Genomic DNA, 114,628 nt, shown 5'->3' with positions numbered 1-114,628 from the left:
CAGCGGCCGCGTCGTCTTCGACGGCAAGGCCTCGGAACTGACCGCCGAGGCAGTGAAGGCAATCTACGGAACGGACAAGGATGGCGCCGGCATCGACGAAACGATGACCTCGACATCCATCAATATCGCTCCCGAGCGGGCAGACAATCAATCCGCCGGCGCCCAACCGCTGGCGCTGGCCGGTCTCTGAGCGAGGCGGCCGCGATCGCGCGCCCGCGTCAAGGGCACACTTCTTCGTAACGGAAGACCGGGGGCACCGGTCAATAGGAGAGACACATGTTGAAGAAAGCACTCTTTGCGGCAACGGCGCTCTTCGCGCTCGCCGGCGCCGCCAACGCGGCAGATCTCAAGGAATTCCGCATCGGCATTCTCGGCGGCGAAAACGAAACCGACCGCCTGCGCAACTATGCCTGCCTTGCCGACCACCTGAAGCAGGAATTCGGCTTCGAGAAGGTGTCGCTGTTCCCCGCCGCCGACTATGACGGCGTTATCCAGGGCCTGCTCGGCGGCACGCTCGACTTCGCCGAACTCGGCGCTTCCGGCTACGCAGCCATTTACATCAAGGACGAGAAAGCTGTTACGCCGATCCTGACGACGCAGCAGAAGGACGGCTCGACGGGTTACTACTCGGTCGGTCTCGCCCTGAAGTCCTCCGGCATTAAGAACATCAAGGACGCCAAGGGCAAGAGGCTCGGCTACGCCGATCCAGATTCCACCTCCGGCTATCTCGTGCCGCTGACGCAGATCCCCAAGGACACGGGCATGCCGAACGACAAGTTCTTCGCCTCGACGCAGTTCAACGGCGGCCACGAGAACAACCTGCTTGCCGCTTATGACGGCAAGGTCGACGTTGCCGTCGACGACTCGTCGGGCATCGGCGAATTCAAGGACGGCTACACCTCCGGCACCTTCCGCAAGGAAGTCGACAAGGGCGCCGTCGATCCGAACAAGCTGGTTGAAGTATGGCGTTCGCCGCTGATCCCGAACGGCCCCCTCGTCGTTCGCAACGCCCTCGGCCAGGACTGGCAGACGAAGCTTGCAGCCTTCTTCACGGCTCTGCCGGAGAAGGATCACAAGTGCTTCGCGGCTGTCGAAGGCGGCGACTACAAGGGTTACGCCCCGGTCAAGCACGACTTCTACAACGCCGTCGTCGAAGTCCGCAAAGCTGCCATCGGCGGCTGATCGGTTTCTGGAATGCGGGGCGGCCGGAAACGGCCGCCCTTTATCTTTGATCGGGCGAGGCGTCCATGACTATTGCCGATACACAGCCGCACATGCAGAGCACGCAGGAGATCGGCACCGCCTGGGAGCGGATGGTCGCCAAGCGCCGCTTCTACACTATCCTCGGCCTGGTTATCTTGATTGCGGCCTTCGTCAGTTCCGTCCGCTTCGCCGACGAGAGCAATGCCGGCCATTTCTTCGACCGCCTGCCGCATATCTTCGACTTCCTGAGCTGGCTCATCCCCAGGGACTGGAACGATGTCTGGCGTGCGCTGTTCGACATTGCGAGCGTCAACGACAAGGGCGGCGAGGAATTCAATTTCGACAAGGGCCGCGTCTACGTCTGGGGCGCTTTCTACATCCCCGAATATTTCGAGCTGATGATCGTCACGATCAACGTGGCGCTGATCTCGACGATCGTCGCTTTTGTCTTTGCCGTTCCCTTGAGCTTCTTTGCCGCCCGCAACCTGACCAGTTCATGGCCGCTGCGCATCGTCGCCAAGCGCCTGATGGAATTTTTGCGCGCCTTCCCTGAGATCGTTATCGCCGGCCTGTTTTCCGCGATCCTGTCGATCGGGCCGGTGGCTGCCATCATCGCCATCACCCTGCACACGATCGGCGCGCTCGGTAAACTCTTCTACGAAGTGGCCGAGAATATCGACATGAAACCCGATGAGGGCATGAAAGCCGTCGGCGCCAACTGGTGGGAGCGCGTCCGCTTCGCCGCTCTGCCGCAAGTGCTGCCGAATTTCACCTCCTATGCGCTCTTACGCCTCGAGATCAACGTGCGCGCCTCGACCATCATCGGCGCCGTCGGCGGCGGCGGCATCGGCGAGGAGTTGAAGCTTTCGATCTCGCGCGGCTTCGGCGCCAAGACGATGGCGCTCGTTCTGCTGCTGTTCGTGACGATCGTCGCCGTCGACCAATTCTCCGCATGGCTGCGCCGCCGCCTCGTCGGCGAGCACGCCTTCCTTCTGCAACATTGAGGCCGCCATGACGGTGATCGACGCAAACCGCATGCATGAGATAGAAACGCGCTATCCGGAATATTTCCACCGGTCGTTCCGCCAGCGTTTCGGCGGGCTGATGATCCTGATCGCGACGCTGCTCTATGGCCTCTATGCCGTCTGGTTCTTCGACCTGCCTAAGCTTTTCGCCGAAGCCCATTGGGAGCGCGTCGGCATCTATCTCAGCCAATGGGTGAGCTACGACGTTCAGCCGGAATTCCGCATCGGGGATGACGGTTCGATCGATATCCGCTATCCACGCTTCTCGCCTCTCGGCGACAATCCGCATCCGGACTGGTTGGTCAACAATCCCGATGGCAGCATCACGGTTTCGATCAGCGGCACCAGCCGCACCGTCACCGTCTCGAAGAGCGAGACGATCGTCACCGCGCATGGCATCAGCGTTCCCGTCGAGGTTTCGAGCGGTGCGCCGAAAGTTGTCGGGCCGGTGCCCGGCTGGATGACCGTCTATGACGACAATGTGCTCGCCGATCTCGGCTTTGCCGGCGACGTCAGCATTTCCGTCGACCGGGTGAAGATCCGCAAGCGTTTCATCGGCTGGGCGAATTTCATCTTCGACACGCAATCGTCCTTCTTCGACAAGCCGGTCGGCGAGGTCGTCAGTCTCATCGTTTCCGGCCCGCGCATCAAGCCCGACCAGTCCAACCTGGCGCTCGCCTTCGACGACATTTGGAACAACAGCGAATGGCAGCACGGCGATGTCTGGACCAAGCTTTTCCAGACGATCGTCATGGCATTCCTCGGAACGCTGCTCGGCTCGCTCACAGCCTTCCCGCTGGCCTTCCTGGCGGCGCGCAACATCACGCCGAACCGGCTGCTCAATCAGATCCTGAAGCGCTTTTTCGATTTCCTGCGCTCGGTCGACATGCTGATCTGGGCGCTGTTCCTGACGCGCGCCTTCGGGCCTGGCCCGCTTGCCGGCAGCGGCGCGATCTTCCTCACCGAGACCGGCACGCTCGGCAAGCTCTATTCCGAAGGGCTGGAGAATATCGACAACAAGCCACGGGAAGGCATCAAATCGACCGGCGCTCAGACCGTGCTCGTCCATCGTTACGGCATTATGCCGCAGATCGTTCCCGTCATCGTCAGCCAGACGCTCTACCAATGGGAATCGAACGTGCGCGGCGCGACCATCATCGGCGCCGTCGGCGCGGGCGGCATCGGCCTCAAATTGTGGGAGGCCATGCGCACCAACGCCAACTGGGAAAACGTCGCCTACATGGTCATCCTGATCCTGATCGTCGTGTTCATTTTCGACGCCGCCTCGAACGCGCTGCGCCACCGGCTGATGGGCACGAAAACCCACTGATATATCCGCTCCAAAGGCCGTGGCGGCGCTGCCGCCATCATCATTCTGTCACGGAAATCTTTTAGCCGGGAGCCTGCTTGCGGTTCGCCGCCAAATCACTGCACATTGCGCTCCCCCGTTTCGATGATCCTCAGGATAAAAGCCCTTGCGCTATGCTCTCTATTTCTCGCCGCCGAAGGACGATCCCCTGACCGGCGAGGCGTCGCTCTGGCTCGGCCGCGATGCGTTCACCGGCGAGACCTATTCTGCGTCAGAACATGAGAGACTGGGTGCGGCGGAGCAGTTCGAGCTGACCGCGGATCCTCGCCGCTACGGCTTTCACGCGACGATGAAGGCGCCGTTTTCGCTCGCCGCCTGGGTCACCGAGAAGGATCTCATGGCCGTTGCCGAGGATTTTGCCGCGCGCACTGAAGCTTTCGAGATTCCTGAACTCGTGCTGGGCCAGCTCGGTCGTTTTTTTGCCCTCGTTCCCGGTTCTCTTCATCAACCTCTTCAGGATTTCGCCGCGAAGGTGGTAAGGTCCTTCGAACCGTTCCGCGCAACGCTTTCCGAGGCCGATATGGCGCGGCGCAACCCGGAGAAGCTCAGCGACAGCCAGCGCACCCATCTGCAGCGCTGGGGTTATCCTTATGTGATGGAGGATTTCGGCTTCCACATGACACTCACCGGCCAGGTGCCCGAGACACGCGCCGCAGTGATGAAAGCGATCCTGACCGAGCGTTTTGCCGATTTCACCGGTCGGCCGCTTACGATTTCGGGCCTTGCCGTCTTCACCGAAGAAACGCGCGGCGCCCCGTTTAAAGTTCATTCCTGGCTGCCGCTTGCCGGCGCCAAAAGCTGAAAGACCAGACGAGATGAGCAAAGAGACCGTGTTTTCCAACGCCCGCATCGTTCTTGAGGATGACATCCTCTCCGGATCGATTCTCATTCGCGACGGCAAGATCGCCGACATTTCCGAAGGCAACTCGGTAGCCGGCGAAGATTTCGAGGGCGACTACGTCATTCCCGGCCTCGTCGAGCTGCATACCGATCATCTTGAAGGCCATTATCAGCCGCGTCCCGGCATTCGCTGGAACAAGACCGCCGCAATCCAGGCGCATGATGCCCAGATCGTCACTTCAGGCATCACCACGGTGTTCGACTGCCTGCGCATGGGCGCGGACGAGGACGGCGGCTTCGAACATGGCGAGATGCGCGAGATGGCCGACGCCATCCAGTCGGCGGAGAAGGAAGGCCGGCTGCGCGCCGAGCACCTGATCCACCTGCGCTGCGAGGTCTCGGCCGACAATGTGCTCGAACATTTCGCCGATTTCGAAAACGATCGGCATGTGCGGCTGGTCTCGCTGATGGATCATGCGCCCGGCCAGCGTCAATTCCAGACGATGGATCAATATATCTTCTACTATCAGAAGAAGCGCGGCCTGAGCGACGAGGTCTTCGCGCGTTTCGTCGCTAAGCGCCAGGCGGAATCGGCGCGCAACTCGACGCCGCATCGCAACGCCATCGCCAAGGTCTGCGCCGAACGCGGCATCACCGTGGCAAGCCACGACGACGCGACGCTCTCCCATGTCGGCGAGGCGATCGACAACGGCGTGCGGCTTGCCGAATTCCCGACCAGCTTCGACGCAGCCCGCGCCTCGCACGGTCACGGCATGAGCGTGCTGATGGGCGCGCCGAACATCGTGCGCGGCAAATCCCATTCCGGCAATATCGCTGCCCGCGACCTTGCCGAGATGGGCGTGCTCGACGTGCTTTCCTCCGATTACGTGCCGCTCAGCCTGCTGCATGCACCCTTCATCCTCGCCGATGAAGTCGAGAGCATTGCCCTGCCGAAGGCGATCGCCATGGTGACGTCGACGCCCGCCCGCACCGTCAGCCTCGACGATCGCGGCCGGATCGCCACCGGACTGCGCGCCGATCTCGTCCGCGTCCACCGTTCGCATGGCGTGCCGGTGACACGCTCCGTCTGGCGCCAGGGACGCCGTGTCGCATGAGCCCTTACGAACCCCATCCAGGAGCCGGAGCCGAGCGCGGCATCATGGTCGTCGTCGTCGGGCCGAGCGGCGCCGGCAAGGACACGCTGATGAACCTCGCCGCGCGGCATTTCGCCGGCCGCGCCGACGTACATTTCACCCGCCGCGTCATCACCCGCCACCGCGACGCCGGCGGCGAAGACCATCTTTCCGTCTCCCTCGAAGGGTTTGCCGCGATGGAGCAGTCGGGCTCCTTCGCCGTCTGGTGGGAGGCGCATGGCTTGAAATATGGTATTCCGGCCGAGGTCTCGGTGGCATTGTCGCGCGGCCATGTCGTTGTCGCCAACGGCTCGCGCTCGGCGCTTCACCGTTTCCAGGCGGCTTTCCCGCGGCTCAAGGTGATCAACGTCACCGCTCGCCCGGAAGTGCTCGCGAGCCGGCTGGAGGCGCGCGGGCGCGAGACGCATGAGGATATCATGGCGCGGCTTGCCCGCGGGCCGCTGACGGTGCGCGGCGACTACGACGTGGCGGAGCTCGACAATAGCGGCTCGCTCGAAGAGGCCAAGCAGAAGATGGTCACGATCCTCGACGGGCTGCTCGCCGAGATTCACTGACCGAGATCGGAAGGAAGCATGCGCGCCATCAAAGTGGTCGACTACGATCCCTCCTGGCCGCTGCTGTTTGCCCAAATCAGTAGTGAAGTCTCTATTTTGCTCAGTGATTCCGTGCTGTCCATCGATCATATCGGCAGTACGTCTGTGCCTGGTCTGGCGGCCAAGCCGAAGATCGACCTCGATATCGTCGTGATCTCAGACGCCGTTCTGCCGACGGCGATCGAAGCGGTGCGCTCTGCCGATTTCGTCTTCCACGGCGACGCTGGAGAGAACCGGTGGGCCTTCACCCGAGATCATGACGGCTACGGGTTCAGGCTATGTGTCTGCGGACCCGATCATCGCGGACACCAGGAGCGCATCCTGTTTCGCGACTATCTCGTGGATCACCCTGAGAGAGCTGCAGCCTATGCCGACCTGAAACGTCGGCTGGCTGCGGAGGCAGACGGAAATTGGGACTTTTATACCGGCGGAAAGACCGAGTTCGTCAGCGAGACGGTGCGGTTGGCAGTCTCAAGAATGTGAACGGAGTGCGTGGCGCACTCCGCGCCTGATTAGTCGCCGTCACCCCGCCCGGAAACGATCTCGCGCTTGCCGACATGGTTGGCCGGGCCGACCAGACCTTCCTTCTCCATGCGCTCCACCAATGAGGCGGCTCTGTTATAGCCGATGCCGAGGCGGCGCTGGATGTAGGAGGTCGAGCACTTCTTGTCGCGCAGGACGACCTTCACCGCCTGTTCGTATAGCTCGTTGCCATCCTCGGAGGCCATGGCGCTCTTGTCGAAGACGGCGCCGGCTTCTTCCTCTTCCGTTTCTTCCTCTTCGTCGGCGGTGACGGTGTCGAGATATTCGGGGCGGCCCTGGGTTTTCAGATGGGCAACGACCTTTTCAACCTCGACGTCAGAGACGAAGGGACCGTGGACGCGGGAAATCCGGCCGCCGCCCTGCATATGCAGCATGTCGCCCTGGCCGAGGAGCTGCTCGGCGCCCTGTTCACCGAGGATGGTGCGGCTGTCGATTTTCGAGGTCACCTGGAAGGAGATGCGGGTCGGGAAGTTCGCCTTGATCGTACCGGTGATGACGTCGACCGATGGGCGCTGCGTCGCCATGATCAGATGGATGCCGGCGGCGCGGGCCATCTGGGCGAGGCGCTGGATCGCACCTTCGATCTCCTTGCCGGCGACCATCATCAGGTCGGCCATTTCATCGACGATGACGACGATATAGGGCATCGGCGTCAGGTCGAGCGCCTGGCTTTCCTCGATCGGGACGCCGGTGCCCTTGTCGAAGCCGACCTGGACCATGACATGGATCGTCTCGCCCTTGTCGCGGGCCTGCGCCACGCGCTCGTTATATCCGTCGATATTGCGGACGCCGAGGCGCGACATCTTGCGATAACGCTCCTCCATTTCGCGCACGGCCCATTTCATCGCCATCACCGCCTTCTTCGGATCGGTGACGACAGGCGTCAGAAGATGCGGGATGCCGTCATAGACGGAAAGTTCGAGCATCTTCGGGTCGACCATGATCAGCCGGCACTGTTCCGGCGTCAGGCGGTAGAGCAGCGACAGGATCATCGTGTTGATGGCGACCGACTTGCCGGAGCCGGTAGTGCCGGCGACGAGCAAATGCGGCATCTTGGCGAGTTCGGCAATAACCGGCTCGCCGCCGATGGTCTTGCCGAGACCGAGCGCCAGCTTGTAGCCGCTCTTCTCGAAATCCTGGCTTTCGATCATCTCGCGGAAATAGACGGTTTCACGAGTGACGTTCGGCAATTCGATGCCGATGACGTTGCGGCCGGGGACGACGGCGACACGGGCCGAGAGCGCCGACATCGAGCGGGCGATATCGTCGGCAAGACCGATGACGCGCGACGATTTCACGCCCGGCGCCGGCTCGAATTCATAAAGCGTGACGACTGGGCCGGGGCGGACATGGATGATTTCACCCTTGATGCCGAAGTCCTCGAGTACACTTTCCAGAAGCCCGGCATTCTGCTCCAGCGTCTCCTGCGACATGATCTCGCCGAGGCGTTCCGGCGGTTCCTGCAGGAGGGCACGCGGCGGAAACTCATAGCCGGATGCGTCGATCTTTTCGGGTCTTGTCACACGACGCGGCGAGGGCAGGACCGCGGCGACGGGCGGCGTAGAACGGGGTGTCGGCGCAGCCTCAGGCGCCAACGCGACTTGAGGAGCTGGCGCAATCTGAGGGGCTGGCGCAGCCTGGGGGGAAGGTACGACCGGTGCCTCGACAGGAATGCGCCGGAGCCGTTCCAGGGATATTGCGGCCGGAGGGCGGACGGCGAGCTTTGCGGAGACCGCGGCGGGCGGCTGAACCGGGCGGGAGGCGACGGGCGCGGGGGCCGGCCGGCCGGGGCGCCATTCCATGATGCGGAACAGCGACGTGATCGATTCGGGCGCAGTCTCGACCTTCGGGAACGAGATCAAGGCAGGCGCGCGAACCGGCTCACCTTCTTCGAAGGCCATGACTTCCCAGAAGGCGAAATCCGAAATGGAAGAAAGCTCGGCACTGGCGCGGAAGGCAGGCGCGGCGGGCCCTTCGGGCAAGGGTGACGGTTGCAGTTCGATCACGTGCGGTGCTGCGGAAAGTTCGTAGGGCTCCGGCAGATAGGCATCGAACGGCACGTCGACGGCGACCGGCTCGATGCGTATCGCCTGCTGTCCAATCTGCGAATCATCCCGAACAAGCTCATTCGGCGCCCGCCGCTTGCTGATCAGCGTTTCCGGCGTGCGGGTGAAACGGACATTCGGCGCGAGAGAAAAATTGCTCTGCCAGATCGGTGCCGCCGGCTTTTCTCCGGGATTTATCTCCGGAAGCTCGGTTTCAATCTCGCTGGAAAAGTCCCCGGCGTCCGTCAAATTGGTTCTGGGAAAACGCATGCGTCCGCTACTCACTCATGCCTAACAAATTACGACCCTACCGGGATAGAAAAGGAAGGTTAATAAGTTCCTTCCCGCCGTATCGTTCTGATACGGCTCCCGTCGCTAAATCGCTGCGATTTCAGTGAGTTGAGTTAAGCGGAAAAATCTTTGCCAATTTTGTGAGGACCCGAAGTGCGGCGCATCGACTCTGATGATGCGGAGCCTATCAGGCCCTCGTTTTCTGCATGTCGTTTACCCAAGATGCACACATTTGGGCGACATGGATCAATGCGCCTCGTCCCAATTGCTGGCAGCGCGCGCATCGACCCTCAGCGGCACGCGCATTTCGAGCGCCGGCATGGTGGCGTTTTCCATGACCGAGACGATGATCGGCATCGCCTTTTCGACATCCTCGTCCTCGACTTCGAAGATGAGTTCGTCATGCACCTGCAGCAGCATGCGGACGCGATCGCCAAGGCCGACTTCAGCCAGCGCCGGCTCCATCTTGATCATCGCCCGGCGAATGACGTCGGCAGCCGAGCCCTGGATCGGCGCGTTGATCGCCGCACGCTCGTTGAAGGCGCGTACCGACGGGTTGGAAGAGCGGATTTCGGGATAGTTGATTCGCCGCCCGAAGATCGTCTCGACATAACCCTTGTCGCGCGCCATGGCCTTTCGGCTTTCCATATAGTCGCGGATGCCCGGGAAACGCTCGAAATACTTCTTGATGTAGTCGCCGGCTTCCGAACGCTCTATCGATAGCTGATTGGCGAGGCCGAAGGCCGAGATGCCGTAGATGATGCCGAAATTGATCGCCTTGGCGCGGCGACGCACCTCGCCCGGCATGCCCTCGACCGGCACACCGAACATTTCCGACGCGGTCATCGCGTGAATGTCGACGCCATCCTCGAAGGCCTTGGTCAGCTGCGGGATCTCGGCCACATGGGCAAGCACGCGCAATTCGATCTGGCTGTAGTCGGCAGAAATCAGCTTGTGGCCAAGTGTCGAGATGAAGGCGGTGCGGATCTTGCGGCCTTCGGCGGTGCGCACCGGAATGTTCTGCAGGTTCGGCTCGGAGGAGGACAGGCGTCCCGTCGTCGTCGATGCCAGCGAATAGGAGGTGTGGACCCGTTTGGTTTCTGCGTGGACATAGCCCGGGAGCGCGTCGGTATAAGTGGACTTCAGCTTGGTGACCTGGCGCCAGTCGACGATTTTGCGCGGCAGCTCGAAACCGGCGGCGGCCAAATCCTCGAGCACCTGCGCGGAGGTGGACCATTGCCCGGTTTTGGTCTTGCTGCCGCCGGCAAGGCCCATCTTGCCGAACAGGATGTCGCCCAGCTGCTTCGGCGAGCCGATATTGAAGCGCTCGCCGGCCAGCACATAGATCTCGTCTTCCAGCCTGGCGGCGCCCTGGGCCAGCTCGCCGGACAGGCGCGACAGGATCTGCCGGTCGACGGTGATGCCGCGCGCTTCCATGCGCGCCAGCACCGGCAGCAGCGGCCGCTCCAGCCGTTCATAAACGCTGGTCAGTCCTGCCGCCGCCAGCCGTGGCTTCAGCACCAGCCAGAGGCGCAGCGTCACGTCGGCATCCTCGGCCGCATAATGGGTGGCGCGATCGATATCGACGAGATCGAAGGTGACATTCGCTTTGCCGCTGCCGGCCACGTCCTTGTAGGGGATCGGGGTATGACCGAGGAATTTTTCCGAGAGCGGGTCCATGCCATGGGCGCCGGTGCCGGCGTCGAGCACGTAGGAGATCAACATCGTGTCGTCGAAACTCCTGGTCTCGATGCCGTAGCGCTTCAACAGCAGATAGTCGTATTTCAGGTTCTGCGCGACCTTGAGAACCGCCCCGTCCTCCAGCAATGCCTTCAGCCGCGGCAAGGCATCGCGCATGGCGACCTGGTTTTCGACAAGGCCGCCGCCGAGCAGATCGCCGACGCCGTTCTTGTGGGTGAGCGGCACATAGGCGGCGCGGATCTTGGTGCCGGTGGGATCGGCCACATTGTCGGCGATCGCCAGCGAAAAGCCGACAAGCTCGGCCTGCATCGCATCGAGCGAGGTGGTCTCGGTATCGAAAGCAACGAGGCCGGTATCGCGCGCATCGGCGATCCACCGGTCGAGCGTCGCCAGATCGCGGATCGTCACATAGGCCGAATGATCGAAGGGCAGCGTCGCAAAGGCGTCGGCGCGCGCCTTGGCAAGATCGGCGGGTGAGAAGGCGCCTTCGACGGCGGTCTTTGCCTTCGCACGGGCTGGCACCGGCACCGATTCGCCGGAAACCTCGGGGATGCCGCCGGCAACGGGGGCCGGCTCGGCCGCATCGAGATCGGGGCCGTGGGCAGCCTTACCCCATTCGACGTTGACGATCGCCGGTTCGATGGCGTTCGCATCGCAATCGCAGACTTCGGCGACGCGGCGCGTCAGCGTCGTGAATTCCATGGTCTTGAGGAAGCCTATCAGCTTCGGGCCGTTCTGCGGCTCCAGCACCAGCGCGTCGAGATCGAGATCGAGCGGCACATCGGTGCGCAGCCGCACGAGGTCGCGCGAGAGCCTCGCCATATCGATATTGGCGAGGATCGTCTCGCGGCGCTTGACCTGCTTGATCTCGGTGGCGCGTTCGAGCAGCGTGTCGAGATCGCCGTATTCCTCAAGAAGCTGGGCGGCGGTTTTCGGGCCGATGCCGGGAATTCCGGGAACATTGTCGACGGAATCACCGGTCATCGCCTGCAGATCGATCATCTTTTCTGGCGGCACGCCCCATTTCTCGATGACGTCAGGAATGCCGATCTGCTTGTCCTTCATGCTGTCATACATATGGACATTGGGACTGACGAGCTGCATCAGGTCCTTGTCGGAGGAGACGATGGTGACATCGGCGCCGGATGCCTCAGCCTGGCGGGCGTAAGTGGCGATGATATCGTCGGCCTCAAAACCTTCGGTCTCGATGCAGGGCAGGTTGAAGGCGCGGGTGGCTTGGCGGATCAGGCCAAATTGCGGGATGAGCTCCTCCGGCGGGGCGGACCGGTTCGCCTTATATGCGTCGTAAAGATCCTTGCGAAACGTCTTGGCGGAATAATCGAAGATGACTGCAAGGTGTGTCGGCGTCACGCCGACATCGGTATTGCGCGCATCCCTCAACAACTTCCACAGCATGTTGCAGAAACCGGAAACGGCGCCGATCGGCAGGCCATCGGTCTTGCGGGTCAGCGGTGGCAGTGCATGAAACGCCCGGAAGATGAATCCGGAACCATCGATTAGGAAGAGGTGATCGCCTTTTTTCATGGGTGCATGGATAGCGCGGGCACGGGACGAGGTCTATATAAAGTTCGGCGCGCGAAAAGGGTTACGCACCTCTATTCAGAGGCGCAAAGGACGCTGTCGCACTTTGAATGGACGCATAATTTTTTCCTTAAACCGCATTCCGAATCGAGGAATTGTGCAGCGGAGATTCCGCTCACCAAACTGTTACCGATTTGTAACGGTCGCCCTCCCTTGAAAAACCACATTCACAGGCACAAATCCATGTCACCGGCGCTTGATCGCGCCGCGGGTCTGACTACCGGCTTGTCCCCCGCCGCGTCAGGCTTGGACAAAGGCCTTATCCCCCTCTCCGGGCCTTTGTCCGCACTTTAAGGTCGCCATGGCCAACCTCCAGGCCATGGCGACTTTTGTTTTTCCCGGGCACTCGAAATTATCATCGTCGCTTGCATATTTTGAAGCATCGCATGCGATTTGCTGCATTGTCTCCAGCATGGTTTTGAGCCTAACTTGCAATCATGGGATTTAACCGCATGGATTCGGGAGCCTACCTTGCCAGCCAGCTGGCGAAGGGTTTTGCCCGCTCGCTGCACCAGCGCGCGGTCGGGCTCGGTTTTTCTCCGGGCCAGTTCCCCATTCTGCTGGAACTCTGGGCCGAAGACGGGCTGACCCAGAAACAGCTTCTCGAGCGGGTCGATATCGAGCAGGCGACCATGGCCAACACGCTTTCGCGCATGGTCCGCGACGGGTTGATCGAACGCCGGCCGCATCCATCCGATAAGCGGGCGCAACTGCTCTTCCTGACGCCGAAGGCCAGCGCCATGGAGGCCGAGGCGATCGAGACCGCGCGTGAGGCCGACCTTGCGCTGTTTAAAGGTTTTCGGGTTTTCGAGCGCGAGCTGACACTTGAATATATCCGCCGGCTTCTGGAAAACGCCAAGGCGCTCTGACCGGGATTATTTGCTGAGATTATTCGTTGACAAGGCGTGTGCGCCGTCGCGGCGGCATGCCGGGTCCGGCCTGCCGGACGTTTTTACCGACGGCTAGCTTCAAGCTCGGCTCGATATCCGGCTTGCCGAGCAACAGGCCCTGCACCTGTGCGCAACCTTCCTCGACGACGATCTGGCGCTGCATCTCCGTTTCCACACCCTCGGTGACGACGGGCATGCCGAGGCTGTGGCCGAGACCGATGATAGCGCGCACGATCGATCGCGCCGCCGCGTCATGCTCCAGCACGCCGGTGAAGCTGCGGTCGACCTTGATCTTGTCGAAGGGAAACGAGCGCAGGTTCGAGAGCGAAGAGTAACCGGTGCCGAAATCGTCCATGACAATGTGCACCCCCAACCTCCGCAGGCGCTGCAGCATTGCCATCACCCGGTCGCGATCGCGGACCAGCGCTGCCTCGGTGATCTCAAGCTCCAGCCGATCGGGTGCGAGCCCGGTCTCGGCAAGCACCGCCTCGATCCGCTCGCACAGGTTGGGCAGCATGAACTGCACCGGTGAAACATTGACTGCAATCGTCAGCGGCTGCGGCCAGCGCGCGGCCTCCATGCAGGCCTGCCGCAATATCCATTCGCCGAGCTGAACGATCGAACCGCTTTCCTCGGCGACGGGGATGAAAATGTCGGGCTCGGTCATGCCGTGGCCCGGCCGGTGCCAGCGCATCAAGGCCTCGTAGCCGCTGACCTCGCCGCTCTGTGCATTGAGGATCGGCTGATAGTTGACATGGAGTTGATTGCGGATGATTGCATGGCGCAGGTCGCTTTCGATCTGGCGGCGGTTCCGCGCCGCTTCGTCCATCTCCGCGTCGAAGAAACAAGCCCGGCCGCGACCATCATGCTTGACGCGGTAGAGTGCGGTATCGGCATTGTTGCAGAGTTCTTCGGCCGTGCGCCCATCTCTTGGATAGAGCGCGATGCCGAGGCTGACGCCGACGGCTGTGGGGTCACGGGCCGTGTCCATCTCGGCGGCGAATTCGTCGATGATATCAGCCGCAATCTTTTGCGCCGACGCCGGCTGCTGCCCAGCGGATTGGATGATGGCGAATTCGTCGCCGCCGAGCCGGGCGATCGTATCGCTCTCACCGGCCACCCGGCGCAGGATAGAGGCAACCTTGCGGAGAATGCGGTCGCCTTCGGCGTGGCCGAAGATGTCATTGACGGCCTTGAATCGATCGAGGTCGAGACAGAACAGCGCCACCTCGGTGTTCTTTCGCTCCGCCACCTGCAGCGCCTGCCGGATGCGGGTGTCGAACAGCGACCTGTTCGGCAGATCGGTGAGCACGTCGTGATGGGCGAGATGCTCGATCATCTCCTCGGCCTGCTTGCGCTCGGTGAGATCGCGCACCGCCAGCACCTCGCAATTGCGGCCACGATAAACGATCTTGCTGGAGGTCGCTTCTACGGCAATCTCTCGGCCGGCGCGGGTGTTTAGCAGCGTCTCGCCGGGCCGGTTCTCCCGAGGTCCCTGAACGACCGTCAGCACATCCGAGGGGACCTTACCCGAGAGATCGGCAAGCTTCCAGCCTGATAAGGCCTGGAATCGTTCGTTGGCATCGATGATCCGGCCTTCGCGCAGGATCAGCAACCCCTCCTGCGAGGCATTGGCAAGCCCGCGCAGATCCGTCAGATGGCTTTGGACGAAGACCACGGCAAGTGCGACCAGGATAAGAGCCGTTGCCGCCACCACGACGATCGCCGCAAGCACCCTGGTGTCGAGCACCGATGTGGGAACCTCCATACCGGGGTCCGGGACGAGCGTAATGCTGCCCATCGAAATGAAGTGAAGAGTGCAGATGGCGAGGACGAACACCAGCGATGAGGTGAGGAGACGCCTCATCCCCTTCAGACTGAAAAAGATATGGAAAGCGGCGCTCGACAGAAGCATTCCGGCAAGGACCGCCGTCAGTGTCATCAGAGGATCGTAGAGGATAACAGCCTGCGCCTCGATCGCCTGCATGCCGGTCAGGTGCATGGAAGCGATGCCGAGGGCCATCAGAACGCCGCCGCGGATAGAGGAAAATCTTCCGTCACGTTGCGAAGCGGCGAGGATCGCCACCCATGAGCCGACCACCGACAGGAGAAAGGAAAGCAGCGTCAGGTCGAGCGCGTAGCTGATTGGCGTGCCGCCATCATAAGCGAGCATCGCGATGAAATGCGTTGCCCATACGCCGGTGCCGAAGGCAAAGCCCGACGCGCCGATCCAGAGCTTGCGGCGTCCGGCGTCGCAGTCCTGGGCACGGGAATACAGCAGCATCGCCGCCATGACGCCAACCAGGCAGACCGCGGCCGCCGCCACGACTAGCCGCCAATCGTGATTGTCGCGAATACATGCAATGACCGAAAACATCTGCGCCCCCGAACAGCTGGTTTTGGCCGATGCTATTTAGGTTGTGCTAATTAACTGTAAATTGAATTAGGTCTTTCTTTATTATCGTGAAACGGCCCTCCATAAGACCGATCCACGTCGCTTCAGCACTCTTGCGCCTCCCGCCTGATTTTTACGTTTTCCGCCTCGCCTGCTTTCCTGGTTTGGTCTATCGTCCGGCCAAATTTCGAAAAGGAGTCGAAAATGACCGATATACAACCGGTGCTTTCGCGCGCGGATCAGAACCTTTCATCAAGCCTCGAAAAATTGTTCGAACTGCTGCGCATCCAGTCGATTTCCACCGATCCCGCCTACAAAGCCGAATGCCGCAAGGCCGCCGAATGGCTTGTCGCATATCTCCAGACGCTCGGCTTCGAAGCCTCGGTGCGCGACACACCTGGCCATCCGATGGTGGTCGCCCATCATGCCGGCGCGTCCACCGATGCGCCGCACGTTCTGTTCTATGGCCATTACGACGTTCAGCCGGTCGATCCGATCGAGCTCTGGGAAAACGACCCCTTCGAACCATCGATCAAGGATGTCGGCGACGGCCGCAAGATCCTGACCGGCCGCGGCACGTCCGACGACAAGGGCCAGTTGATGACTTTCCTCGAGGCCTGCCGCGCCTATAAGGAGATCCACGGCGCACTTCCCTGCCGCGTCACCATTCTCTTCGAGGGCGAGGAAGAATCCGGTTCGCCGTCGCTGAAGCCTTTCCTCGAAGCCAATGCCGCCGAGCTTAAGGCCGACTGTGCGCTGGTCTGCGATACCGGCATGTGGGATCGCGACACGCCGGCGATCGCCGCCGCGCTGCGCGGCCTTGTCGGCGAAGAAGTAACCGTGACGGCCGCCGACCGCGACCTGCATTCCGGTCTCTTCGGAGGCGCTGCCGCCAACCCGATCCATATTCTCGTCGAGGCTCTCGCCGGCCTGCATGACGAAACCGGCCGCATCACGCTCGACGGCTTCTACGACGGCGTCGAGGAAACCCCTGAGAACATCAAGGCGTCATGGGAGACGCTGGGCAAGACCGCGGAGAGCTTTCTCGGCGAAGTCGGCCTTTCCGTTCCCTCGGGCGAAAAGGGCCGTTCGGTGCTCGAACTCACCTGGGCGCGGCCGACCGCCGAAATCAACGGCATCTGGGGCGGATATACCGGCGAAGGCTTCAAGACAGTGATCGCCGCCAAGGCTTCGGCGAAGGTTTCGTTCCGCCTCGTCGGCACGCAGGATCCGGCCGCCATCCGCGAGGCTTTCCGCAGCTATGTCACCTCGAAGATTCCCGCCGATTGCTCGGTCGAGTTCCATCCGCATGGCGGTTCGCCGGCTATTCATCTCTCCTATGATTCGCCCGTTCTGACCAAGGCGAAGACCGCGCTTTCCGACGAGTGGCCGAAACCCGCCATCGTCATCGGCATGGGCGGCTCGATCCCGATCGTCGGCGACTTTCAGAAGATGCTCGGCATGGAATCGCTGCTTGTCGGCTTCGGCCTCAGCGATGACCGCATCCATTCGCCGAACGAGAAATACGAGCTCGTCTCCTACCACAAGGGTATCCGTTCATGGGTCCGGATTCTCCAGGCGCTCGCCGCCTGAAGGAAACGCAATAACAAAAAGGCCGGTTAAAACCGGCCTTTCGTCATCCACTCGCTCAGTGCCAGTTCATCCGTGGTCAATGAGAAGCGGGTATGGCAGCCAGACTGCCTCCGAAAGGTTAACGGATCGCTAACGGCGCACGCGATCGCCAGGTTGTCGGAAGCACTGCGCCACATCGATAGAAATTCCCCGTTCAAGCTACGTTCATCGCGGACCACTATAAGCCATTGAAAGACAAAGTGAATAATAACGCTCTCGCAAGTGCGGGGCGGTCGTTCCACCTTTCCTTTCAGACGGCAGATGTCAGGCAAGTGCAGCCGGGCGCAGCCCCAAAATGCGCCTATGAGGAGTGAGAAAAGCGTGAAAAATCTGTTTGCTAAAATCGCCGCGGCTGGTCTCTTCATGCTGGCGCCTGTCATGGCGCAGGCTGCCGAGGGCTATTCGACGGCGAACGTCAACATGCGCGCCGGTCCGAGCACCCGATACCCCGCCGTCGCGGTGATACCCGCCGGTTCTTCCGTCGAGATCCGCGGGTGCCTTTCCGACGTCAACTGGTGCGATGTGGAGTTCTACGGCAGCCGCGGCTGGGTATCCGGCCAATATGTGCAGGCTCTCTACCAGCAGCGCCGTATCTATGTCGGTCCGCAATATTACCGTCCGCTCGGCATCCCGGTCATCCGCTTCAGCGTCGACAATTACTGGGATCGCTACTACCGCAACCGCGATTTCTATCGCGAGCGGGACCGCTGGAGCCGCGGCCCGGACGACTATTACCGCGACAATCGAGATCGCGACATTCGTGATCGAGACAACCGGGATCGAGACAACCGGGATCGCGATCGGAAATGGCGCGACGGGGATCGCAACCGGGACGGCGATAGAGACTGGCGCAATCGAAATGGCAATCAGGATGGGCGCGACGACAATCGACGGGGCGACCGGAGAGATGGAGATCGCAGACCCAATGGCAGGGATTTTGATTGCCGGCCCGGCGATCCCTCCTGCGACCAATGAGATCCAAAGGGGCGGCCGCAGCGCCGTCCCTTTCGAGGTTTTCCCGGGCACCGGCGGGTACGCAAGAAAAAGCCCGGCGCTCCCGAGAGGGATGCACCGGGCCTGATGTCGATCGGCGCGTGTTGAGGGGAGACGGCCGATCATGCGCGGGACGTGAGGGGTTGTCCCGCTTTTCCCTAAACAATCGCGGCGCCAATTGGTTCCGACCAGCAGACAGAAGATGTGCGGCGAACGCAGCGCGCGCATTTCGGCGTCACGCCGATAAAGATCATCCGGCGGCTTTGCTCCGTCCCGTCGAGGGTGAGATTTTTGACAGTCGCCATGACTGGCATCCATGCCTGCAACAAGCCACCGACAAATTGATCTGAGAGCGGCTTGATGCTCTTGTCTTGCGGGATTCTTTGTTGCAGTTTTGAGACGTTGCGGATCGATTTCGATCCGTTCGAGGCTGGACCCTGATGACGCAAGACTACTTGGCTTTCCTAGGGCTTTTCGGCGCTCGGGCAGCCGCGATAGACGTTACCGTATGGCATAAACACAACCCACTCCTTCCTGTGCGACTTACCGATGGGGCGAACCTCAACCCTTCCGGCCAGATCTGGCGCCGCTTTCATCTCGGCGAGTGGGAATATAAGCAGGACCCGGAAACGCTCGACGATTACGAGGCCCGCCAGTTCTGAGCGCCAACGCATGTCGCCCAAAAGTGCGCAGCGGTTTTGGGATAAAGCGCATCGCATATAAAGCAGGAATGACGCGACGCGCTTTTTGGCGCGATCTGCTTTGCTTTCCATAATTAATACCCCGTTAAATCGCCGCATTTACAGTTCAGTCGGATGATCGCGGCGCCCGTTGCATGATTCCCTAAATCGGAACCGATTTGGGGATAGAATTATGCAGCCATTCAAAGTGCTACAGCGTCCTTTGCGCGTCTGAGAAGACGCGCGGCGCTGTGGAAGAGTGCCGTTGTGCGAAGTCACGCTTCGCGATCGAACATGGGGTGTGACCGGTCGGCGATGGCAGGCAGAAGCAGATCAGGCGACAGAATCGAACCGTCCTTCAACGGCCGCCCGGCACGCGACGATGACGCATTTTCGCTCGATGCCGACGATCGCATTGCCGGAAGCCGATCCCCGCGGCGCGGCGGCTCAAAACCGCCGCCGCAACGTGCCGCCCCTCGGCGGCGGCGCGAGCCGCGGGAGCGCGAAGGCGGCGGCTTTTTCGGCTTCCTGCGCCGCGTGATCTACTGGTGCGTCGTGCTGTTCATCTGGGCCGGCATCGGCGTTGCCGGGCTTGTCGTCTATTATGGCTCGCGCATGCCGAGCGCCAGCACATGGGCGATCCCGGAACGGCCGCCGAACGTCAAGATCACCGCCGTCGACGGCAGCGTCATCGCCAATCGCGGCGCCACCGGCGGCGAAGCGCTGTCGCTCGAAAACATGTCGCCCTATATTCCGGAAGCCGTCATCGCCATCGAGGATCGGCGTTTCTATTCGCATTTCGGCGTCGATCCGCTCGGCCTCGGCAGGGCGATCGTGACCAATTTTACGGCTGGCCACATGGTGCAGGGTGGCTCGACGCTGACACAGCAGCTTGCCAAGAACCTCTTCCTCTCCCCCGAAAGGACGCTGGAACGCAAGGTCCAGGAGGTGCTGCTCTCGCTCTGGCTGGAGCAGAAATACACCAAGGACCAGATCCTTGCGATGTATCTCAACCGGGTGTTCTTCGGATCGAACGCCTATGGCGTCGAAGCGGCCTCACGCCGTTATTTCAATAAATCGGCGCGTGACGTGAACCTCGGCGAGGCCGCGGTGCTGGCCGGCCTGCTCAAGGCGCCGTCGCGACTTTCGCCGGCCCGCGACCCGGAAGCCGCGAATGCGCGCGCCCAACTCGTGCTTGCGGCAATGCGCGAGCAGGGCTTCATTACCGATTCCGAAGTCAAGACCGCGATGTCGCAGACCCCGGCTTCGGCCAAGAGCTATTGGTCAGGGGCCGGACACTACGTCGCCGACATGGTGATGGACGAACTGCCGGGCCTGATCGGCGACGTCAAGGAAGACGTCATCGTCGATACGACCATCGACAAGTCGCTGGAAAAGAAGGCCGAGCAATCGCTGGTCGACGTGCTCGACAAGGAGGGCGGGAAGCTCGACGCTTCGCAGGCGGCCCTCGTGTCGATCGACGGCACCGGTGCGATCCGGGCGCTCGTCGGCGGCAGAGACTATGCGACGAGCCAGTTCAACCGCGCCGTCAAGGCCAAGCGCCAGCCGGGCTCCTCGTTCAAGCCCTTCGTCTATGCTGCCGCCCTGGAGAAGGGGCTGACGCCCTATTCGGTGTTCAATGACGCGCCGATCCGGATCGGCGACTGGACGCCCGAAAATTACGAGAAGAAATACAATGGCGAAGTGACGCTGGCTACCGCACTTGCCAAGTCGCTGAACACCGTGGCCGCCCAGCTGGTAATGTATGACGGGCCGGATCAGGTGATCAAGCTTGCCCACCGGCTCGGCATCGAAAGCGAGCTGCAACCGAACGCCTCGATCGCGCTCGGCACTTCAGAAGTGTCGCTGATGGAACTCACCGCCTCCTATGCCGCCTTCATGAATGGCGGCTACAAGGCGACGCCGCACGTCATCCGCCGGGTGACGACCGCCGAAGGCAAGGTTCTCTACGAAAATACCTATGACAGCCCGCCACGTGTGCTGTCCGAGCAGATCGTCGCCGAAATGGATGCGATGATGATGGGCGTCATCGACAACGGCACCGGCAAGAGCGCCAAGATCCCCGGCTGGCAGGCGGCAGGAAAGACCGGCACGACGCAGAATTCGCGCGACGCGCTCTTCGTCGGCTTCACCAGCAACCTCACCACGGGGGTCTGGTTCGGCAATGATGACGGCAAGCCGATGAAGAAGGTGACCGGCGGCGGCTTGCCCGCCAAGGCCTGGAAGGAATTCATGGTCGCCGCCCACAAGGGACTTTCGCCAGCGCCGCTCTTCGGCAACGGCCAATTGATCGCCGATCCGAACAATGGTCAGCCGATGGCGCAGACAGCACCCGGGGCTGGACAATCTGGAAGCGGGCAACCGATGACGGCCGAAGCGTCGCCTTCGACGATCGGTGGGATCATTTCCGGCGTCTTCGGCGGCAACGACAATGCAAATCGCTATCCGCAAGCGCCTGCCCGACAGCAGGCGGCGACCTCCGGCAACGGCCCGGTTCCGCCTGGAGACATTGCCGGAGGCGGCGGTTCTGGCTACGAGGGCATGGTTCCACCCGGCGATGTCGGGGCGCCACAGACAACCTCTACCGTCCAGCCGCGGCGCACGACGCTGCTCGATCTGATCATGGGCCAGTGAGAGTTTTGCTGCATGCACGGCGCGGGCCCGATGCTCAGAAGCGCGTTGCGTCGGAATTGGTTCAGCGACGCACTTTGGTCTTTGTTTTGATGCACGCCGTTATTCCGGAACCACTTCACACGTGAGGACGACAGGCATCAGAAATCGGCGGCTTTCCGGACATGGGGCGACCTCCTTCCCGGTGACTGTAAAAAATGAATGCAACACATTCGTTTTGCTGGATTCCGGGCGATTTCTCGCCTTGCAGTCCAGAAAACCGCTCCTTATATACGCCGCATCACCGCAATCACGATTGCGTAATCAAGTAGACCCATCCCGTAAGGGGCTGTCAGGGAAATGCCTTCTCGGGGTTCCGACAGCTTGCTTCAAGGAGAGAATGACATGGCAAAAGTAATTGGTATCGACCTTGGAACGACGAATTCCTGCGTCGCAGTCATGGACGGCAAGGACGCGAAGGTTATCGAGAATGCGGAAGGTGCACGCACGACCCCTTCCATGGTGGCATTTTCCGAGGATAGCGAACGCCTCGTCGGGCAGCCGGCCAAGCGCCAGGCGGTCACCAACCCGACGAACACACTCTTTGCGGTCAAGCGCCTGATCGGCCGCCGCTATGAGGACCCGACCGTCGAGAAGGACAAGCACCTCGTTCCCTTTACCATCGTCAAGGGTGACAATGGCGACGCCTGGGTCGAAGCCAATGGCAAGGGCTACTCGCCCGCACAGATTTCCGCGATGATCCTTCAGAAGATGAAGGAAACTGCCGAATCCTATCTCGGCGAAAAGGTCGAGAAGGCCGTCATCACTGTTCCCGCCTATTTCAACGACGCGCAGCGACAGGCAACCAAGGATGCCGGCCGCATCGCCGGTCTTGAAGTTCTGCGTATCATCAACGAGCCGACCGCTGCCGCACTCGCCTACGGCCTCGACAAAAAAGAAGGCAAGACGATTGCCGTCTACGACCTTGGTGGCGGTACCTTCGATATCTCCATCCTCGAGATCGGCGACGGCGTCTTCGAAGTGAAGTCCACCAACGGCGATACGTTCCTCGGCGGTGAAGACTTCGACATGCGCCTCGTCGAATATCTCGTCGGCGAATTCAAGCGGGACAACGGCATCGACCTGAAGAACGACAAGCTTGCCCTGCAGCGCCTCAAGGAAGCTGCGGAGAAGGCGAAGATCGAGCTTTCGTCCTCGCAGCAGACCGAAATCAACCTGCCGTTCATCACGGCCGATGCCTCCGGCCCGAAGCATCTGACGCTGAAGCTGACCCGCGCCAAGCTCGAGAGCTTGGTCGACGATCTGGTTCAGCGCACGATCGCGCCGGCCAAGGCAGCGCTCAAGGATGCCGGCGTCACCGCCGCCGAAATCGACGAAGTGGTTCTCGTCGGCGGCATGAGCCGCATGCCGAAGGTACAGGAAGTCGTCAAGCAGCTGTTCGGCAAGGAGCCGCACAAGGGCGTCAACCCGGATGAAGTGGTGGCCCTCGGTGCCGCCATCCAGGCCGGCGTTCTGCAGGGCGACGTCAAGGACGTGCTGCTTCTCGACGTGACGCCGCTGTCGCTTGGCATCGAGACACTCGGTGGTGTCTTCACCCGCCTGATCGAACGCAACACGACGATCCCGACGAAGAAGAGCCAGACCTTCTCGACAGCCGAAGACAACCAGCAGGCCGTTACCATCCGCGTTTCGCAGGGCGAGCGTGAAATGGCTGCCGACAACAAGCTGCTCGGCCAGTTCGACCTCGTCGGCCTGCCGCCGTCGCCGCGCGGCATGCCGCAGATCGAAGTCACCTTCGACATCGACGCCAACGGCATCGTGCAGGTTTCGGCCAAGGACAAGGGCACCAGCAAGGAACAGCAGATCCGCATCCAGGCTTCCGGCGGACTTTCCGACGCCGACATCGAGAAGATGGTGAAGGATGCCGAAGCCCATGCCACCGAGGACAAGAAGCGTCGCGAGTCCGTCGAAGCCCGGAACCAGGCCGAAAGCCTGATCCATTCCACGGAAAAGTCGTTGAAGGATTATGGCGACAAGGTTTCCGAGGCCGACCGCACCGCGATCTCGGATGCAATCGCCGCGCTGAAGACGGCTTCGGAAGCATCCGAGCCGGATGCCGACGACATCAAGGCGAAGACCCAGACGCTGATGGAAGTGTCGATGAAGCTCGGCCAGGCGATTTATGAAGCGCAGCAGGCCGAAGGCGGCGCTGCCGGCGATGCCTCTGCGGAAGGCGGCGACAATGTCGTCGATGCCGACTACGAGGAAATCAAGGACGACGACCGCAAGAAGTCCGCGTAATCCGCGACGGCGTGGTTATGCTTCAACATCTGATCCGGCTGCTCACCATGGCAGCCGGAAAATCCATTTCCGGGGTTTAATTCTTAATGGCAAAAGCGGACTATTACGAAACTCTGGGTGTAGCCAAGACGGCGGACGAGAAAGAGCTGAAGAGCGCCTTCCGCAAACTGGCGATGAAATTCCATCCGGACAAGAACCCGGATGACAAGGACGCCGAACGCAAGTTCAAGGAAATCAACGAAGCCTACGAGATGCTCAAGGACCCGCAGAAGCGGGCGGCCTATGATCGTTATGGCCACGCGGCCTTCGAGCATGGCGGCATGGGCGGCGGGGGCGGCGGATTTGCCGGCGGCGGCTTCTCCGACATCTTCGAGGATATCTTCGGCGAGATGATGGGCGGAGGGCGTGCGCGCCAGCGCTCGTCGGGCGGCCGCGAACGCGGCGCCGATCTCCGCTACAACATGGAAATAACGCTGGAAGAATCGTTCGCCGGCAAGACGGCGCAGATCCGCGTTCCCACCTCGATCACCTGCGACGTCTGTTCGGGTTCGGGTGCCAAGCCCGGCACGCAGCCGAAGAATTGCGGCACCTGCCAGGGAAGCGGGCGCGTGCGCGCCGCACAGGGCTTCTTCTCGATCGAGCGGACCTGCCCGACCTGCCACGGCCGCGGCCAGATCATTCCCGATCCCTGCCCGAAATGCCACGGCCAGGGCCGGGTGACGGAAGAGCGTTCGCTCTCGGTCAATATTCCGGCCGGCATCGAAGACGGTACACGCATCCGCCTGCAGGGCGAGGGTGAAGCCGGCGCCCGCGGCGGGCCGGCAGGCGACCTCTATATCTTCCTGTCCGTCAAACCGCATGAGTTCTATCAGCGCGACGGAGCCGATCTCTATTGCGCCGTTCCGATCTCGATGACGACGGCCGCTCTCGGCGGAACTTTCGACGTGGCGACGCTCGACGGCACCAAGTCGCGCGTCAGCGTGCCCGAGGGCACGCAGGCCGGCAAACAGTTCCGCCTGAAGAGCAAGGGCATGCCGGTGCTGCGTTCGGCGCAGTCGGGCGACCTCTACATCCAGATCCAGATCGAGACGCCGCAAAAGCTCACCAAGCGCCAGCGCGAACTGCTGCAGGAATTCGAGCAGCTTTCCTCGAAGGAGAACAATCCCGAATCGACCGGCTTCTTCGCCCGGATGAAGGAATTCTTCGAGGGCTAATGCATGTCATCAGGAAGTGTGCGGCAGTTCCGGGATAACGACATGCCTAAAAACAAAAGCCTAAAGCGCGTCGGATGAATCAAATTTGACGACGGGCTTTGGCCGCAATCGACATCACCATTTCCAAGGCCGGGGACGGAAACGCCTCCGGCTTTTCGTTCAGCAGATCCCGATTTGAGACATTTGCCGTGCATCTCCGCCGCCTTGTCCCAGATCGACACGGCCGCGCGCCGGAACACGACTTGCGTTAACGCAGCCACGTGATGTCGCTTGCAAGTTTTCCAAATGAATTCAGTCTCTGCCGTCAGCGCATAACCCGAAAATCAAAATCGATTTTCGATACGCGGCGCTCTACCGGGAACAATTAAACCAAGGGTATCTGCCATGGCGCCAGCCTTTTCCTCCCAGTCCGACGACGTCGACGTTCTCGCCGGCGCCCTCTACACATGGTGCGCCGAGCGCAACATCAAGCTTCGCAGCCAGCAGGGGCTTTCCGTCGCCAGCATCGCGATCGACCTCTATCATGCCGGCCACCAGACGCAGGACGATCTGCTGATGGCGCTGCACGAATGCGACATTCACTAAAACGCGCGACGTAGAATCTCAATCAACAGACATGCGTCCGGTCTTCGTCTTGATGCACGTCGCCTCCCCAAATTGCCGCACGGCTATATGTGTCCAGATATCATCCGGATCCGGGCAGGTCATGCTTTGCGTGGCGCTCGGTGAATCAGGCGGCGGTTTCGACCACTTGGCCAGTCATCAGGGTGACGATGGTCTTGACCGCTTCCTTGCCTGCCGGCGAGCTCAGTCTGTCGTAGCTCAGCGCCAGCGCATAGGCGTCGGGGCTGAGTTCGATGCGGCTGCCGAATTGCGATATGCCGGCTCCCTCGAAAAGAGCAGATATCTCAACATCAAGAAAAACCGCGATCTGATGCAGCTTGCTGGCGGAAACGCGGTTCGTCCCCTTTTCGTATTTCTGGATCTGCTGGAAAGTCAGTCCGAGTGCTTCGCCAAGCTCGAGCTGGGAAACACGGCGAAGGGCGCGAAACTGCCTTACGTTGCGACCAACGATAATATCAACCGGATCTGGCACTTCATCACTCTCTGATACATAAACCGTTCGTTTACCATATCGTTTTTGCAGGATAACTCAACCCTGCAGTTGCAAACTTCAACTTGCTTTTTTGTGCCTTACGTCACGTCAGCCGCCTGAGTTAATTGTGGCGAAACCCCGAATATCCGGGGTTCGAAGGGACTGAAAGATGCCGTCGCCCATACTGCCTCGGCAACGTTGGCGCCTCCTCCAAAGGTTGTATTTTTAGCGAGAGTTGAACCCGCCTAGCGTCGTGCTCGGAGCTTATCGCGCACCGATCGACAGTAGCGACAACGTTCCGCGGCGACGAAGCTGCGAGCCTTGCCATCAACGCCGCTTAGGCTTAGCTGTCACGCTTCACGATTCCGGACATTCGATGCCGCACAAGGTTGCTCTTTCCCGTCTGAAGCTGACAGATTTCCGCAACTATGCGGCGGCGTCCCTTGCCCTTGACGGTCGGCACGCCGTGCTGACGGGGGACAATGGCGCTGGCAAGACCAATCTCATGGAGGCAGTCTCGCTGCTTTCGCCTGGCCGCGGTCTGCGCCGCGCCGCCTATGGCGACATTACCCGTGTCGGTGCGGCCGGCGGTTTTTCGATCTTCGCCGCGCTCGACGGCATGGAAGGCGAAGTCGAGATCGGCACCGGCATCGAAACAAGCGAGGAAACCACCTCGCGCAGACTGCGGATCAACGGCACCCCCGCCAAGACCGCCGATGAACTGACTGACCATCTGCGCCTTCTCTGGCTAACACCGGCGATGGACGGCCTCTTTACCGGCGCCTCCTCCGACCGGCGCCGCTTTCTCGACCGGCTGGTGCTATCGCTCGATCCCGCCCATGGCCGCCGCGCCAGCGATTTCGAGCGTGCCATGCGCAGCCGCAACAAATTGCTGGATGAAGGCCGTTTCGACCCCTCCTGGCTCGCCGGTATCGAACAACAAATGGCCAGCCTCGGCATCGCCATGGCGCTCGCCCGACAGGAGATGCTCGGCCTGCTGACCCGCCTGATCGAGGAAAGGCCGGAAAGTTCACCCTTCCCCTCGGCAGCGCTGCAGCTCTCAGGCTTCATGGACGGTCAGTTTTCGCGGCCCTCGGTCGACCTCGAGGACGACTATGCGGCAATGCTGGCGGAGAGCCGTTACCGCGACGCCGGCGCGGGGCGCACGCTGGAGGGGCCGCACCGGGCCGACCTCATCGTGCACCACCGCGAAAAAGCGATGGAGGCGGAACGTTGTTCCACCGGCGAGCAGAAAGCGCTGCTTATCGGCCTGGTGCTTGCGCATGCGCGCCTCGTCGGCAATCTCACCGATTATGCGCCGATCCTGCTGCTCGACGAGATCGCCGCACACCTCGACGAGGGCCGCCGCGCCGCGCTGTTCGACCTCATCGACGGGCTCGGCGGCCAGGCCTTCATGACCGGAACGGATCGCGAGATGTTTTCGGCGCTCGGCGACAGGGCTCAGTTCTTCACCGTTGCCGACGGGAAAGCTTTCGAATGACCGAGGCGGCTTTTCCCAGCGCCGGGCGCCATGATAATATCGGCGCTATGGAGCCGCTCAGCCCGGACGAAATCGCCCGCTATCACCGCCACATCCTGCTCCCCGAGATCGGCGGCGCCGGCCAGCAGCGGTTGAAAGCCGCCCGTGTGCTGGTGATCGGTGCCGGCGGCCTCGGTGCGCCGGTGCTGCAATATCTCGCCGCAGCCGGGATCGGCACACTCGGTATCGTCGACGACGACCGGGTGTCGCTGTCGAACCTGCAGCGCCAGGTGATCCATGATTCCGGCACGATCGGCGAGTTGAAGACGGAAAGTGCCGCCTTGGCCATCGCCAGGCTCAATCCGCATGTCCGGCTGATCCGCTTCGAGGAACGCTTTTCCCCGGAAACTGCCCGCCGGCAATTGTCCGGCTTCGATTTGCTGATCGACGGCTCCGACAATTTCGACACGCGCTACGCCGCCGCCGATGCGGCGGAGGAAGCACGTATTCCGCTCGTCAGCGGCGCCGTCGGGCGTTTCGATGGCTCGCTGACGGTTCTCAAGCCTTATGAGAGCGCCGAGGACGGGACGCCCAACCCCAGATATCGCGACCTCTTTCCGGAAGCGCCGCCGGCGGGGCTGATTCCGGCCTGCGCCGAGGCCGGCATCATCGGCGCGCTCACCGGTGTCATCGGCACGATGATGGCGATGGAGGCGATCAAGCTCGTCACCGGCACCGGGGAGCCGCTGGTCGGGCGGCTGCTGCTCTACGACGCGCTCAAGGCCCGGTTCGACACTGTGCGCTATAAACGGCGCCGCACGACAGAAAGACAGGGCGGATGACGATTATCCCTCTTGATCATCGTTTCACGCGCTGGGACGAGCTGCTCGCACTCATCCTCGCCTCCTTCGCTTCGATGAACGGCAGGATTGATCCGCCTTCCTCGGCGCTCGCGCTGACGGCGGGGTCGCTGGCGGAAAAGGCCGATGCAGAGATCGGCCATGTCGCCATCGACGGCGACAAATTGATCGGCTGCCTGTTCCTGCGGCCGGAGGCCGATTGCCTCTATGTCGGCAAGCTCGCCGTTCTGCCTGAGGTGCAGGGCAAGGGCCTCGGCAAGCGTCTGCTGGCAATTGCCGAACTGACGGCCGCAAGGCTCGGTCTTCCTGCTTTGCGGCTGGAAACCCGCATCGAGCTTACCGACAATCACGCTGTCTTTGCCGCCTGGGGATTTTCCAGAACCGCCGAAAAGGCGCATCCCGGCTTTGCCAGAACGACATTCGTCGAGATGCGCAAAATGCTTGCTCCTCAGATCCGCATCGTCTGAATCCAGCTCGACGCGGCCTCCTTCAGCGGCCGGGCAGCACCCGGTTCGGCGGCCTGTGGCCGTCGATGAAGGCGCGGATATTGATGATGACCTTGTCGCCCATGTCGATGCGGCCTTCGATCGTCGCCGAACTCATATGCGGCAGCAGCACGACCTTGCCCTCATTGGCGAGCTTGATGAGCTTCGGATTGACGGCGGGTTCGTTTTCGAAGACGTCGAGGCCGGCGCCGGCAATCCGACCCTCCCTCAGAGACTTGATCAGTGCAGCTTCATCGACGACGTCGCCGCGTGCGGTGTTGACGAGATAGGCCGTCGGCTGCAGCAGCGCCAGCCGGCGGGCCGAGATCAGGTGGAAGGTTGCCGGCGTCGATGGACAATTGACCGAAACGATGTCGACGCGGGCAAGCATCTGGTCGAGGCTTTCCCAATAGGTCGCCTCCAATTCGTCCTCGACGGCCGGATTGACGCGTTTGCGGTTGTGATAATGGATCGACAGGCCGAAAGCCTTGGCGCGGCGGGCCACCGCCGTGCCGATGCGGCCCATGCCGACAATGCCGATGCGCTTGCCGTGAATGCGCCGGCCGAGCATCCAGGTGGGAGACCAGCCGGCCCATTCGCCCGGCTTGTCGGTCAGCACGCGCGCGCCTTCGCCGAGCCGTCTCGGAACCGCGAGGATGAGCGCCATGGTCATATCGGCGGTATCCTCGGTCAGGACGTTCGGGGTGTTCGTGACGGTGATACCCTTGCGCGCCGCCGCCTCGACGTCGATATGATCGGTGCCGTTGGAGAAGCTGGCAATCAGCTTCATCTGCGGTCCCGCCTGATCGATCAGCGCCGCGTCGATGCGATCGGTGACGGTCGGCACCAGCACCTCGGCGGTCTTGACCGCGGCGACAAGCTCGGGAACGGAACGCGGCGCGTCGTCGATGTTCAGCTCGGCGTCGAAGAGCTCCCGCATCCGGGTTTCGACGGCATCGGGCAGCTTGCGGGTGATGTAGACCTTCGGTTTTTTCTTCGCTGTCATGGCTGGCTGTGGTGCCTTGTTCAGAGGTCTTTAACCAAGAGGGGTGATAATTTTCCCATCCGGGCATTTTCTACCAGACCCGCACGCGAAGACAAACAAAACTCGGCGTGCGGCCGGGGAATGTCAGAGCCCGGACCGCGAACAGGCCAGGCCTGTCCGCGAATTCGAGCAAACGGAAACTTCCATGCGCAGCAAAGTCCTGAAGTCCTGCCTCGCCCTGGCCATCGCTCTGGCCGCATCCATGGGAACCGTCGAATTTGCCCATGCGCAGGCCGCCAAGGGTCCAAGCGGACTGCCATTGCCGCGTTTCGTCACGCTGAAATCCAAGCGCGTCAACCTGCGCATCGGCCCGGGAACGGATTATGCCGTTTCGTGGATGTACCTGAAATCCGGGTTGCCGGTGGAGATCATTCAGGAATACGACAACTGGCGCCGCATTCGCGATGCGGACGGTACCGAAGGCTGGGTCAACCAGTCACTGCTGTCAGGCCAGCGTGCGGCGATCGCCGCCCCGTGGATGAAGACGAAGGGTAAGGGCGTCTTTGTCAATCTGCGGCGCGAGGCGCAGCCCTCCGCATCGATCGTCGCCAAGCTGGAACCCGGCGTAATGGTGACGATCGGCGAATGCAACGGTGACTGGTGCCGCGCCGAAACCGACGGCGCCTCCGGCTGGGTGGCGCAGTCGGAGATCTGGGGCGCCTATCCCGGCGAAGCCTTCAAATAAGCCCAGCCTGTTTGGCAGCCTCGGAAAGCGAGGTCATCGGGCGCGGGCCGATCTGCTGGATAACGATGCCGGCGGCGAGGCAACCGAGCTTGCCGCAATCCTCCAGAGAGCGTCCCTGCGTATAACCATAGAGGAAGCCGGAGGCAAAGAGATCGCCGGCACCTGTCGTATCCACAACTTCCCTGATCTTGATCGCATCGACGTAATAACGCTCGCGGCCCTTCAGGATGACGGCGCCGTCCTCGCTCATGGTCACGGCGGCGATCTTGCAATCGGCGGCGATCCTGTTCAGCGCCTCTTCGAAATCGTCGGTTTCATAGAGCGACAGCGCTTCCTGGCGATTGGCGAAGACGATATCGACCTTGCCGGAGCGCATCAGATCGAGGAATTCGCCGCGATAGCGGCCGACGCAGAAGCTGTCGGACAGCGTCATCGACATTTCGCGGCCGTTTTCATGGGCGATGCGGGCACAATCGAGGATCGCTTCCTTGGCGCGTGGCGGATCCCACAGATAACCTTCGAAATAGGTGACCTTGGCGTCGGCCACGACGTCGGTCTCGACGTCCTCAGGCCCGAGTTCGACGCAAGCGCCGAGATAGGTATTCATCGAACGCTCGCCGTCCCCGGTGACGAAGATCATCGAACGGGCCGTCGGCGGGAAGGTGCCCTTGGGCCGGGTCTGGTAGTGGACGCCTTGGGCGCGGATGTCGTGGGTAAAGATGTCACCCAACTGATCTGCGGCGACATTGCCGAAATAGGCAGCCTTGCCGCCGAGGTTAGCCACGCCCGCGGCCGTGTTGCCGGCGCTGCCGCCGGAGGCTTCGAGCGCCGGTCCCATGCGCGAATACAGCAGTTCGGCGCGCTCGGCATCGATGAGGTTCATGGCCGCCTTGGTGATCTGGTTGTCAATGAGGAACTGGTCGTCACAACGGGCAATGATATCCACGATTGCGTTGCCGACTGTCAGAACATCGAATCTTGTCATGAAATGGGGAGTCCCGGATTTGTGATAGCCGGGGTTTGGTCTTAGCGAAATTTCTCCAGTTTGGAAGGATAAATGGCGGATGGCACATCTATTTCTTCGCAAAACTGCCGCCTATTCGTCATGCCCGTGTCATCTTCAAAATCTAGAAACAGTCGCAAGAAGACCGGCATGAGCAGCTTTCGGTTGCAGCCGGGCGCCCGAGGGATGATCCCTTCGATCTTACCGGCGCGATGCTGACCACGGATGAACTGGCAGCTTCGCGATCGGATATCCGGCAGGTCCGGAGCGGAAAAGCGGGCTGTGCCCGCTTTTTTTGCTCTGCGGATGCTGCCGGATTGGCGATTGGCTTTTCAATCCAGAAGGCTTGCTGCTGTCGCGCCGCTACGCCTTCTTAGACGCGCAGCGCCGTAGAACTTTGAATTGCTGGATAATTTTCTCCTTAAACCGATTCCGATTTGAGGAATTATGCAGTAGAGGTTGATACTCCCCCCGCGCAAAGCAGCCTCCCCCATGTCAGCCATCATTCTCGACGTTCTTCCCATCTTCATCCTGATCCTCATCGGCTGGGTGATCGTCCGCAGCGGCCTGATGGCATCGAATGTCGGCGAAGCGCTCAGCGAATTTGTCTTCAAGATCGCCGTGCCGCTACTGCTGTTTCGCACCATCGCCGAGGCGGATTTTCATGGCGCCTCGCCTTTCCGGCTGTGGATCGTCTATTTCTCAGGCGTTGCCATCACCTGGGCGACCGGCCATATCGCCGCCACGCGGCTCTTCGGCCGCGACGAACGGATCGGCGTGCTGGCCGGCGTTTCCTCCGCCTTCGCCAACAATATCTTCATCGGCCTGCCGCTCGTCGAGCGGACCGTTGGCGATGAGGGGCTGGTGGCGCTGTCGATCCTGCTTGCCGTGCATTTGCCGGTGATGATGGTCGCCGGCACCGTGCTGATGGAGCATGCCGAGCGCAAGATCGCCGGCAAAAGCGATCGCAGCATGATGCTCGTGCTGCGCCAGATCGCCGTCAATCTGGTGCGCAATCCGCTGGTGATCGGGCTTGCGGCCGGCATGGCCATGCATCTTTCCGGTCTCACCATGCCCGTAACCCTGGCAACGGTCGTCAAGCAGATCGCCGGCATTGCCGGTCCGGCGGCGCTGATCTCGCTCGGCATGGCGCTGGAGAAATACGGCATTTCCGGCAATCTCGGCATCGCCAGCGTCACGTCAAGCTTGAAGCTGCTGATGCTGCCCGGCTGCGTATGGGCGGCGAGCCATCTCCTCGGCCTCAGCCCCGAATGGACGGCGGCGATCGTGCTGACCTCCTCGGTGCCCACAGGCGTCAACGCCTGGCTAATCGCCAACCGCTTCGGCGTCGGTCATAGCATCGCTGCCTCGACGATCACGGTGACGACGGCGCTCGGTGCAATCACGGTGTCGCTATGGGCCTATTTCCTGGGTGCCTGAAAAACTCTTTGCACAACAAAAAGCCCGGCTTCGCGGGCCGGGCTTCTATGACATGCGATTATTCCGTCCGCGTCACTGCGTCGCGGTCGGCAGCGGCACCGGCGAATCGGCGAGCGTGTGCAGGTAGAGGATAACGTTGGCGCGATCCTGATCCTTCGGCAGACCGGCAAAGCCCATCGCCGTGCCGGGAACATCCTTCTTCGGCGCCATCAGGAACTTGTTGAGAAATTCGAAGGTCCACTTCTCGCTGCTGCCCTTGGAAAAATCCTTGATGGCAGCGGAATAGGCAAAGCCCTCATGCGAGGCGATCGGGCGATCCACGACACCAAAGAGGTTGGGACCGACCTTGTTCGGTCCCCCTTTGGTGCCGTCATGACAGGCCTGACACTTCTTGAAGACCGTTTCACCGGCCTTGGCATCGGCAGAAGCGAGCAATTGCGCGATCGGAACGGCAGCAGCGGCAGGCGCAGCTTCGCCACCAGCGGCGGGCGCCTCTTCGGCAACGATCGCGAAACCTTCCTTTTCCGGTGCTTCGGAATGGAAGATCCCTTCGGACGCGATGGAGACCGACATCAGAACGAAAATCGTTCCGAGCAGCGCCCCAACGGCCGTATTGACGTATGAATTCATCTGCAATGCTCCCCTTGCAGCCGGCAGACCATAACCCGACCATCTTGAAATCGCGCGGAACCTATGTCTTTTGGCTGATCGTTGCAACTGTCTAAATGGTCTTGTGCGTGAGACTTTTTGACACTTTTCAGCCCGGAATAGAAGGCCCGACCAATGAGTGATTCAAATTTAGATGACGTGCTTGTATTGATCCCGGCGCGTATGGCCTCCACCCGACTTCCGGGCAAGCCGCTCGCCGATATTTGCGGGCTGCCGATGATCGTCCAGGTGGCGATGCGCGCCAGGGAGGCAGCCATCGGCCGCGTCGTCGTCGCCGTCGACGACGCCCGGGTGTTCGATGCCGTTTCGGCCGCCGGCTTCGAAGTCGTCATGACCAGCAGTGATCATCAATCTGGTTCCGATCGGATCTTCGAGGCGCTGAAGAAAGTCGATCCTGCCGGCAGGGCAAAATTCATCGTCAACGTCCAGGGCGATCTGCCGACGATCGATCCGGAAACCGTGCGCGCGGCTTTGCGCCCTCTCGAGAACGAGGCGGTCAATATCGGCACGCTGACGACCGAAATCGACAATGAAGCTGATAAAACCGCGCCGCATATCGTCAAGGTTGTCGGTTCGCCCGTTTCCGACACCCGACTGCGCGGGCTCTATTTCACGCGTGCGACGGCACCTTACGGCAAGGGCCCGCTCTACCACCATATCGGCCTTTATGCCTATCGGCGCGCGGCGCTGGAACGGTTCGTCGCGCTCGGGCCTTCAACGCTCGAAAGGCGCGAATCGCTGGAGCAGTTGCGGGCGCTGGAGGCCGGCATGCGCATCGACGTTGAGATCGTTGACACGGTTCCGCTCGGTGTCGATACTCCCGCCGACCTCGAAATAGCGCGGCGCATCCTCTCCGCAAAGTCGAACTGACGGAACCATCATGAACATCAAGACCAACAGGATCGCCTTCCAGGGCGAATTCGGCGCCAATTCCGACATGGCCAGCCGGGACATGTTTCCGACCATGGAGCCGCTGCCCTGCCAGACCTTCGAGGATGCGTTCACGGCGGTCGACAACGGCGACGCCGATATCGGGATGATCCCGATCGAGAACACGATCGCCGGGCGCGTCGCGGATATCCATCATCTGCTGCCTGAATCGCGGCTGCACATCATCGGCGAGTATTTCATGCCGATCCGCTTCCAGCTGATGGTGCTGCCGGGGGTGACCAAGGACGAGATCCGCACCGTGCACAGCCACATTCACGCGCTCGGCCAGTGCCGCAAGATCGTTCGGGCCAATGGCTGGAAGCCTGTGATCGCCGGCGATACGGCAGGCGCGGCAAAACTGGTGAAGGAAACCGGCGACCGCTCGATGGCCGCCCTGGCGCCGCGGCTTGCCGCCGATCTCTACGGGCTCGAGATCATCGCCGAAAATGTCGAGGATACCGAAAACAACGTCACCCGCTTCGTCGTGTTGTCGCGCGACGAGGAATGGGCGCAACGGAATTCGGCGGACGAAAAGGTCGTTACCACCTTCGTCTTCAACGTTCGCAACATTCCGGCCGCGCTCTACAAAGCGCTCGGCGGGTTCGCCACCAACAATATCAACATGACCAAGCTGGAAAGCTATCAGCTCGGCGGAAGATTCGTGGCGACACAGTTCTACGCCGATATCGAAGGCCATCCGAACGATCCAAACGTGCGGCGGGCATTGGAAGAACTGCGGTTCTTCTCCGAGAAGGTGCGCATCCTCGGCGTCTACAAGGGGCATGCGATGCGAGGCCTGCTTTAGTTTTTTGCATATCGCCCGGAACCACCTTCCGGGCGGCATGCATGAGAGGCCTCGCATATCAGCTATTATTTATCCGGCTCACAGACACGCAGGCGATGACCATCCGGATCGAGCACGACGAAGGTCGGGCCGAAGTCCAGTTCGGTTAGTTCCTGGGCGATCGGCAGGCCGCGCTTGCGCCAGTCCTCATAATGGTTGGCGACAGCATTTTCCCCCGCAACCATGAAGGCCACCTCCCCGCGGTTGCCGATGGCGGAGGGCTGCGGTTCGACCTTGCTGCGCCGCCAGAGGCCGAGGGTGAAGCCGCCATCGAGCGGAAAGGCGACGAAATTCGGTGCTTCCACGGTCGGTTCGCGGTTCAGGAGGTTCCGGTAGAAGCTTGCGCTTTCGCCGGGGTCCTTGACGTAGAGGATAATCAGATTGGGGCTGGTCATTTTGGTTCTCCCGGTGGTGTTAAATGGTGGACGAGGAATTACCTGCTGCCAATTTATGGCAGCAGGGCACAAAGGGCGTTGCCGAAGCAACGCCCTCGTCTCCTCGCGGATGCGGATAACGATGAGGTGGCCTAGAGCGGGAAACCATCCTTGTGGCGTGGGTTGCGCCCATCCATGAAGCCGAGGTCGCGCTTCAGATAGTCGGGTGTCGCTTCAACGTCGAGCTTGGAGCGGCTTCCCCCGGGGATCCAGAAAAAGCTGATGGCCAGGCGCAGCAGGCCGGAGCGTGCCGATTGGCGGACGTCGGCGAAAGTTTCGGCCGAAATGATGTCGGCAAAGCTATCAGTGGCGAAGCGGTCGCCGGCCCGCTGAATGACTGGAGGCATTGCCATGATCAGTACTCCTTCCTGTTGAAGTGGTACTGATGATAACCCCGACTGCTGACAGTTTATGGCAGCAGCGTTTCAGTTCTCGAGCGGCACGTCCTGCTCGCGCCATTCCTTGAGAAGAACCGTGCGGCGGCGCGGATAACGCACCTCATGGAGCGTCATGTCGATGATGCGGTCGGTGCGGAAATGGCGGAAGTCCTGGCGCAGTTCGCACCAGGCCATGAGGACGCGTACATGCTCGAAATAGCCGAGTGCGAAAGGCCAGACGCGGCGACGCGAGATCCGGCCCTGCTCGTCGCCATAATGCAGTTCGAGGATCCGCTCCAGGCGGATCGCCCGGCGGATGGCCGAGACATCCGCCTTGTCCTCGTCCCGGCGTTTGGGGCCGACGAAAAGGGCTGCCGAATCGATCATCTCCCGCATATCGGCCGGCAGCACGGCGGCAATCTTGGCGAGCGCATCGGCGCCGGCGCCGGCCAGGCGCGGTTCGGCGGCGCGGGCGACCCAGCGCGAGCCGAGCACGAGCGCCTCCAGCTCCTCTTCGGAAAACATCATCGGCGGCAGCATGAAACCCGGCTTCAGCACGTAGCCGATGCCGGCTTCGCCTTCGATCATCGCACCCTGGGCCTGCAGGCTGGCAATATCGCGATAGAGCGTGCGCAGGCTGACGCCGGTTTCCTCTGCAAGCACGATGCCGGTCACCGGCCGCCGGTAACGCCGGAGCGTCTGGAGCAGCGTCAGCAGCCGTTCCGAGCGGGCGACCGGCATGGCGTTACCGCTTCCACTCCACCCAGTCGCGCATCAGGCGGTGGGCGATCGCCCCTTTCGGCGGAGAGGCCTTGCCTGTCGCGCTCGGGCGTTCCAGCATCTCGATCGTTTCCTCGCGGGTGAACCAGCGGCAATCCTCCAACTCCGTCTCGTCGCGGGTGATTTCGGCGGATCTGGCCTCGGCGTAACAGCCGATCATCAGGGAATGTGGCATCGGCCAGGGCTGCGAGGCGTGGTAGCGGATGCGGCCGGTGCGGATGCCCGATTCCTCCAGCGTTTCGCGGCGCACGGCGTTCTCGATGGTCTCACCAGGTTCAACGAAGCCAGCAAGACAGGAATACATGCCGGGCGCGAAATGCGGACTGCGGCCGAGCAGACAGAGGTCGCGGCTCTCATCGATCGTCAGCATGATGACGACAGGGTCGGTGCGGGGGAAGATCATGTGTTCGCAGGCAGCGCAGACACGTTTGTAGCCGCCGATGTGGATCTCCATCGCCGAGCCGCAACGGCCGCAGAAGCGGTTGTCGCCATTCCAGCGGATGAGGCTCGCGGCCTGGGCGAATTCGCCGAGCAGCACCTCGTCGATCAGCATTTCGCGAAACAGCGTGCGGCCGTCGGCAGGCTTGTATTGGCTGGTGAGATCGTCGACGTCGATACCGACGGGAACCGCAAGGCGCGGCTCGCCTGATTTGCGGTAGCCGAGAAGCACCGTCTCGTCCCAATTCGGCCGAAGCTCCTGAAGCTCATAGCGGGCAAAGAGCGGATCGAGCACCTGGCCGTCATGCTTCAGCACCAGCTTGTCGCCGGCGAAGGCGAAGATATGCGTGCCCTCCTTGGCCAGCGCTTTTTCGACGGAGCGTTCGTCGCGATGTTCGGAATCGCGATTGAGGTCGTTGGCGGCAAAAGCCGTGAGATTGCTGGGCTCCGGATGCGGCACATCCGAATCGAAAAGCGAATGACTCATGATGAAAGGGCTTCCCGCAGCTTCGCTGTGAATTCGTCTCTCTTTTCGTCTTCGTAGGGTTCCGCGCGTCCGAAGCCCCAGACGGGACCCGGCCAGTTGGCATCGCCTTCGAAGCGGGCAATCACATGAACATGAAGCTGGCGGACGATATTGCCAAGAGCCCCGATATTGATTTTTGCGGCACCGGTGATCTGCTTCAGCGCCGTGGCAGTGAGCTCGGTCTCGAAGGCAAGCAGCACCTGGTCGAGCGGCGTCAGCTCGAAGATTTCGGTGATGCCTGCCCGGCGCGGCACGAGAATGAGCCAGGGCCAGCGGGCATCCCTCGACAATCTCAGATCACAGAGGCCTGTGATCATGATGCTGACGCTGTCGTTTTCCAGCCGAGGGTCGAGCATAAAGCCGTTCAAGGGCATTCCTCCTGTCTTTTCCAACGACTAGCAGTTTTTTATCATGTTGGCTTGCTTTTGATGACGATATTGCCGATATGTGCATTCGGGAGGTTGGTGGTGGACGAGCCACTCGCCAACCGGGTCAGGTCCGGAAGGAAGCAGCCCTAACGAGCCCGGCACGGGTCATCGTGCCAGCCTCCCACCTTCTCTCCACGAAGTGCCCGACGATCCGGGCGACAAGCAGGGCGATGAGCGACACCGAGCGACAATCAAAAGATGCCGCCTCGACGGGCACCGGATACCGGGTGCTGGCTCGCAAATACCGCCCCAAGGATTTCACGGACCTGATGGTCGGCCAGGAGCCGATGGTCCGCACCCTTACCAACGCCTTCGAGACCGGCCGCATCGCCCAGGCCTACATGCTGACCGGCGTGCGCGGCGTCGGCAAGACGACGACTGCGCGCATCCTGGCGCGAGCGCTGAATTACAAGACAGCTGATGTCGACAAGCCGACGATCGACCTTCGCACGCCCGGCGAGCACTGCCAGGCGATCATGGAAGGCCGGCATGTCGACGTGATCGAGATGGATGCCGCCTCCCATACCGGCATCGACGATATCCGCGAGATCATCGAGCAGGTGCGCTACCGGCCGGTTTCGGCGCGCTACAAGGTCTACATCATCGACGAAGTGCACATGCTGTCGACGCAGGCCTTCAATGGCCTCTTGAAGACGCTGGAAGAACCGCCGGAGCATGTGAAGTTCATCTTCGCCACGACCGAGATCCGCAAAGTGCCGATCACCGTGCTGTCACGCTGCCAGCGCTTTGACCTGCGCCGCATCAGCGCGTCGGATCTCGTCGGGCTGTTTTCGACGATCGCCGCCAAGGAAGGCATCGAGGCGGAACCGGACGCGCTGGCAATGATCGCGCGTGCCGCCGAAGGCTCGGCGCGCGACGGGCTGTCGCTGCTCGATCAGGCGATCGCCCATGGTGCCGGCGCCGTGCAGGCGGAAGCCGTGCGCGGGATGCTCGGTCTTGCCGACCGCGCCCGGATCGTCGATCTCTTCCAGCATGTCGTCCAGGGCGACGTGGCCGCAGCCCTCGGCGAATTCCAGAGCCAGTACGAGGCCGGCGCCAATCCCGTGGTGGTGCTGACCGATCTTGCCGATTTCACCCATCTGGTGACGCGGCTGAAATATGTGCCGGATGCGGCGAACGACCCCTCGCTCAGCGAAGTCGAGCGCACCAAGGCGGCGGAATTCGCCAAGGGCGTTGCGGTAACGACGCTGTCGCGCATCTGGCAGATGCTGTTGAAGGGCATTCCGGAAACGGAAGGCTCGTCGCGGACGGCAGGTGCGGCCGAAATGGTGCTGATCCGGCTGGCGCATGCCGCGCATCTGCCGGCGCCCGAAGACGCGGCGCGGCGGCTTGCCGAATTTTCCGGCGACAATGCCGGCCCGCGGCCCGCCTCCCCGCCTTCAGGCAGTGGCGGCGGCAACGGCACGCGGGTTCCCTATCAAAGCAGTGTCGCGGCACGCGCGCCGGAAATCGCACCGAGCAAACCACAGGCGTCCGCGCCGGTGGCAATGCTGCGTGCGGTGCCGAGCAGCCAGCCCGAGACGATGCCTATCGGCCGAATCGAGACGAAACCGGCGGAAGCGCTAAAGTCGCTCGTCCAGGTCAACTCGGTCAGCGATATCGTCGATCTTGCCGCCGAGAAGCGCGATCCGAAGTTGAAGGCGATGGTGCGCACCTTCGTGCGCCCGGTCCGGATCGAGCCCGGCCGCCTTGACGTCAGCCTGGCCGGGGGCGCGCCGACGACGCTGCTCAACGAGCTTGCCGTCAAGCTGAAGGAATGGACCGGCATCCACTGGATCGTCAGCCTCAGCCGCGAAGAGGGCAAGCCGACGCTGGTGGAAGCGGAGGCCAGGACCCGGGAACAGCACGTCATCGACGCTCGTCAGGATCCTGACGTGGCAGCGATCCTGGCGTATTTTCCAGGCGCGAAAATCATCGACGTGCGCGTGCGGGCGCCCGAACCGGACGAGGAAGGCGAGGCAACGCCACCGGCCGCCGCCGAATCCGAAGAAGGCGACATCCTGCCTGGCGACGACATAGAGTTCTAGAGTTTCAACAAGGAGCGAGACGATGCGCGACATCATGGGCATGATGGGCAAAGTCAAGGAAATGCAGGCCAAGATGGAGCAGATGCAGGCGGAGATCGCCGAGCTCACGGCCGAAGGCAAGGCCGGCGGCGGCCTCGTCACTGTGCTCATCTCGGGCAAGGGCGAGCTGAAGAGCCTGAAGATCGACCCATCGCTGTTCAAGGAAGACGATGTCGAGATCCTCGAGGACCTGATCGTCGCCGCCCACAAGGACGCCAAGGACAAGGCCGAGGCGCTCGCCGCCGAAAAGACCAAGGCACTCACCGCCGGCCTGCCGATCCCGCCCGGTTTCAAGCTGCCGTTCTGATAGCAGGCAGTTCGGTCTTTAAGGCATTTCCGTTTTTTTCGAATTGCGGAGATATTCCAAAGCGCGTCGCAACGAATTTGATTCATGCGATGCGCTTTTATTGTTTTGACGCATGTCGTTATCGTGGAGCCTCTGCATACCTTTGTAGTGACATGCATTGCCTCTCTTTTTTTCGAGTAATTCCCGACACAAAACCACGCCATAGTTTTGCTGGAATTGCTCTCATATTTCAGCCAGTAGTTTCAGAGATCTCACAAGGTTTTTCATGAAGATCGCCGGCGTTTTTCGCGTTTTTATTGCTGTTACTATCTTCGCGCCGACGACCGTCAGTGCAAATCAATGCGATCCCAGTAAGCCTGTTTATGTGTTCGACCAATTTGGCGGGGGCGACGACACCAAGGTTTTCTACAGTGAGCGCGATGGCAAACACGAATGGTACCTGACACCAGTCAGGTTTGATACTTGGCGAAAATCCAAACTGGTTTGGTCTATCGATGGTGCCGTAACATGCAGCGATGCTGTCGGCATATGCACGTTAGACTTGGAATCCAACAAAAAGAAGGACTCGAATTCGGCTCTTTACCACTGCTTCAAGGAAAATGAAAAGGATATGAAAGGTGTAACCTCCCTTGCGATCCCCGTCACCGATATTATGACAGGTAACGAATCATCGCACGTTGCATTCGGCTTTCTGACTGCTATTTCAATGGGATGCAGTAATTTCTTGGACATCAAGGTTGAACGGAAGGCATTGCTAACCCCGCAGGAACGGGAAGGTCAGTTCCTCTTGCCGCCTTACTTTCGACGGGTTGCTTGCCCCACGTAGCCGGGCTCCTCATCTCGCCGCGAAACTATTACAAAGCGCGCTGAGAATACGACTCCTAACTTTGAGCAGCCAGCATTGACCGTAATTTGTAATGAATGGGCGCTGACAGATAACGCTGTCGATCTTCAACCGAAAGTTGGCGCCCGAAGGTTTCCATCATTTCCGGCATCGTCACCCGGGCGCCGGAAAAAGGCGCGTACGCGACCGGCAAGCCGGCTTCGACAATTCCGTTGGCGATTACACGGCAATAAATGCCGGGACGGCCTGCCTGGGTATATCGCTTGACGAATTTCGGGTCGTTCATCCTGGCGGCGAATGTGGCGCAGGGAATGCGGCAGGAGGTGACCTCGAGGACCAATTCACCTGTCATGAAGCGGTCGCCAACCGCGACTTGTCGGTTGTCGAGGCCCTCAATTACGAGGTTCTCCCCGAAAGTTCCGAGGTTGATGGGATGGCCGAGTTCCCTCGCCCACCAGTCGAGGCAGACGGAGCCTTCCAGATAGACAGCCTGATCGACGCCGCCATGGTGTTTGCGGTTGCAGATCGCATCACCGACCAGCCCTTCGGCATCGATCATCACCGCGCCGTTGACGGCGTGTTTGAAGATGCCGGTCTTGTAGCTCTTGCCGGCCAGCCTTTCCGGATTGCCGATGCACAGCGCCAGGATTTTCATGGGACGACCGATCCTTCCGCGATTCCGTTTTCGCTGCATATCAGCTAAGAACTGCGCATGGCAAAACGAGTCACTGGCCCCGAAATCGAAAAACTCATCCAGCTTTTGGCGAAGGTGCCGGGCCTCGGGCCGCGCTCGGCGCGCCGGGCGGCACTGCATCTGATCAAGAAGAAGGACCAGTTGCTAGGGCCCCTGTCGAATGCGATGGGCGAGGCCTATGACAAGGTGAAGATCTGCTCGCGCTGCGGCAATGTCGATACGGTCGATCCGTGCACAGTCTGCACCGACACGCAGCGCGATCAATCCATCATCATCGTCGTCGAGGACGTATCGGACCTTTGGGCGCTGGAGCGGGCAGGCGCAATGAACGCCGCCTATCATGTGCTCGGCGGTACGCTGTCGCCGCTTGACGGGATCGGGCCCGACGATCTCAACATTCGCGGGCTGATCGACCGGATCGGCGAAGGTGGCATCCGCGAGCTGATCATCGCCGTCAATGCCACCGTCGAGGGCCAGACGACGGCGCATTACATCACCGACCAGTTGCAGGGGCTCGAGGTGAAGATCACCCGCCTGGCGCACGGCGTGCCTGTCGGCGGCGAGCTCGACTACCTCGACGAGGGTACACTTGCGGCGGCCCTTCGGGCGCGGACGGTGATATGAGAGGCTTGGGTATGGCGCACCGCACCCCCCTCTGCCGTGCCGGGCATCTCCCCCACAAGGGGGGAGATCGGCTAGGGGGGACCTCTTGCCTTGATCAACGGCCACAGATGGCCGAAACCGCTTCGCTCACGACCAAGATTCCGCGAAGCCGGCGCTTCTTGCCGATCTCCCCCCTTGTGGGGGAGATGTCCGGCAGGACAGAGGGGGGTATTCTACGGCGGCTGCGGATATTCGCACTCGCTGCAATGGCCGCTCTCCTACCCCTCCCCGCCCTCGCAACCCCTTCGAAAGCCGATGTCGAAGCGCAGTTCGAGACGTGGGTGCAGAAGGACCTCTGGCCCGAGGCGAAGGCAAACGGCATTTCGGAGAAGACCTTCCAGGCCGCTTTCTCCGGCATTAGGCTGAATTGGGACCTGCCCGATCTCGCGCCGCCCGGCTTCCCGCCGCCGAAGGAGCAGAAGCAGACGCAGGCGGAGTTTTCCTCGCCCGGTCCCTATTTCAACGAGGACCATCTGAAGAGGCTTGCCGCGACGGGGCGCGGCTTTGCCGCGCAATATGGTTCGACGCTGAAGCGGATCGAGAAGACCTATGGCGTGCCGGGCTCGATCGTGCTTGCCATCTGGGGCCGGGAGACCGGCTTCGGCGCGGCGAAGATCCCGAATTCGGCGATCGAGGTGCTGGCGACCAAGGCTTTCATGTCGACGCGTAAGGAGATGTTCCGCACCGAATTGGTGGCGGCGCTGCATATTCTCGACGGAGGCGACGTGACGCCCGCCGATTTCAAGGGTTCGTCGGCGGGCGCGCTTGGTCAGCCGCAGTTCATGCCGACCAGCTATCTGAAATATGCCGTCGATTTCGACGGCGACGGCCATCGCAACATCTGGACCTCGGTGCCGGATACGCTCGCCTCGATCGCCAATTTCCTGGTCAAGAAAGGTTGGCAGCGCGACCGCGACTGGGGCTTCGAGGTATCGATACCGGAGGCGGTCTCCTGCGCGCAGGAAGGCCCCGACCTGGCAAAGCCGCTGTCGCACTGGGCCTCGCTCGGCATCGACCGCATCTCCGGCAAGGGTTTTCCATCGGGCGAGATGAAGGCTGAGGGCATGATGCTGGTCCCGGCCGGCCGCGACGGGCCGGAATTCGTCGTCACGCCGAATTTCTACATCATCAAGGAATATAATAATTCCGATCTCTACGCGCTTTACATCGGCAATCTCGCCGACCGGATCGCCGATAATGGCGGCGCCTTCCAAGGCCGATGGGGAGATGTCGGCAAGATGCTGCGCTCGGATGTCGCCGCCATGCAGAAGGCGCTGGAACGGCAGGGCTACGATGTCGGCGGTTCCGACGGCCTGCCGGGCTACAAGACCCGGCGTTCGATCGGCCAGTGGCAGGCGAAGAACGGCATGAAGCCGACCTGCTTTCCCGAAGCCACGATGAAAGGCAAGTTGAAATAAGGATTCAGAGCGTGCGCTTCAGCCCCTCATGGCTGGCGACGAAGCCGAGCTTCTCGTAGAAGCGCATCGAGCCTGCTCGCGTCTTGTCCGATGTCAGTTGCACGAGGCCGCAGCCGCGCGCGGCGCATTGGCCAATCGCCCATTCGATCAATTCTGCGCCGAGACCCGAGCCGCGACGATCGCTTGCAACACGCACACTTTCGATCTGACCGCGCCACATGCCCGTCCTCGACAGGCCGGGAATAAAGCTCAGTTGCAGGCAGCCGACGACCCGATCGGCCGCATCGATTGCAACGGCCAAAAGCTGATTGGCATCCGCCTCGATCGCGGCAAAGGCCGAGAGATACCGCGCATCGACGGGGTCGGCGACGATTTCCCTGGTGCCGCCAAGATCGTCGTCGGCCAGAAGCCGGACGATGGCGGCGAGATCGGATTGGCGGGCGAGCCTGAAACTCATGCTTGGCCTCAATGATGCAGATCGATCGGCGCCTTGTGGAAGACATCGTCGCCCGGCGGGATCGCCTGGCGTTCGATCATCCGGTGAACATGCAGCGGACCTTCGCCGCGGTGAAGCGCACGCAGCCTGTCGGTGTTTTCGGCATCGGCCTGCGTCCGCCGCTGGTTGTGTCTGATGTATTCGACCCAGGTCGGCGTATGGTAGGTTTCCGTCCACAGTCCGGGGTTTTCGAGATCGCGCATCAGCGCCCAGTTGCGGGCGCCATCGCGGATGCGGATACGGCGCCGTTCGCCCATCAGCTCCATGAATTCGGCCAGGTCGTCATCTCCGATCTCATAATCGACCTGAATGACGATCGGGCCGCTGCGCGGCGTAATGTCGAGACTGAGGGCCGGCTCGGTGAAGCGGTTCAGCGGATCGAGATTGAGCGAGGCGAAGGCCGGCATGGAAAAACGCAGGCCGATCACGATGCCGAGCAGCATGACGGTCGATGACATCAGCAGCGCATCGGCGACGCCGTATCGATCGGCGGCAATACCCCATAGCCAGCTGCCGCCGGCGATGCCGCCAAAGGTAACGGTCTGGTAGAGTGACAGCGCGCGGCCGACCACCCAGCGCGGCGTCGAAAGCTGGACGATGGTGTTGAAGAGCGAAAGTGCGGAAACCCAGCAGGCGCCGGAGACGAGCAGCCCGGCAGAGGTAAGGACAGCGCTTGGGCTGAAGGCGGCGATGACGGCGCTCAGCGCGAAGCCGGCGAAAGACAGGCGGATGATCATCTCGCTGGAAAGCATTTGGCGCAGTCGCGCATTCAGCACCGCCCCGCCGATCGCACCGATGCCGAAGGCGCCGAGCATGAAACCATAGGTCAGCGGGCCACCGCCGACGAGATCGAGCGCGACGATCGGCAGCAGCGCCAGGATCGAGCTGGCGCCGATGCCGAAGAGCAGTCCCCTGAGGAGAACCTTTTCGAGATTGGGCGACATCGAGACATAACGGAGGCCAGCGAAGATGGCGCTGCCGAGCGCCTCCCGCGGCAGAGTCGAGACCGGCGTGCTCGGCCGCCAGCGCAGCAGGGCATAGATCAGCGCGAGGTAGCTTACGGTGTTCACTGCGAAAGCTGCAGCGGCGCCGGCTGCGGCGACGATGACGCCGCCGATCGCCGGCCCAACGCTGCGGGTAATGTTGAAACCCATGCTGTTCAGCGTGACGGCGCCCGGCAGATCGGCGCGCGGCACCATGTCGCCGACCGAGGCCTGCCAGGAGGGATTGTTGAGTGCTGTGCCGCAGCCGATCAGGAAGGTGAAGAAGAGCAGCAGCCAGGGGGTGATCCAGCCGAGAAGGGCGAAGATCGTCAGCAGAGCCGAAACCGTCAGCATCATGCATTGCGCCGTCAGCATGACCCGCCGGCGGTCGTAATTGTCGGCGAGCGCACCCGATATCAGCGAAAACAGCATGATCGGCAGCGCCGTCGAGGTCTGCACCAGCGCGACCATATCCTCCGAGGCGCTGATCGTCGTCATCATCCAGGCAGCACCAACCGCCTGGATCAGGCCGCCGAAATTCGAGGACAGGCTGGCGAACCAGATGGTGCGGTAGGTATCGTGCCGCAGGGGCGCCAATGTCGACGAAGTGTAGGCCACGATTTCTCCGCTTTTGTTGTTGCGCCGCAACGGCAATATATGCGCAAGATCGGCGCTGGCCATAGGCCCACCGACGTCACCCGACACGAATTGGCGGAATCAGCCGCAGACCTTGCAATTTCGGAAAAACCCGACTATATGGCTCTCAAATTCTTGATCGCTTGATGAAGAGTGGGCCGCAAGGACCCGCTCTTTTTTATTAGCGCGATCCCTAAAAAGCATGAAATTGCGAGGAGCGCACCGCTTGTCGGACATGACAAACGCAGGCAACGAACTTGAGCCGCGGCTGATTACCGAAACCGGGCTCGACCAGCGTCTTGCCGATATCATCGAACCTGTCCTCATCGGCATCGGCTTCCGGCTTATCCGCGTCCGCATGCTGAACCAGAACGGCGTGACGATGCAGGTGATGGCCGAACGCAACGACGGGACGATGACGGTTCAGGACTGCGAAGAAGTCTCGATGGCGATTTCTCCTGTCCTCGATGTGGAAGATCCGGTCGATAAAGAGTATCATCTCGAAGTGTCTTCGCCCGGCATCGACCGTCCGATGGTGCGGAAATCCGATTTCGTCCGCTGGCAGGGCCACCTTGTGAAATGCGAGACGTCGATCTTGATCGACAATCGCAAGCGCTTCCGCGGCAAGATCGTCGAAGCAGGCGTCGATGGTTTCACGCTCGAGCGTGACCAGGTCGCTTACGGGGAAGAGCAGAAGGTCACCATTCCCTTCACGGCGCTTAGCGATGCGAAGCTCATTCTGACCGACGACCTGATCCGCGACGCGTTGCGCGCCGATAAGCTGGCGAAAGCCGAGGCCGCCAACCAGAACGAAGCGGACGACCAGGAATAACCGATCAACAGACCGCTACAGGGACGGGAACCCTGGAGTAAAGACGGAGAAACAAGACAATGGCAGTCAGTGCGAACCGGCTCGAACTTCTGCAGATCGCAGATGCAGTGGCGCGCGAAAAGGTCATCGACCGCGAGATCGTGCTGGCCGCAATGGCCGACGCCATCCAGAAGGCGGCACGCTCCCGTTACGGCACCGAGTCCAACATACGGGCCGATATCAATCCGAAGACCGGCGAAATCCGTCTGCAGCGCCTGCTCGAAGTTGTCGACAAGGCTGAGGATTATTCGACGCAGATCCCGCTGGAGCTTGCCCGCGACCGCAACCCGGACGCCGCACTCGGCGATTTCATCGCCGATCCGCTGCCGCCAATGGATTTCGGCCGCATCGCCGCACAGTCCGCCAAGCAGGTGATCGTGCAGAAGGTGCGTGAAGCCGAGCGCGACCGCCAGTTCGACGAATTCAAGGATCGCGTCGGCGAAATCGTCAACGGCACCGTCAAGCGCGTCGAATATGGCAATGTCATCGTCGATCTCGGCCGTGGCGAAGGCATCATCCGCCGCGACGAAATGATCCCGCGCGAAAACGTCCGCTATGGCGATCGCGTCCGTGCCTATGTTTATGATGTCCGTCGCGAGCAGCGCGGCCCGCAGATTTTCCTGTCGCGTACGCATCCGCAGTTCATGGTGAAGCTGTTCACCATGGAAGTGCCCGAGATTTACGACGGCATCATCCAGGTGAAGTCGGTCGCCCGCGATCCGGGCTCGCGCGCCAAGATCGCCGTGATCTCGAACGATAGTTCGATCGATCCGGTCGGCGCCTGCGTCGGTATGCGCGGCTCGCGCGTTCAGGCCGTCGTCGGCGAACTCCAGGGCGAGAAGATCGACATCATTCCGTGGTCGCAGGACCCGGCGACCTTCGTCGTCAATGCCCTGCAGCCGGCCGAAGTCGCCAAGGTCGTTCTCGACGAGGATGCCGAGCGTATCGAAGTCGTCGTTCCCGACGAGCAGCTGTCGCTTGCGATCGGCCGCCGCGGCCAGAACGTCCGGCTCGCCTCGCAGCTGACCGGCTGGGACATCGACATCATGACGGAGGCCGAGGAATCGGAACGCCGCCAGAAGGAATTCAACGAGCGTACCAACCTGTTCATGGATTCGCTCGACGTCGATGAAATGGTCGGCCAGGTTCTGGCCTCTGAAGGCTTTGCAGCGGTCGAAGAACTGGCTTATGTCGATCTCGACGAAATCTCCTCGATCGACGGTTTCGACGAAGAGACGGCGCAGGAAATCCAGCAGCGTGCCCGCGAATTCCTCGAGCGTCTCGAAGCCGAGATGGACGAGAAGCGCAAGGCGCTCGGCGTTCAGGACGAGCTGCGCGAAATCGACGGTATCACCGCCCAGATGATGGTGGCGCTCGGCGAAGACGGCATTAAGTCGATCGAGGACTTTGCCGGTTGTGCCGCCGACGACCTCGTCGGCTGGACGGAACGCAAGAACGGCGAAACGAAGAAGTTCGAAGGCCTGTTCTCGAAGTTCGACGTCTCGCGCGTCGAGGCCGAACAGATGATCGTCCAGGCCCGCCTTTCGGCTGGCTGGATCACGCAAGAGGACCTGGCTAAGGGGACCGAAGAAGAGGTCGCCGAAGCCGAACAGGAAGTATGATGACCGCGCATGAGCCGGACGCTCTCCCTGATGAGGACGACGATCTTGCAGGTTATGACGTGAACGGACGCATGTGCATCGTGACGCGCGAAAGCGGATCGCCGGAAGAGCTGATCCGCTTCGTTGCCGCTCCCGATGGAACTATTGTCGCCGACCTGAAGCGCGAGCTTCCGGGACGCGGATGCTGGGTAAAGATCGACCGGTCGCTGGTCGACAGGGCGGTGGCGAAGAAACTCTTCGCCCGCGCGCTGAAAATGGATGTGAAGGCGGCAGACGATCTCGGCGCGAGCGTCGATCGGCTGCTCGCGGCGCAATTGATGCAGATGATGAACATGGGGCGGAAAGCCGGCCAGTTCGTCAGCGGATCCTCGAAAGTGGATGCCGCAGTTAGAAGCGGGGCAGCGCTTGCGGTGTTCCATGCGACTGATGCAGCGGACGACGGCGTCCGAAAAATCGACCAGGCCCGCAAGGCCTGGCACCTCGGAATGGAGACCGAGGAGGAGATACCTTCCTTCCGTCTCTTCTCGGAGAGCGAAATGGAAGGCCTGATGGGTCAGAATGCTTTTATCCATGCCGCAGTGCTTGCAGGGCAGGCGGGTGAGGGTGTAGTGAAGCGCGCAAAGATGCTCGAACAGTACCGTATTGGCGGTCAGTCCCGGGCAGCAGCGGGCGGCGCTGGCCGGCAAAAACAATGAGGCGGTCACCGGCATCGGCCGGTCGCATCCTCATTGATCGACAGTATTGAACGACAGGGTCTGATCTAGTCATCGCTCCCTGTCCGAAGGAACGGGAACGAATGACCGATAGTAACGACGACAAGACAATCAGCGTGACGGGCAAAAAGACGCTTACCCTGAAACCATCGGGGATGAGCCAGGGCACCGTTCGCCAGGATATGGGTCGAGGTCGCACCAAGGCGGTTGTCGTCGAGACCCGCAAGCGGCGCCCGATGCGCCCGGAAGACGAAAAGCCGATCACACCTGCCGCTCCGGTGGCCCCTGTGCGTGCTGCCGAACCGGCGCCTGCGCCTATGCAGGCGCGCCCGCAGCAGCCGACGCCGGCACCGCGGATCCAGCAGGGCAACAACAACCAGACGAACCAACGTCCGCAGCAGTCCCACCAGGCGCCGCGCCAGAACGATCGTCCGCGTCCGGTAGTGCTGAACCATCTGTCGCCGGAGGAAATGGACGCCCGCCGCCGTGCGCTTGCCGACGCCCAGGCGCGTGACGCCCAGGATGCGATCCGCCGCGCCGAGGACGAAAAGCGCCGTGCCGCCGAAGAGGTTGTCCGTAAGGCAGCCGAAGCAGAAGAAGCTGCCCGCAGGGCCGCTGAAGACGCTATCCGACAGGCTGAGGCGCCCGCCGCCGTTGCTGAACCAGCAGCCGCGGCACCGGCTCCGGCCGAGGCAAGCGCCGACGCCCCACAGCCGCAGCAAACCGCATCGTCGGCACCAGCTGTGCGCCGGCCCGATGCGGCCGGAGCACCGGCTGCTGCCCGTCCGGCAGCGGGCGCTGCCGTTCCCGGCGCCGTTCGCGGCCGTCGCGACGAAAAGGAAGAAGAAGATCGGGGTGCCGCGCGCGGTGGTCCGGTCCGTGGCCGTGTCGTTCGCCCGGAACCGGCAAAGCCGGTCACCACGCGTCCGAAGACGGATGAAGAGCGCCGTCGCGGCAAGCTGACGATCTCCACTGCCAACGTCGACGGCGACGACAATGCCCGCGGGCGTTCGCTCTCGGCGATGCGCCGCCGGCAGGAGAAGTTCCGCCGCGGTCAGATGCAGGAAACCCGCGAGAAGATCTCCCGCGAGGTAGTTCTGCCAGAGACCATCACCATTCAGGAACTGTCGCAGCGCATGTCCGAACGCGCTGTCGACGTCATCAAGTACCTGATGAAGGAAGGCCAGATGATGAAGCCGGGCGACGTCATCGACGCCGACCTTGCCGAACTCATCGCCGGCGAATTCGGCCATACGGTCAGGCGCGTGTCGGAATCCGACGTCGAACTTGGTATCTTCAACGTGTCCGACGAGGATGGCGAACTGGTTTCGCGCCCGCCCGTCGTCACCATCATGGGCCATGTCGACCACGGCAAGACCTCACTGCTCGACGCCATCCGTCATGCCAACGTGGTTTCCGGCGAAGCCGGTGGCATCACGCAGCATATCGGCGCCTATCAGGTGGAGCAGAGCGGTCAGAAGATCACCTTCATCGATACGCCCGGCCACGCCGCCTTCACGGCAATGCGTGCCCGCGGTGCGCAGGCGACCGACATCGCGATCCTGGTCGTCGCAGCCGACGACAGCGTGATGCCGCAGACGATCGAATCGATCAACCACGCCAAAGCGGCCGGTGTTCCGATCATCGTTGCGATCAACAAGGTCGACAAGCACGAAGCCGATCCGCAGAAGGTGCGCAATCAGCTGCTGCAGCACGAAGTCTTCGTGGAATCCATGGGCGGTGAAGTGCTCGACGTCGAAGTTTCGGCAAAGACCGGCAAGAACCTCGACAAGCTGCTCGAGGCGATCCTGCTGCAGGCGGAAATTCTCGATCTCAAGGCCAATGCGAACCGGACTGCTGAAGGTACCGTCATCGAAGCCCAGCTCGATCGCGGCCGTGGTTCGGTCGCGACCGTGCTTGTCCAGAAGGGCACGCTGCGTCCGGGCCAGATCATCGTCGCCGGTGACGTCTGGGGCCGCGTGCGCGCGCTTGTCACCGACAAGGGCGACCATGTGAAGGAAGCAGGTCCGGCAACCCCGGTCGAGGTTCTCGGTCTTTCCGGTACGCCGCAGGCGGGCGACAAGTTCGCCGTCGTCGAAAGCGAAAGCCGCGCCCGCGAAATCTCGGAATATCGCCAGCGTCTTGCCCGTGACAAGGCGGCTGCCCGCCAGTCGGGACAGCGCGGTTCGCTGGAACAGATGATGATGCAGCGCCAGAGCGTCGGCATCAAGGAGTTCCCGCTGGTCATCAAGGGCGACGTGCAGGGCTCGATCGAAGCGATTGCCGGCGCGCTCGAGAAGCTCGGCACCGACGAGGTCCGCGCCCGCATCGTCCATTCGGGCGCCGGTGGCATCACCGAGTCGGATATTTCGCTCGCCGAAGCGTCGAACGCGGCCATCATCGGCTTCAACGTTCGTGCAAATACGCAGGCACGTCAGTTCGCCGAGCGCGAAGGCATCGAAATCCGCTACTACAACATCATCTACGACCTGGTGGATGACGTGAAGGCAGCGATGTCGGGCCTCTTGTCTCCGGAACGACGCGAAACCTTCATCGGCAATGCCGAAATCCTCGAGGTGTTCAACATCACCAAGGTCGGCAAGGTCGCAGGCTGCCGTGTCGTCGAAGGCAAGGTCGAGCGTGGCGCAGGCGTCCGCCTCATCCGCAACGACGTCGTCGTTCACGAAGGCAAGCTCAAGACCCTCAAGCGCTTCAAGGACGAAGTGTCCGAAGTGCCGATGGGCCAGGAGTGCGGCATGGCCTTCGAAAACTACGAGGATATGCGCGCCGGCGACGTCATCGAGTGCTTCCGCGTCGAACATATCACGCGCACGCTCTAAACCGCCGCGGCTGAGCGCAGCATCAGCCTTCCGAAAGCCATTCGCCAGCCGGCGGATGGCTTTCGGGTACCTGCGACTTGACCTTTTCTGCCAAAAGAGTCATGGACGCTCTCCTTTGACGGGTTCGATTCCCAGCCGCATCGGCAAATAGAGATAACAATGACCAGATCGACTTCTTCCGCGCCTTCGCAGCGCATGCTGCGCGTTGGCGAACAGGTTCGCGCCGCGATCACCCAGGTATTGCAGCGCGGCGAAGTGCGCGACGACGTCATCGAAGCGACCGTGATCTCGATCTCGGAAGTGCGCATGTCGCCCGACCTCAAGATGGCCACCGCCTATGTGACACCGCTCGGCGTTTCCGACCACAGCATCGTCATCGAGGCGTTGAACCGTAATGCGAGGTATATCCGCGGCAGGCTCGGGCAACAGCTTCGGCAGATGAAATACATGCCGGAGGTGCGGTTCCGCGACGATACCAGCTTTGACAACTACAAGAAAATCGACGAGCTGCTGCGTTCGCCCGAGGTGCAACGCGACCTCGACGGCGATAATGACGAACAATAAACAGAAGAGACGCATGTCCAAACCACGCAAACCCAAGGGCCGGCCGATTTCCGGCTGGCTGATCCTCGACAAGCCGGTGGATTTCGGCTCGACGGAAGCCGTTTCCAAGATCAAGTGGCTCTTTAAGGCGCAGAAGGCCGGTCATGCCGGCACGCTCGATCCGCTCGCCTCCGGCATGCTGCCGATCGCGCTCGGCGATGCGACCAAGACCGTTCCCTATGTGATGGACGGCCGCAAAATCTATGAATTCACGGTCAGCTGGGGCGAGGAACGCGCGACGGACGATCTCGAGGGCGACGTGACCGAAAGCTCGGACAAACGCCCGAGCGAACAGCAGATCCGCGATATCCTAGCCAGCTATATCGGCACCATCAGCCAGGTGCCGCCGCAGTTTTCGGCGATCAAGATATCTGGTGAACGCGCCTATGATCTGGCGCGCGAAGGCGAAGTTGTCGAAATCCCCTCGCGCGAAGTCGATATCTTCCGGCTGACATTGCTCGCCTGCCCGGATGCCGATACCGCGCATTTCGAAGTCGAATGCGGCAAGGGCACCTATGTCAGGGCGCTCGCCCGCGATTTCGGCCGGGAGCTCGGCTGCTATGGCCACGTGTCCGGGCTGCGGCGCACCTTCGTCGCGCCGTTCGCGGAAGAGGCCATGGTGCCGCTCGCAGACCTTGTGGCCCTGGAGGCAATCGAGGATATGGACGAGCGGCTTGCAGCCCTCGATGCGCTGCTGATCAACACCTGCGAGGCGCTTTCCGCCCTGCCCCATCTCGTCATCAACGACGATCAGGCGCACCGGCTGAAGATGGGCAACCCGATCCTCGTGCGCGGCCGCGATGCGCCGGTTGCCGAAAGCGAAGCCTATGCGACGGCCCGCGGCAGGCTGATTGCGATCGGCGAGATCGGCCAGGGCGAGTTTCGCCCGAAGCGGGTTTTCGGCTGAGTCTGTACAGCTAACGATTGTCAGGCGTTAGCGATGCGATATCTTCCTTTCGGGCCGTGGCGGCCCGAAGGGCCATGGCGGCCCGACAAGGGGATGATTATGCGCGCAACCGCTATCGGCATACTGACGTTCTTTTCGATGTTCCTGACCGTTACCGGCGCTCAATCCGCCGAGCGCTGGGCCGAGCTCCCGGCCTTTCCTGCAATGCCCGTGCCGAAGACGAGCGGCATGGCCGATGTGAACGACATCAAGATGTATTACGCCGAATATGGTGAAGGCGACCCGATCCTCTTCATCCATGGAGGTCTTGGAAATGCCGAGGTCTGGGGTCATCAGATCGCCGATTTTGCCAAGGATCATCTGGTCATCGTTGCCGACAGCCGCGGACATGGGCGCTCGACGCGCAGCCGACAGCCCTTCGGCTACGATCTGATGACATCGGATTATGCCGCGCTTCTCGACCATTTGCAGATCGGCAAGGTGACGCTGGTGGGATGGTCCGACGGCGGCATTATCGGCATCGACATGGCGATGAAACATCCGGAAAAGCTGACGCGCGTCATTGCGCAGGCCGCCAATGTCACCACCGACGGCGTCAAGCCTGACGTCTTGAGAAACAAGACCTTCAACGACTACATCAACGTCGCCGGTGAACAGTACCGGAAGCTGTCGCCGACGCCGAACGAATATGATGCCTTCGTCACCCAGATTTCCGAGATGTGGGCGACACAGCCGGCCTGGACGGCGGCGGACCTTGGAAAGATCACGATACCGGTCACGCTCGCCATCGGCGACCATGATGAAGCCGTGAAGCTCGACCATACGGAGATGATGGCCAAAGAAATTCCGGGCGCAAAGCTCGTGATCCTGAAAGACGCCAGCCATTTCGCCATGCTGCAGGATCCCGCAGGTTACGATGCAATGATCCGGGAGGCAATGGCGGGCCGCTGAAAACCGCCGCGGGAGCTCCCCTCTTTCCATCGCTGCTTATTTGGTTTATAGGCAGCGCCAGCGTCAGGTTCGCCTGCTCGCATTCACGGCCAAAGCTGGACGACATCCCGGCTTTTGGCGACCTTTATCTCCTCTCTTAGAAAGGATCACCCGATGTCGATCACTGCTGAGCGCAAGTCTGCGCTGATCAAGGAATACGCAACCGTCGAAGGCGATACCGGTTCTCCGGAAGTCCAGGTCGCGATCCTGACCGAACGCATCAACAACCTGACCGGACACTTCAAGGACCACAAGAAGGATAACCATTCCCGCCGTGGCCTGTTGACGATGGTTTCGAGCCGCCGCTCGCTTCTTGATTATCTCAAGAAGAAGGATGAAGGCCGCTATTCCAAGCTGATTTCCAGCCTGGGTATCCGCCGCTAAGATTGTCCGGCGGGCGCTTTCCAAGTGCCCGCCGGATCTGTTTCGGGACATGGTTCCCGATGAAATGTTCCAGCCGCGCCCTATCTTCAAGCGGTGGAAAAGACCGGCGGACCCGGATGGGCCGGTTCTGCCAAACCAACCGTTGACCTGTCATGGGGCAGGATTGCCGGATGCTTTCGGCCAAGGCTTCTCGAGGCTTTGGCTTGGTTTTCTCAGGGACCCTCGGATTTATCGAGGAAACCAAGGATGAAAAGCCTCCCGTTGTCTTGCCCGTGATACGTCACATTATTTGCGGTCGACTGTGCGCTGCGCCTTGATATCGGCGATGGCGCGTGCTCCCGCATTGAAGGACAAGTCATGTTTAATACCCACACAGTCGAAATCGAGTGGGCCGGCCGCCCGCTGAAGCTCGAAACCGGCAAGATAGCCCGTCAGGCCGACGGCGCGGTTCTCGCCACCTATGGCGAAACCGTGGTTCTCGCCACCGTCGTTTCCGCCAAGGCTCCGAAGCCCGGCCAGGACTTCTTCCCGCTGACGGTCAACTATCAGGAAAAGACCTACGCAGCCGGCAAGATCCCCGGCGGCTACTTCAAGCGCGAAGGTCGTCCGTCTGAAAAGGAAACGCTGGTTTCCCGCCTGATCGACCGCCCGATCCGCCCGCTGTTCCCGGAAGGCTACAAGAACGACACGCAGGTCGTCGTGACCGTCGTTCAGCACGACCTTGAAAACGATCCCGACGTATTGTCGATGGTTGCTGCGTCTGCAGCGCTCACGCTCTCCGGCATTCCCTTCATGGGCCCGGTCGGCGGCGCGCGCGTCGGCTACATCAACGGCGAATATGTTCTCAACCCGCATCTCGACGAGATGGACGAATCGAGCCTCGACCTCGTCGTCGCCGGCACCTACGACGCCGTGCTGATGGTCGAGTCCGAAGCCAAGGAACTGAACGAAGACGTCATGCTCGGCGCCGTCATGTTCGGCCACAAGGGCTTCCAGCCGGTTCTCGACGCGATCATCAAGCTCGCCGAAGTTGCCGCCAAGGAACCGCGTGATTTCCAGCCGGAAGACCATTCCGAACTCGAAGCCGAAATGCTCAAGCATTTTGAAGCTGAGCTGCGCGAAGGCTACAAGATCACCCAGAAGGCTGATCGCTATGCAGCCGTCGACGCCGTCAAGGCAAAGGTTAAGTCTCACTTCTTCCCCGAGGGCGTCGAGCCCAAGTACAGCGCCGAAGTCATCGGCGCCGTCTTCAAGCATCTGCAGGCGAAGATCGTTCGCTGGAACATCCTCGACACCAAGAGCCGCATCGACGGCCGCGACCTCGAAACCGTTCGTCCGATCGTTTCGGAAGTCGGCCTCCTGCCGCGCACACATGGTTCGGCGCTGTTCACCCGCGGTGAAACGCAGGCGATCGTGGTTGCCACGCTTGGCACCGGCGAAGACGAGCAGTATGTCGACAGCCTGACGGGCATGTATAAGGAGCGCTTCCTGCTCCATTACAACTTCCCTCCCTACTCGGTTGGCGAAACCGGCCGCATGGGCTCCCCGGGCCGCCGCGAAATCGGCCACGGCAAGCTCGCATGGCGCGCGATACGTCCGATGCTGCCGACGCCTGAGCAGTTCCCCTACACGCTGCGCGTCGTCTCCGAAATCACCGAGTCGAACGGCTCGTCCTCGATGGCGACCGTCTGCGGTACTTCGCTCGCTCTGATGGACGCCGGCGTTCCGCTGGCAAAGCCGGTTGCCGGTATCGCCATGGGTCTGATCCTGGAAGGCGATCGCTTTGCCGTGCTCTCCGACATTCTCGGTGACGAAGACCACCTCGGCGACATGGACTTCAAGGTTGCAGGGACCGCCGACGGCATCACCTCGCTGCAGATGGACATCAAGATCGCCGGTATCACCGAAGAGATCATGAAGGTCGCCCTTGGCCAGGCCCAGGGCGGTCGTGCCCACATTCTCGGCGAAATGTCCAAGGCCATCACCGAAAGCCGCGGCCAGCTCGGCGAATTTGCTCCGCGCATCGAAGTCATGAACATCCCGGTCGACAAGATCCGTGAAGTCATCGGCTCCGGCGGCAAGGTCATTCGCGAAATCGTCGAAAAGACCGGCGCGAAGATCAACATCGAGGACGATGGCACCGTCAAGATTGCCTCCTCCTCCGGCAAGGAGATCGAAGCGGCCCGCAAGTGGATCCACTCGATCGTTGCCGAGCCCGAGATCGGCCAGGTCTACGAAGGCACGGTCGTCAAGACCGCCGACTTCGGCGCCTTCGTCAACTTCTTCGGCGCCCGCGACGGCCTCGTCCACATCTCGCAGCTCGCTTCCGAGCGTGTTGCCAAGACGCAGGACGTCGTCAAGGAAGGCGACAAGGTCTGGGTCAAGCTGCTCGGCTTTGATGAACGCGGCAAGGTTCGCCTGTCGATGAAGGTTGTCGACCAGGCCACCGGCCAGGAGATCCCGAACGAGAAGAAGAAGGAAGAAGCGGCCGAATAAGCCGCGCCTTCCAGATTTAGTTCCGGGCGCGGGAATGCTTCCGCGCCCTTTTTGTATCCTGGTTTTGCGCATGTCGTGGTCGCAAAACCGCTCAACACCTTTGCGCGACATGCTTTTAACGAGACGAGACCCATGAGCCGCGAGACGCTGAAGACCCTGTTCCATCCCTTTGCCAGCGACACAGTCGCGGTGCCCAGTGAGGGCGAGCGCGTGCTCTTCCTCGGCGCCGAGGCCGGCTTTGCGCTGCCGGACGGCTTTGCCGCCTCGCTCAGCGCCGTCCAGGGCTTCCGGCCGCTCTACCGGCAGCTGCTGGCGCAGCGGATCGAAGCAAAGCCCGAGATCGACGGCGAGGACTATGATGCCGCCCTGGTGCTCTGCACGAAGCACAAGGGCGAGAACGAGGCCAATCTCGCCGCGGCAATCGCCCGCACGCGGGTCGGCGGCCTGATCGTCGTTGCCGGCGCCAAGGAAGACGGCATCCAGCCGCTGCGCAAGCGCCTTGAAGGTTTCAACCTCGCAATCGACCATATGCCGAAATATCACGGTGTCGCTTTCTGGTTCGGCCGCCCTACCGATGGCGACGACATCGTCTCCAAGCTGGTAGCGGCGCCGGTGCGCGTCGACGGCCGATTCCATGCGACCGCCGGCATGTTCTCGCATGACCGGATCGATGCCGGGTCGGAACTGCTCGCCTCGCGGCTGCCGCAGGATTTTACCGGCGACGTCGCGGATTTCGGCGCCGGATGGGGTTATCTCTCCGTCGAGATGGCGCAGAAGTCGCGCGGACTGACCCGCCTCGACCTCTACGAAGCCGATCACGCGGCTCTGGAGGCTGCGAGGGATAATCTGGCGGAGAACTGCCCGAAAGCGCCTGCGCGCTTTTTCTGGCATGATCTGGCGGGAGAGCCGGTCAAGGACAAATACGATCTCGTCATCATGAACCCGCCCTTCCACGAAGGGCACGCCGCCGATCCGGCTCTCGGCCAGGCAATGATCAAGACAGCCGCATCCGCGCTTCGCGGCGGCGGCCGCCTGATGCTCGTCGCCAATCGCGGCCTGCCCTACGAGCCGGTTCTGGCGGCGAATTTCAGGGAAAGCGGCGAAACCTGCCGCAATGCACGCTTCAAGGTGCTGTGGGCGAAGAAGTAAGGGTCAGGGCTCGAACCGTTCCCTTTCGTCGATCGAAAGAAAAAAGGCCGTGCGCATCATCTGAGCACGGCCTTTGAGTTTCAAATCGGAGTAGCGTCTATTCGACGTCCGCTCTGCGCAACGTGTCCAGCGTCGGCATGGAGGTGACGTTGAAACCCGCGTCGACGAAATGGATTTCGCCGGTGACGCCGGCGGAAAGGTCGGAGAGCAGGTAGAGAGCCGAACCGCCGACCTGATCGATGGTCACGGACTTGCGCAGCGGCGCATTGCGCTGGTTCCAGGAAAGGATCGCGCGCGCATCGGAGATGCCGGCGCCGGCCAGCGTCCGGATCGGGCCGGCTGATATGGCGTTGACGCGGATGCCGCGCGGACCGTAATCGGCGGCGAGATAACGCACCGAAGCCTCGAGCGCTGCCTTGGCGACACCCATGACGTTGTAATTCGGGATCACGCGCGTCGAACCGTTATAGGTCAGTGTCAGCATCGCACCGCCGTCTTCCATCAACGGAGCACAGCGCTTGGCGATCTCGGTGAAGGAGAAACAGGAAATGACCATGGTGCGGCTGAAATTCTCCCGCGTCGTATCGGCGTAGAGACCCTTCAGCTCGTTCTTGTCGGAAAAACCGATGGCGTGGACGATGAAATCGAGTTTGCCCCAGCGCTCGCTGATCGCGTCGACCACGGTATCGACCGAGGCGACGTCCTCGACATCGCAGGGCAGCACGAAATCCGAGCCGACTTCGGCAGCCAGCGGCTTGACGCGCTTGCCCAGCGCATCGCCCTGATAGGTGAAGGCGAGTTCCGCACCCTGTGCGGCGAGAGCTTTTGAAATCCCCCAGGCGATCGAATGGTTGTTTGCGACGCCCATGATGAGGCCGCGCTTACCGTGCATGATTCCCGACATGTTGTTATCCGTTATAACGCTGGAAGACCAGCGTGGCGTTGGTGCCGCCGAAGCCGAAGGAGTTGGAGAGGGCGATATCGATCTTCGCATCGTCGATACGCTTGCGCACGATCGGCACGCCTTCGAATTCCGGATCGAGCTCTGAGATATGAGCGCTTTCGCCGATGAAGCCATGTTGCATCATCAACAGGGAATAGATCGATTCCTGCACGCCGGCAGCGCCGAGCGAATGACCGGTCAGCGACTTGGTCGACTGAATATGCGGGATCTTGGCGCCGAATACCTCGCGGATGGCGCCGATTTCCTTGCTGTCGCCGACCGGCGTCGAGGTGCCGTGGGTGTTGACGTAGTCGACATCGCCTTTGACGGTGGCGAGCGCCTGGCGCATGCAGCGGATGGCGCCCTCGCCCGAGGGGGCGACCATGTCGTAGCCATCCGAGGTTGCGCCGTAGCCGACGATTTCGGCGTAGATCTTGGCGCCGCGGGCCTTGGCGCGCTCCAGCTCCTCGAGCACCAGCACGCCGGCGCCGCCGGCGATGACAAAACCGTCGCGGTTGACATCATAGGCGCGCGAGGCGGTATCGGGCGTATCGTTGTACTTGGAGGACATGGCGCCCATGGCGTCGAAGAGGTTGGACATGGTCCAATCGAGATCCTCGTGGCCGCCGGCGAACATCACGTCCTGCTTGCCCCACTGGATCATCTCGGCGGCGTTGCCGATGCAATGCGCCGATGTCGAGCAGGCAGACGAGATCGAATAATTGACGCCGTGGATCTTGAACCAGGTGGCAAGCGTCGCCGATGCGGTCGAGGACATCGCCTTCGGCACGGCGAAGGGGCCGATGCGCTTCGGGCTGTTGTTCTTCACGGTGATCTCAGCCGCCTCGATCAGGGTGCGGGTGGACGGACCGCCGGAGCCCATGATGATGCCGGTGCGCTCGTTCTGAGCGTAGTCCTTCTCTTCCAGCCCGGAATCGGCAAGTGCCTGCTTCATGGCGACATGGTTCCAGGCGCCGCCCTGCGACAGGAAGCGCATGGCGCGGCGATCGACCAGTTCCGCCAGCTCTGCCGAACCGAGCTTGGGGCTGCCCCAGACCTGGCACCTGAAGCCGTGCTCTGCGAAATCGCTGGAGAAGGAGATACCGGACTTTGCCTGCCGCAAGGATTCGGTGACTTCGGCGGCGTCGTTTCCGATCGAGGACACCACACCCAGACCCGTGACAACTACCCGTCTCATCTGATCAAACCTTTTTTGTTTCGTGAGCCGCTTGAGATACGGTTCAGGCCGTCTTGTCTTTCGAGAGACCGACGCGAAGATCGGCCGCCTGGTATATGGTCTCGCCGTCGGCCTTCAGCCAGCCGTTGGCCGTGCCGAGGACCAGACGGCCGCGCATGACACGCTTGAAGTCGATGCCGTATTCGATCAGCTTCGTCTGGGGCCGGACCATGCCCTTGAATTTCACTTCGCCTGTCGACAGGGCCATGCCGCGGCCTGCCTCGCCGAGCCAGCCCAGGAAGAAGCCGGTCAGCTGCCACATGCCATCAAGGCCGAGGCAGCCCGGCATAATCGGATTGCCTTCGAAATGGCAGGGAAAATACCAATCGTCAGGGCGTACGTCGTATTCGGCCCTGAGATAACCCTTGTCGAAAGTCCCGCCCGTTTCGGAAATATCGGTGATGCGGTGAACCATCAGCATGGGCGGCAGGGGAAGCTGCGCATTGCCGGGCCCGAACAGCTCGCCATGTGCGCAGGCGATGAGTTCGTCGTACGAGAAGCTGGACTGTCTTGTCGTCATAAAGTTTCTTTTCCCTCCCGCGTGAGCCCATGGTTATGAACATGTAGTCCAGGTTCTTCAGAAAATGAAGCACGAGCAAGGCAGCTTCATTCAAGGGTCCGGACCAAGCTTGCGCTATTATTTGGTGGTCGCATACAGGAAGGCCAGGGCTGCGACCAGACCTATTTGCGTCAAAAGCCCGTTTTGGCCGCGTTTATCAGGCTCTTGTCCCCATTGAACTATTGAAAGGCTCCGGTGCAAAAGTTATACCGCTTGAAGAAACATGATTGAATTATGCAGGAATAACCGGAGTTGGTTTTGATGACGGGTGCACTCCCGATCGCAATAGAGGTAAGGCTGCGCGGCGCGGGCCTGCGCCCCACCCGCCAGCGTGTCGCGCTCGGCGACCTCCTGTTTGCCAAGGGCGACCGGCATCTGACCGTTGAGGAACTGCATGAGGAGGCGGTTGCAGCTGGCGTTCCGGTGTCGCTGGCAACGGTCTACAACACGCTGCACCAATTCACTGAAGCCGGTCTCATCCGCGTTCTCGCCGTCGAGAGCGCCAGGACCTATTTCGACACCAATGTTTCCGACCACCACCATTTCTTCGTCGAAGGCGAAAACGAGGTACTCGATATTCCGGTCAGCAACCTGACGATCGCCAACCTGCCGGAGCCGCCGGAGGGGATGGAAATCGCCCATGTCGACGTGGTGATCCGTCTGCGGGCGAAGCAGGGCTGACGACACCGCTTCTTCACATCACATCGTCGGGATGCCGGCCGGGCTTGTGTCTGTAAGTCGGGAAGGTCCAGCCGAACCACAGTGCTCCGCCGCGCACCGCAAAGGCCGCCACGACGCCGCAGGCAGACGCCAGATAGAGCGGCATTCCCAGCGCATTGGCGAGCGTGAACACACCGGCGCCGACGAGGGCTGCGGTGACGTATATTTCCGGCCGCAAGAGCACCGAAGGCTCGTTTGCCATCAGATCGCGCAGAATGCCGCCGAAGGTCGCCGTCAGCGTGCCGGTTACGATCGCGATGGTCGGCGAACCGGTGGCGGCAAGGCCCTTGGCGGCGCCGAGCACGCAATAGGCGGCAAGACCGATCGCATCCAGCCAGATCAGCAGGCGATAGCGTGATTCCAGCAGGTGGGCGGTAAAGAAAACGACGATGCCCATGACGCAGCAGACGAGGATATAGGCGGGGTTCAGCACCCAGAAAACCGGCACGCGACCGAGCACGATATCGCGCACGGTGCCGCCGCCCGTTCCCGTCACCATGGCGAAAAACAGAAAGCCGATCAGGTCCAGCTGCTTGCGCGAGGCGGCAAGCGCGCCTGTCGCAGCAAACAGCGCAATGCCGGCATAATCGAGATAAACGAGCAAGGACATGCGGCCCCCAGAACCGGCTTATGTTTTTGCCGAAAGAACCATGATGGCAAGGGCGGCGCAAGGCGGCGGCGCCATAAAGCCAAAGTCTTTATACGATGCATGCCGTTGTCCCAAATCCGCTGCACACATTCGGGCGACATGCATCAGGCTGCAGAGCCTTTATCCAAAAGAGGAAAGCCGTGAAAACGCTGGTGCTCGCCGTTCTGAATATCGTCCTGCTGCTTTTCACGCCGGCTGTCGCCTTCGGCCAGCAATCGCTGATTTCCGATCCGGAGATCTACGAGAAGAAACATTTCCAGGAGCAGTGCAAGACGGCCGAGTTCGCCGACGGCTTCATCATCCGGCAGGACATCAACAATGACGGCCTGATCGATGCGGTGGTCAACGAGGGCCAGCTGACCTGCGACGGGCAGAAGGGGCCGCAGTGCAATGACGACGGCTGCACCTATAATTTCTATCTGCAGGTGGCGGAAGGCGGTTATTTCATGATCGCGACGGCGCAGATCTATGGCTACGACTTCGTCCAGCGCTTCGGCAACATGGTGCTGGCAATGAAGATGCATCCGCGTTTCTGCGACCGCACCGAAGGTGATCCCTGCACGGTGACGGCCCGCGTGCGCGGGACGAAATTCGTCACCATTTCAAAAAAGTAACTCAGCCCGGATAGAGCTCCGATGTCCGGCCGGCGAGATAATAGCCGACCAGGCCGTACCATTCGCGGATCGCCGTCGCCATGTTCTGGGCGTTGAGGCTCGGCTGGGTGAAATCCAACCCCGGCCTCACCTCACCGTCGGTGCGATAATCGGTCGGCCAGGGCACGATATCGATGCCGAGCTTGCGGAAGATGCCGACGGAGCGCGGCATATGAAAACCCGAGGTGATCAGCAGGCAATTGGCAAGCCCCTGGCTTGCGAGGAATTCCTTGGTGTTGACGGCGTTTTCGAAGGTGGTGCGCGATTGCTTCTCCTCGATCAGGCGATCCCTGCCGACGCCGAAGAGCGGGAAGAAGCGCTCGGATGCCGCCGCATCGCCTTCGTAGATGCCCGAGAGCGAGCCGTCGCCGCCCGACACCAGAATGTGCGACTGCGGAAATTTCTGTGCGAGCCGCAGGGCTTCGACGAAGCGGTCGGCCGCGGCGTTGAATTCTATGCCATGGCGCGCCGTGTTCACCTCGTTTTCGAAAGCGCCGCCGAGCACGATCATGCATTGCAGGCTATCCGGATCGGCGGCGGGCTTGGCGAAGCGCTGCTCGAGACCCTGCATCATGAGGTTGCCGGCCGTGGTGTAGAGCGTGACGAAGAGGATAAGGGCCGAACCGGCTGCGCCGAGGATACTTAAGGTACGCCAGCGCAAAAGGCCGGCAATGAGGGCAATGATGAGGAGGAAGAATGCCAGCGACAACGGCTGAGCGAAAATCCAGACGAGCTTCGAAATCAGGAACAAGACCTACTCCTTGAGGATGGGCGGCGGTCCTTCCTATCCGATTCGACGGTAACAGGAATGCGACGGCTCTATTTCGCCCGCGCGACGGCCGATCGATGCGGCGCGATCTTCTGGTTGAAGCGCCGCTGAAGCGGCCGGGGGATGAACATGGCGGCAAGCGCAAGCACCATCGCAAAAAGGGAGACCAGCCACAGCGCATACGCGCCGGTCAGTCGCGTCACGAGGGCGCCGGCAATCGCCCCGAGCAGCATGCCGCCCCAGGGCACGATCTGGATCGTCCATTCGATACGGCGATCGCCGATGATCCAGCGGCCGATGCCGCGGCCGAAGCGCGACAGTGCGCCTGTGACATAAGTCAGCCCGATCGGCAGGCCCTCGATTTGCTCGACGGCGGCGTTCACCATGCCCATGGCAAGAACGATCAAATAGAAGCGCGACAGCAGCAAGTTTTGCATCGTCATCATCGAAGCAAGTGCCAGGACGAGGCCGACGCATCCAAGCACCACGAAAATGCGGCGTTGCGAAAAATGGGCGACGACAATGCCGGCCGCATTGCCGAGCACGAAAACCAGAATGGCGGAGATCAGTACCGCCGCGTGATAAAGGTTGCCCTGGCTCAAGGCCAATGCCGCCCGCGTCGTATTGCCGGTCATGAAGGAGACGAAATCGCCGGTCAGCAGCAGGCCGGTCGCATCGGTCATGCCGGCAAGAAACGAAATCGAGCCAACGAGGGCGATCCCGGTCATGGTCCGTCGGGTGCGGATGAGGCGACGGCGTCGTGCTCTGGTCATTGCGGAGGGTCCTGGGGCCGAATCGCTGAGATGCGGCAGAAGGATAATTCCTTTTGTTGAGGAATTGGCAAAGACGACTGCGGTTGGCTGATGCCACGCTCGGAAATGCTACTCCGAGAGGCGCTATGAGAGAAGTAGTGATGCCCAGATCTGCCACGGTACTTTCATCCGAATGCAATTACAGCATCGGTGGCATGAACCGCTCCCAAAAGCTGGACTACCGGAGGCAGGAGTTTTCCGGCAAAGCAGTCTCACAAGGGCTTGGCCTATTGAGACATTGACGGTCGAACAAATGGAAAGTCAGTTTTCAATAGCTTGAAACCTAGCGGCCCAAGGTCGGGCGTCACAAAGCCATCCTCTTCCATGTAATCTTCTCGCCGAACAGGATGACCAGAGTCTATGAGCTCCTTAATTTTCTTAAGAAAACCAGGATTATCTGCATCGCGCATGTCCATCAGATAGGTGCCGCGAATGTATTCGTTTTCAGTGTCCTGGTTCAAAAAACATGCGATGCTACCCAAATTGCTACCCGCGTGAACCGCGACGCGAGCAGTTTCCAGCAATCGGACACACTGAGGGAAGCAAGACTTGAGCAGTTGATACGAGCGCTCCCTTAAATCAGTGCCAAGAACATACGCAGTATTTGAAGCGAGGTACTCCCAGATTGGCGTTTGCCCAGTCATGGATTCACCGGCCCAGTACTTCGACATCCAATCACTTGGTAGTTCGCCAGAGAACGCGTTTGTGATCCAGTTCGCATCCAATCGATCATCAATATTGAGGCCACCCCGCACGTGAAGTTCGGCGAAGAACTCCGTTTTGAACTGCGGAAGACCCCATTTCACAGACTGCTCAGCGCTCTCCAGGTCACCAAAGCAGTACATTCCGGACAATCTAGAGGTCTTTCGCGGCGCCTCCCGAAGCCTTGTAGTCTCTAAATCAATCTCGACCTGAAGCGATCTGGTACGTTTCGCCTTGAGATGAGACGCGGTCCAAAGGGAAATGAAACCCGGATCCGATGGCACGGGCACAAGCGCTCCCCGATAGTGGCCCATGCACAAACCGGATGTTTGATGTTGAGGAAAGCCCAAGCGTTCGTCTGAATCCCTGCGGCTTCCATAATCACTCTCGCGGTCGTTATCCCCGATTGCTGTTAAGCTGCAGGGGTAAGCGCGTCAACGGGCAGCAAGAGAAGCCTTTTCCGTCGCAAACGGGTCCCATCAGGGGGTACAGGGGGGAAATCGCGCGGGCATTGGCACGTAGATGGCCTCTGAGGTGCGTGACCCCTAAATTTATAAGGGCTGGGATTTTATTAGCGCCTTCTGCCCGAGTCATGTGGCCTCTTGACTCCTTTCTGATCGTGAACATAATAAGAACATCGGCGAGGCGGCCGCCAATCTGAAAACTGAAGATGTGGAGAACGGATATGCGTGAGCCGCCGATCGGCGAAGCCGTGGACGATGATGAATGGATTCCAGACGGTGTGATGTGGCCGCCAGAGAGGGAGATCGATCTTTCTGAGGTTCACGAAAGTTTGGCCAAGGCAGTGGCGGGCAGCCGAGGCGTAAAGTTCTACACTACCCGTCTCATCGATGTACCCAGCGACGCCAGCTTGGGAAATGTTCAAATGGCGATGGACGAAGTCGCCGGTGATGTCTGCGGCATCTATCTGACCACGTATATAACCAGCGTGGATGCTCAAACGAACGAGCCAGTTCTCGTCGATGAAGCCACCCGACCTTTCAAATTTCGCTGTGACTGTGACCTTGAGGAAGCCATATCGATCTTCTGTCGAAATTTAAGGATGGCGGGCATCATCCCTTGAGCCTCGCCATGACCGAACAACATGCAGAGCCAGTTGGTGAGGAGCTTGCCGAAGTGATCGCCTACCACAATGGCGATATGTGTGCCGCCATAGGCACGCTTCTCGATGACATCCGCCATTTGCGTCAGCAACTAGCATTAGCGGAAGGCGCTATGAGCCGAGGCATGACGCGCGGGTGGCGGCCGAGTTACGACCGAGACTGACAATGCCGGAAATGAACTATTCCAAGAAGTTACGTGGGTGGAGCTTACGTGACGCTGCCGACGCTGGCCAATTGCTGGAGGTAACGTGCCAGTTTTGTCGGACGACCTACCGCTTCTTTCCGAACGATCTGCTGAAACTGACGACGAATGTAAGCCTTGATCGGCTGGCTTGTCGCTTCCGTTGCGAACGCTGCGACCGCCCAGACTACATGGGCCTGACGGTGCGACAAATTTGGGGATCCGAATACGGCAAGCTCACGGTGCGGCGACTGGTAAAGGTCACGATGGTCAAGAAGCCGACATGGGAAGATGGAGTTTTATAAATTGGCGTCCCGCCGAGATAACCCCCTTGCCCGCTGGCGGCTGAACGCCGAGCTTCCACATCACGTAATCATGTGGTGGGGTAACTATAATTCCAGCGAACTTGCCCACGACTCTCGCCAGAGAGGTGAAATCATCACTTCTGCGCTGGCCTACGATCACGCTTCAAAGTCTTATTTTGCTTCCGTGGAGTGGGACCAATACCTTGTTTTCTGTTTCGCAAGCCGCGAAGCTGCTAGGCAATTTCGTGAGCGCTGGAACGGTCAGTTCATCACAACGGACGAAGTGGGCAAGCACGGCGCGTGGACGCCAATGGAGGGCGATGTGTGCAATCTATACCGGATGATGAGCAACCAGGAGGCAATACGGTCCATCACCCGAGCGATGATTGACAGCGCCGGCAACATGGAGCCGACCACCGAAATCTGGCCAGACTATATCGCACCGATCGTCCGCAACACACCGGCTGGCCGAGAGCTTGCCAACGTGCGCTGGGGTCTGCCGAGTTCGTCTCAGGCGATATACCAGGCCACCACGAAACGAGCTGATGGCCTTCGGAAGAAGGGCATGCAGGTGGACTTCCAGCAACTCCTCAAGATGGAGCCGGACGGCGGCACTACGAATGCCCGCAACACCGAGAGCAAACACTGGAAGCGCTGGCATGGGGTCGAATTCCGGTGTGTCGTGCCATTCACCTCCTTTGCTGAGCCAGACCCTGCGAACAAGCCCGACGGCGGCCGAACGCCTAACGCTTGGTTTGCCGCAGACCCGAGCCACCCGCTCATGTTCTTCGCGGCATTTGGGTGCCGCAGTGGGAGAGCGTCAGGAAGGTCAAGGAGGGGCTCACCGTCAACGACCTTTATGGGCTCCTCACGACGGAACCGAACGGCATCGTTGAGCCAGTCCATCAGAAGGCCATGCCGGTCATCCTTACGAATAAGGAGGAAATCGAAATCTGGATGACGGCTCCGTGGGAGGAGGCCCGCCTTTTGCAGCGCCCCCTGCAGGATGACCAACTGATACTCGTAGCGCCTGAGACAATGGCAGCGTGAGCCTGCAATGATAGCGGCTGCAATGCTTATGTGCTCTTCGCTTACTGCCGTTGACGGTGACACAGTGCGCTGCGATGGGCAGCTCATGCGGCTCCTTGGTGGCGGCATTCCGTTTGTCTCGGGGATAGACACCCCGGAGATTGGCAGCCACGCGAAATGCCTCAAGAAGCGTAAGCTAGCACTGATAGCCAAAGGCCGACTGCGGGAACTCTTAGAGGAGCGTGGCCTGCAAATCGAAATCAAGGGCTATGACAATACGCCAGCACATCGGCCTCTCGTGAACATTTACCGCAAGGATGGGCGGGAGGTTGGCGCGATGCTTCGGGCGGAAGGCTTTGCCCGCGAGTGGAGACCCCGCCATAAGAACCATTGGTGCAGCCCGGACGTTTAGCAGCTTCCCGCCGAGCGATCAGACCTGGCTCTTCGAACTGATCTCGCAGAGAACACCAATGGCAACGGCCAGAAGAATGCCGATCGATCCCTCGTTGATCGCTTCGCCGCTCGTCGCCGCCGCCAGAAAAATGCGGGAAGCGTGAGCGTTGCTTTCCATGTCCGGCGTGCCGAAGGCGACGACGACGCCGATCCCGACCCGGAAGATGCCAAGCCAGAAAATGAGGTGGGCGATAATCTTTCCTACGCGTGTAAAAAACATAGACGCGAATACTCCCCAAGATGCCCGCAGGGTGTCCTGCCTTACCTCGTAAGGTTGCAGCATTCAAGCGTCTTCTCCAGCGAACCGGATGTAATGCTTGAAGCTCTCGGAATGCTCGCCCAAGGCGTCTTGATCCTCGCGGCGGCACTCTCCGTCTTCGGAATGACCGTTGTCCCCGCCCTGCAATTCAGACCACTTGCGGAAACAAAAGCAGAGCAAGAAGTGGGCCCCAAATTGAGGGCGCAAAGTGGGTACGCAAATGGGTACGCACTTAAGTTTCGGCATCGCTAATTTTTAAGTAATATCAATATCATAATCCCTATACAAGGGATTTGGTGGAGCTAAGCGGGATCGAACCGCTGACCTCTTGCATGCCATGCAAGCGCTCTCCCAGCTGAGCTATAGCCCCATCAAGGTGGTCCGGCGCAGGGCCGGTCCTGGGATACTCCTCAAGGCGTGCCCTTCGGAGTGGCGGCTTATTACTTCCGGTTTTCGGAGATAGCAAGCCTAAAAAATCCGGCCCGGAGAATTTTTTCCTCACCGGGCCGAAATGCAGTGGTCAGACTTCGTCGTCGTCGCCGGTCACGCCGATGATGTCGCTCATGTCATCGTCGTCATCGTCTTCGTCGGGTGTGAGGAAGGTATCGTCGTCGTCATCGCCTTCGATTTCGACATCGTCATCGCCGATATCGGGGATGTCGTCGCCGCTTGCGGCCTCATCGGCATCTTCCAGCGAAACCAGTTCGACTTCGGTGTTTTCAGTATCGACTTCCGCGACCTCGTCTTCCTCGGAAACCTCGGCGATCGCCGAGGTTTCCTGGAAGAAGGACAGGGGGTAGGACTTGCCGGTATAAGGAGAGACGACCGGATCCCGGTTCAGATCATAAAACTTCTTGCCGGTTTCCGGATCGGTACGCTTGGTTCCAAGTTCCGCTTTCGCCACTATAAGCCTCGTGAGAATGGCCGAATGCGAGATTCGGCAAATGCCGATCAAGCCGGCGTTCCATCGGAATTTATAAGCCGGTCCCCTTAATCGCTGTGGCTTCCCATGTCAAAGCCAAACTTTATGATCAGAGCGCAGGCTATTTCCGCCGCCGCCGGATGACCGGCCGGCGGGTGTATGGTAACGAGCCGCGGCAGCCGCAGAACGTAGCGAAGATTGTCGCCGAAAAGGACGGCCTTGCGAAGGAAATGCTATGCGTTTACAAATGATTACGCCATGCTTGGCTCCAGCCAGAGCCTGTAAGCCCGCTGCTCCAGGATTGATCACATGACAACGAAGACCTTCACCATCGCCATCGATGGCCCGGCGGCGGCCGGCAAGGGCACGCTTTCGCGCCGCATCGCCGAGCGATACGGCTTCCATCATCTGGATACCGGCCTGACCTATCGCGCCACAGCCAAGGCGCTGCTCGACGCCGGCCTGCCGCTCGACGACGAGGCGGTGGCGGAAAAGATCGCGCGGGAGGTTGAACTCGCTGGATTGGATCGCGATATACTTTCCAAACATGAGATCGGCGAAGCCGCCTCGAAGATTGCCGTGATGCCGGCGGTGCGCCGGGCGCTGGTCGAGGCGCAGCGGCGGTTTTCGATAAAGGCGCCGGGAACCGTGCTCGACGGGCGTGATATCGGCACGGTCGTATGCCCGGATGCGGCGGTCAAATTCTACGTAACGGCGACGCCGGAGGTCCGCGCAAGACGCCGTTACGACGAGATCCTCGGCAAGGGCGCGACGGCGGATTTCGATGCGATTTTCGAAGACGTCAAACGGCGCGACGAACGCGACATGGGACGGGCCGACAGCCCTTTGAAACCAGCTGATGATGCGCACTTGCTTGATACGTCGGAAATGAGTATAGAGGCCGCGTTTCAAGCTGCACAATCGATCATCGATGCGGTCTTGAGCCGAAATGCCTAAATTGAAGCGATTTTGCATGCTCAGGAGCATGGATCGCTGTTAATGCAGCCTGAAATTCCGTCCAAGCGCCGGATTGCCCTCGTGAAAAAGGGCGGACTGGGTTCAGGCCCGTTCAACGCAAACCAACCGGCGCGTACGTGTCCGCTTCGCTATTCAGGACACGCAGGAGATTTTATGTCAGTAGCTACTCCCTCTCGCGAGGATTTCGCGGCACTTCTCGAAGAGTCTTTTGCCAAGAACGATCTGGCCGAAGGCTATGTTACCAAGGGTATCGTCACGGGCATCGAAAAGGATGTCGCCGTTGTTGACGTCGGCCTGAAGGTCGAAGGCCGCATCGCGCTCAAGGAATTCGGCGCCCGCGCCAAGGACGGCCAGCTCAAGGTTGGCGATGAAGTCGAAGTTTACGTTGAGCGTATCGAAAACGCGCTCGGCGAAGCAGTTCTGTCGCGCGAGAAGGCTCGCCGCGAAGAAAGCTGGGTCAAGCTCGAAGCCAAGTTCGAGGCCGGCGAGCGCGTCGAAGGTGTGATCTTCAACCAGGTCAAGGGTGGCTTCACGGTCGACCTCGACGGTGCGATCGCCTTCCTGCCACGTTCGCAGGTCGATATCCGCCCGATCCGCGACGTCACTCCGCTGATGCATAACCCGCAGCCCTTCGAAATCCTCAAGATGGACAAGCGCCGCGGCAACATCGTGGTTTCGCGCCGTACGGTTCTGGAAGAGTCCCGTGCCGAGCAGCGTTCTGAAATCGTTCAGAACCTCGAAGAAGGCCAGGTTGTCGACGGCGTTGTCAAGAACATCACCGATTACGGTGCGTTCGTCGACCTCGGCGGCATCGACGGCCTGCTGCACGTCACCGACATGGCATGGCGCCGTGTGAACCATCCGTCGGAAATCCTGAACATCGGCCAGCAGGTCAAGGTTCAGATCATCCGCATCAACCAGGAAACCCATCGCATCTCGCTCGGCATGAAGCAGCTCGAGAGCGATCCGTGGGATGGCATCCAGGCCAAGTATCCGGAAGGCAAGAAGATTTCCGGTACCGTTACGAATATCACCGACTACGGTGCGTTCGTCGAGCTGGAGCCGGGCATCGAAGGCCTGATCCATATCTCGGAAATGTCCTGGACCAAGAAGAACGTTCACCCCGGCAAGATCCTGTCGACCACCCAGGAAGTCGAAGTCGTCGTTCTCGAAGTCGATCCGTCCAAGCGCCGTATCTCGCTCGGCCTCAAGCAGACGCTGGAAAACCCGTGGGCAGCATTCGCCCGCAGCCATCCGGCCGGCACTGAAGTCGAAGGCGAAGTCAAGAACAAGACCGAATTCGGCCTGTTCATCGGCCTCGACGGCGATGTCGACGGCATGGTGCACCTCTCCGACCTCGACTGGAACCGTCCGGGCGAACAGGTCATCGAGGAGTTCAACAAGGGTGACGTCGTCAAGGCCGTCGTTCTCGACGTCGATGTCGAGAAGGAACGCATCTCGCTCGGCATCAAGCAGCTCGGCAAGGATGCAGTCGGCGACGCCGCTGCATCAGGCGACCTGCGCAAGAATGCAGTCGTTTCCTGCGAAGTCATCGCAGTCAACGATGGCGGCGTTGAAGTGAAGCTCGTCAACCACGAGGACATCACTTCCTTCATCCGCCGCGCTGACCTTGCCCGCGACCGCGACGAACAGCGCCCTGAGCGCTTCTCGGTCGGCCAGGTCTTCGACGCCCGCGTCACCAACTTCTCCAAGAAGGACCGCAAGATCATGCTGTCCATCAAGGCTCTGGAGATTGCGGAAGAGAAGGAAGCCGTTGCCCAGTTCGGTTCGTCCGACAGCGGCGCTTCGCTCGGCGACATCCTGGGCGCAGCCCTGAAGAACCGCGGCGGCGAATAAGCCTCGCATCCGCCTTTTGAATTGAAGAACCCGCCGGAGCGATCCGGCGGGTTCTTCATTTTCGGGCTAGAGCGCGTCGCATCAAAGTTGATCCAGCGCGGCGCTTTGGTCCTTGGTTTTTATGCATTTCGTTATCCCGGAACCGCTGCACGCTTCCTGATGACTTGGATTATGGAAATTTATTCCCAGCCGACCATGCGCTGATAGAGCGCATAAACAGGGTCTTCGGCCGCGCCTGGCTGATGTGGCGTCGGCTCGGAATCAATCATCCTCGGCGTCCTGCGCTCAGGTGCCGCGTTGGCAGCTTCCAGATCGGGCGTGGCATCCCCGCTGCCCGATTGCGCCTGCTGCTGATCCTCCTGCTGCTGGTCTGGCGGTGCCCCATCGTGGTGGTGCTGATGCTGGTGGCTCGTTTCACCGGCCTTCTCGTTCGACGGAACATCCTTGGCGAACTGATAAGGCAGCTGCGTATAGGCAAGCCCCTCCGGCATTCTTGCGGCCAGCGGCAGATAGGACGCCTCGGCCGTCTCGGAAATCGGCATCATTGGCGGTGGCGCGGCGATCTCTTTCGGCTGACGGGCAGCCGCAGTCACGATCTCGGTATCCATCGGCGAAGGGTGAAGCGCTGCGGACTGGCGCGCATCCGGTGCTGCGAACTCCGCCGGCTGCCTGGTCAAGGTTTCGGTCGCATCGCTGATGACGGCTTCGTCGAGGATCACATCGATCTCAACGGCCGCCTCGACGGGACCATCCTCCACGACGGCTTCAATATCCTGCTCGCCGATGATGGTGACAATCATCGCGGAGACCTCTTCGGTCATCGAAGCGACAATTCCTGCCCAGTTCCTGGGAATGACGGGATCGCCCTTTTCCAACACCGCGCGAGGCTGGATGGCAGACGCCTCCGGCGTTTCCCGCGCGTCCTCGGTCGCTGTGGCTTCGGTCGGCAAGGCCGGCGCGGCTTCGATCTCCTGCGGCGCGGATTTTTCCGGGGCGACCTCGCTTGCCGCCGCCGACGCGGACTGAGCCCGGTTTTGAGGCTGCTGCGTTTCCGGATCTTCTGCGTCCACGGCCTCGGCGACGACCACTTCCTCGGCGGTCGCCAGAGCCGCGGCCTCGATCAGCAAACTGGCCGGCGCGGATAGCTTGTCTGCCGGCTGGCGCGTGGCGGCAGACCCACGATCCTCATGAAGTTGGATCTCAGGACGAGCTTCGGCGCGCATCGGCGAAGCGTCGTTCTGGCCGTAGGAGCGGACGACGGCGCGGGCGGCGAGATCGCGATCCTTGTAGCGGACGATTTCCAGATAGGCGACGATGCGGGCTGCTTCCGGGCCTGTGGGGTTCTTCAGGGCTGCGGCGATCATCCGGAGCGGCAGGCTATGGCCCTCTGCGGTGAATTGGCGCTCGACCTCGTCGATCCTGAGAGCCGGCAGCCGCTGGATGGCATCGGCGAGCCGGGAGGCGAAGGCAAGATTGGTCTCGTCCTCGCCGCGATCCAGCGAGATCGCGCGGCCGGCGGCATCGATGGCATCGAAAAGGGCTTCGACCATGCGCTCACGCGCGGCAAGGAGCAGGATATTGAGCTTGCCGGCAATGGCGGAATTCAGGTCGGCGGCTTCGACGGGATTGACAGGCGCCGGCGCAATCACAGAACGGCCGAGGCCGCCGGCGACGATCGCCGCAGTCTGGCCTTGGGACGAAAAGCTTGCATTGGACGCTGCACGAACGGGAGTCAACATGGCATGCTCCTTTCGCAAAGTGACGATGAAAGCAGGCTCTATAAAAGGACCGCGCTCATCCGGCCCCCTTGCATCCCAGCAGATCCTCCTGTCCGCATGACGCAATAGCCGCGTCATCGAAATGCATAAACATTAATGGGAATTTTAGGAAAGAGGCGTTAACGAATCGCTAACGCCGCGGACACGCCAGTCCACGGCCTTTGTCTGTCTGCGTGTCGCAGGCAATTTAATCAGCTGTGGGCGAAGATATCGGCCTCTTCCCAGCCGAGCAGGTCGAGCTTGGCGCGGGTCGGCAGGAATGCAAAGCAGGCCGTCGCATGGTCGAACCGGCCGTCGCGAAGCAGGCGTTCCGTCAGCTTGTCGCGCAACGCGTGCAGATAGAGCACATCGGACGCGGCATATTCGAGCTGGGCTTGAGATAGCGGCTCGGCCGCCCAATCGGAAGATTGCTGCGCCTTGGAGACATCAACGTCGAGCATCTCCTTGAGATTATCCTTGAGCCCGTGGCGATCGGTATAGGTCCGGATCAGGCGCGAGGCGATCTTGGTGCAGAACACCGGCGTCGTCGTGACGCCGAAAGTATGGAAGAGCACGGCAATATCGAAGCGGCCGTAATGAAAGATCTTCTGATGGGTGGGATCTTCGAGCAGGGCGACGAGATTGGGGGCCTCTTTCTGGCCGGCGGCGATACGGATGACGTCGGCGGTGCCGTTACCCGGCGAAAGCTGGACGACGCAGAGCCGATCCCGGCGCGGCACCAAGCCGAGCGTTTCGGTGTCGATGGCGATTGCGCCGGTGTAACGGGCGGCATCGGCCGCGGAAATATCGCCTTCGTGATAACGTATGGTGGCGGCCATGAGACAATCTTTCGTTCGAACGTATCCCCTACAGCGTCCTTTGCGCGACATTTCAGACGCGCAAAGGACGCTGTAGCACTTTGAAGTGCTGAATAATTTTATCCTTAAATTGATGCCGATCTAAGGAATTATGCAGTAGCGCTATAGCGCAAAGGCAGAAAAGGCGAAACCGCTTTCCTGCTGCGGGCAGCTCAGAATGTCGGCGGCGTGTTGATCCAGAGAAGCACGGTTTCGCCGTCGTGGCGGTTGCGCCAGGAATGATAGCGGCGGCTTTCGAAATAGAGCGAATCGCCCGGACCGAGATCGAAAAACTGATCGCTATCGAGCACCAGTTCGAGCCGGCCGGCCAGGACATGCATGAATTCCTCGCCCTCGTGACGATAGGCGCCCTCGCTGGCCGCCCCCGGCGCCAGCACGAAACGATGACAATCCATCATCCTGCGGCCTTCGGCGAGCAACTGCACCGCGACTCCAGGCGTTGTTTCAGGCCAGGTGCGCCACGCCCCGGCACGCACCACAGCCGATCCCTCCTCGCTTTCCTCGCCTGAAAGGCGCGAGACGGTAGTGCCATAATACTCGGCGAGGTCATGTAGGGTCTTGAAGCTCACGCCCTGCGAAGTGCGCTCCAGCGTCGAGAGCGTCGAAGCGGTGATGCCGATGTCGCCAGCCACCTGATCGAGCGTCTTGCCCGCGGCATGGCGCAGGCTGCGCAGCTTGCGGCCAAGGCCGGCGCCCTGGCTTGCCTCCGCACCATCGGCCGGAGGCTCCTCCCCTTCCAACGCCTCACGGATTGCCGCGGGATTGAGGCCACGCTCGACACGAAACCAAGAGATGCGCTTCAACCGCGCCACATCGTCGGCGCTGTATTGCCGATGGCCGGTTTCCGAACGGCCAGGAACCAAAAGGCCCTGGCTTTCCCAGAGGCGCAGCGTCGAGGCCGAAACGCCCGCCAGCCTTGCGGCCTCCGCCACCTTGTAGCGCACAGGTCCGCTATCGTTCATCCAGAAACATCCCGATTCCAATCGCTGCGAGCATTCATCAAAACGCGTGATGTTTGAAGCAAAAAATCCCGCTTGTTTTCTTGCAGGAAAAATGTAGGAGTTTTCTACATAGCTTGCAGAACTTCTGCAAGATAATTCCAGCCCCCCTTTCAGCGCAGGAGCACATCCGATGAACGCGACAAGCCTTACCGACCGGAAGAACGCCGCCATCTCCCGCGGCGTCGGCATGACGACCCAGATTTATGCCGATCGCGCAGAAAATGCCGAGATCTGGGACAAGGAAGGCCGCCGCTACATCGATTTCGCCGCTGGCATCGCCGTTCTCAACACCGGCCACCGCCATCCGCGGGTGATCGCCGCAGTCAAGGATCAGCTCGACCGCTTCACCCATACCTGCCATCAGGTGGTGCCCTACGAAAGCTACGTGCACCTCGCCGAACGGCTGAACGTGCTGCTGCCTGGTGATTTCGAGAAGAAGACGATTTTTGTTACGACGGGTGCCGAAGCGGTCGAGAACGCCGTCAAGATCGCGCGTGCCGCCACCGGACGCTCGGCCGTCATCGCCTTCGGCGGCGGCTTCCATGGCCGCACTTTCATGGGCATGGCGCTGACCGGCAAGGTGGTGCCCTACAAGGTGGGCTTCGGCGCAATGCCCGGCGATGTGTTCCATATTCCTTTCCCGGTCGAGCTGCACGGCGTCACCGCCGATCAGTCGCTCGCAGCCCTGAAGAAGCTTTTCGCCGCCGATGTTGATCCGCAGCGCGTCGCCGCCATCATCATCGAGCCGGTGCAGGGCGAAGGCGGTTTCTACTCCGCACCCGCCGCCTTCATGAAGGCGTTGCGCGAACTCTGCGACCAGCACGGCATCCTCTTGATCGCCGACGAGGTGCAGACCGGTTTTGCCCGCACCGGCAGGATGTTCGCAATGGATCATCACGAGGTGGCGCCGGACCTGACGACGATGGCAAAGAGCCTTGCTGGCGGCTTTCCGCTCGCCGCCGTCACCGGCCGCGCCGAAATCATGGATGCGCCGGGACCGGGCGGGCTCGGCGGCACCTATGGCGGCAATCCGCTCGGGATCGCTGCCGCCCACGCCGTGCTTGACGTCATCAAGGACGAAGATCTCTGCGGCCGCGCCAACCAGCTTGGCGGACGGCTGAAGCAGCGGCTGGAATCGCTGCGCGAGACGGTGCCCGAGATCGTCGATATCCGCGGACCGGGCTTCATGAACGCCGTCGAATTCAACGACCGGACGACGGGATTGCCAAGTGCGGAATTCGCCAATCGGGTGCGGCTGATCGCGCTCGACAAGTGCCTGATCCTGCTCACCTGCGGCATCCATGGCAACGTCATCCGTTTCCTCGCGCCGATCACCATCCAGGATGAGGTTTTCGGCGAGGCGCTCGACATTCTCGAGGCCTCGATGCTGGAAGCGAGTTCGACCAAGTGACGCGACAGGAACCGGATTTCGACGGCCGTCGGCAACCGGCGGCCGCTCCCAAGGAGATATGAGATGGCTTTTACCACCGCCCTGACCAGACACGTTCCCTTCTCTTCGCCCTTCCTGCGCGCTGCCGGCTATATCAACGGCGTCTGGACATCAGGCGATACCGCAAAGACCTTCGACGTGCTCAACCCGGCAACGGGCGAGCTGCTCGCCTCGCTGCCCGATATGGGTACTGAAGAAACGCGGGCGGCGATCGATGCGGCGCATACCGCCCAGCCGGGCTGGGCTGCCCGTCCGGCCAAGGAGCGCAGCGCCATCCTGCGCAAATGGTTCGACCTGATGGTCGCCAATGCCGACGCGCTCGCCGCGATCCTGACCGCCGAAATGGGCAAGCCCTTCCCGGAAGCGCGCGGTGAGATCCTTTATGCCGCCGCCTATATCGAATGGTATGCCGAAGAGGCCAAGCGCATCTACGGCGAGACGATCCCCGCGCCTTCCGACGACAAACGGATGATCGTCATCAGGCAGCCGGTCGGCGTCGTCGGCACGATCACGCCGTGGAATTTCCCGGCAGCGATGATCACCCGCAAGATAGCGCCGGCACTTGCCGTCGGCTGCACGGTGGTGTCGAAGCCCGCCGAGCAGACGCCGCTGACGGCAATTGCGCTTGCCGTGCTCGCCGAACAGGCGGGTATTCCGGCCGGCGTCTTCAACCTCGTCGTCGGCGTCGACGGCCCGGCGATCGGCCGCGAGCTCTGCGGCAATGACAAGGTGCGCAAGATCAGCTTCACCGGCTCGACGGAGGTCGGCCGCATCCTGATGCGGCAGTGCGCCGACCAGATCAAGAAGGTGAGCCTGGAGCTCGGCGGCAACGCGCCCTTCATCGTCTTCGACGATGCCGATCTCGACGCCGCCGTCGAGGGCGCGATCGCCTCCAAATATCGCAATGCCGGCCAGACTTGCGTCTGCGCCAACCGCCTCTACATTCAGTCGAACGTCTATGACGCCTTTGCGGCCAAGCTTGCTGCGAAGGTCGCCGAAATGTCGGTCGGCGACGGATTCAAGCCGGGCGTCATGATCGGGCCGCTGATCGACGAGCAGGGTCTTGCCAAGGTGGAAGACCATGTCGGCGACGCGCTTGCAAAGGGCGCCAAGGTGCTGACCGGCGGCAAGCGCATCGACAGCGCCGGCACCTTTTTCACGCCGACGGTGCTGACCGGCGTCGCCCGCGGCATGAAGGTGGCCCGCGAAGAAACGTTTGGCCCGGTGGCGCCGCTCTTCCGCTTCGAGACGGTCGAGGATGTCATAGCTGAGGCCAATGACACGGAATTCGGCCTGGCCGCCTATTTCTATGCCGGCGATCTGAAGAAGGTCTGGCGCGTGGCGGAAGCACTGGAATACGGCATGATCGGCATCAATACCGGCATCATGTCGTCCGAGACCGCGCCCTTTGGCGGCATCAAACAATCGGGCCTTGGCCGCGAGGGCTCGCGGCACGGCGCCGACGATTATCTCGAAATGAAATATCTCTGCATCGGCGGCGTCTGATCAGCCAGCCAAGGAAATCCGGCACGCGGTATCCGCCGCGTACCGGCAGCGCGCCGTCAATAATGCGGCGGGCGGGTAATTGCCGGCGCGTCCAGCGACTGCTCCTCGAGCGACAGGAAACGTTCCGTCAGCCGGTCGAGCTTGGTGCGCATCTGCTCCACGATCTTCCATTGCTCGGTCAGCTGATCGGAAAGCTCCTCAATCGTTTTTGCCTGATGGGCCAGCATTTCCTCCAGCCGGGTGATGCGGTTCGTCTCGTCGGACATCGATCCTCCTTTGCCGAAACCGGCAGAATAGATGGTTCTCCCAAAGCGGAAATAGGCCAGCGCGTCAATGCTTTCGATGGCTGGCGGAGCGATGCGCCAAACTGTACCGTTTGGTTACCAAAAGACCTTGCCGTGCCTGATGTTGTGGGGTAGGCCCTTATCCATCAGGGAGGAATACTGATGGATGCAGGAAACGGCTTTCTTCATCCGGACCGGCTCTTTCCGGCCGATCCGGCAACACGGACCATTGCGCGAGATCTCTACGAGACGGTGCGCAATCTTCCAATCGTCAGCCCGCACGGGCACACCGAACCCGCCTGGTTCGCCGACGACAAGCCCTTCGAAGACGCCGCCTCGCTGCTGGTCATTCCCGATCACTATCTCTTCCGGATGCTGCACAGCGTCGGCGTCACCTTGGATGAGCTCGGTGTGCCGCGACTCGATGGCAAGCCGGTGGCTGCGGGACGGGCGATCTGGCGGACCTTTGCCGCGCATTATCACCTCTTCCGCGGAACGCCTTCGAGCCTCTGGGTCGATCACGCGATGTCGGCCGTGCTCGGCTGCACCGAGCCGCTGACACCTGACAATGCCAATGCGCTCTACGACCATATCAATGCCCAGCTCGCCCTTCCCGAATTCCGTCCGCGGGCGCTGCATCAGCGATTCGGGATCGAAACGATCGCGACCACGGACGGCGCGCTCGACCCGCTTGTGCATCACCAGAAGCTGGCGGCGGACGGCTGGATCGGCAAGGTGCGCACCACCTACCGGCCGGACAGCGTCACCGATCCAGAAGCCGTCGGCTTCCGCGACAACATGGTCAAATTCGGCGAGATCACCGGCACTGAGGTGACGCGCTGGGACGGACTGATCGAGGCGCATCGGCGCCGACGCGCCTATTTCCGCCAGTTCGGCGCTACCGCAACCGATCACGGTGTACCCACGGCCTTCACCGCTGATCTGCCGGTTGCGGAAAAACAGGCGCTGCTCGACAAGGCGCTGAGGGGCCCGCTTTCGCCAGAAGAGGCCGAGCTCTTCCGCGGCCAGATGATGACCGAAATGGCCGGGCTTTCGGCCGAAGACGGCATGGTGATGCAGATCCATGCCGGCTCGAGACGCAATACCGACCGCGGGCTCTTTGCGACGCGCGGCCCGAATATGGGCGCCGATATCCCGAAACCCACGGATTGGGTCGGCGGCCTGGATGCGCTGCTTTCGAAATACGGCCATGCGCCGGGCCTGCGGGTGCTGCTGTTCACGCTCGACGAAACGACCTATGCGCGCGAGATGGCGCCAATGGTTGGCCACTGGCCCTGCCTGATGATCGGCCCACCCTGGTGGTTCCACGACAGCCCGCTCGGCATTCGCCGCTATCTCGACCAGGTGGTGGAAACAGCAGGTTTCGCCAATATGGCCGGCTTCAACGACGATACGCGGGCGCTGCTTTCAATCCCGGCGCGGCATGACGTCTGGCGCCGCGAAGTCTGCGGCTTCCTCGCTGGGCTCGCCGCCGAGCATCGGATTTCCAAGAGGGAAGCCGAGATCGTTGCAGGCGAACTCTCCTATGGCAATGCAAAGAAGGCCTACAAGCTGTGACCGAACGACTGCAGACCCTTTCCGGCCTCGCCCCGACGGCGAAGCTTCCGGCCTATGACCGCAGCCAGCTGAAAAGCGGCATTCTGCATCTGGGGCCTGGCGCGTTTTTCCGCGCGCATTTTGCGCCGTTTACGGATGGTGCGCTTGCAGCCGCAGGCGACGACTGGGGTATCGAGGTGGCAAGCTTGCGCACGCCTGATGTCGCCGACAATCTGAGCGCCCAGAATGGGCTCTATACGACGCTGATCCGCGATACATCGGGCACGACGGCTGAGGTGATCGGTTCGATCCTGAAGGCGCATGTGGCGCCGCGCGATCCAGCCGGCCTGCTGGCGCGGCTCGAAGATCCCGCGATCCGCATCGTCAGCATGACGGTGACGGAAAAGGCCTATGGTTTCAATCCGGCAACCGGCGGCCTCGACCTCAAACATCCCGATATCGTCGCCGACCTCGCCAACCGGCATGCGCCGCGCGGCGTCATCGGCTATCTGGTGGAAGGCCTTGCACGCCGCCGGCAGAAGGGAATAGCCCCCTTTACGCCGCTGAGCTGCGACAACCTGCCGAGCAACGGCGCCGTTCTGAAACGCCTCGTGCTCGAATTCACCTCCCGCATCGATGCCGATCTGCATACCTGGATCGAAGCGAATGTGCCCTTCCCGTCGACGATGGTCGACCGCATCACGCCGGCGAGCACCGACGCGACCTATGCCGATGCCGAGCGGCTGACGGGCCGCACCGATTTGGCGGCGATCGAGACGGAGCCCTTTACGCAATGGGTCATCGAAGACCATTTCGCCAATGGCCGGCCGGCCTGGGAAAAGGTGCGCGGCGCACTGATGGTCGAAGACGTCTCGGCCTATGAGAAGATGAAGCTCAGGATGCTGAACGGCGCCCACTCGCTGCTCGCCTACCTCGGTTATATCGGCGGCTATGAATTCATCCGCGACGTGATGGATGATGAAGCCTTGGCAGCCCTTGCCTACCGCCATATGCATGCGGCGGCGAGAACGCTCGATCCGGTTCCCGGCATCGATCTCGACGACTATGCCAATGAATTGATAGCCCGCTTTGCAAACAAGGCGATCGCCCATCGAACCTATCAGATCGCCATGGACGGCACGCAGAAACTGCCGCAGCGGCTACTGGAACCGGCAAGCGAGGCGCTGGCGCATGGCGACAGGGCTGAAACCTACGCCATCGCCGTTGCGGCATGGATGCGCTATGCGATCGGCGAACACGGCAACGGCGATCGCTACGAACTACGCGATCCCCGTGCTCAGGAAATTGTCGCTTTGATCGCCGATGTCCCGCGCACCGGCCCGGCGATTTCGGCGGCGCTTTTCACCCTTCCCGGACTTTTCCCGGCGGCTTTGACCGGACACCGGGCTTGGACGCAGGATGTGTCGGACAAGCTGGAGATCCTGATCCAGGACGATCGGTTGCCGCTATTTTGAGCCTTTCCGACATAGGAGAGGGCGCGCCCTCTCGGAACGCTCGAGCGCACAGGAATTCGACCCGTCACGCCTTCACCCGCGTCATATCGGGATCGTAGAGCGGCGCCAGCGACACCTTGCAGGGGATGCGCTCCCGCGCGACATCGAGCTCATAAGTGCCGGAGAGGATGAAATCCTCCGTGACGCCGTCGGGGCTGCGGACATAACCGTAGCCGATCGGCTTGCCGAGCGTATAACCGAAGCCGCCGCTCGACAGCCAGCCGACGCGCTTACCGTCGCGATAGATCGTTTCGCGGCCGAGCAGCACGGTATCGGGATCGTCGGGAACGAAGCAGGCGAGGCGCTTCTTCACCCCATCCGCCAGCTGCCGCGCGATCGCCTCACGGCCGCGGAAGGCAATGTTCTTCTTGATCTTCACCGCCCAGCCGAGGCCGGCTTCGACCGGCGTATGGTCGGGACCGATATCGGACCCCCAGGCGCGATAACCCTTTTCCAGGCGGCAGCTCTCGATGGCGCGGTAGCCGGCATTGACGAGGCCGAGCTCGGCGCCGGCGGCCATCAACACGTCATAGACCGTGGTGGCATATTCAATCGGGATATGCAGTTCATAGCCGAGTTCGCCGACATAGGTGATGCGCAGCGCCCGCACCGGGCAACCCGATATGCCGACGGTTCTGACCTTGCCGAAGGGAAAGGCCGCATTCGAGACGTCGCTGCCGGTCACCTTTTCCAGCACGGCGCGGGCATTCGGCCCCATCAGCGACAGCACGGAATAGGCTGAGGTGACGTCGACCAGTTCGGCATGCATCTCCGCCGGAATATTGCGTGCGATCCAATTGAAGTCATGGGTGGCGAACCCGGTGCCGGTGACGATGTAATATTCGTCCTCGGCGATGCGGGCGACCGTCACGTCGCATTCGATGCCGCCCTTGTCGTTCAGCATTTGCGTGTAGACGAGCGATCCCACAGGCCTTGCGACATCGTTGGAGGCGATCCAGGAGAGTGCCGCCTCGGCATCCCTGCCCTTCAGCACGAATTTGGCGAATGAGGTTTGGTCGAAGATGACGGCCGCCTCGCGCACTGCCTTGTGCTCGCGGCCGACGGCGGCAAACCAGTTCTGGCGGCCATAGCTATAGACATCCTTCGGCTCCTCGTTGGCGAAAAGATCGGCAAACCAGTTCGGCCGCTCCCAGCCGAGCTTTTCACCGAAACAGGCGCCCTGCGCCTTCAGCCGGTCATAGAGCGGCGATTTGCGGCAGGGGCGGCCGCTCGAATGCTCCTCGAACGGCCAGGCCATGGTGTAGTGCTTGCCATAGGCTTCGAGCGTGCGCGTGCGCACCCAGTCGGTATCGAAATGCGGGCGGCCGAAACGGCGGATGTCGACCGGCCAGAGATCGTAGGGCGGCTCACCTTTCGTCACCCATTCGGCAAGCGCCATGCCGGCGCCGCCGGCCGAGGCGATGCCGAAGGCGTTGAAGCCGGCGCCGACGAAGAAATTCTTCAGCTCCGGCGCCTCGCCGAGAATGAAATTGCCATCCGGCGTGAAGCTTTCCGGGCCGTTCAGCAGCTGTTTGACGCCGACATTCTCCAGCGCCGGAACGCGGCCGAGCGCCTGTTCCATGATCGGCTCGAAGTGGTCGAAATTACTGTCCAGCAGCGTGTAGTGGAAACCTTCGGGGATCCCGTCTTTCGCCCAGGCAATGGGGTTCGGCTCGTAGCCGCCCATGACGATGCCGCCGACCTCCTCCTTGTAATAGGTCAGGCGATCGGGATCGCGCAGCGTCGGCAGATTGGAAGGCACGCCGAAGGATTCGGTGATGATGTATTGATGCTCGACGGAGACCAGCGGCACATTGACGCCGAAACGGGCAGCGAAGGTGCGCGTCCATTGGCCGGCGCAGACGACGACGCGCTCGCATTCGATGCGCCCCTGCGCCGTGACGACGGCGCGGATCCTTCCGTTGTCGATCTCGAGATCGAGAACTTCGGTATCCTCGAAGATCGAAACACCAGACATGCGGGCGCCTTTCGCCAGCGCCTGAGTAATGTCGGAGGGATTGGCCTGGCCGTCGGTGGGAAGGAAAGCGGCCCCGACCAGATCATCGACCGTCATCAACGGCCAGAGATCGAAGGCTTCCTGCGGCGTCAGCAATTGCATTTCCAAGCCGAAGGAATGGGCGGTGGTCGCCTGGCGTCTGACCTCCGTCCAGCGCTCCTCGTTGCAGGCAAGCCGTAGGCCGCCATTCATCTTCCAGCCGGTGCCGAGGCCGGTTTCCTGCTCCAGCCGCTTGTAGAGATCGACGGAATAACCGAGAAGCTGGGTGATGTTGGCGCTGGTGCGCAACTGGCCAACGAGGCCGGCGGCATGGAAAGTGGTTCCCGAGGTGAGCTTCTTGCGCTCCAAGAGGACGGTATCGGTCCAGCCGAGTTTGCCGAGATGATAGGCCGTCGAGCAGCCGATGATACCGCCGCCGATGACAACGGCTTTTGCCGTCTTCGGTAATTCCTTCGTCATTTATTGTCCTGCTCAAAAGCTTGATAGGCGCGTTCGAAGCGCGCGAGATTTTCGGCCGTATAGCCGGAATAGTCGAAATCGATGGTGGAATGGATTTCCGAAATCATGCTCCAGAGCGTCTCGCGCAGCAGCGAGGCGCATTTCATCGCGCCATAGCGCCGGCTGAGGTCATCGGTCAGCGGCCGGTCGAAATAGATCTCCAGCATCATGCGCTCGGCCGCATCAGGGAGTTCGTTGTTCGAGGCCAGTCCGCCGAGGTCGAACAGCGGCGTGTTGAAGCCGGCATAGTCCCAGTCGATCAGCCAGAGCCGCTTGCCGTCATCAAGAAAGTTGGCGGCCAGCAGGTCATTGTGGCCGAAGGCGATCTCGAACGGCCCTGCCGCTGCTTCCAGCGTCTCGGTCTTGCCGATCAGCGCCGACAGCAGCGGGAGATAGGCGCTGCCCGACGCCTTCAGATTGGCGGCGTAGTCGCGAATGACGTGGAAGACCCAGAAGATCATTGCCTGACCACGGAAATGCCTGGCGATATCGCAGTGGCAGGCACGGACCAAGGGGACGATCCGGGTCAGCATTTCCGGTGTCCTGACATCCTCCGGTGAAAGCGCCCGTGCCTCGATATATTCGAGCACCAGCACGCCGGGCGAATGGTGGATGACAGCGGGCGATATGCCGGCGGCATGGGCCGCACGGCTTGCGGCAAGCTCGTTCTGCCTGTTGATGTGGTGGATCGGAATATCGGTGCCGAGCCTCACCACGCAGCGCGCCACGGCATCGCTGACTAGGTAATTCCGGTTGGTAATGCCGCCGGATATCGGCGAAATCTCGATTGGGCCCTGCCAGATGCCAAGGGCATGAATCCTATCTTCAGGCGTCATGCTTGTCCCCCAGAGCATGATGCCGAAAAGTGTGAGCGGTTTTCGGACGACAGCATGCTCTAACTAATTAAGTTAGAACAGGATTCATCCTGTTCCAACGGCCCCATCCAGAAATGATGGGGCAGAGGGGGATCGGCTGTCAAGAAGGGCGGTTAGATCGTTTTGCCGGCGGCATCGAAGACGTGACAGCGGGCCGGATCGAAGGAAGTCTTCACATTGGCGCCGCGCTCGACCTTCTGCTGGCCGTCGAGCGCAACGGTCAGGAGCTGGCTATCGGGCGTCGTCGTGTAAAGCATGGTGGCGCCGCCGAGATTTTCGACGAGATCGATGTTGACGGTCGACAGTGCGATGGCGCCCTCGGCGAGGGAAAGATGCTCGGGACGGATGCCGAAGGTGACGTCCTGGCCAGCCTCGCCTTTCAGCCGGCGCGGCAGGCGAACCGAATTGCCGCAGACATGGATGCTGGTTTCAGCCTCGCCGACCTGCTCGATGCGGGCCTTGAGAAAGTTCATTTTCGGGCTGCCGATGAAGCCGGCGACAAAGCGGTTGGCCGGGTTGTTGTAGAGATCGAGCGGCGCGCCGACCTGCTCGATGCGGCCGGAATTCAACACCACGATCTTGTCGGCCATCGTCATGGCTTCGACCTGGTCATGGGTGACATAGATCATGGTGTTACCCAGGCTGCGGTGCAGGCGGGAGATCTCGACGCGCATCTGCACGCGCAGTTCGGCATCGAGGTTCGACAGCGGTTCGTCGAACAGGAAGATCCGCGGTTCGCGCACGATGGCGCGGCCGATCGCAACACGCTGACGCTGACCGCCGGAGAGCGCTTTCGGCTTGCGCTCCAGCAGCTTCTCGATCTGCAGGATCTCGGCGGCACGCTTCACCTTCGGCTGGATATCGGTCTTCTTGTAACCCGCCGTCTCCAGGCCGAAGGCAAGGTTCTTGTAAACCGACATATGGGGATAGAGGGCATAGGACTGGAAAACCATGGCGATGCCACGTTTGGCGGGCGCCACCTCGTTCATGCGCTCGCTGTCGAGAAGCAGCGCGCCGGCGGTGATCTCCTCGAGACCGGCGATCATGCGCAGAAGGGTCGATTTTCCGCAGCCGGAGGGGCCGACGAAAACGACGAATTCGCCGGGATCGATCGTCAGGTCGATGCCATGGATCACATCCAGCGAGCCGTAGCGCTTCTCGACCTTCTGAAGAACGACACTGGTTGCCATCTTCTCAAAACCCTCTCGTTTTATTTATCGGTTACTTCGTTCTTGCGCGCCAATCGGCGTATTTCGGACTGTCAGGACCGACCGGCAGCGGCACGTCGGCGCCGCTGTCGGAAGACTGGTAAATGGCGGTCACCAGTTCCAGCGCGCGACGAGCATCCACCGTCGTCACCGGCAGCGGCCCCTGGCCGCTGAGGAAGGCGTGGAACTGGCCCATCTGGGTGGTGAAACGCGGCGCGACCGGCTGCCAGTCGGCAATCACCCGGTCGATCTTCTCCCGCACCTCGTCATTCGCAGCGATAATCTTCCAGGGATCCTTGCCTGGTGTGTAGGGTTCGTGGCTGCTTTCGAACGTGACGTTCTCGAAGTGCAGCCTTAGCCGGCTCAATTGTTCCTGCGAACCAAGCGTGCAGGACAGCGAGACAAAGGCGCCGTTTTCCATCAGCAGGCTGGCGGAGGCGCAATCCTCGACCTCGATATCGTTGACGCGGGTGGCGACACGGCCGAAGACCCTTGCTGCCGGGCCCATCAGATGCATCATCATGTCGTGCAGATGCAGCGCATGGGTAACGAGCACGCCGCCGAGTTCTGTCGCCCATTTGCCGCGCCAGGGAACGGCGTAATATTCCGGCTTGCGCAACCAGAAGGTTTCGACCGAAGCCGTATAGGCCTTGCCGGCAATGCCGGCATCGATGATCCGCTTGGCTTTCTGGATACCGTCGCCATAGCGATATTGGAAGATCGGCATCAGTACGCCTTTGGCGGCTTTTTCCGCTTCCATGATGGTATCGACACCGGCCAGCGAGCCGGTCAGCGGCTTTTCGCAGACGACATGTTTGCCGGCGGCGAGCGCCGCGACCACCTGTTCCAGATGAATGCCGGGTGGGGTGCAGATATCGATGATGTCGATCGTGTCGTCGGCCAGCAGTTCTGCAAAAGAGGTGGTGCGGCGTTCGATACCGAACTCGTCGCCGACCGCCGACAAACGCTCTCCGTTCAGGTCGCAGATCGCCACGACCTTGAACTTGTCGGAATGCGGCAGGTAGCCTTCGACGATGTGGGAGCGGCCGATGCCGCAGCCGACGATCGCCACCGTCTTCATGCTCATGTCGCTTTTTCCCGCTATCGCCGTCAACGCTTCATGCCCGTCGTGGCGATGCCCTCGATCAGCAGACGCTGGAAGAACAGGAAGAAGAAGAATACCGGCACCAGCGTCAGGGTCGACATGGCGAACAAACCGCCCCAATCCGATGCGCTGGTGGAGTCCACGAAGGTCCGCAGGCCGAGCTGGATCGTATAGGTGTTCATGTCGTTCAGGTAGATCAGCGGACCGAAGAAATCGTCCCAGGTCCATATGAAGGAGAAGATGGCGGCCGTCGCCAGCACCGGCAGCGACAACGGCAACATGATCTTCCAATAGATGCGCCAGGCGCTGCAACCATCCATCATCGCCGCCTCGTCGAGTTCGCGCGGGATACCGCGGAAGAACTGCACCATCAGGAAGATGAAGAAGGCATCGCTTGCCAGGAACTTCGGCACGACAAGCGGCAGGATGGTGTTGACCCAGCCGAGATCGAGGAAGAGCACATATTGCGGGATCAGCGTCACGTGATAGGGGATCATCAGCGTGCCGAGCATGATCGCGAACCAGAAATTCCGGCCGACGAACCGCAGCCGCGCAAAGGCGAAGGCCGTCAGCGAACAGGCGATGACATTGCCCGTCACCACCAGCAGCGAAATGACCAGCGAATTCCAGAAGAACCGGCCGAAGCTGACATCGAGGCCGACCCAACCGCGCGCATAGGAGGAGAAATCGATCGACGACGGGATGAGCGAGGTCGACGAGAAGATCTCGGTTTCCGGCCTGACCGATGCCGAAACCATCCACAACAGAGGATAGAGCATCAGAAGCGATGCGGCGATCAGCAGGGCGTGGATGATGAGCGACGCCGGCAGACTGCGTTTGGTGATGTCCGATGGCGGCCTGGCCGCAGTGACGGAAGCGGTCATCTCAGTCATCGTAGTGCACCCAATAACGCGAGGTCAGGAAGGAGAAGGCAGTGAAGATCGCGATGATCACCACCAGGATCCAGGCGAGCGCCGAGGCATAGCCCATGCGGAAATTGCCGAAGGCTTCCTGATAGAGGTAGAGCGTGTAAAAGAGCGTCGAGTTGATCGGACCGCCCGTGCCGCCGGAGATGATGAAGGCGGGCGTGAAGGCCTTGAAGGCATCAATCGTCTGGACGACGGCGTTGAAGAAGATCACCGGCGTCAGAAGTGGCAGCGTGATCTTGTAGAATTGCCGGAATTTCGAGGCGCCGTCGAGGCTCGCGGCCTCATACATATCCTGCGGGATCTGGCGCAGGCCGGCCAGGAAGATGATCATCGGCGAGCCGAACTGCCAGACGGACAGCGCCACCAGCGTGTAGATCGAATAGTTCGGATGCGAGATCCAGCTCGGTCCCTCGATGCCGATCTGGGCAAGGGCCGCGTTGATGAGGCCGTCACTGGCGAAAAGCTGGCGCCAGAGCACGGCGATCGCCACGCTGCCACCCAGCAGTGAGGGGAGGTAGAAGATGGCGCGATAGATCGGCAGCCCACGCAGGCCGCGGTTCAGCGCCATGGCGACCAGCAAGGCGAAGGTCAGCTTGAACGGCACCGATAAGACGACATAAGTCAGGGTTACGTGCATGGCGGCCGAGAATTTCGGATCCGCCGTGGCGATGCGCACGTAATTCGCAGCCCCCACCCACCGCGGCGACTGGATCATGTCGAAGTCGGTGAAGGAAAGGTAGAGCGAAATCAGGGCCGGCCCGAGGGTCAACCCGAAAAAGCCGATGAGCCATGGCAAAAGGAAGAGATAGCCGGGAGCATTGGCATTCCAGAGACGCCGGAAGCGTCCTTCGGCCACGGCACCCTGATAGCTTTCCACTGATATGGCCCTTGCGGGCGTGCGCATCGCATTGCTCATACGGGATCAGCCTCGTGCGAGAATCTGCGTGATTTCAGTGACGAGCTGTTTGCCGCCATCGGCGGGAGACAGCTGTCCGAAGCCGACCTGTTCGGCGATGTTGCGCAACATCAGCTCGCCCTCACCGGCGCCGGCCGGCGGCGGCGGCGGCAATTTGCCGGCGAGGTCGCCAAGACCGCTGACATATGCCAGGGCAACCTTGCCGTTCTCATCGAGCTTCGCCGCGACGACCTCGCGCATGGCGGCCGATTCCGGAATGCCGCGTTCGACATCCAGGAGCACCGCCGCCTCGGGGTTCTTGACGAAGAAATTGACGTAGTCGACCGCTTGCTCCACCGATTTCGACTGGGCCGAGACCGAGAAGAACATCGAAGGCTTGCGATAGTGGCCACCCTTCGAATCCGCCTTGATGCGCATGTAGTTGGTGAGCGCCAACTTGTCCTTGCTCATTGCCTGATAGGCGACGAACTGGTTGGAATGGGCAAAGCCGGCCGCAGATTTGCCGAGCGATACCGTGTTGGTTTCGATGTCGTTCTTGTCGAGCGCCTGGACGTCGGCAGGAACGCAGGCGCCGGCCTCACGGAACTTGGCCCACATGTCGTACCATTCCGATGCATCGTCGACGTCGAAGGCGATCTTGCCGTCGGCGGTATAGAGGCCCTTGCCGCGCTGACGCAGCCAGTTTTCGAACAGCGGTTCACCGCCGCTGCCGTCGGCGATGCCGAACATGCCCTTGCGTTTGCCCGCCTTGGTGATCTCGGCGCCCATGCGGCCGAATTCTTCCCAGGTTGTCGCCTGCGTCGGCAGATCGACACCGGCCTCCTTGAAGGCGGTGGTGTTGAGCACCGTCGCGGCCGAGTTCGCCCCGAGGCTGACGCCATAGAGATGGCCGTCGACACTGCCGCCTTCGACCTGCGCCTTGTCGAAATCGTCGAGGTTCAGTTTCGCCGGCATGTAGGATTCCAGCGGCGCAAGCGCACCGCGCCGCGCATATTGAACGATATAGCGATAGTCCATCTGGATGATATCAGGCGCATTGCGGCCGGCGACCTGGGTCGCAAGACGCGGCCAGTAATCGCCCCAGCCGAGGAATTCGCCGGTGATCGACGTACCGGCATTCTTTGTCTGGTAAAGTTGGGAGACCTTGTTGGTGCGGTCGGCGCGCGGCTGCGAGCCCCACCACAGGAGACGCAGGCGCGTTTCCTGTGCCAAAGCGCTGGTTCCGAGCGCCGATAGCGAAAGAAGCGTTGCGCCTCCCGCCACGAAATTACGTCTGCTTACACGTAGGCTCATTTTTTCCTCCTCCTAAGGGGAAGCGCCTCCACACGCTTCCGATGTAGTTACCCTTGCATAAATAACTAATTGGTTACAAGCTACGGGCAAAGCGGCAAGCGTGTCAAGCGGGGTGTCGGTTGTTGCTGGCCGCCCTTCTAAATTCGGTTTTTACAATTTCGCACCGAAGGCTTATGAGCGCAACATCCGAGACGGAGGGGAAACGATGAACGACAACGCGGAAAACGGAGAAAAGAAAAAATCCCGGCGCCCATCTCAGGAACGCACGGCGCAACGCGATCCGGAGCGGACACGCGCCGCGATCCTGGAAGCGGCAACCCGCGAGTTCGCCGAAAACGGCATGGGCGGGGCCCGCGTCGATGCCATCGCCGAGCGCGCCGGCACCAACAAGCGCATGCTCTACCATTATTTCGGCGACAAGGAGCAGCTCTACCTCAGAGTGCTCGAAGAAGCCTATGTCGGCATCCGCACGGCCGAGCGCGCGCTTCATATCGGCGACCGTAGCCCGGAAGAAGGCATCGGCGAACTCGCGCTCTTCACCTGGCGTTATTTTCTCCAGCACCCGGAATTTCTGAGCCTGCTCGGCACGGAAAATCTGCATCGCGCCCGCTGGCTGCGCCAGTCCGTTCGGCTAAAAGAACTGCACTCGCATCTGATCGGCGAGCTTTCGGATGTACTCGAGCGGGGAAAGAAGCAGGGCGTCTTCGTCGAGACCGCCGATCCCCTGCACGTCTATCTGACGATCGCCTCGCTCGGCTATTTTTACCTGTCCAACCAGTACACGCTTTCGACGATCTTCGGCCGGGACCTGATCGAGCCGACCCATCTTCATGCCTGGGAAAGGCATATCGTCCACGTGACGCTCGCCTCGATCAAGCGCTGAATCCCGAAAACAGGATTTGACTATTGACAGCCTCGCTGCTCTTCTGCCATCAAGTAACTGTTTAGTTACTGACTTGGGAGGGTCGGGCCGGATGCCCGCTCCCGCCGCAAAAAATTGCAAGGGAGGAAAAATGGCACGCTTGGGGATCATCTTGCACGGCGTTACCGGCCGCATGGGGTACAATCAGCACCTGGTGCGTTCGATCCTCGCCTTCCGCGACCAGGGCGGCATCACGCTGAAATCGGGCGAGAAACTCGAGATCGACCCGATCATCGTCGGCCGCAACGGCGCCAAGATGGAAGAGCTGGCGAAGAAGCATAACATCGAGCGCTGGTCGACCGACCTCGATGCCGCTCTCGCCAATCCCGACGACACGATCTTCTTCGACGCCGGCACGACGCTGATGCGCGCCGAGCTGCTGTCCAGGGCGATCGATGCCGGCAAGCATGTCTATTGCGAAAAGCCGATCTCCGACGATCTGCAAGTGGCACTCGACCTTGCCCGCAAGGCGCGCGGCTCCGGGCTCAAGCACGGCGTCGTGCAGGACAAGCTGTTCCTGCCGGGCCTGCGCAAGCTGGCGCTGCTGAAGGATTCCGGCTTTTTCGGCAAGATCCTCTCGGTGCGCGGCGAATTCGGCTACTGGGTCTTCGAAGGCGATTGGGGCGTGCCCGCCCAGCGTCCGTCCTGGAATTATCGCAAGGGTGATGGCGGCGGCATCATCCTCGACATGCTCTGCCACTGGCGCTACGTGCTCGACAATTTGTTCGGCGAGGTAAAGGCTGTCTCCTGCCTCGGCGCCACCCATATCGGCCAGCGCATCGATGAGCAGGGCAAGCCCTATGATTGCGACACCGATGATGCGGCCTATGCGACCTTCGAGCTCGAGGGCGGCGCCATCGCGCAGATCAACTCCTCCTGGGCCGTTCGCGTTCGCCGCGACGACCTCGTCACCTTCCAGGTCGACGGCACGCATGGTTCGGCTGTCGCCGGCCTGACGAAATGCTGGAGCCAGCACCGCGTCAACACGCCGAAGCCGGTCTGGAACCCCGACCAGCCGCAGACGATCGACTTTTACAAGACCTGGGACGAGGTCCCGGACACGCAGGCTTTCGACAACGGCTTCAAGGCGCAGTGGGAGATGTTCATCGGCCATGTCGTCGAAGATGCGCCGTGGCCCTATGGCTTGGAAGCCGGCGCCAAGGGCGTGCAGCTTGCCGAACTCGGCCTGAAATCCTGGGCAGAGCGCCGCTGGCTCGACGTTCCCGCATTGGAGTTCTGACCGTGACGACGATCAATCTCCCCCTCGACGGCAAGATCGTCCCCTACACACTGACCGGCACGCCGATCGAACTGAAGAAGCGCGACGCCAAGGCCTTCCCGCGCATCGCCTTTGCCGCCGCCCATGTCGTCGCCGATCCGCTCGCCGACAACGACCCGTGGCTGACGCCGGCGATCGACTGGGACCGAACGCTCGCCTTTCGCCACCGGCTCTGGGATCTCGGCCTCGGCGTCGCCGAAGCCATGGATACGGCGCAGCGCGGCATGGGCCTCGGCTGGTCGGAAGCGCGCGACCTCATCCGCCGGGCGCTTGGCGAAGCGGCCGGTCGCAAGGATGCGCTGATTGCCTGCGGTGCCGGCACCGACCATCTAACGCCGGGACCCGACGTAACCGTCGACACGATCCTCAAGGCCTATGAGGAGCAGATCGAAACGGTGGAGGCAGCCGGCGGCCGTATCATCCTTATGGCGAGCCGGGCGCTTGCGGCCGCCGCCAAAGGGCCGGATGACTATATCCGCGTCTACGACCGCATCCTCCGCCAGGTCAAGGAACCGGTCATCATCCATTGGCTGGGCGAGATGTTCGATCCGGCGCTCGAGGGTTATTGGGGCAACGGCGACCACCTCAAGGCGATGTCCACCTGCCTCGAGGTGATCGAGGCACATGCCGACAAGGTCGACGGCATCAAGATCTCGCTGCTTTCCAAGGAGAAAGAAGTGGCGATGCGCCGCCAACTGCCTAAAGCCGTGCGCATGTATACCGGCGACGACTTCAACTATGCCGAACTGATCGCCGGCGACGAAGAGGGTCATTCCGATGCGCTGCTCGGGATTTTCGATGCGATCGCGCCGGCAGCGTCCGCTGCGCTCGACGCGCTCGGCCGCAAGAGTAACCACGAATTCTTCGATCTGCTCGAGCCGACCGTGCCGCTGTCGCGCCACATCTTCAAGGCGCCGACGCGCTTCTACAAGACCGGCGTCGTCTTCCTCGCCTATCTCAACGGCCTACAGGACCATTTCGTCATGGTCGGCGGCCAGCAGAGCACCCGTTCGCTGACGCATCTGGCCGAACTCTTCCGCCTGGCCGACAAGGCGCGGGTTCTCGCCGATCCGGAACTCGCAACGGCGCGCATGAAGCAGGTGCTTGCCGTCCATGGCGTTCACTAAGCGCCGGCACGGCAATGGGAGGGAATGACATGCAGGTCGAAGGACTTTCGATCAATCTGGCGACGATCCGCGAACAATGCGGTTTCGCCGAAGCCGTCGATATCTGCCTGAAACACGGCATCACCTCGATCGCGCCGTGGCGCGACCAGGTCGCCAAGGCCGGTCTCGACGAAGCGGTGCGGATCGTCAAATCGAACGGCATCAAGCTGACCGGACTTTGCCGCGGCGGCTTCTTTCCGGCGGCAAACGATGCCGACTGGCAGAAGAACCTCGACGACAACAGGCGCGCCATCGACGAGGCCGCGGCCTTCGCAGCCGATTGCCTGGTGCTCGTTGTCGGTGGATTGCCCGGCAGCTCGAAGGATATTGTCGCCGCCCGCCAGATGGTGTTTGACGGCATTGCCGCCGTGCTGCCGCATGCGCAGGCTGCCGGCGTCAAGCTCGCCATCGAGCCACTGCACCCGATGTATGCCGCCGACCGGGCCTGCGTGAACACGCTCGGCCAGGCGCTCGACATGTGCGATCAGCTCGGTGAGGATGTCGGCGTTGCGATCGATGTCTACCATGTCTGGTGGGATCCCGATCTTGCCAACCAGATTGCCCGCGCCGGGCGCATGAAACGCATCTTTGCCCATCACATCTGCGACTGGCTGGTGCCGACCAAGGACATGCTGCTTGACCGCGGCATGATGGGCGATGGCGTCATCGACCTCAAGGGCATACGACGGATGGTCGAGGCCGCCGGTTTCTTCGGCGCGCAGGAGGTGGAGATTTTTTCGGCCGAGACCTGGTGGAAACGCCCGGCCGACGAGGTGATCGCCACCTGCGTCGAGCGCTTCCGCAGTTGTTGCCAGATCTGATTTTCAATTCGTTTCATCACGCATGCAGGAGGTTCATTCGATGGAGAAACGCCGTTTTGCCCTGATCGGCACCGGAAACCGCGGCACCACGATGTGGGGCAAGGACCTGCTTGCCGGCTGGCGCGAACATGTCGATCTCATCGCGATCGTCGAGAAGAATTCGCTGCGTGGCGAACGTGCCCGCAATATGATCGGCAGCAACGCGCCGATTTACGACGATATCGACGCGATGCTGGCCGAACAGAAGCCGGATCTGATCATCGTCTGCACGCCTGATCACACCCACGACGACATCGTCGTGCGGGCGCTCGAAGCCGGTATCGACGTCATCACCGAAAAGCCGATGACAACAGCGGTCGACAAGATCAGGCGGATCATCGATGCCGAGAAACGGACCGGCCGGCGCGTCGACGTCTCCTTCAACTACCGCTACGCGCCGACGGCGGCGCGCATTAAGGAACTGTTGAATGCCGGCGAGATCGGCCGGGTGACCTCCGTCGACTTCCATTGGTATCTCAACACCAAACACGGCGCCGACTACTTCCGCCGCTGGCATGCCTATACCGAAAATTCCGGCAGCCTGTTCGTCCACAAGGCGACGCATCATTTCGATCTGTTGAACTGGTATCTCGACAGCGACCCCGAAGCCGTCACCTCCTTTGCCGACCTGCAAAACTACGGCCGCAAGGGCCCATTCCGCGGCCCGCGCTGCAAGCTCTGTCCGCACGCGCATGAATGCGACTATTATCTAGATCTCGAGGCCGATCCGTTCCTCGATCAGCTCTACGAGGATCCCTCGAAGATTGACGGCTATTTCCGCGACGGCTGCGTCTTCCGCGAGGATATCGACATTCCCGACACGATGGTGGTCAGCCTGCGCTATCGCAACAACGTCCATGTCTCCTATTCGCTGAACACCTTTCAACCGATCGAAGGCCATCACCTCGCCTTCAACGGCACCAAGGGGCGCATCGAGCTTCGCCAATATGAGGCCCAGCCCTGGGAAGAGCCGAAGGAAGACACGATCCTGCTGATCCGCAATTTCCCGAACGGCAAGGAGGCGGTCGAGCGCATCGTCGTTCCGCATTTCACCGGCGGCCATTACGGCGGCGACGACCGGATGCGCAATATGATCTTCAAGCCCGACATAGAAGACAGGCTCGCCCAGCGCGCCGGCACGCGGGCCGGCGCCATGTCCGTGCTCTGCGGCATTGCGGCGTTGACAAGCTCGCGCACCGGCAAAGTGGTCAAAATTGCCGATCTGATGCCCGAGCTCGCCGATGACGGTTCGCCCAATTCGCTGCGGACATCACGCTGATATCTCGTCGCCTGGGTCGCTCGACGCGCCTCAGGCGATGTTTTCGAGATTCGCCTGCTGGATCTGGTAAAGCAGCGGCCGGCCGATCATGAAGCGCTCGACCTCGTCCACCGCCATCTCGCCGAGGCGCGCCCGTTCCAGCCCGATGGCGCCGGCAATATGTGGCGTCAGAAAGACATTCGGCAGATCGTAGAATACCGAGCCGGGGTCCGGGATCTCCGGATCGGTGACGTCGATGACCGCATCGATGCGGCCGGTCTTCAGCTGCGAAAGCAGCGCCACCTCATCGACGAGGATGCCGCGCGCGGTGTTGATCAGCGTTGCGCCCTCCTTCATCAGCGACAATCTTCGCGCATCGATCATATGCCGGGTCGAGGGCAGCGACGGCGCGTGCAGGGAAACGATATCGGCGCGGCGCATCAATTCGTCGAGATCGACCTTCTCCGCGCCGAGTCCGGCGGCCTCGGCAGCATCGAGCATGGGGTCGAACAGCAGCAGCCTGTAGCCGAAGGGTTTCAAGAGCTCGATTACCCGCCGGCCGATGCGCGAGGCGCCGACGATGCCGACGATGCGGCCATAGTTTCCGATCGCTTCGCGCTGCATCGGATAGGTCCGGTCGCGGTTGCGGTCGGCGACATAGAGATCACGGAAACGGAAGGCCCGCTTGCCGGCGAAGATGATCGCCGCCAGCGTGAATTCGGCGACCGGCACGGCATTGGCCTCGGCCGAATGGCTGACCACTATGCCGGCTTCGAAGATGCTGTCGTCGATGACGCCCTTTACCGTGCCCGCCGCATGAACGATGAGGCGAAGGTGCGTTGCTGCGGCGGGAATGTCAGGCCCGACATAGGGCGCGCCCCAGCCGGTGATCAGGATTTCGGCTTCGGCCAGCAGGCGTCTGGCCCGCTCGTCGTTGAAATGCTGCAGCGGCTTGGAATCCAGCAGGTGACCGACGGTGTCGAGCCGTTGCAGCAAACCCTCCGGCAGGACGTGTTCCGTGCGCGAGGGCTCCATCGCAAGAACAATGGCCGGGCGGCTCATGGCATCTGTCCCGGCGCTTCGATGGCGCTGACGGTCACGCCTTTTTCCCGCACCAGGGCCTCCAGCATCGCAATATCGGGCGCTTTCGGCGGCTTCGTCCAGGCAGAGGAGACGGCGGCGGGATCGTCGAGCGCCAGCACTGCCGTCACCAGGATGGTTTCACCGGCCGGGATCTGGCCGCGCAGCTGCGGCACGATGGTTTTCGCAACGATCACATTGGTGTTGGGTTGCGCCTTCTGGGCAAGGCCGGCGCGCCTGACCGAAGAACCGAGATCTACAATGCCGGTGAAATCGGCTTCGCCGATCGCGTAGGCAGCCCCATCGGACGCCGAGAGCCTGTCCAGCTCGAAATCCCGGCGGCCGATGGCAAAGCCGCCTTCGGCGATGCGTAACGGCCGGTCAGACCTGATCCGGTGGAGGCGGATATGCCAGGGGGCTTGAGGCAGCAGCCAGGTTTCGACAGCGACAGCGGGGAAAGGCGACCATTTCGCATAGAGCACCTCGCCTGCAAGCTTTGCTTGCTCATTCGTTTCGCGCACGCGGTAATGCAGGCCGTCATCGCTGAAGGCCAGCATCGAATCAAAGGCGGCAAGCGCGAAGCCACGCTCATCGGACTCGACACTGAAGCCGTAGCGGGTGGAATAAGCGAACTTCGCGTATTTTTCCGTGCCGAAACGCATCTGCAGATTTTCCTGGCCCGCAGACAGTGCCACGACATCGCCGCCTGCCCGCATCATCACCATGCCGGGATGACGCTGGGGGACGATAGAGGGTGCCTGCTCCGGCGCCTTTTCCTCAGCGGTCCAGAACGGATGATCCTCGGCGATGGCGAGCGGCAGGAAGGCCTTGAGCGCCCAATAGGGCGAGCCCGCGGAATTGTAGCTTTCCGACATCAGCAGGTTCGGATAGCCAAAACCAATCGACAGCACGCCGTCGCGATCGGCAATCGGCTTATCTTTCCACCAGCGTAGATGCTGCAGGCAGAGATGCTTGACCTCGCCCCAGGGCAAAGCCTCGACATCGGCAAAGGCGAGCGCCGACCAGAAGCCGGCACAGGCAAAGCGATAGGTCAGGCTGCGGCCGAATGGGATCGTCGCGCCGTCGGCGGCAAACCAGTGGCGGAAGTCCCGGGCAAAGAGGATGGCGCGCTCCCGGTAGCGTTTTGCATAATCGTCGTCGACGAGCTTGGAATAGATCAGACCATAGAAATGCATGGCGAACGGAATGTAGTGGTCGATGCGGCGCACGTTGCCGTCGCGATACCAGCCATCGCCGATATAGAAGCCTTCGAGCTCCTGCAGATATTGCCGGGTCAGGCTGCGATCGAAATCGGCGCCGAGACGATCGAGCGCAATATCGACAAGGATCCGGAAGAATTTCCAGTTATTGTCGGCATAGTCGAACTGCCTGGCATGCTTGAGATAGGCGACGACATTGCCGCGGGCGCGCTGATCGAGCGGCTCCCAGATCTTTTCCGGCACCAGCGCCAGGGCAAAACCGAGAGCGGCAAGCTCGACCATCCGCTGATCGCGGCCATTGACCGTTCCCCAATATTCCGGATGGGCGGGATCGGTGCCGTTTGCGAGACCTTCGGCAAAACGATGCCAGTGGGCGAAGTCGCCGTTGCCGGCGCCAAGCGGCGCCAATCCCCAGAGCGGGCGGGCGAAGCCTTCGAGATCGGCTGCCGCCCGGTCGAAATGGGCGGCGCCGCCGCTCAGCCTGACGCGGGCATTGCCTTTTGAAAAACAGACAAGAAGCGGATCGAAGAGATCAAGCAGAGCCCGGCTCATATCGGCGCGGGTTTCGAGCGGATTGCCTGCAAGCGGGTTGGCGCTGGCGGGATCATAGGTCATCAGCATCACTCACGGTTTTTCGGCATTCGGAACGGTCCCTCCCGCAACGGCAACGACCGCCTGGCAGATGTGGCGCGCCGCCGCCGTCCTGTTGCGGAAACGGGACAGCATCAGGAAGACGGCCTCGCGCCCGAGGGCGGCGCGGTCGACGCGCATGGTGGAAAGCCGCGGATTGGTCATCAGCGCGCAGGGCAGATCATCGAAGCCGACGATCGCGAAATCCTCCGGCACACGCATACCGGCTTCGGTGACGGCCTCGAGCACGCCGACGGCGATGAAATCATTCATGCAGAAGGCGGCGGTGAAACCGGCATTTTCGGCAAGGACCGCGGCAGTGCGTTCATGCGCCTCGCGGCTGGCGCTGCCCTCCAGCACCAGAGGCACGAAACGACCCTCGGCGTCGGGGACGGCGGCCACCGCAGCCTCAAAACCGCGGATACGCTCCCGGATAGTATAGCGGTGCGAGCCGCTCAGATGCAGGATGCGGCGATGGCCGGCCTTGATCATTCGGCTGGTCGCTTCATAGGCGCCGAAAAAATTAGCCGGCGAAACGCCATCAAACTGCATTCTGGGATCGGTGCCGTTGACGAGCACGGCCGGCGTCATGGTGCCCTGCAGCCAGTCACGCAGCATCTCGTTCGGGTCGATGCCGACCAGAAAGAGACCCTCGGCATCTGCTGCCTGCATATAGTCGCGCACGGCGTCCGGCGTGATGCGATCCTCGCGAACCATCCGGATCTCGAAGGGCATGCCGGCTTCGGCGGCTCCGGCGCGCAGGCCCTCGACGATCGCTTCATAAAAGACGCTGAGACCGCCGGTGACGCCGTCGCTGGCAATGAGCGCCAGCCCGCCGGCAACGGCTTCGGTCGCAGATTTCACCGGATAGCCGTGCTCGGCCGCCACCTTCAAGATCTGGCGGCGCACGGTTTCGCTGATGCCGGGTTCGTTGGCGAGCACACGCGACACCGTGGAGACGGAGACGCCGGCCAATGTAGCGATATCGGCCTGACGCGGCCGTCTGATTTTTTGGTCGTTGGTTTCTTGGTCGTTGGTTTTTTGTTCATTCATGGGCAAACCTTATGCAAATTATGCAAATTTGCAAGATAAACGTTATTTATTGCAATAATTATTTTTTTGCGTACTCTATTGCAAAATGCACGCCAACGCCGTTGGAGGATGGTAGCGGGCATGTTGCGACAAGGAGGAGGATATCATGCAGGTCAACCGCCGTTCATTTCTGATGGGTTCAGCCGGAGCAGCCGCCGGCCTCGCCTTCGGCGCGGGAAGCGCAATTCCGGCTTTTGCCGAGGACGCGTCGCTGCGCGCCATGTGGTGGGGGTCGAACGACCGCGCCAAGCGCACGCTCGAAGTCGCCAAGCTCTACCAAGCGAAGACGCCCGGCGTCACGATCGTCGGTGAATCGCTTTCGGGCGACGGCTACTGGACCAAACTCGCAACGCAGATGGCTGGCCGCTCGATCGCCGACGTCTTCCAGCTCGAGCCGGGAACGATCTCCGACTATTCCAAGCGCGGCGCGTGCATGCCGCTTGACGAATTCCTGCCTTCGACCCTGAACGTCCAGTCCTTCGGCGCCGACATGCTGAAACTGACCACCATCGACGGCAAACTCTATGGTGTCGGCCTCGGCCTCAACTCCTTCTCGATGTTCTTCGACACGGTCGAATTCGAAAAGGCGGGCATCCCGTTGCCGACACCCGACCTCACCTGGGACGAGTATGCCAAGCTCGCCGTAGAACTCGCCAAGTCCTCCGGCAAGAGCGGCGGCCCCTATGCCGCACGCTACGCCTATGTGTTCGACGCCTGGCTGCGCCAGCGCGGCAAGAGCCTCTTTGCGAAGGAAAGCGTCGGGCTCGGCTTCACAGCCGACGATGCCACCGAATGGTTCGACTACTGGGAGAAGCTTCGCAAAGCGGGGGGCACCGTTGCTGCCGACGTCCAGACGCTCGATCAGAACACCATCGACACCAATTGCCTCGGTATCGGCAAATCGGTGATCGGCATGGCCTATTCCAATCAAATGGTCGGCTATCAGCTGATCATCAAGAACAAGCTCGGCATCACCATGCTGCCGCGGGAAAAGAAGGGCGGGCCGTCGGGCCACTACTACCGTCCCGCGCTTATCTGGAGCCTCGGCGCCACGACAAAGAACGGCGAGGCAGCCGCGAAATTCATCAACTTCTTCGTCAACGATATCGAGGCCGGCAAGATTCTCGGCGTCGAGCGCGGCGTGCCGATGTCCCCGGCCGTGCGCGAAGCCATACTACCGCAGCTCAACCCGACGGAGCAGGAAACAGTCAAATACGTCAATCTTCTCAAGGATCAGGTCGGCGAATATCCGCCGCCGGTGCCGATGGGCGCAACCCAGTTCGACCAGCGCGTGCTGCGCCCGATCTGTGACGAACTCGCCTTCGAACGGATTTTGCCCGCCGATGCGGCAAGCCGGCTCATCGAAGAGGGTAAGGCGACGATCAAAGGATGATCGATCGCCCGACATGAGAGGAGAGGCCCGCAAACCCCGGCGGGCCTCTCTCCTTTCCGGGCGGTCAGTTGGCCAGGCCTTCGACGACGCGCCAGTCCGGCCGGCCGAGATCGAACGGCCAGGCATGCACATCCCGGTCGTTGAAATAGACGACTTCCTGAAGGTTCGGAAAGGCGCTCTGCTTCAGCGTCGCGGTTTCGATCCAGGGCCTGACATAGGCGTCGCCGCCTTGATAGCCGAGCTCCGCCACCCAGATCGGCTTTCCGTAGCCGGCGACGAGATCGTAACCCTGCTTCAGCGCTTCCGAAAACGTCCGATGCTTGGTGTAGGCAAGCTCGTCGTAGCGTTCCAGGCCAAAGACCGAGAGCCCGACGAGATCGACATAATCATCACCGGGATAGTAGTCCTGCAAGCCTGGCTCGCCCTTCGGCGACCACATCAGCTTAGTGCCCGGCGCCTCTTGGCGGACGATATCCATCATGCGCTTGTAGGCCGTGATATAGTCCCGCGGGTTCCATCCGGACCACGAAAACCGCCCGGACTTGTCCTCCATCTCCTGGCCCCAGCGAATGATCACTGGACTTTTCAGCTGGGATATCATCTGCGCGATCGCACGCATGTTGACATCGTAATCGCCGCGCAGGACCTTTTGACGAAGCTGGCCGGAGGTCAGCCGCCAGTCGACATCCCAGGACCACGGCTCAACCGATATCAGCAGATTGCGGCCTCTGGCCTGCGCGTAGGCATCGGCAACGCGTAGCGTCTCCAGATCGACGTCCTCCCAAGGCAGGAACAGGGCTTCGGTCGCGACATTCGATTGTGCGCCAAAATCACCATTTGGATCATAGGCGCCGAACTTGATGCCGTCGGCATGAAGAACGGGGCGTTTGTCGATGATCGTCTGGACGCCTGCAGCCGGGTTCGGGGCAATGCCCGCATATTGCATCTCGCTTCGGCCCGGCATATCGGCGACACACAGCAGCAGCACCGCCATCGCTGCAGTCGAGAGGTTTTTTTTCAGTAGCTTCTTCATGGCTCACCCTCCTTTTCGGGCTACTTCCTGGCTCAGCAGGACCTGCTTCAGGTCACGCGCTTTCGCACTGACCGAATCCATGGGAACGAGCTTGCCAAACTCGTCATCGCCGCGCACCGACGCATGACGGAAGACATACCAATTGCCGTCCGGCTGGCGCCGCTGATAGATCGTGTTGCCGATTTTGCGATGGCCGAAACAGGTGCTGGCGCGGGCCGCACCTTCTGCATTCGTCCAGGTGGCGCGCATGCAGAGCTGGCCGAGATCGTCGACCACCCACGTGCCTTCGGCGAAGGACTGTTTGCCCTTGTCATTGGTCCAGGCGACGAACCGCCGGCCGTCATCGACGAAACGACCGCCGCCGGTGTTCCAGATCCAGGTCTTGTCGCCGTAGATGCGGTAGAGCTCATAGGCGCTGAGCGGCGTCGGCGCCTTCTTGCCAGCTGCCTCGGCGCAATGTGCCGCCACCGGCAGATACAGGCTGAGAGCAAGGGCTGCTCCATAAAGTTTCGATCCTATACACATTACATCCTCCTGTTCGACACTTGCCGGACTGCCGGCTACACACCCTGTTCGTCCCGTCCCATGTTGCCGAACCCATTCCATTTGAGACGAAATTTGGTGATCCTGGTCTTGCCGCCGCCGAGGCCGGCACCGGCGACGGCAAATTGTGATTCGGTGAAACTGATGAATGGCTGGCCATGGGAAAGAGCTTCGAGGCTGCTGAGGCCATGGCTGCCCAGCTGCATGCCGCCGGTAACCCAGATCGCAAGCCCCATGGCAGTCGCAAGCCGTAGCCCGTGCGATTGCGGCAGCAGCGGCAGACTGCTCTCAATCGCATGGCGAACGACGATCAGTATCGCTAGCAACAGATAGATCGAGAGGTTTATCGCGGCGAAAATGTAAAAGCCCTGAGCGGCAGCGACCTCGCTGGCAAGCGCCATGGCGACGGCGCAAAGCCCGGCGAGCGCGATATAAGGGGCGACGACGCGCAGCGGCAAAGAATGCTGCTGCTGTTTTCCCTTCGGGGTGATGCGGAAGTCGACGAAGGAGCCGGAGATATGATCGCGAACGGCCGCAAGGCTGCCGGCGAGCGACCACGGCCAGCGCAGGAAGATGAAGGCCAGCCCCTCCCAGCCGAAAAGTTTCGCATCATGCGGTCTGAAGGTTCCCGTCGCCCGCCAGAAGACGGAAAACAGCGTCAGCACCCCCGATATGGGTAGGAAATGCAGCAGGAAATCCGGGTAGGTGACGTCGACGAAGACGTGGCCCGTCAGCAAGGCGGCAACCGGCAGCAGGAACATTACGGCCATGAAGGCGGAAAACAGCGGGTACCACAGCTGCGAGAACACGAACTGAAATTTCAGTCGCCATGGCAGATGGACGACATAGCGGCTGGAATGTTGCAGCAGAATGGTGACGAGGCTGCGCGACCACTGAAATTCCTGGACGACGAGATCGGCAAAATTCGCCGGGCCGTCGCCATGGGCGATCGCATCGACGGCATGGACGCCGCGCCAGCCGCCGGCATTCATCATCAGCGTCGTCGAATGGTCTTCGGCGAGTTCCGGGCCGAGGCCGCCGATCTGGCGAAGTGCGGCGGTGCGAACGGCATAGTGGGAACCGATGCAGAGCGGCGCCCAGCCATTGTTGTAACCTGTCTGCAGCGAACCGTGCAGGCTGGCCTCGGCATAGAGCCTGCCGCGCGCGGCCCAACTCGTACCGGCATTCGCATCGCAGATGCTCGGCGCGGAGACATAACCGATTTCAGGGTCGGTGAAGGGGCGCAGGATTTCACGGAGATAGGTCGGCGTCGGCACATGATCGGCGTCGAACTGGGCGACGAAATCATAACGCTCATAGCCGAAATGGTCGTAGAAATAGGCAAGGTTGCCTTCCTTGCATCGCGTCCGGCGCGGCCAGCTTGCGCGATGATATTCCGCCACCCCCTTTCGGGTGGAGATCAGCACGCCGTGCTGCGCGCACCAGCGCCTGGTCTCCTCGGAAGGATCCTCGTCGGCCAGCCAGACATCGAACTCGACGCCGGTCTGGTCGAGCATTGCCTGAAGCGTGGCGCGAACGACGGCAAAAGGCTCGGACGGCGCCTTGGTGACGACCATCGCCACTCGCCCTTCCGGCAGCGGAGCGCGGGGGCTGATCGTCCTCGCATCGAGAAAGATCAGGATGAAATAGGCCGGCACGAGCGTGATCCAGCCCAGTACGAGGGTAATGAGCACAAAGGCGGTCCAGGAAATGATATGGGCGGACTGGCACCACCAGATCCAGAAAAACCCAAGTGCGGCCAGCCAGCAAAGGATGCCGAAACCATAGGCGACGCGGTTCCAGCCGGTAAAAACAGGCTCGAATGCATCCGCGGTGGCGGCTTTAGCCGTACTGACGCCGTGGCCGATTTGCGAAACGTTGCTCACGCTGTCATCTCCAGTCCAAAGGTCGGGCCGGCGGTACGGATGATCGTATCGATATCCGAGAGGGTGGGAGCGAAGCCGAGTTCCGCCTTCGCTCTCGCCGTGTTGGCAAAGAGGATCGGCGGATCGCCGGCCCGGCGGGGGCGATAGCGGACGGGGACTTCACGGCCGGTCGCGCGATAGATGGCTTCGAGGATCTCGAGCACCGAGGTGCCGCGACCGGAGCCGAGATTGACGCTGAGCGAGCCGCCGTCGGCCATCAGATGATTGACGGCGGCAAGATGCGCCTGCGCGAGATCGCTGACGTGAATATAGTCGCGCACGCAGGTTCCGTCCTCGGTCGCATAGTCGGTGCCGAAGATATCCAGCCTCTCCAGCCTGCCGGCGGCAGCGAGAAGGGCGCGGGGGATTAGGTGGGTTTCCGGCTGGTGGCGCTCGGCAAGCTCACCCTCCGGATCGGCGCCGGCCGCGTTGAAATAACGCAGGGCGGCGAAGCGGATGCCATAGGCGGCGGCAAAATCCTCGAGCGCCATCTCGAAGATCAGTTTTGTGCGACCATAGGGGTTGACCGGCAGCTGCGGGCTTTCCTCGCGTATCGGCAACGAGGCGGGAACGCCATAGGTGGCGCAGCTGCTCGAAAAGACGATCCGGTTGATATCCTGGTCGAGGCAGGCCTCGAGCAGCGTCAGACTGCCGACGACGTTGTTTCGGTAATACTTCCTGGGCATCTCGACGGATTCGCCGACGTAGGCATTGGCACCGCAATGAATGACGCAATCAGGCGAAAACTCGGCAAGGGTCCGGCGCAGCGTGGCGGCGTCGGCTAGCTCGGCCCGAATAAGCGGCCCCCAGCGGACGCTGTCGGCATGTCCCGTCGAGAGATTGTCGTAGGTAACCGGGATCATGCCGGCGCGCGACAACGCTTTGCAGATATGACTGCCTATGAAACCGGCGCCGCCGGTAACCAGAATGTAGCGGGGCATCTCATACGACCTCCGCCTTCTCGGTTTCGGCGAGCAGCCCGTCGAAATAATCGACGGTGCGCGCCAGGCCGGCTTCGAGGCCGATGCGGGGTTGCCAGCCAAGATCGGCCAAGGCTCGGGAAATATCCGGCCGGCGCTGACGGGGGTCGTCGGTGACCGCAGGCAGGTGAACGATCCGGGAACGGGAATTTGTCAGGTCGCGGATGATTTCAGCCAGGCGGCGAACGGTGATCTCAGCGGGGTTGCCGAGGTTGATTGGACCGTGGCAGGCGTTGCCGGCGGCCGAGAAACGCAGGAATCCCTCGACGAGATCGTCGACATAGCAGAAAGAGCGGGTCTGCTGACCATCGCCGTAGATCGTCAGGTCTGCATTGCGCAGGGCCTGCACGATGAAATTGGAGACCACCCGGCCGTCATCCAGACGCATGCGCGGCCCATAGGTGTTGAAGATGCGGCCGACCTTGATGTCGACGCCGTAGGTCCTGTGATAGTCGAAGAACAGGGTTTCGGCGCTGCGTTTGCCTTCGTCGTAACAGGCGCGCGGTCCGATCGGGTTGACATTGCCGCAATAGGATTCCTGCTGCGGGCTCTGGCTCGGGTCGCCATAGACTTCCGATGTCGACGACTGAACGACGACAGCACCGGTCTTGCGGGCGCAATCCAAGGTGTTGACGGCGCCGAGCACATTGGTGAGCAATGTTCCCACAGGATCCCGCTGATAATCGGGCGGGGAGGCGGGCGAGGCAAAGTTGAAGATGAGCGACGCTTCGATATCGAAAGGCTGGCGAACGTCGTGCTCGACCATGTGAAAACGGGCGTTCGCGGCGAGGTGATCGACATTCACTCGGCGGCCGGTCGAAAAATTATCGAGGCAGATGACGCGGTGGCCACGCTGCAGCAGCCTTTCGCAGAGATGTGAACCGAGGAAGCCGGCCCCACCATTGACAAGAGCGGTGCCCAGTTGCCTGAGCACCGGTATACGAGTTACCTCAGAATTTCCTTCGCTGGGAACGAAACTACGCATTACAAACTCCTTCCCATGTATTTAGTCTTTTGATTTAGTTATGCACTGCATGTCTCCTCATCCGGCTGGATATTCATTGTATCGACTATCTCAACACGAATAACTTTTTAGTTATTCTTCGAATGACTGAATTACTATTTAAACAATAAGACGATTACAGCTGACGTCAACTTCAAAAATTCTGATTACCTAAAATAACTACGCAACTATTCTTCAGAATAATAAATGATTAATCATTTTATTCCTGCTTCTCACGCGCCACGTGTAGCCTGAGGTCGCTTAAGCCTCACTCAATACAGCAGATGTAGAAGAAAGGAGTAAGGTTGGCCGCGCCGGATTGCGCGACCGGTCTTGCATCCGGAAGCGCCATGTGCGAGGGGTTTTGCTATGTTGAAAAAACAAGATGCAGCGCAGCCGAAAGGCTGGCGTCTATTTCGTTTTGCGATGTTCGCCTGGGGAACGACGCTTATGGCGATCGGACCGAGTGCCTGTGCGGTCGCTGACGACGACATAGCCGTCGTCGCGAAAAAAAGTGTCGTCGTGGTCGAGGCGCCGCGTGTCTCGAAAGACTATACCTATCCGGCAGATCGGCCCGAGCGCCCTGCTGCGGCAACGGTTCACGTCGCCTATCACGGCTCAGCGCCTTATATCTGCTCGCCAAGCGGCTTCGGACAGAAGTCGCACTGCTTCGCGCGCCCCTCGATCTGAAGCGACAGCGTTAAAGCATGTCGCCCAACATCGCGATACGCGTTTCGATCAGTTGCGCCACCGGCCGGACATGTCGTCATCGCCGGCGGGATGCTCATTGAAGAAGCGGGACGCAGCTTCCGTGCGGTTTCGCACGTTCATCTTTTTGTAGATATTGCGGACGTGAACCTTCACGGTGTTTTCTGATAGATGCAGCTTGTCGGCGATGATCTTGTTTTGCGTGCCCTTGCAGATGAGATCCAGTATCTGAACCTCCCGGGTGGTCAAACTGGAGATGCTGTCGCGTCTCAGCTTCAGCGCATTGCTGCGTGCCGCATCGACCGACTTTGTCTGATAGAGGGAGGGCTCCAGTTGGGCGTTCTTGTTGGTGAGGCGATTGAGAAGTGCTGAGGGAAAATGTTCGCCGCCCTTCATCAGTAGATCCACTGCGGCCATGAAGACATCGAGACGCAGGTTGAGCGGCAGGACGCCATCGATGATCCTTGCCTCCACCAGCCGGCTGACATAGGGTTCGAGCATATCGATCGCCTCGACGACGAGTCCGACGGAGGTCTCCGGATGGTTTTCGCGGGCAGCCTGCAGTGCTTCATGAAGCTCCGGCGCCGGTATATGATAGAATAAAACGAGCTTTATATCGCTGGTATCCTTTTCCAGCATCGGCTTTGTGCTCGTTATGCTTGCCACTTCACAGTTCGGAAATTTCTTTGCCAGAGCTTCTACCATGCATTCCGAAAACAGATCCGCCTTGGCAACCACCAGTATAGTATTTCCAGATGAATCCAACTTCCGTCCCTGGTCAGTATTCTCCATCCCTGAGCCTGTCATGAACATATACGCCTCCCGTAGCGTTACACTTTACTCAAACTTGGAGCGATGGCGGGTATTAAATAGTATGAAATGCCGGCCCTTGATGTCACCGCTTTATTTTTTAGACATTTCTTAATTATGTTAATACGGATTGAGAGGGAAGGAAATGGCCCAAAGTGATTAGTTTTAGCGGGCAAAAAACGATAATATACTAAGCTTTGGTTGTATTTTTACTGTGATGGGTACTTCGAGGTTATATCTGCTCCCAATATAGATCAGAGCTTGATGTAATATTTCAGTACAGATTGTTATATTTTCGTCCTGCATGGAGTGTCGTGTACGAGGCGGGCAGCCATCGAATGGTTGCTCTCAGCCCAGCGGCGAGCGCTTGCCCTGCATCAAGATGACCTGGCCGCCGAAACTTTCCGCCAGGTCGGAGAGATCGGGCCACATCTCATCCAGGCGCATTACAAACGGGGCATTGCCCTTGCGGCCAACAAGCGATTGGGCGAAGCGGAGGCAGTCTTCGCTGCGATCCAGGATGTGCATTCGGACGATCCGGCCGCACTCGACTATGCGGCCAAGGCAAGTGCAGCCCTCGAACGGATCCGCACGAGCGTCGAGCCAGCTCCTCATAAGACCGACGTCGCGCAGGAGACTGTCCTCCGCTGGGATCGGGGACGGCAGCTCAGCAAGCGACGCCGGCCGCGTCTGCATTGACGGGATTTTCGCCGGTTGCGCAAAAATGCGTTTGGGCGCTTCCTGAATGCGCAGTCGCGATGGTCTTTGATTTTGAGCTGCGATCGTTGCTAAAAGAGGTGCAAGCCTATTTTGCAACTCCTCAGTAGGAACTCATGCAGACCAATGCAGATGGCGCCGAAAGAGAACGGCTTCTGGCCATTCTCGATTTCTGGCACAAGATCGAGTTCTTCATTCCCTATGATCTATCCAGTCGTGTCGTCACAGGTGAGGGCCGAAGTGTCTTCTGGCTGCATGCAAGGACGCTTGAAGATGACGGTGCATCACTCCGCCGTCCCGCGATCCCCGAGGGGAAGCAGATCACGGGTTTTACGCTGTTCCTCGGCGTCTTCAGCAAATCCGAAGTCACCGACATCCGCAGGCGCTTCGATAGCGTTGCAGCCGATATCGCCGAATATGAGGAAGCCGAGCGCGGCGATCTCGATGGCGATACCTGCTTTGCCAGCCTGCAGCTCACGCCCTTGGGACAGCCGATCTTCGAGACATTTTCGGTCTCCACGCTTCCTTGGGCTCTGGGTCGCGTGCAGAAATCCGGCCTCTCCTCGCTCAGCTACGAGGCATTTGCCGACTGCAAGCGGCAGCTATCGGAACTGCTTCAAAATTTTCGGGCGCAGCGGCATTTGAGATCGCCATCCTTCGGGGACACAGACGATCAACCGATCGACGCCGGCGAGATTCTGACGCTGCATGAATTGCTCTGCGATTGGGCCGGCTTTGCCTCGCCTCGGGAGATGCCCATCGCCGCCGTTGAGATACGCTACAAAGACAAGGCGGAAAGGCCTGAAGTCCTGTCGCTGCCGCCTCAGCAGGAGAGCCATGCGCCCGATGCCGAGGATGAGGAGGATGACAGTGCAAGCGTTGAAGAAGAGATCGGTATCCTGAACAGCTTCTTCATCGAGGATATCGAGCGGGCGATGATGCGCGTCAAACACGGCGATATTCCCGAGCCGCTCAGGCGATATCTCACCCCGCTTGCGCAGGAGAAGCGGATCGACCTCTATACGGCGGACGGACGCCAGGCGATCGTTCGGGCCTTGCATCCGGGAAATATCAACCGCGGACGCTGGCTCAGCGAACCTTATCACGCGATGAGCCTCATGCAGCAGTTCGCGATCAATTCGGCCATCGGCGAGCTTTCGAAAACCGGACTGTTTTCGGTCAACGGCCCGCCGGGGACGGGAAAGACGACGCTGCTTCGCGATCTGTTCGCGGATAATATCGTTCGGCGCGCCTGCGTGCTCTCCTCCTTGAAGACGGCGCGCGATGCCTTCGACGGACCAGCGCGCCGCGCCATCTTCGCAGACCGGAGCACCGCCACGATATCGGCACTGATCCCGGCCCTTACCGGTTTCGAAATGGTCGTCGCCTCCTCCAACAATGCCGCCGTGGATAATATTTCGCGCGACCTTCCCAAGCGAAGCTCGATCGCCAGGGCGTCTTCCTTCCACTATCTGCAGACGGTCGCGCACAAGGTCGCTTGTCAGAAGGACAATGGTGCCGCCGTCAAGCTTTCCGACGGCGACCGTCCGTGGGGGCTGATCGCCTGCGCGCTCGGCAACTCCAGGAACCGTCGCGCCTTCAAGGAACGTTTCGCCTTCATGGAAATCACCGAAAGGCCGAATCCCGGCTGGTCCGGCGCGGCCAGGCCGCAGACCATCTGGGAATGGCTTAAGAGTTACGAGGGGCCGAGTTTCGCCGAAGCATCAACGGCCTTTGATGACGCCGATGCCCTGGTTCTTGACAAGATCGGTCAATATGCACGCTATGCCGATCTCTATGACGACATCGCCGGGGTGTCAGAGGATACGTTCTGCAGCGAGACGCTTAAAGGGGTCGGGGAAGCCGCCGCCGAACTCCGGGGCGTGCAGGGCCGTTGCGACACGGCGGCGGCCGAAATGCTGCGTCTCCGCGAAGGATTGTCGGGTCTGAAGGAGGAAGAACAGCTGCTCGACCGCAGCGCGCCTGCGTGGTGGGAGCGAGCGCTGCCGAGCAACTCTACCCGGCAGCATCGGCAAGACGTCGGCGCCAATGCGCGTCGGCAGCTGGAATTGCGCAAGGCACTGGCAGAATGCGAGGACCATCTTGCGAAAATCCATGAACCTCAGCTGGAACAGGCGTTGCTCAAGCATGAACGGGCCGAACAGGCACTGCGGTCTCGGCGGAAAATCTGGTCCAGGAAAAGAAGTGAATTCGACCGTCTGGGGGAAATTTTCAATCATCCTGCCGCACCCGACCGTCTCGCCGATCTCGAGACCGACCAGTTCCAGATCGACGGCCTGTGGCATCAGGACGAACTGGCAGGTCTGCGCTCGGCATTGTTGGAAGCAGCATTGACGCTGCATGAAGCATGGCTGGCGGAGGTTGGCAGGAAGGGCGGGGGTTTTGGTGGAAACATTGTCGCCATCAGCAAACTGCTTTCCAACAATAGCCCCGTCGATGGGGAGCACATTGTGTCGATCTGGCAAAGCCTTTTCATGATCGTTCCTATCGTCTCGACAACATTTGCCTCCTTCGCCCGGCAATTCCGCGGGCTCGAAGCTGGTTCGATCGGCTGGGTCTTTATCGATGAAGCGGGTCAGGCGGTGCCGCAAGCGGCGGTCGGGGCCCTGCTGCGGGGGCGCCGTGTCATGGCGATCGGCGATCCCCAGCAGATCGAGCCGGTCTTTACACTTCCGAGCGCGCTGATCACCGCCGCTTCGTCTCTCTCAGCCCACACGGCGACAGGACAATATTCACCGAACCGGGCGTCGGTGCAGATGCTGGCCGATGCCGCAAACCGCTACGGAACGACAGTCCCCGGCGAGGAAGCGGATGGACTCTGGATCGGCTGTCCTCTCCGGGTGCACCGGCGCTGCATCGATCCGATGTTCGGCCTTGCCAACCGGATCGCCTATCAGAACAAGATGGTATTCGGGCTGGAGAAGCGCCGCCCTGCTGGCGACGCACCGCCGTTTTATGGCGACAGCGCCTGGATCGACGTCAGGGGTAGGGTCGCGGGCAAACAGACCGTTGCAGAACAGACGGACTTCATCGTCAACGTCCTCACTGCCACATATCGCCGGAATGGCACATTGCCGGATCTCTATATCATCTCGCCGTTCAAGGAGGTCAAGAACAGCCTGAGGCAGGCTCTGGCCCATGCAGCATGGATGGACCGGAACGGAAATATGCGGTCCCCTCCATCGAGACTGTCCAGGTGGCTGCGGGAAAGGATAGGCACGGTGCATACCTTCCAGGGCAAGGAGGAAGACATCGTTTTCATGGTTCTCGGCGCCGATGCCGATCATAGCGGAGCCGCAGCCTGGGCCGCATCCAAGCCGAACCTGTTGAACGTGGCGCTGACACGCGCCAAGCGCCGCTTCTATATCGTCGGCGACCGCACTCTCTGGCAAACCTTGCCGTACTTCAGGGAGACGGCGGATGCCTTGGAGACAATTCAAGCAGGGGAATTCCTGGCTCGGAATGGTTTGGACTGACAATCCTGCTGTCGTGTGCTGATTTCACCGTCGCCTCAGAAACGCAAAAGCCCGCCATGAGGCGGGTTTTTGGGTATTGTGTGTTTGATCATGGAAGGATTGGTTGCGGGGGCAGGATTTGAACCTGCGGCCTTCAGGTTATGAGCCTGACGAGCTACCGGGCTGCTCCACCCCGCGCCATGGCAAATCCATTGGATCTGCTTGAGTATTATAACACGAAAGGCCG

At 61.1% G+C, this 114,628-nt stretch carries 103 protein-coding genes, 2 tRNA genes, 1 other RNA gene and 2 pseudogenes (1 of these 108 cut by a window edge); 61 read left to right on the top strand and 47 right to left on the bottom strand.

From position 1 onward, the window contains the following. The 8 genes from phnC to HJB84_RS17600 form a co-directional block, all read left to right on the top strand. Positions 1 to 190, top strand: the final stretch of a protein-coding gene (gene phnC, locus HJB84_RS17635; RefSeq protein WP_207582445.1) for a phosphonate ABC transporter ATP-binding protein. 656 nt of this gene lie to the left of the window's left edge; only the last 190 of its 846 coding nucleotides appear in the window; the start codon falls outside the window, past its left edge; its stop codon occupies positions 188 to 190. Between the two features lie 86 nt (positions 191 to 276). After that, a complete protein-coding gene (gene phnD / locus HJB84_RS17630; protein WP_207582444.1) occupies positions 277 to 1,182 on the top strand; it encodes a phosphonate ABC transporter substrate-binding protein in 906 nt (301 codons plus the stop codon). A 65-nt stretch (positions 1,183 to 1,247) separates the two neighbouring features. Then, positions 1,248 to 2,207, top strand: a complete 960-nt coding sequence (gene phnE / locus HJB84_RS17625; protein WP_207582443.1) for a phosphonate ABC transporter, permease protein PhnE — start codon at positions 1,248 to 1,250, stop codon at positions 2,205 to 2,207. Between the two features lie 7 nt (positions 2,208 to 2,214). After that, positions 2,215 to 3,558: a phosphonate ABC transporter, permease protein PhnE gene (gene phnE / locus HJB84_RS17620; protein WP_207582442.1), complete on the top strand. Its 1,344-nt coding sequence runs from the start codon at positions 2,215 to 2,217 to the stop codon at positions 3,556 to 3,558. A 145-nt stretch (positions 3,559 to 3,703) separates the two neighbouring features. Continuing rightward, positions 3,704 to 4,399: a DUF1045 domain-containing protein gene (locus tag HJB84_RS17615; protein ID WP_221116488.1), complete on the top strand. Its 696-nt coding sequence runs from the start codon at positions 3,704 to 3,706 to the stop codon at positions 4,397 to 4,399. Between the two features lie 13 nt (positions 4,400 to 4,412). Beyond that, complete coding sequence (locus tag HJB84_RS17610) at positions 4,413 to 5,552, top strand: alpha-D-ribose 1-methylphosphonate 5-triphosphate diphosphatase (RefSeq protein ID WP_221116487.1); 1,140 nt, start codon at positions 4,413 to 4,415, stop codon at positions 5,550 to 5,552. Next, a complete protein-coding gene (gene phnN, locus HJB84_RS17605; protein WP_207582439.1) occupies positions 5,549 to 6,145 on the top strand; it encodes a phosphonate metabolism protein/1,5-bisphosphokinase (PRPP-forming) PhnN in 597 nt (198 codons plus the stop codon). Before HJB84_RS17610 ends, phnN begins: the two co-directional genes overlap by 4 nt. Before the next feature lie 18 nt (positions 6,146 to 6,163). Further along, complete coding sequence (locus HJB84_RS17600) at positions 6,164 to 6,667, top strand: GrpB family protein (protein WP_221116486.1); 504 nt, start codon at positions 6,164 to 6,166, stop codon at positions 6,665 to 6,667. Between the two features lie 29 nt (positions 6,668 to 6,696). Here the strand turns inward: HJB84_RS17600 and HJB84_RS17595 are convergent, their stop codons facing one another. Further along, a complete protein-coding gene (locus HJB84_RS17595) occupies positions 6,697 to 9,042 on the bottom strand; it encodes a DNA translocase FtsK (protein WP_207582437.1) in 2,346 nt (781 codons plus the stop codon). 267 nt (positions 9,043 to 9,309) lie between these two features. Further along, positions 9,310 to 12,309, bottom strand: a complete 3,000-nt coding sequence (polA, locus tag HJB84_RS17590; protein ID WP_207582436.1) for a DNA polymerase I — start codon at positions 12,307 to 12,309, stop codon at positions 9,310 to 9,312. A 509-nt stretch (positions 12,310 to 12,818) separates the two neighbouring features. Between polA and HJB84_RS17585 the strand changes: the two genes are divergently transcribed. Further along, a complete protein-coding gene (locus HJB84_RS17585; RefSeq protein ID WP_164006058.1) occupies positions 12,819 to 13,235 on the top strand; it encodes a MarR family winged helix-turn-helix transcriptional regulator in 417 nt (138 codons plus the stop codon). Between the two features lie 19 nt (positions 13,236 to 13,254). Here HJB84_RS17585 and HJB84_RS17580 read toward each other — a convergent pair whose 3' ends face one another. Then, positions 13,255 to 15,633, bottom strand: a complete 2,379-nt coding sequence (locus HJB84_RS17580) for an EAL domain-containing protein (RefSeq protein WP_221116485.1) — start codon at positions 15,631 to 15,633, stop codon at positions 13,255 to 13,257. Positions 15,634 to 15,855: 222 nt separating this feature from the next. Between HJB84_RS17580 and HJB84_RS17575 the strand changes: the two genes are divergently transcribed. Beyond that, positions 15,856 to 17,244 carry a dipeptidase gene (locus tag HJB84_RS17575; RefSeq protein WP_207582434.1) on the top strand — a complete coding sequence of 463 codons (1,389 nt, stop codon included), beginning with the start codon at positions 15,856 to 15,858 and terminating at the stop codon, positions 17,242 to 17,244. A gap of 360 nt (positions 17,245 to 17,604) precedes the next feature. Then, positions 17,605 to 18,258 carry an SH3 domain-containing protein gene (locus tag HJB84_RS17570; protein WP_221116484.1) on the top strand — a complete coding sequence of 218 codons (654 nt, stop codon included), beginning with the start codon at positions 17,605 to 17,607 and terminating at the stop codon, positions 18,256 to 18,258. 176 nt (positions 18,259 to 18,434) lie between these two features. On the opposite strand, the gene HJB84_RS17565 is transcribed toward HJB84_RS17570, so the two are convergent. After that, positions 18,435 to 18,725, bottom strand: coding sequence for a hypothetical protein (locus HJB84_RS17565; protein WP_221116483.1), 291 nt, complete (start codon positions 18,723 to 18,725; stop codon positions 18,435 to 18,437). Here HJB84_RS17565 and HJB84_RS17560 point away from each other — a divergent pair. From HJB84_RS17560 to HJB84_RS17540, 5 genes are all read left to right on the top strand, one after another. Next, positions 18,717 to 18,938, top strand: a complete 222-nt coding sequence (locus HJB84_RS17560; protein WP_164006054.1) for a hypothetical protein — start codon at positions 18,717 to 18,719, stop codon at positions 18,936 to 18,938. The genes HJB84_RS17565 and HJB84_RS17560 overlap by 9 nt on opposite strands. A 333-nt stretch (positions 18,939 to 19,271) precedes the next feature. After that, positions 19,272 to 21,611, top strand: a complete 2,340-nt coding sequence (locus HJB84_RS17555; protein WP_221116482.1) for a transglycosylase domain-containing protein — start codon at positions 19,272 to 19,274, stop codon at positions 21,609 to 21,611. 381 nt (positions 21,612 to 21,992) lie between these two features. Further along, positions 21,993 to 23,909 (top strand): molecular chaperone DnaK, encoded by a 1,917-nt coding sequence (gene dnaK / locus HJB84_RS17550; protein WP_007634141.1) that lies wholly within the window; start codon positions 21,993 to 21,995, stop codon positions 23,907 to 23,909. Positions 23,910 to 23,995: 86 nt separating this feature from the next. Further along, positions 23,996 to 25,123 carry a molecular chaperone DnaJ gene (gene dnaJ / locus HJB84_RS17545; protein ID WP_207582431.1) on the top strand — a complete coding sequence of 376 codons (1,128 nt, stop codon included), beginning with the start codon at positions 23,996 to 23,998 and terminating at the stop codon, positions 25,121 to 25,123. A gap of 384 nt (positions 25,124 to 25,507) precedes the next feature. Further along, positions 25,508 to 25,708 (top strand): hypothetical protein, encoded by a 201-nt coding sequence (locus tag HJB84_RS17540; protein WP_007634143.1) that lies wholly within the window; start codon positions 25,508 to 25,510, stop codon positions 25,706 to 25,708. Positions 25,709 to 25,853: 145 nt separating this feature from the next. Here HJB84_RS17540 and HJB84_RS17535 read toward each other — a convergent pair whose 3' ends face one another. Further along, positions 25,854 to 26,219, bottom strand: a complete 366-nt coding sequence (locus tag HJB84_RS17535) for a helix-turn-helix domain-containing protein (RefSeq protein WP_221116481.1) — start codon at positions 26,217 to 26,219, stop codon at positions 25,854 to 25,856. 376 nt (positions 26,220 to 26,595) lie between these two features. Here HJB84_RS17535 and recF point away from each other — a divergent pair, with 376 nt between their 5' ends. The 3 genes from recF to HJB84_RS17520 are packed head-to-tail and all read left to right on the top strand — an operon-like array spanning position 26,596 to position 29,026. Continuing rightward, on the top strand, positions 26,596 to 27,720 hold the full coding sequence (recF, locus tag HJB84_RS17530; RefSeq protein ID WP_221116480.1) for a DNA replication/repair protein RecF: 1,125 nt from the start codon (positions 26,596 to 26,598) through the stop codon (positions 27,718 to 27,720). Further along, a complete protein-coding gene (locus tag HJB84_RS17525) occupies positions 27,717 to 28,541 on the top strand; it encodes a molybdopterin-synthase adenylyltransferase MoeB (protein ID WP_207582428.1) in 825 nt (274 codons plus the stop codon). Before recF ends, HJB84_RS17525 begins: the two co-directional genes overlap by 4 nt. Beyond that, the gene (locus HJB84_RS17520) at positions 28,538 to 29,026 is read left to right on the top strand and encodes a GNAT family N-acetyltransferase (protein WP_207582427.1); all 489 of its coding nucleotides are present in this window, start codon (positions 28,538 to 28,540) and stop codon (positions 29,024 to 29,026) included. Before HJB84_RS17525 ends, HJB84_RS17520 begins: the two co-directional genes overlap by 4 nt. Positions 29,027 to 29,048: 22 nt before the next feature. Here HJB84_RS17520 and HJB84_RS17515 read toward each other — a convergent pair whose 3' ends face one another. After that, positions 29,049 to 30,050, bottom strand: coding sequence for a D-glycerate dehydrogenase (locus HJB84_RS17515; RefSeq protein WP_221116479.1), 1,002 nt, complete (start codon positions 30,048 to 30,050; stop codon positions 29,049 to 29,051). Positions 30,051 to 30,234: 184 nt separating this feature from the next. On the opposite strand from HJB84_RS17515, the gene HJB84_RS17510 reads away from it, so the two are divergent. Further along, positions 30,235 to 30,774 carry an SH3 domain-containing protein gene (locus tag HJB84_RS17510; RefSeq protein ID WP_207582425.1) on the top strand — a complete coding sequence of 180 codons (540 nt, stop codon included), beginning with the start codon at positions 30,235 to 30,237 and terminating at the stop codon, positions 30,772 to 30,774. Here the strand turns inward: HJB84_RS17510 and HJB84_RS17505 are convergent. After that, on the bottom strand, positions 30,767 to 31,759 hold the full coding sequence (locus tag HJB84_RS17505; RefSeq protein ID WP_207582424.1) for an adenosine kinase: 993 nt from the start codon (positions 31,757 to 31,759) through the stop codon (positions 30,767 to 30,769). The genes HJB84_RS17510 and HJB84_RS17505 overlap by 8 nt on opposite strands. Positions 31,760 to 32,269: 510 nt before the next feature. Between HJB84_RS17505 and HJB84_RS17500 the strand changes: the two genes are divergently transcribed. Beyond that, a complete protein-coding gene (locus HJB84_RS17500) occupies positions 32,270 to 33,217 on the top strand; it encodes an AEC family transporter (protein WP_207582423.1) in 948 nt (315 codons plus the stop codon). Between the two features lie 72 nt (positions 33,218 to 33,289). Here the strand turns inward: HJB84_RS17500 and HJB84_RS17495 are convergent, their stop codons facing one another. Then, positions 33,290 to 33,847, bottom strand: coding sequence for a cytochrome c family protein (locus tag HJB84_RS17495; RefSeq protein ID WP_221116478.1), 558 nt, complete (start codon positions 33,845 to 33,847; stop codon positions 33,290 to 33,292). 153 nt (positions 33,848 to 34,000) lie between these two features. Between HJB84_RS17495 and HJB84_RS17490 the strand changes: the two genes are divergently transcribed. Both HJB84_RS17490 and HJB84_RS17485 read left to right on the top strand, forming a co-directional pair. Continuing rightward, positions 34,001 to 34,756: a 3-deoxy-manno-octulosonate cytidylyltransferase gene (locus tag HJB84_RS17490; RefSeq protein WP_221116477.1), complete on the top strand. Its 756-nt coding sequence runs from the start codon at positions 34,001 to 34,003 to the stop codon at positions 34,754 to 34,756. Positions 34,757 to 34,766: 10 nt separating this feature from the next. Further along, positions 34,767 to 35,621 carry a prephenate dehydratase gene (locus HJB84_RS17485; protein WP_207582420.1) on the top strand — a complete coding sequence of 285 codons (855 nt, stop codon included), beginning with the start codon at positions 34,767 to 34,769 and terminating at the stop codon, positions 35,619 to 35,621. Between the two features lie 65 nt (positions 35,622 to 35,686). Here the strand turns inward: HJB84_RS17485 and HJB84_RS17480 are convergent, their stop codons facing one another. The 5 genes from HJB84_RS17480 to HJB84_RS17460 all read right to left on the bottom strand — a co-directional run bounded on the left by HJB84_RS17480 (position 35,687) and on the right by HJB84_RS17460 (position 38,583). Further along, entirely contained in the window at positions 35,687 to 36,055 is a 369-nt protein-coding gene (locus tag HJB84_RS17480) for a VOC family protein (RefSeq protein ID WP_207582419.1), read from the bottom strand. 131 nt (positions 36,056 to 36,186) lie between these two features. Further along, positions 36,187 to 36,447, bottom strand: coding sequence for a hypothetical protein (locus HJB84_RS17475; protein WP_207582418.1), 261 nt, complete (start codon positions 36,445 to 36,447; stop codon positions 36,187 to 36,189). Positions 36,448 to 36,519: 72 nt separating this feature from the next. Beyond that, complete coding sequence (locus HJB84_RS17470) at positions 36,520 to 37,212, bottom strand: YafY family protein (RefSeq protein ID WP_049731259.1); 693 nt, start codon at positions 37,210 to 37,212, stop codon at positions 36,520 to 36,522. Between the two features lie 4 nt (positions 37,213 to 37,216). After that, a complete protein-coding gene (gene nudC, locus HJB84_RS17465; protein WP_207582417.1) occupies positions 37,217 to 38,176 on the bottom strand; it encodes an NAD(+) diphosphatase in 960 nt (319 codons plus the stop codon). Further along, on the bottom strand, positions 38,173 to 38,583 hold the full coding sequence (locus HJB84_RS17460) for an HIT domain-containing protein (RefSeq protein WP_207582416.1): 411 nt from the start codon (positions 38,581 to 38,583) through the stop codon (positions 38,173 to 38,175). The genes nudC and HJB84_RS17460 overlap by 4 nt, the downstream gene beginning before the upstream one ends. Positions 38,584 to 38,671: 88 nt before the next feature. Between HJB84_RS17460 and ffs the strand changes: the two genes are divergently transcribed. From ffs to HJB84_RS17440, 4 genes are all read left to right on the top strand, one after another. Continuing rightward, an RNA gene (gene ffs, locus HJB84_RS17455) (signal recognition particle sRNA small type) lies at positions 38,672 to 38,768 on the top strand. 45 nt (positions 38,769 to 38,813) lie between these two features. Then, positions 38,814 to 40,691: a DNA polymerase III subunit gamma/tau gene (locus tag HJB84_RS17450; protein ID WP_221116476.1), complete on the top strand. Its 1,878-nt coding sequence runs from the start codon at positions 38,814 to 38,816 to the stop codon at positions 40,689 to 40,691. A 22-nt stretch (positions 40,692 to 40,713) separates the two neighbouring features. Next, positions 40,714 to 41,037: a YbaB/EbfC family nucleoid-associated protein gene (locus HJB84_RS17445; RefSeq protein WP_007634163.1), complete on the top strand. Its 324-nt coding sequence runs from the start codon at positions 40,714 to 40,716 to the stop codon at positions 41,035 to 41,037. 265 nt (positions 41,038 to 41,302) lie between these two features. Continuing rightward, positions 41,303 to 41,863 (top strand): hypothetical protein, encoded by a 561-nt coding sequence (locus HJB84_RS17440; RefSeq protein WP_221116475.1) that lies wholly within the window; start codon positions 41,303 to 41,305, stop codon positions 41,861 to 41,863. Positions 41,864 to 41,918: 55 nt separating this feature from the next. Here the strand turns inward: HJB84_RS17440 and HJB84_RS17435 are convergent, their stop codons facing one another. Then, positions 41,919 to 42,536, bottom strand: a complete 618-nt coding sequence (locus tag HJB84_RS17435; protein WP_221116474.1) for an MOSC domain-containing protein — start codon at positions 42,534 to 42,536, stop codon at positions 41,919 to 41,921. 57 nt (positions 42,537 to 42,593) lie between these two features. Between HJB84_RS17435 and recR the strand changes: the two genes are divergently transcribed. Both recR and HJB84_RS17425 read left to right on the top strand, forming a co-directional pair. Next, on the top strand, positions 42,594 to 43,199 hold the full coding sequence (gene recR / locus HJB84_RS17430; protein ID WP_003589338.1) for a recombination mediator RecR: 606 nt from the start codon (positions 42,594 to 42,596) through the stop codon (positions 43,197 to 43,199). A gap of 185 nt (positions 43,200 to 43,384) precedes the next feature. Next, positions 43,385 to 44,656, top strand: coding sequence for a lytic murein transglycosylase (locus tag HJB84_RS17425; RefSeq protein WP_207582413.1), 1,272 nt, complete (start codon positions 43,385 to 43,387; stop codon positions 44,654 to 44,656). Positions 44,657 to 44,660: 4 nt separating this feature from the next. Here HJB84_RS17425 and HJB84_RS17420 read toward each other — a convergent pair whose 3' ends face one another. Together HJB84_RS17420 and HJB84_RS17415 are read right to left on the bottom strand one after the other, a co-directional pair. Continuing rightward, on the bottom strand, positions 44,661 to 45,113 hold the full coding sequence (locus HJB84_RS17420) for a GNAT family N-acetyltransferase (protein WP_207582412.1): 453 nt from the start codon (positions 45,111 to 45,113) through the stop codon (positions 44,661 to 44,663). Between the two features lie 8 nt (positions 45,114 to 45,121). Next, entirely contained in the window at positions 45,122 to 46,753 is a 1,632-nt protein-coding gene (locus HJB84_RS17415) for an MFS transporter (protein ID WP_207582411.1), read from the bottom strand. A 244-nt stretch (positions 46,754 to 46,997) separates the two neighbouring features. Between HJB84_RS17415 and rimP the strand changes: the two genes are divergently transcribed. The 10 genes from rimP to HJB84_RS17365 all read left to right on the top strand — a co-directional run bounded on the left by rimP (position 46,998) and on the right by HJB84_RS17365 (position 59,346). Beyond that, complete coding sequence (gene rimP / locus HJB84_RS17410) at positions 46,998 to 47,603, top strand: ribosome maturation factor RimP (protein WP_012559489.1); 606 nt, start codon at positions 46,998 to 47,000, stop codon at positions 47,601 to 47,603. A 59-nt stretch (positions 47,604 to 47,662) separates the two neighbouring features. Continuing rightward, positions 47,663 to 49,264 carry a transcription termination factor NusA gene (gene nusA, locus HJB84_RS17405; RefSeq protein WP_207582410.1) on the top strand — a complete coding sequence of 534 codons (1,602 nt, stop codon included), beginning with the start codon at positions 47,663 to 47,665 and terminating at the stop codon, positions 49,262 to 49,264. Then, on the top strand, positions 49,261 to 49,959 hold the full coding sequence (locus tag HJB84_RS17400; protein ID WP_207582409.1) for an RNA-binding protein: 699 nt from the start codon (positions 49,261 to 49,263) through the stop codon (positions 49,957 to 49,959). Before nusA ends, HJB84_RS17400 begins: the two co-directional genes overlap by 4 nt. A gap of 101 nt (positions 49,960 to 50,060) precedes the next feature. Further along, positions 50,061 to 52,817: a translation initiation factor IF-2 gene (gene infB, locus HJB84_RS17395; protein WP_207582408.1), complete on the top strand. Its 2,757-nt coding sequence runs from the start codon at positions 50,061 to 50,063 to the stop codon at positions 52,815 to 52,817. Positions 52,818 to 52,976: 159 nt separating this feature from the next. Then, the gene (gene rbfA, locus HJB84_RS17390; protein ID WP_164006026.1) at positions 52,977 to 53,381 is read left to right on the top strand and encodes a 30S ribosome-binding factor RbfA; all 405 of its coding nucleotides are present in this window, start codon (positions 52,977 to 52,979) and stop codon (positions 53,379 to 53,381) included. A 13-nt stretch (positions 53,382 to 53,394) separates the two neighbouring features. Continuing rightward, complete coding sequence (gene truB, locus HJB84_RS17385; protein ID WP_221116473.1) at positions 53,395 to 54,327, top strand: tRNA pseudouridine(55) synthase TruB; 933 nt, start codon at positions 53,395 to 53,397, stop codon at positions 54,325 to 54,327. Between the two features lie 99 nt (positions 54,328 to 54,426). After that, positions 54,427 to 55,278, top strand: coding sequence for an alpha/beta fold hydrolase (locus HJB84_RS17380; protein ID WP_221116472.1), 852 nt, complete (start codon positions 54,427 to 54,429; stop codon positions 55,276 to 55,278). A 153-nt stretch (positions 55,279 to 55,431) separates the two neighbouring features. Continuing rightward, positions 55,432 to 55,701 carry a 30S ribosomal protein S15 gene (rpsO, locus tag HJB84_RS17375; protein ID WP_007634179.1) on the top strand — a complete coding sequence of 90 codons (270 nt, stop codon included), beginning with the start codon at positions 55,432 to 55,434 and terminating at the stop codon, positions 55,699 to 55,701. A gap of 357 nt (positions 55,702 to 56,058) precedes the next feature. Then, positions 56,059 to 58,197, top strand: coding sequence for a polyribonucleotide nucleotidyltransferase (gene pnp / locus HJB84_RS17370; RefSeq protein ID WP_207582405.1), 2,139 nt, complete (start codon positions 56,059 to 56,061; stop codon positions 58,195 to 58,197). Between the two features lie 132 nt (positions 58,198 to 58,329). Then, positions 58,330 to 59,346, top strand: a complete 1,017-nt coding sequence (locus tag HJB84_RS17365) for a class I SAM-dependent methyltransferase (RefSeq protein ID WP_221116471.1) — start codon at positions 58,330 to 58,332, stop codon at positions 59,344 to 59,346. Positions 59,347 to 59,443: 97 nt separating this feature from the next. Here HJB84_RS17365 and fabI read toward each other — a convergent pair whose 3' ends face one another. From fabI to fabA, 3 genes are read right to left on the bottom strand one after another with little or no spacing between them, the layout of a single operon-like run. Then, positions 59,444 to 60,250 (bottom strand): enoyl-ACP reductase FabI, encoded by an 807-nt coding sequence (gene fabI / locus HJB84_RS17360; protein WP_221116470.1) that lies wholly within the window; start codon positions 60,248 to 60,250, stop codon positions 59,444 to 59,446. Positions 60,251 to 60,254: 4 nt separating this feature from the next. Further along, on the bottom strand, positions 60,255 to 61,487 hold the full coding sequence (gene fabB / locus HJB84_RS17355) for a beta-ketoacyl-ACP synthase I (protein ID WP_221116469.1): 1,233 nt from the start codon (positions 61,485 to 61,487) through the stop codon (positions 60,255 to 60,257). 43 nt (positions 61,488 to 61,530) lie between these two features. Continuing rightward, positions 61,531 to 62,046: a 3-hydroxyacyl-[acyl-carrier-protein] dehydratase FabA gene (gene fabA, locus HJB84_RS17350; protein ID WP_221116468.1), complete on the bottom strand. Its 516-nt coding sequence runs from the start codon at positions 62,044 to 62,046 to the stop codon at positions 61,531 to 61,533. 300 nt (positions 62,047 to 62,346) lie between these two features. On the opposite strand from fabA, the gene irrA reads away from it, so the two are divergent. Further along, on the top strand, positions 62,347 to 62,766 hold the full coding sequence (irrA, locus tag HJB84_RS17345) for an iron response transcriptional regulator IrrA (protein ID WP_164006019.1): 420 nt from the start codon (positions 62,347 to 62,349) through the stop codon (positions 62,764 to 62,766). Positions 62,767 to 62,779: 13 nt separating this feature from the next. Here irrA and HJB84_RS17340 read toward each other — a convergent pair whose 3' ends face one another. Then, positions 62,780 to 63,415 carry a trimeric intracellular cation channel family protein gene (locus HJB84_RS17340; protein WP_207582401.1) on the bottom strand — a complete coding sequence of 212 codons (636 nt, stop codon included), beginning with the start codon at positions 63,413 to 63,415 and terminating at the stop codon, positions 62,780 to 62,782. A 179-nt stretch (positions 63,416 to 63,594) separates the two neighbouring features. Here HJB84_RS17340 and HJB84_RS17335 point away from each other — a divergent pair, with 179 nt between their 5' ends. Further along, the gene (locus tag HJB84_RS17335; protein ID WP_207582400.1) at positions 63,595 to 64,068 is read left to right on the top strand and encodes a hypothetical protein; all 474 of its coding nucleotides are present in this window, start codon (positions 63,595 to 63,597) and stop codon (positions 64,066 to 64,068) included. 1 nt (position 64,069) lies between these two features. Here HJB84_RS17335 and HJB84_RS17330 read toward each other — a convergent pair whose 3' ends face one another. The 3 genes from HJB84_RS17330 to HJB84_RS17320 form a co-directional block, all read right to left on the bottom strand. Beyond that, positions 64,070 to 64,858 (bottom strand): YdcF family protein, encoded by a 789-nt coding sequence (locus tag HJB84_RS17330; protein WP_207582399.1) that lies wholly within the window; start codon positions 64,856 to 64,858, stop codon positions 64,070 to 64,072. Positions 64,859 to 64,926: 68 nt separating this feature from the next. Next, entirely contained in the window at positions 64,927 to 65,649 is a 723-nt protein-coding gene (locus HJB84_RS17325; RefSeq protein ID WP_207582398.1) for a YoaK family protein, read from the bottom strand. 266 nt (positions 65,650 to 65,915) lie between these two features. After that, a complete protein-coding gene (locus HJB84_RS17320; protein WP_221116467.1) occupies positions 65,916 to 66,494 on the bottom strand; it encodes a hypothetical protein in 579 nt (192 codons plus the stop codon). Between the two features lie 581 nt (positions 66,495 to 67,075). Between HJB84_RS17320 and HJB84_RS17315 the strand changes: the two genes are divergently transcribed. The 5 genes and pseudogenes from HJB84_RS17315 to HJB84_RS33615 all read left to right on the top strand — a co-directional run bounded on the left by HJB84_RS17315 (position 67,076) and on the right by HJB84_RS33615 (position 69,441). After that, complete coding sequence (locus tag HJB84_RS17315) at positions 67,076 to 67,474, top strand: hypothetical protein (protein WP_221116466.1); 399 nt, start codon at positions 67,076 to 67,078, stop codon at positions 67,472 to 67,474. 8 nt (positions 67,475 to 67,482) lie between these two features. Further along, the gene (locus tag HJB84_RS17310; protein ID WP_221116465.1) at positions 67,483 to 67,677 is read left to right on the top strand and encodes a hypothetical protein; all 195 of its coding nucleotides are present in this window, start codon (positions 67,483 to 67,485) and stop codon (positions 67,675 to 67,677) included. 2 nt (positions 67,678 to 67,679) lie between these two features. Next, entirely contained in the window at positions 67,680 to 68,000 is a 321-nt protein-coding gene (locus HJB84_RS17305) for an Hsp33 family molecular chaperone HslO (RefSeq protein ID WP_221116464.1), read from the top strand. 322 nt (positions 68,001 to 68,322) lie between these two features. Further along, positions 68,323 to 69,050 (top strand): annotated as a pseudogene (locus HJB84_RS17300) (SOS response-associated peptidase family protein). 10 nt (positions 69,051 to 69,060) lie between these two features. Then, positions 69,061 to 69,441: a thermonuclease family protein gene (locus HJB84_RS33615; protein WP_311044997.1), complete on the top strand. Its 381-nt coding sequence runs from the start codon at positions 69,061 to 69,063 to the stop codon at positions 69,439 to 69,441. An 18-nt stretch (positions 69,442 to 69,459) separates the two neighbouring features. Here the strand turns inward: HJB84_RS33615 and HJB84_RS17295 are convergent, their stop codons facing one another. The 3 genes from HJB84_RS17295 to HJB84_RS17285 all read right to left on the bottom strand — a co-directional run bounded on the left by HJB84_RS17295 (position 69,460) and on the right by HJB84_RS17285 (position 70,645). Then, on the bottom strand, positions 69,460 to 69,702 hold the full coding sequence (locus tag HJB84_RS17295) for a hypothetical protein (RefSeq protein WP_221116463.1): 243 nt from the start codon (positions 69,700 to 69,702) through the stop codon (positions 69,460 to 69,462). Positions 69,703 to 70,035: 333 nt separating this feature from the next. Then, positions 70,036 to 70,111 (bottom strand) — tRNA-Ala (locus tag HJB84_RS17290). A 150-nt stretch (positions 70,112 to 70,261) separates the two neighbouring features. Then, positions 70,262 to 70,645, bottom strand: coding sequence for a TIGR02300 family protein (locus HJB84_RS17285; RefSeq protein ID WP_221116462.1), 384 nt, complete (start codon positions 70,643 to 70,645; stop codon positions 70,262 to 70,264). Between the two features lie 327 nt (positions 70,646 to 70,972). On the opposite strand from HJB84_RS17285, the gene cmk reads away from it, so the two are divergent. Together cmk and rpsA are read left to right on the top strand one after the other, a co-directional pair. Next, complete coding sequence (gene cmk / locus HJB84_RS17280; protein WP_207582395.1) at positions 70,973 to 71,620, top strand: (d)CMP kinase; 648 nt, start codon at positions 70,973 to 70,975, stop codon at positions 71,618 to 71,620. Between the two features lie 174 nt (positions 71,621 to 71,794). Then, the gene (gene rpsA / locus HJB84_RS17275) at positions 71,795 to 73,498 is read left to right on the top strand and encodes a 30S ribosomal protein S1 (protein ID WP_007634197.1); all 1,704 of its coding nucleotides are present in this window, start codon (positions 71,795 to 71,797) and stop codon (positions 73,496 to 73,498) included. 179 nt (positions 73,499 to 73,677) lie between these two features. Here the strand turns inward: rpsA and HJB84_RS17270 are convergent, their stop codons facing one another. The 3 genes from HJB84_RS17270 to HJB84_RS17260 all read right to left on the bottom strand — a co-directional run bounded on the left by HJB84_RS17270 (position 73,678) and on the right by HJB84_RS17260 (position 77,095). Next, complete coding sequence (locus HJB84_RS17270) at positions 73,678 to 75,237, bottom strand: hypothetical protein (protein ID WP_207582394.1); 1,560 nt, start codon at positions 75,235 to 75,237, stop codon at positions 73,678 to 73,680. Between the two features lie 230 nt (positions 75,238 to 75,467). Beyond that, entirely contained in the window at positions 75,468 to 76,094 is a 627-nt protein-coding gene (locus tag HJB84_RS17265; RefSeq protein WP_221116461.1) for a ribonuclease D, read from the bottom strand. Between the two features lie 191 nt (positions 76,095 to 76,285). Further along, positions 76,286 to 77,095, bottom strand: coding sequence for a MerR family transcriptional regulator (locus HJB84_RS17260; protein WP_221116459.1), 810 nt, complete (start codon positions 77,093 to 77,095; stop codon positions 76,286 to 76,288). Positions 77,096 to 77,264: 169 nt separating this feature from the next. Here HJB84_RS17260 and HJB84_RS17255 point away from each other — a divergent pair, with 169 nt between their 5' ends. Together HJB84_RS17255 and HJB84_RS17250 are read left to right on the top strand one after the other, a co-directional pair. Then, positions 77,265 to 78,545: a 4-aminobutyrate--2-oxoglutarate transaminase gene (locus HJB84_RS17255; RefSeq protein WP_221116457.1), complete on the top strand. Its 1,281-nt coding sequence runs from the start codon at positions 77,265 to 77,267 to the stop codon at positions 78,543 to 78,545. A 63-nt stretch (positions 78,546 to 78,608) separates the two neighbouring features. Beyond that, positions 78,609 to 80,090: an NAD-dependent succinate-semialdehyde dehydrogenase gene (locus HJB84_RS17250; protein WP_221116456.1), complete on the top strand. Its 1,482-nt coding sequence runs from the start codon at positions 78,609 to 78,611 to the stop codon at positions 80,088 to 80,090. Positions 80,091 to 80,146: 56 nt separating this feature from the next. On the opposite strand, the gene HJB84_RS17245 is transcribed toward HJB84_RS17250, so the two are convergent. Next, complete coding sequence (locus tag HJB84_RS17245) at positions 80,147 to 80,356, bottom strand: SlyX family protein (RefSeq protein ID WP_164016000.1); 210 nt, start codon at positions 80,354 to 80,356, stop codon at positions 80,147 to 80,149. A 180-nt stretch (positions 80,357 to 80,536) separates the two neighbouring features. Between HJB84_RS17245 and uxaC the strand changes: the two genes are divergently transcribed. Beyond that, positions 80,537 to 81,952, top strand: a complete 1,416-nt coding sequence (uxaC, locus tag HJB84_RS17240) for a glucuronate isomerase (RefSeq protein WP_221116455.1) — start codon at positions 80,537 to 80,539, stop codon at positions 81,950 to 81,952. After that, positions 81,949 to 83,406, top strand: a complete 1,458-nt coding sequence (locus HJB84_RS17235) for a mannitol dehydrogenase family protein (protein ID WP_221116454.1) — start codon at positions 81,949 to 81,951, stop codon at positions 83,404 to 83,406. The genes uxaC and HJB84_RS17235 overlap by 4 nt, the downstream gene beginning before the upstream one ends. A 64-nt stretch (positions 83,407 to 83,470) precedes the next feature. On the opposite strand, the gene HJB84_RS17230 is transcribed toward HJB84_RS17235, so the two are convergent. The 7 genes from HJB84_RS17230 to HJB84_RS17200 form a co-directional block, all read right to left on the bottom strand. Beyond that, the gene (locus HJB84_RS17230) at positions 83,471 to 85,921 is read right to left on the bottom strand and encodes an FAD-dependent oxidoreductase (RefSeq protein ID WP_221116453.1); all 2,451 of its coding nucleotides are present in this window, start codon (positions 85,919 to 85,921) and stop codon (positions 83,471 to 83,473) included. Beyond that, positions 85,918 to 86,796 (bottom strand): phosphotransferase, encoded by an 879-nt coding sequence (locus tag HJB84_RS17225; protein ID WP_207582386.1) that lies wholly within the window; start codon positions 86,794 to 86,796, stop codon positions 85,918 to 85,920. The genes HJB84_RS17230 and HJB84_RS17225 overlap by 4 nt, the downstream gene beginning before the upstream one ends. A 152-nt stretch (positions 86,797 to 86,948) precedes the next feature. Then, entirely contained in the window at positions 86,949 to 88,025 is a 1,077-nt protein-coding gene (locus tag HJB84_RS17220; protein ID WP_207582385.1) for an ABC transporter ATP-binding protein, read from the bottom strand. A gap of 31 nt (positions 88,026 to 88,056) precedes the next feature. Continuing rightward, a complete protein-coding gene (locus HJB84_RS17215) occupies positions 88,057 to 89,130 on the bottom strand; it encodes a Gfo/Idh/MocA family protein (RefSeq protein WP_207582384.1) in 1,074 nt (357 codons plus the stop codon). 23 nt (positions 89,131 to 89,153) lie between these two features. Further along, the gene (locus HJB84_RS17210) at positions 89,154 to 90,041 is read right to left on the bottom strand and encodes a carbohydrate ABC transporter permease (RefSeq protein ID WP_405049021.1); all 888 of its coding nucleotides are present in this window, start codon (positions 90,039 to 90,041) and stop codon (positions 89,154 to 89,156) included. Then, positions 90,034 to 90,993, bottom strand: a complete 960-nt coding sequence (locus HJB84_RS17205; protein WP_221116452.1) for a carbohydrate ABC transporter permease — start codon at positions 90,991 to 90,993, stop codon at positions 90,034 to 90,036. Before HJB84_RS17205 ends, HJB84_RS17210 begins: the two co-directional genes overlap by 8 nt. Positions 90,994 to 90,999: 6 nt before the next feature. Continuing rightward, entirely contained in the window at positions 91,000 to 92,286 is a 1,287-nt protein-coding gene (locus HJB84_RS17200; RefSeq protein WP_207582382.1) for an ABC transporter substrate-binding protein, read from the bottom strand. Between the two features lie 205 nt (positions 92,287 to 92,491). Between HJB84_RS17200 and HJB84_RS17195 the strand changes: the two genes are divergently transcribed. The 5 genes from HJB84_RS17195 (at position 92,492) to HJB84_RS17175 (ending at position 97,792) form a co-directional block, all read left to right on the top strand. After that, positions 92,492 to 93,169 carry a TetR/AcrR family transcriptional regulator gene (locus tag HJB84_RS17195; protein ID WP_207582381.1) on the top strand — a complete coding sequence of 226 codons (678 nt, stop codon included), beginning with the start codon at positions 92,492 to 92,494 and terminating at the stop codon, positions 93,167 to 93,169. A 130-nt stretch (positions 93,170 to 93,299) separates the two neighbouring features. Then, entirely contained in the window at positions 93,300 to 94,448 is a 1,149-nt protein-coding gene (locus HJB84_RS17190; RefSeq protein ID WP_221116451.1) for a Gfo/Idh/MocA family protein, read from the top strand. Between the two features lie 2 nt (positions 94,449 to 94,450). After that, the gene (locus HJB84_RS17185; protein WP_221116450.1) at positions 94,451 to 95,614 is read left to right on the top strand and encodes a dihydrodipicolinate synthase family protein; all 1,164 of its coding nucleotides are present in this window, start codon (positions 94,451 to 94,453) and stop codon (positions 95,612 to 95,614) included. Between the two features lie 29 nt (positions 95,615 to 95,643). After that, positions 95,644 to 96,474 (top strand): sugar phosphate isomerase/epimerase, encoded by an 831-nt coding sequence (locus HJB84_RS17180; protein WP_207582378.1) that lies wholly within the window; start codon positions 95,644 to 95,646, stop codon positions 96,472 to 96,474. Positions 96,475 to 96,514: 40 nt separating this feature from the next. Next, complete coding sequence (locus tag HJB84_RS17175; protein WP_221116449.1) at positions 96,515 to 97,792, top strand: Gfo/Idh/MocA family protein; 1,278 nt, start codon at positions 96,515 to 96,517, stop codon at positions 97,790 to 97,792. 30 nt (positions 97,793 to 97,822) lie between these two features. Here the strand turns inward: HJB84_RS17175 and HJB84_RS17170 are convergent, their stop codons facing one another. The 3 genes from HJB84_RS17170 to HJB84_RS17160 are packed head-to-tail and all read right to left on the bottom strand — an operon-like array spanning position 97,823 to position 101,754. Beyond that, positions 97,823 to 98,833, bottom strand: coding sequence for a hydroxyacid dehydrogenase (locus tag HJB84_RS17170; RefSeq protein WP_221116448.1), 1,011 nt, complete (start codon positions 98,831 to 98,833; stop codon positions 97,823 to 97,825). Further along, on the bottom strand, positions 98,830 to 100,686 hold the full coding sequence (locus HJB84_RS17165) for a DUF2264 domain-containing protein (protein ID WP_207582375.1): 1,857 nt from the start codon (positions 100,684 to 100,686) through the stop codon (positions 98,830 to 98,832). The genes HJB84_RS17170 and HJB84_RS17165 overlap by 4 nt, the downstream gene beginning before the upstream one ends. 9 nt (positions 100,687 to 100,695) lie before the next feature. Further along, positions 100,696 to 101,754, bottom strand: coding sequence for a LacI family DNA-binding transcriptional regulator (locus HJB84_RS17160; protein WP_221116446.1), 1,059 nt, complete (start codon positions 101,752 to 101,754; stop codon positions 100,696 to 100,698). 145 nt (positions 101,755 to 101,899) lie between these two features. Between HJB84_RS17160 and HJB84_RS17155 the strand changes: the two genes are divergently transcribed. Further along, on the top strand, positions 101,900 to 103,186 hold the full coding sequence (locus tag HJB84_RS17155; RefSeq protein ID WP_221116445.1) for an ABC transporter substrate-binding protein: 1,287 nt from the start codon (positions 101,900 to 101,902) through the stop codon (positions 103,184 to 103,186). 64 nt (positions 103,187 to 103,250) lie between these two features. Here the strand turns inward: HJB84_RS17155 and HJB84_RS17150 are convergent, their stop codons facing one another. The 5 genes from HJB84_RS17150 to HJB84_RS17130 are packed head-to-tail and all read right to left on the bottom strand — an operon-like array spanning position 103,251 to position 108,652. Next, a complete protein-coding gene (locus HJB84_RS17150) occupies positions 103,251 to 104,219 on the bottom strand; it encodes a glycoside hydrolase family 26 protein (RefSeq protein WP_221116444.1) in 969 nt (322 codons plus the stop codon). A 3-nt stretch (positions 104,220 to 104,222) separates the two neighbouring features. Then, positions 104,223 to 104,744 carry a DUF995 domain-containing protein gene (locus HJB84_RS17145; RefSeq protein ID WP_221116443.1) on the bottom strand — a complete coding sequence of 174 codons (522 nt, stop codon included), beginning with the start codon at positions 104,742 to 104,744 and terminating at the stop codon, positions 104,223 to 104,225. A gap of 35 nt (positions 104,745 to 104,779) precedes the next feature. Next, positions 104,780 to 106,648 carry a glycosyltransferase family 2 protein gene (locus HJB84_RS17140; protein WP_221116442.1) on the bottom strand — a complete coding sequence of 623 codons (1,869 nt, stop codon included), beginning with the start codon at positions 106,646 to 106,648 and terminating at the stop codon, positions 104,780 to 104,782. Further along, on the bottom strand, positions 106,645 to 107,628 hold the full coding sequence (galE, locus tag HJB84_RS17135; RefSeq protein ID WP_221116441.1) for a UDP-glucose 4-epimerase GalE: 984 nt from the start codon (positions 107,626 to 107,628) through the stop codon (positions 106,645 to 106,647). Before galE ends, HJB84_RS17140 begins: the two co-directional genes overlap by 4 nt. Before the next feature lies 1 nt (position 107,629). After that, positions 107,630 to 108,652 (bottom strand): UDP-glucuronic acid decarboxylase family protein, encoded by a 1,023-nt coding sequence (locus HJB84_RS17130; RefSeq protein WP_207582368.1) that lies wholly within the window; start codon positions 108,650 to 108,652, stop codon positions 107,630 to 107,632. A gap of 387 nt (positions 108,653 to 109,039) precedes the next feature. On the opposite strand from HJB84_RS17130, the gene HJB84_RS17125 reads away from it, so the two are divergent. Next, entirely contained in the window at positions 109,040 to 109,360 is a 321-nt protein-coding gene (locus HJB84_RS17125) for a hypothetical protein (protein WP_207582367.1), read from the top strand. A gap of 48 nt (positions 109,361 to 109,408) precedes the next feature. Here the strand turns inward: HJB84_RS17125 and HJB84_RS17120 are convergent, their stop codons facing one another. Continuing rightward, complete coding sequence (locus HJB84_RS17120; RefSeq protein ID WP_221116440.1) at positions 109,409 to 110,191, bottom strand: response regulator transcription factor; 783 nt, start codon at positions 110,189 to 110,191, stop codon at positions 109,409 to 109,411. A gap of 363 nt (positions 110,192 to 110,554) precedes the next feature. On the opposite strand from HJB84_RS17120, the pseudogene HJB84_RS33610 reads away from it, so the two are divergent. Next, positions 110,555 to 110,887 (top strand): annotated as a pseudogene (locus tag HJB84_RS33610) (cellulose biosynthesis protein); the annotation flags it as partial. A 134-nt stretch (positions 110,888 to 111,021) separates the two neighbouring features. Continuing rightward, entirely contained in the window at positions 111,022 to 114,402 is a 3,381-nt protein-coding gene (locus tag HJB84_RS17110) for a DEAD/DEAH box helicase (protein ID WP_221116439.1), read from the top strand. Between the two features lie 100 nt (positions 114,403 to 114,502). On the opposite strand, the gene HJB84_RS17105 is transcribed toward HJB84_RS17110, so the two are convergent. Continuing rightward, positions 114,503 to 114,579: transfer RNA gene (locus HJB84_RS17105), tRNA-Met, on the bottom strand. Positions 114,580 to 114,628 lie beyond the last annotated feature (49 nt).

It is taken from the genome of Rhizobium sp. NZLR1b, assembly GCF_019685155.1.
In the GTDB taxonomy this organism is placed as follows: domain Bacteria; phylum Pseudomonadota; class Alphaproteobacteria; order Rhizobiales; family Rhizobiaceae; genus Rhizobium.
This window is presented reverse-complemented; position numbering and strand designations above follow the sequence as displayed.

Coding starts and splice junctions, on each gene's coding strand:
- HJB84_RS17150 (WP_221116444.1), bottom strand. CDS start 104,219: ATGAAGAAGCTACTGAAAAAAAACCTCTCGACTGCAGCGATGGCGGTG.
- HJB84_RS17380 (WP_221116472.1), top strand. CDS start 54,427: ATGCGCGCAACCGCTATCGGCATACTGACGTTCTTTTCGATGTTCCTG.
- irrA (WP_164006019.1), top strand. CDS start 62,347: ATGACGGGTGCACTCCCGATCGCAATAGAGGTAAGGCTGCGCGGCGCG.
- HJB84_RS17260 (WP_221116459.1), bottom strand. CDS start 77,095: ATGAACGATAGCGGACCTGTGCGCTACAAGGTGGCGGAGGCCGCAAGG.
- phnE (WP_207582442.1), top strand. CDS start 2,215: ATGACGGTGATCGACGCAAACCGCATGCATGAGATAGAAACGCGCTAT.
- HJB84_RS17180 (WP_207582378.1), top strand. CDS start 95,644: ATGCAGGTCGAAGGACTTTCGATCAATCTGGCGACGATCCGCGAACAA.
- HJB84_RS17175 (WP_221116449.1), top strand. CDS start 96,515: ATGGAGAAACGCCGTTTTGCCCTGATCGGCACCGGAAACCGCGGCACC.
- HJB84_RS17525 (WP_207582428.1), top strand. CDS start 27,717: ATGACCGAGGCGGCTTTTCCCAGCGCCGGGCGCCATGATAATATCGGC.
- HJB84_RS17490 (WP_221116477.1), top strand. CDS start 34,001: ATGAGTGATTCAAATTTAGATGACGTGCTTGTATTGATCCCGGCGCGT.
- HJB84_RS17165 (WP_207582375.1), bottom strand. CDS start 100,686: ATGACCTATGATCCCGCCAGCGCCAACCCGCTTGCAGGCAATCCGCTC.
- HJB84_RS17220 (WP_207582385.1), bottom strand. CDS start 88,025: ATGGCAACCAGTGTCGTTCTTCAGAAGGTCGAGAAGCGCTACGGCTCG.
- HJB84_RS17205 (WP_221116452.1), bottom strand. CDS start 90,993: ATGAGCAATGCGATGCGCACGCCCGCAAGGGCCATATCAGTGGAAAGC.
- HJB84_RS17225 (WP_207582386.1), bottom strand. CDS start 86,796: ATGACGCCTGAAGATAGGATTCATGCCCTTGGCATCTGGCAGGGCCCA.
- fabB (WP_221116469.1), bottom strand. CDS start 61,487: ATGAGACGGGTAGTTGTCACGGGTCTGGGTGTGGTGTCCTCGATCGGA.
- uxaC (WP_221116455.1), top strand. CDS start 80,537: ATGGATGCAGGAAACGGCTTTCTTCATCCGGACCGGCTCTTTCCGGCC.
- HJB84_RS17505 (WP_207582424.1), bottom strand. CDS start 31,759: ATGACAAGATTCGATGTTCTGACAGTCGGCAACGCAATCGTGGATATC.
- HJB84_RS17580 (WP_221116485.1), bottom strand. CDS start 15,633: ATGTTTTCGGTCATTGCATGTATTCGCGACAATCACGATTGGCGGCTA.
- HJB84_RS17315 (WP_221116466.1), top strand. CDS start 67,076: ATGCGTGAGCCGCCGATCGGCGAAGCCGTGGACGATGATGAATGGATT.
- HJB84_RS17245 (WP_164016000.1), bottom strand. CDS start 80,356: ATGTCCGACGAGACGAACCGCATCACCCGGCTGGAGGAAATGCTGGCC.
- HJB84_RS17470 (WP_049731259.1), bottom strand. CDS start 37,212: ATGCCGGTCGCCCGCTCGGAACGGCTGCTGACGCTGCTCCAGACGCTC.
- fabA (WP_221116468.1), bottom strand. CDS start 62,046: ATGACGACAAGACAGTCCAGCTTCTCGTACGACGAACTCATCGCCTGC.
- dnaJ (WP_207582431.1), top strand. CDS start 23,996: ATGGCAAAAGCGGACTATTACGAAACTCTGGGTGTAGCCAAGACGGCG.
- HJB84_RS17610 (WP_221116487.1), top strand. CDS start 4,413: ATGAGCAAAGAGACCGTGTTTTCCAACGCCCGCATCGTTCTTGAGGAT.
- HJB84_RS17400 (WP_207582409.1), top strand. CDS start 49,261: ATGATGACCGCGCATGAGCCGGACGCTCTCCCTGATGAGGACGACGAT.
- HJB84_RS17155 (WP_221116445.1), top strand. CDS start 101,900: ATGCAGGTCAACCGCCGTTCATTTCTGATGGGTTCAGCCGGAGCAGCC.
- phnD (WP_207582444.1), top strand. CDS start 277: ATGTTGAAGAAAGCACTCTTTGCGGCAACGGCGCTCTTCGCGCTCGCC.
- HJB84_RS17210 (WP_405049021.1), bottom strand. CDS start 90,041: ATGACTGAGATGACCGCTTCCGTCACTGCGGCCAGGCCGCCATCGGAC.
- HJB84_RS17450 (WP_221116476.1), top strand. CDS start 38,814: ATGAGCGACACCGAGCGACAATCAAAAGATGCCGCCTCGACGGGCACC.
- rpsO (WP_007634179.1), top strand. CDS start 55,432: ATGTCGATCACTGCTGAGCGCAAGTCTGCGCTGATCAAGGAATACGCA.
- HJB84_RS17125 (WP_207582367.1), top strand. CDS start 109,040: ATGTTGAAAAAACAAGATGCAGCGCAGCCGAAAGGCTGGCGTCTATTT.
- nudC (WP_207582417.1), bottom strand. CDS start 38,176: ATGAGTCATTCGCTTTTCGATTCGGATGTGCCGCATCCGGAGCCCAGC.
- HJB84_RS17480 (WP_207582419.1), bottom strand. CDS start 36,055: ATGACCAGCCCCAATCTGATTATCCTCTACGTCAAGGACCCCGGCGAA.
- HJB84_RS17265 (WP_221116461.1), bottom strand. CDS start 76,094: ATGGCCGCCACCATACGTTATCACGAAGGCGATATTTCCGCGGCCGAT.
- HJB84_RS17190 (WP_221116451.1), top strand. CDS start 93,300: ATGGCACGCTTGGGGATCATCTTGCACGGCGTTACCGGCCGCATGGGG.
- recR (WP_003589338.1), top strand. CDS start 42,594: ATGGCAAAACGAGTCACTGGCCCCGAAATCGAAAAACTCATCCAGCTT.
- HJB84_RS17160 (WP_221116446.1), bottom strand. CDS start 101,754: ATGAATGAACAAAAAACCAACGACCAAGAAACCAACGACCAAAAAATC.
- HJB84_RS17475 (WP_207582418.1), bottom strand. CDS start 36,447: ATGGCAATGCCTCCAGTCATTCAGCGGGCCGGCGACCGCTTCGCCACT.
- HJB84_RS17250 (WP_221116456.1), top strand. CDS start 78,609: ATGGCTTTTACCACCGCCCTGACCAGACACGTTCCCTTCTCTTCGCCC.
- HJB84_RS17130 (WP_207582368.1), bottom strand. CDS start 108,652: ATGCGTAGTTTCGTTCCCAGCGAAGGAAATTCTGAGGTAACTCGTATA.
- HJB84_RS17595 (WP_207582437.1), bottom strand. CDS start 9,042: ATGCGTTTTCCCAGAACCAATTTGACGGACGCCGGGGACTTTTCCAGC.
- HJB84_RS17110 (WP_221116439.1), top strand. CDS start 111,022: ATGCAGACCAATGCAGATGGCGCCGAAAGAGAACGGCTTCTGGCCATT.
- HJB84_RS17340 (WP_207582401.1), bottom strand. CDS start 63,415: ATGTCCTTGCTCGTTTATCTCGATTATGCCGGCATTGCGCTGTTTGCT.
- HJB84_RS17485 (WP_207582420.1), top strand. CDS start 34,767: ATGAACATCAAGACCAACAGGATCGCCTTCCAGGGCGAATTCGGCGCC.
- rbfA (WP_164006026.1), top strand. CDS start 52,977: ATGACCAGATCGACTTCTTCCGCGCCTTCGCAGCGCATGCTGCGCGTT.
- polA (WP_207582436.1), bottom strand. CDS start 12,309: ATGAAAAAAGGCGATCACCTCTTCCTAATCGATGGTTCCGGATTCATC.
- HJB84_RS17310 (WP_221116465.1), top strand. CDS start 67,483: ATGACCGAACAACATGCAGAGCCAGTTGGTGAGGAGCTTGCCGAAGTG.
- HJB84_RS17120 (WP_221116440.1), bottom strand. CDS start 110,191: ATGTTCATGACAGGCTCAGGGATGGAGAATACTGACCAGGGACGGAAG.
- HJB84_RS17585 (WP_164006058.1), top strand. CDS start 12,819: ATGGATTCGGGAGCCTACCTTGCCAGCCAGCTGGCGAAGGGTTTTGCC.
- cmk (WP_207582395.1), top strand. CDS start 70,973: ATGACAACGAAGACCTTCACCATCGCCATCGATGGCCCGGCGGCGGCC.
- dnaK (WP_007634141.1), top strand. CDS start 21,993: ATGGCAAAAGTAATTGGTATCGACCTTGGAACGACGAATTCCTGCGTC.
- HJB84_RS17600 (WP_221116486.1), top strand. CDS start 6,164: ATGCGCGCCATCAAAGTGGTCGACTACGATCCCTCCTGGCCGCTGCTG.
- HJB84_RS17305 (WP_221116464.1), top strand. CDS start 67,680: ATGCCGGAAATGAACTATTCCAAGAAGTTACGTGGGTGGAGCTTACGT.
- HJB84_RS17420 (WP_207582412.1), bottom strand. CDS start 45,113: ATGAGTTTCAGGCTCGCCCGCCAATCCGATCTCGCCGCCATCGTCCGG.
- HJB84_RS17575 (WP_207582434.1), top strand. CDS start 15,856: ATGACCGATATACAACCGGTGCTTTCGCGCGCGGATCAGAACCTTTCA.
- phnN (WP_207582439.1), top strand. CDS start 5,549: ATGAGCCCTTACGAACCCCATCCAGGAGCCGGAGCCGAGCGCGGCATC.
- HJB84_RS17255 (WP_221116457.1), top strand. CDS start 77,265: ATGAACGCGACAAGCCTTACCGACCGGAAGAACGCCGCCATCTCCCGC.
- HJB84_RS17510 (WP_207582425.1), top strand. CDS start 30,235: ATGCGCAGCAAAGTCCTGAAGTCCTGCCTCGCCCTGGCCATCGCTCTG.
- truB (WP_221116473.1), top strand. CDS start 53,395: ATGTCCAAACCACGCAAACCCAAGGGCCGGCCGATTTCCGGCTGGCTG.
- HJB84_RS17495 (WP_221116478.1), bottom strand. CDS start 33,847: ATGAATTCATACGTCAATACGGCCGTTGGGGCGCTGCTCGGAACGATT.
- HJB84_RS17145 (WP_221116443.1), bottom strand. CDS start 104,744: ATGTGTATAGGATCGAAACTTTATGGAGCAGCCCTTGCTCTCAGCCTG.
- HJB84_RS17440 (WP_221116475.1), top strand. CDS start 41,303: ATGAAGATCGCCGGCGTTTTTCGCGTTTTTATTGCTGTTACTATCTTC.
- phnE (WP_207582443.1), top strand. CDS start 1,248: ATGACTATTGCCGATACACAGCCGCACATGCAGAGCACGCAGGAGATC.
- recF (WP_221116480.1), top strand. CDS start 26,596: ATGCCGCACAAGGTTGCTCTTTCCCGTCTGAAGCTGACAGATTTCCGC.
- HJB84_RS17200 (WP_207582382.1), bottom strand. CDS start 92,286: ATGAGCCTACGTGTAAGCAGACGTAATTTCGTGGCGGGAGGCGCAACG.
- HJB84_RS17365 (WP_221116471.1), top strand. CDS start 58,330: ATGAGCCGCGAGACGCTGAAGACCCTGTTCCATCCCTTTGCCAGCGAC.
- HJB84_RS17555 (WP_221116482.1), top strand. CDS start 19,272: ATGGCAGGCAGAAGCAGATCAGGCGACAGAATCGAACCGTCCTTCAAC.
- HJB84_RS17325 (WP_207582398.1), bottom strand. CDS start 65,649: ATGACCAGAGCACGACGCCGTCGCCTCATCCGCACCCGACGGACCATG.
- HJB84_RS17445 (WP_007634163.1), top strand. CDS start 40,714: ATGCGCGACATCATGGGCATGATGGGCAAAGTCAAGGAAATGCAGGCC.
- galE (WP_221116441.1), bottom strand. CDS start 107,628: ATGCCCCGCTACATTCTGGTTACCGGCGGCGCCGGTTTCATAGGCAGT.
- HJB84_RS17270 (WP_207582394.1), bottom strand. CDS start 75,237: ATGTTGACTCCCGTTCGTGCAGCGTCCAATGCAAGCTTTTCGTCCCAA.
- HJB84_RS17295 (WP_221116463.1), bottom strand. CDS start 69,702: ATGTTTTTTACACGCGTAGGAAAGATTATCGCCCACCTCATTTTCTGG.
- HJB84_RS17520 (WP_207582427.1), top strand. CDS start 28,538: ATGACGATTATCCCTCTTGATCATCGTTTCACGCGCTGGGACGAGCTG.
- HJB84_RS17215 (WP_207582384.1), bottom strand. CDS start 89,130: ATGAGCATGAAGACGGTGGCGATCGTCGGCTGCGGCATCGGCCGCTCC.
- pnp (WP_207582405.1), top strand. CDS start 56,059: ATGTTTAATACCCACACAGTCGAAATCGAGTGGGCCGGCCGCCCGCTG.
- fabI (WP_221116470.1), bottom strand. CDS start 60,250: ATGTCGGGAATCATGCACGGTAAGCGCGGCCTCATCATGGGCGTCGCA.
- HJB84_RS17515 (WP_221116479.1), bottom strand. CDS start 30,050: ATGACAGCGAAGAAAAAACCGAAGGTCTACATCACCCGCAAGCTGCCC.
- HJB84_RS17170 (WP_221116448.1), bottom strand. CDS start 98,833: ATGAGCCGCCCGGCCATTGTTCTTGCGATGGAGCCCTCGCGCACGGAA.
- infB (WP_207582408.1), top strand. CDS start 50,061: ATGACCGATAGTAACGACGACAAGACAATCAGCGTGACGGGCAAAAAG.
- rpsA (WP_007634197.1), top strand. CDS start 71,795: ATGTCAGTAGCTACTCCCTCTCGCGAGGATTTCGCGGCACTTCTCGAA.
- nusA (WP_207582410.1), top strand. CDS start 47,663: ATGGCAGTCAGTGCGAACCGGCTCGAACTTCTGCAGATCGCAGATGCA.
- HJB84_RS17435 (WP_221116474.1), bottom strand. CDS start 42,536: ATGAAAATCCTGGCGCTGTGCATCGGCAATCCGGAAAGGCTGGCCGGC.
- HJB84_RS17425 (WP_207582413.1), top strand. CDS start 43,385: ATGTCCGGCAGGACAGAGGGGGGTATTCTACGGCGGCTGCGGATATTC.
- HJB84_RS17500 (WP_207582423.1), top strand. CDS start 32,270: ATGTCAGCCATCATTCTCGACGTTCTTCCCATCTTCATCCTGATCCTC.
- HJB84_RS17230 (WP_221116453.1), bottom strand. CDS start 85,921: ATGACGAAGGAATTACCGAAGACGGCAAAAGCCGTTGTCATCGGCGGC.
- HJB84_RS17560 (WP_164006054.1), top strand. CDS start 18,717: ATGACGCAAGACTACTTGGCTTTCCTAGGGCTTTTCGGCGCTCGGGCA.
- HJB84_RS17195 (WP_207582381.1), top strand. CDS start 92,492: ATGAACGACAACGCGGAAAACGGAGAAAAGAAAAAATCCCGGCGCCCA.
- HJB84_RS17540 (WP_007634143.1), top strand. CDS start 25,508: ATGGCGCCAGCCTTTTCCTCCCAGTCCGACGACGTCGACGTTCTCGCC.